This is a genomic window from Streptomyces niger (genome assembly GCF_000718305.1).
GTDB classification, from domain to species: Bacteria; Actinomycetota; Actinomycetes; order Streptomycetales; family Streptomycetaceae; genus Streptomyces; species Streptomyces niger.
In genome coordinates this window covers 1-115070 of record NZ_JOFQ01000014.1, presented here as the reverse complement: position 1 = coordinate 115070, position 115070 = coordinate 1, and the positions used below count along the sequence as shown (strand labels likewise).

97 protein-coding genes (1 of these 97 running past the window's edge) are annotated in these 115070 nt (G+C 72.5%); 36 read left to right on the top strand and 61 right to left on the bottom strand.

The window, feature by feature from the left end:
* A protein-coding gene (locus IF20_RS25815; protein ID WP_110944563.1) for an ATP-dependent DNA helicase UvrD2 crosses the window boundary here: on the bottom strand, positions 1–555 show its beginning. Its footprint begins 1788 nt before the window's first position; only the first 555 of its 2343 coding nucleotides appear in the window; it begins with the start codon at positions 553–555; the stop codon falls past the left edge of the window.
* A gap of 114 nt (positions 556–669) precedes the next feature.
* Between IF20_RS25815 and IF20_RS25810 the strand changes: the two genes are divergently transcribed.
* The gene (locus tag IF20_RS25810) at positions 670–927 is read left to right on the top strand and encodes a glutaredoxin domain-containing protein (protein ID WP_052867720.1); all 258 of its coding nucleotides are present in this window, start codon (positions 670–672) and stop codon (positions 925–927) included.
* Between the two features lie 94 nt (positions 928–1021).
* On the opposite strand, the gene nudC is transcribed toward IF20_RS25810, so the two are convergent.
* The 5 genes from nudC to IF20_RS25785 form a co-directional block, all read right to left on the bottom strand.
* Positions 1022–1957 (bottom strand): NAD(+) diphosphatase, encoded by a 936-nt coding sequence (gene nudC / locus IF20_RS25805; protein WP_052867719.1) that lies wholly within the window; start codon positions 1955–1957, stop codon positions 1022–1024.
* An 85-nt stretch (positions 1958–2042) separates the two neighbouring features.
* The gene (locus IF20_RS25800) at positions 2043–3443 is read right to left on the bottom strand and encodes a dipeptidase (protein WP_052867718.1); all 1401 of its coding nucleotides are present in this window, start codon (positions 3441–3443) and stop codon (positions 2043–2045) included.
* Positions 3444–3453: 10 nt separating this feature from the next.
* Positions 3454–7173: a UvrD-helicase domain-containing protein gene (locus IF20_RS25795; protein WP_110944545.1), complete on the bottom strand. Its 3720-nt coding sequence runs from the start codon at positions 7171–7173 to the stop codon at positions 3454–3456.
* 63 nt (positions 7174–7236) lie between these two features.
* Positions 7237–11079, bottom strand: coding sequence for an ATP-dependent helicase (locus IF20_RS25790; protein ID WP_407702554.1), 3843 nt, complete (start codon positions 11077–11079; stop codon positions 7237–7239).
* A gap of 308 nt (positions 11080–11387) precedes the next feature.
* On the bottom strand, positions 11388–11861 hold the full coding sequence (locus tag IF20_RS25785; RefSeq protein ID WP_052867717.1) for an MGMT family protein: 474 nt from the start codon (positions 11859–11861) through the stop codon (positions 11388–11390).
* Between the two features lie 425 nt (positions 11862–12286).
* Between IF20_RS25785 and IF20_RS25780 the strand changes: the two genes are divergently transcribed.
* Positions 12287–15145: a lysylphosphatidylglycerol synthase transmembrane domain-containing protein gene (locus tag IF20_RS25780; protein ID WP_234426819.1), complete on the top strand. Its 2859-nt coding sequence runs from the start codon at positions 12287–12289 to the stop codon at positions 15143–15145.
* Between the two features lie 155 nt (positions 15146–15300).
* Here the strand turns inward: IF20_RS25780 and IF20_RS25775 are convergent, their stop codons facing one another.
* The 8 genes from IF20_RS25775 to IF20_RS25740 form a co-directional block, all read right to left on the bottom strand.
* Complete coding sequence (locus tag IF20_RS25775) at positions 15301–15954, bottom strand: hypothetical protein (RefSeq protein ID WP_052867715.1); 654 nt, start codon at positions 15952–15954, stop codon at positions 15301–15303.
* A 176-nt stretch (positions 15955–16130) separates the two neighbouring features.
* On the bottom strand, positions 16131–17309 hold the full coding sequence (moeZ, locus tag IF20_RS25770; protein ID WP_052867714.1) for an adenylyltransferase/sulfurtransferase MoeZ: 1179 nt from the start codon (positions 17307–17309) through the stop codon (positions 16131–16133).
* 63 nt (positions 17310–17372) lie between these two features.
* Entirely contained in the window at positions 17373–18185 is an 813-nt protein-coding gene (locus IF20_RS25765) for a spherulation-specific family 4 protein (protein ID WP_052867713.1), read from the bottom strand.
* Positions 18173–19150, bottom strand: coding sequence for an NAD-dependent epimerase/dehydratase family protein (locus IF20_RS25760; protein WP_052867712.1), 978 nt, complete (start codon positions 19148–19150; stop codon positions 18173–18175). The genes IF20_RS25765 and IF20_RS25760 overlap by 13 nt, the downstream gene beginning before the upstream one ends.
* Positions 19151–19387: 237 nt before the next feature.
* Entirely contained in the window at positions 19388–21007 is a 1620-nt protein-coding gene (locus IF20_RS25755; RefSeq protein WP_199896738.1) for a hypothetical protein, read from the bottom strand.
* Positions 21004–22869, bottom strand: coding sequence for a glycosyltransferase (locus IF20_RS25750; protein ID WP_052867711.1), 1866 nt, complete (start codon positions 22867–22869; stop codon positions 21004–21006). The genes IF20_RS25755 and IF20_RS25750 overlap by 4 nt, the downstream gene beginning before the upstream one ends.
* A 244-nt stretch (positions 22870–23113) precedes the next feature.
* Positions 23114–24580 carry a DUF3152 domain-containing protein gene (locus tag IF20_RS25745; protein WP_052867710.1) on the bottom strand — a complete coding sequence of 489 codons (1467 nt, stop codon included), beginning with the start codon at positions 24578–24580 and terminating at the stop codon, positions 23114–23116.
* Between the two features lie 8 nt (positions 24581–24588).
* On the bottom strand, positions 24589–25665 hold the full coding sequence (locus IF20_RS25740) for an alpha/beta fold hydrolase (protein WP_110944543.1): 1077 nt from the start codon (positions 25663–25665) through the stop codon (positions 24589–24591).
* A gap of 215 nt (positions 25666–25880) precedes the next feature.
* Here IF20_RS25740 and IF20_RS25735 point away from each other — a divergent pair, with 215 nt between their 5' ends.
* The 4 genes from IF20_RS25735 (at position 25881) to IF20_RS25720 (ending at position 27832) form a co-directional block, all read left to right on the top strand.
* Positions 25881–26096: a hypothetical protein gene (locus tag IF20_RS25735; protein ID WP_052867709.1), complete on the top strand. Its 216-nt coding sequence runs from the start codon at positions 25881–25883 to the stop codon at positions 26094–26096.
* A gap of 147 nt (positions 26097–26243) precedes the next feature.
* Positions 26244–26885 carry a TetR/AcrR family transcriptional regulator gene (locus IF20_RS25730; RefSeq protein WP_052867708.1) on the top strand — a complete coding sequence of 214 codons (642 nt, stop codon included), beginning with the start codon at positions 26244–26246 and terminating at the stop codon, positions 26883–26885.
* 180 nt (positions 26886–27065) lie between these two features.
* On the top strand, positions 27066–27293 hold the full coding sequence (locus tag IF20_RS25725) for a DUF3107 domain-containing protein (protein WP_052867707.1): 228 nt from the start codon (positions 27066–27068) through the stop codon (positions 27291–27293).
* 260 nt (positions 27294–27553) lie between these two features.
* The gene (locus tag IF20_RS25720) at positions 27554–27832 is read left to right on the top strand and encodes a hypothetical protein (protein ID WP_052867706.1); all 279 of its coding nucleotides are present in this window, start codon (positions 27554–27556) and stop codon (positions 27830–27832) included.
* A gap of 226 nt (positions 27833–28058) precedes the next feature.
* Here IF20_RS25720 and IF20_RS25715 read toward each other — a convergent pair whose 3' ends face one another.
* Positions 28059–28796 carry a ferritin-like fold-containing protein gene (locus tag IF20_RS25715; RefSeq protein ID WP_052867705.1) on the bottom strand — a complete coding sequence of 246 codons (738 nt, stop codon included), beginning with the start codon at positions 28794–28796 and terminating at the stop codon, positions 28059–28061.
* Positions 28797–29283: 487 nt separating this feature from the next.
* Here IF20_RS25715 and IF20_RS25710 point away from each other — a divergent pair, with 487 nt between their 5' ends.
* On the top strand, positions 29284–31368 hold the full coding sequence (locus tag IF20_RS25710; protein ID WP_234426818.1) for a DEAD/DEAH box helicase: 2085 nt from the start codon (positions 29284–29286) through the stop codon (positions 31366–31368).
* Between the two features lie 129 nt (positions 31369–31497).
* The gene (locus IF20_RS25705; protein WP_052867704.1) at positions 31498–32382 is read left to right on the top strand and encodes an alpha/beta fold hydrolase; all 885 of its coding nucleotides are present in this window, start codon (positions 31498–31500) and stop codon (positions 32380–32382) included.
* A gap of 40 nt (positions 32383–32422) precedes the next feature.
* Here the strand turns inward: IF20_RS25705 and IF20_RS25700 are convergent, their stop codons facing one another.
* Positions 32423–33355, bottom strand: a complete 933-nt coding sequence (locus IF20_RS25700; RefSeq protein ID WP_052867703.1) for an NYN domain-containing protein — start codon at positions 33353–33355, stop codon at positions 32423–32425.
* A gap of 227 nt (positions 33356–33582) precedes the next feature.
* Here IF20_RS25700 and IF20_RS39330 point away from each other — a divergent pair, with 227 nt between their 5' ends.
* Entirely contained in the window at positions 33583–33741 is a 159-nt protein-coding gene (locus IF20_RS39330) for a hypothetical protein (protein WP_181138532.1), read from the top strand.
* Positions 33742–33872: 131 nt separating this feature from the next.
* Here the strand turns inward: IF20_RS39330 and IF20_RS25695 are convergent, their stop codons facing one another.
* From IF20_RS25695 to IF20_RS25680, 4 genes are all read right to left on the bottom strand, one after another.
* Complete coding sequence (locus tag IF20_RS25695) at positions 33873–34478, bottom strand: MarC family protein (protein WP_052867702.1); 606 nt, start codon at positions 34476–34478, stop codon at positions 33873–33875.
* Between the two features lie 124 nt (positions 34479–34602).
* Positions 34603–35478, bottom strand: coding sequence for a PHP domain-containing protein (locus IF20_RS25690; protein WP_052867701.1), 876 nt, complete (start codon positions 35476–35478; stop codon positions 34603–34605).
* A 229-nt stretch (positions 35479–35707) separates the two neighbouring features.
* On the bottom strand, positions 35708–36346 hold the full coding sequence (locus IF20_RS25685; protein WP_052867700.1) for a DUF6758 family protein: 639 nt from the start codon (positions 36344–36346) through the stop codon (positions 35708–35710).
* Positions 36347–36609: 263 nt separating this feature from the next.
* Positions 36610–37194 (bottom strand): suppressor of fused domain protein, encoded by a 585-nt coding sequence (locus tag IF20_RS25680; protein WP_052867699.1) that lies wholly within the window; start codon positions 37192–37194, stop codon positions 36610–36612.
* A gap of 510 nt (positions 37195–37704) precedes the next feature.
* Between IF20_RS25680 and IF20_RS25675 the strand changes: the two genes are divergently transcribed.
* Positions 37705–38838: a magnesium and cobalt transport protein CorA gene (locus IF20_RS25675; RefSeq protein WP_052867698.1), complete on the top strand. Its 1134-nt coding sequence runs from the start codon at positions 37705–37707 to the stop codon at positions 38836–38838.
* Positions 38839–38890: 52 nt separating this feature from the next.
* A complete protein-coding gene (locus IF20_RS25670) occupies positions 38891–39436 on the top strand; it encodes a hypothetical protein (RefSeq protein ID WP_052867697.1) in 546 nt (181 codons plus the stop codon).
* 90 nt (positions 39437–39526) lie between these two features.
* On the opposite strand, the gene IF20_RS25665 is transcribed toward IF20_RS25670, so the two are convergent.
* Entirely contained in the window at positions 39527–40312 is a 786-nt protein-coding gene (locus IF20_RS25665) for a hypothetical protein (RefSeq protein WP_052867696.1), read from the bottom strand.
* Positions 40313–40570: 258 nt separating this feature from the next.
* On the opposite strand from IF20_RS25665, the gene IF20_RS25660 reads away from it, so the two are divergent.
* From IF20_RS25660 to IF20_RS25650, 3 genes are all read left to right on the top strand, one after another.
* The gene (locus tag IF20_RS25660; RefSeq protein ID WP_110944542.1) at positions 40571–41992 is read left to right on the top strand and encodes a magnesium transporter MgtE N-terminal domain-containing protein; all 1422 of its coding nucleotides are present in this window, start codon (positions 40571–40573) and stop codon (positions 41990–41992) included.
* The gene (locus IF20_RS25655) at positions 41979–42569 is read left to right on the top strand and encodes a DUF1003 domain-containing protein (RefSeq protein WP_052867695.1); all 591 of its coding nucleotides are present in this window, start codon (positions 41979–41981) and stop codon (positions 42567–42569) included. Before IF20_RS25660 ends, IF20_RS25655 begins: the two co-directional genes overlap by 14 nt.
* A 107-nt stretch (positions 42570–42676) precedes the next feature.
* A complete protein-coding gene (locus IF20_RS25650) occupies positions 42677–43834 on the top strand; it encodes an Mrp/NBP35 family ATP-binding protein (RefSeq protein WP_052867829.1) in 1158 nt (385 codons plus the stop codon).
* A 176-nt stretch (positions 43835–44010) separates the two neighbouring features.
* Here IF20_RS25650 and IF20_RS25645 read toward each other — a convergent pair whose 3' ends face one another.
* From IF20_RS25645 to sigE, 5 genes are all read right to left on the bottom strand, one after another.
* Positions 44011–44658: a hypothetical protein gene (locus tag IF20_RS25645; RefSeq protein ID WP_052867694.1), complete on the bottom strand. Its 648-nt coding sequence runs from the start codon at positions 44656–44658 to the stop codon at positions 44011–44013.
* 117 nt (positions 44659–44775) lie between these two features.
* A complete protein-coding gene (locus IF20_RS25640) occupies positions 44776–45240 on the bottom strand; it encodes a sec-independent translocase (protein ID WP_052867693.1) in 465 nt (154 codons plus the stop codon).
* Between the two features lie 407 nt (positions 45241–45647).
* Positions 45648–47723 (bottom strand): trypsin-like peptidase domain-containing protein, encoded by a 2076-nt coding sequence (locus IF20_RS38165; protein WP_110944541.1) that lies wholly within the window; start codon positions 47721–47723, stop codon positions 45648–45650.
* Positions 47724–47892: 169 nt separating this feature from the next.
* Positions 47893–49026 (bottom strand): zf-HC2 domain-containing protein, encoded by a 1134-nt coding sequence (locus IF20_RS25630; protein ID WP_052867692.1) that lies wholly within the window; start codon positions 49024–49026, stop codon positions 47893–47895.
* Positions 49023–49802, bottom strand: a complete 780-nt coding sequence (gene sigE / locus IF20_RS25625) for an RNA polymerase sigma factor SigE (RefSeq protein WP_234426825.1) — start codon at positions 49800–49802, stop codon at positions 49023–49025. Before sigE ends, IF20_RS25630 begins: the two co-directional genes overlap by 4 nt.
* Before the next feature lie 153 nt (positions 49803–49955).
* Here sigE and IF20_RS25620 point away from each other — a divergent pair, with 153 nt between their 5' ends.
* A complete protein-coding gene (locus tag IF20_RS25620) occupies positions 49956–50639 on the top strand; it encodes an O-methyltransferase (protein WP_052867690.1) in 684 nt (227 codons plus the stop codon).
* A 229-nt stretch (positions 50640–50868) separates the two neighbouring features.
* Here the strand turns inward: IF20_RS25620 and IF20_RS38160 are convergent, their stop codons facing one another.
* Entirely contained in the window at positions 50869–51036 is a 168-nt protein-coding gene (locus IF20_RS38160) for a DUF3117 domain-containing protein (protein ID WP_107054016.1), read from the bottom strand.
* A 330-nt stretch (positions 51037–51366) separates the two neighbouring features.
* Between IF20_RS38160 and chcB the strand changes: the two genes are divergently transcribed.
* Positions 51367–52167: a 2-cyclohexenylcarbonyl CoA isomerase gene (gene chcB, locus IF20_RS25615; RefSeq protein ID WP_052867689.1), complete on the top strand. Its 801-nt coding sequence runs from the start codon at positions 51367–51369 to the stop codon at positions 52165–52167.
* 37 nt (positions 52168–52204) lie between these two features.
* Here chcB and IF20_RS25610 read toward each other — a convergent pair whose 3' ends face one another.
* Together IF20_RS25610 and IF20_RS38155 are read right to left on the bottom strand one after the other, a co-directional pair.
* Positions 52205–52813 (bottom strand): DNA-3-methyladenine glycosylase I, encoded by a 609-nt coding sequence (locus tag IF20_RS25610; protein ID WP_052867688.1) that lies wholly within the window; start codon positions 52811–52813, stop codon positions 52205–52207.
* Complete coding sequence (locus IF20_RS38155) at positions 52810–53337, bottom strand: DivIVA domain-containing protein (RefSeq protein ID WP_407702557.1); 528 nt, start codon at positions 53335–53337, stop codon at positions 52810–52812. Before IF20_RS38155 ends, IF20_RS25610 begins: the two co-directional genes overlap by 4 nt.
* Before the next feature lie 155 nt (positions 53338–53492).
* On the opposite strand from IF20_RS38155, the gene folP reads away from it, so the two are divergent.
* Positions 53493–54353, top strand: a complete 861-nt coding sequence (gene folP, locus IF20_RS25600; protein ID WP_052867687.1) for a dihydropteroate synthase — start codon at positions 53493–53495, stop codon at positions 54351–54353.
* 44 nt (positions 54354–54397) lie between these two features.
* Here folP and IF20_RS25595 read toward each other — a convergent pair whose 3' ends face one another.
* Both IF20_RS25595 and dapE read right to left on the bottom strand, forming a co-directional pair.
* Positions 54398–55177: an LOG family protein gene (locus tag IF20_RS25595; protein ID WP_052867686.1), complete on the bottom strand. Its 780-nt coding sequence runs from the start codon at positions 55175–55177 to the stop codon at positions 54398–54400.
* A 209-nt stretch (positions 55178–55386) separates the two neighbouring features.
* A complete protein-coding gene (gene dapE, locus IF20_RS25590; RefSeq protein WP_052867685.1) occupies positions 55387–56478 on the bottom strand; it encodes a succinyl-diaminopimelate desuccinylase in 1092 nt (363 codons plus the stop codon).
* A 103-nt stretch (positions 56479–56581) separates the two neighbouring features.
* Between dapE and IF20_RS25585 the strand changes: the two genes are divergently transcribed.
* Complete coding sequence (locus IF20_RS25585; RefSeq protein ID WP_052867684.1) at positions 56582–57499, top strand: hypothetical protein; 918 nt, start codon at positions 56582–56584, stop codon at positions 57497–57499.
* Between the two features lie 324 nt (positions 57500–57823).
* Positions 57824–58285, top strand: coding sequence for a hypothetical protein (locus IF20_RS25580; protein WP_052867683.1), 462 nt, complete (start codon positions 57824–57826; stop codon positions 58283–58285).
* 69 nt (positions 58286–58354) lie between these two features.
* On the opposite strand, the gene dapC is transcribed toward IF20_RS25580, so the two are convergent.
* Both dapC and fdxA read right to left on the bottom strand, forming a co-directional pair.
* Positions 58355–59452 (bottom strand): succinyldiaminopimelate transaminase, encoded by a 1098-nt coding sequence (gene dapC / locus IF20_RS25575; protein ID WP_052867682.1) that lies wholly within the window; start codon positions 59450–59452, stop codon positions 58355–58357.
* 90 nt (positions 59453–59542) lie between these two features.
* On the bottom strand, positions 59543–59863 hold the full coding sequence (gene fdxA, locus IF20_RS25570; protein WP_030264070.1) for a ferredoxin: 321 nt from the start codon (positions 59861–59863) through the stop codon (positions 59543–59545).
* A gap of 143 nt (positions 59864–60006) precedes the next feature.
* Here fdxA and IF20_RS25565 point away from each other — a divergent pair, with 143 nt between their 5' ends.
* Together IF20_RS25565 and IF20_RS25560 are read left to right on the top strand one after the other, a co-directional pair.
* Entirely contained in the window at positions 60007–61062 is a 1056-nt protein-coding gene (locus IF20_RS25565; protein WP_052867681.1) for a GNAT family N-acetyltransferase, read from the top strand.
* Between the two features lie 17 nt (positions 61063–61079).
* Positions 61080–61949 (top strand): transglutaminase-like domain-containing protein, encoded by an 870-nt coding sequence (locus tag IF20_RS25560; RefSeq protein ID WP_052867680.1) that lies wholly within the window; start codon positions 61080–61082, stop codon positions 61947–61949.
* Here the strand turns inward: IF20_RS25560 and IF20_RS25555 are convergent.
* The 5 genes from IF20_RS25555 to IF20_RS25535 all read right to left on the bottom strand — a co-directional run bounded on the left by IF20_RS25555 (position 61942) and on the right by IF20_RS25535 (position 67380).
* Positions 61942–63246, bottom strand: a complete 1305-nt coding sequence (locus tag IF20_RS25555; RefSeq protein WP_110944540.1) for a PP2C family protein-serine/threonine phosphatase — start codon at positions 63244–63246, stop codon at positions 61942–61944. The two genes, IF20_RS25560 and IF20_RS25555, sit on opposite strands and share 8 nt — an antisense overlap.
* Positions 63247–63367: 121 nt before the next feature.
* Positions 63368–65479: a hypothetical protein gene (locus IF20_RS25550; protein ID WP_052867679.1), complete on the bottom strand. Its 2112-nt coding sequence runs from the start codon at positions 65477–65479 to the stop codon at positions 63368–63370.
* Between the two features lie 165 nt (positions 65480–65644).
* Complete coding sequence (locus tag IF20_RS25545; RefSeq protein WP_052867678.1) at positions 65645–66106, bottom strand: DUF6113 family protein; 462 nt, start codon at positions 66104–66106, stop codon at positions 65645–65647.
* Positions 66103–67038 (bottom strand): N-acetyl-1-D-myo-inositol-2-amino-2-deoxy-alpha-D-glucopyranoside deacetylase, encoded by a 936-nt coding sequence (mshB, locus tag IF20_RS25540; protein WP_052867677.1) that lies wholly within the window; start codon positions 67036–67038, stop codon positions 66103–66105. The genes IF20_RS25545 and mshB overlap by 4 nt, the downstream gene beginning before the upstream one ends.
* A gap of 147 nt (positions 67039–67185) precedes the next feature.
* Positions 67186–67380 carry a hypothetical protein gene (locus tag IF20_RS25535; protein ID WP_052867828.1) on the bottom strand — a complete coding sequence of 65 codons (195 nt, stop codon included), beginning with the start codon at positions 67378–67380 and terminating at the stop codon, positions 67186–67188.
* 208 nt (positions 67381–67588) lie between these two features.
* On the opposite strand from IF20_RS25535, the gene IF20_RS25530 reads away from it, so the two are divergent.
* The 6 genes from IF20_RS25530 to IF20_RS25505 all read left to right on the top strand — a co-directional run bounded on the left by IF20_RS25530 (position 67589) and on the right by IF20_RS25505 (position 76425).
* Positions 67589–69775, top strand: coding sequence for a prolyl oligopeptidase family serine peptidase (locus IF20_RS25530; protein WP_052867676.1), 2187 nt, complete (start codon positions 67589–67591; stop codon positions 69773–69775).
* A 413-nt stretch (positions 69776–70188) separates the two neighbouring features.
* Complete coding sequence (locus tag IF20_RS25525; protein WP_110944557.1) at positions 70189–71223, top strand: ABC transporter permease; 1035 nt, start codon at positions 70189–70191, stop codon at positions 71221–71223.
* A gap of 99 nt (positions 71224–71322) precedes the next feature.
* Positions 71323–73122 carry an ABC transporter substrate-binding protein gene (locus IF20_RS25520; protein ID WP_052867674.1) on the top strand — a complete coding sequence of 600 codons (1800 nt, stop codon included), beginning with the start codon at positions 71323–71325 and terminating at the stop codon, positions 73120–73122.
* Between the two features lie 118 nt (positions 73123–73240).
* Positions 73241–74212, top strand: coding sequence for an ABC transporter permease (locus IF20_RS25515; RefSeq protein ID WP_052867673.1), 972 nt, complete (start codon positions 73241–73243; stop codon positions 74210–74212).
* Positions 74213–74223: 11 nt separating this feature from the next.
* Positions 74224–75285: an ABC transporter ATP-binding protein gene (locus tag IF20_RS25510; RefSeq protein WP_052867672.1), complete on the top strand. Its 1062-nt coding sequence runs from the start codon at positions 74224–74226 to the stop codon at positions 75283–75285.
* Between the two features lie 12 nt (positions 75286–75297).
* Positions 75298–76425 carry an ABC transporter ATP-binding protein gene (locus tag IF20_RS25505; RefSeq protein WP_052867671.1) on the top strand — a complete coding sequence of 376 codons (1128 nt, stop codon included), beginning with the start codon at positions 75298–75300 and terminating at the stop codon, positions 76423–76425.
* 138 nt (positions 76426–76563) lie between these two features.
* Here the strand turns inward: IF20_RS25505 and IF20_RS25500 are convergent, their stop codons facing one another.
* From IF20_RS25500 to IF20_RS25445, 12 genes are all read right to left on the bottom strand, one after another.
* A complete protein-coding gene (locus IF20_RS25500; protein ID WP_110944538.1) occupies positions 76564–77619 on the bottom strand; it encodes an ABC transporter ATP-binding protein in 1056 nt (351 codons plus the stop codon).
* A complete protein-coding gene (locus tag IF20_RS25495; protein ID WP_052867669.1) occupies positions 77609–78658 on the bottom strand; it encodes an ABC transporter ATP-binding protein in 1050 nt (349 codons plus the stop codon). Before IF20_RS25495 ends, IF20_RS25500 begins: the two co-directional genes overlap by 11 nt.
* 11 nt (positions 78659–78669) lie before the next feature.
* On the bottom strand, positions 78670–79662 hold the full coding sequence (locus IF20_RS25490; protein WP_052867668.1) for an ABC transporter permease: 993 nt from the start codon (positions 79660–79662) through the stop codon (positions 78670–78672).
* A complete protein-coding gene (locus IF20_RS25485; protein WP_052867667.1) occupies positions 79655–80578 on the bottom strand; it encodes an ABC transporter permease in 924 nt (307 codons plus the stop codon). The genes IF20_RS25490 and IF20_RS25485 overlap by 8 nt, the downstream gene beginning before the upstream one ends.
* A 4-nt stretch (positions 80579–80582) precedes the next feature.
* Entirely contained in the window at positions 80583–82211 is a 1629-nt protein-coding gene (locus IF20_RS25480; protein ID WP_052867666.1) for a peptide ABC transporter substrate-binding protein, read from the bottom strand.
* A 228-nt stretch (positions 82212–82439) separates the two neighbouring features.
* Positions 82440–83495 (bottom strand): ABC transporter ATP-binding protein, encoded by a 1056-nt coding sequence (locus IF20_RS25475; RefSeq protein WP_052867665.1) that lies wholly within the window; start codon positions 83493–83495, stop codon positions 82440–82442.
* Positions 83488–84525, bottom strand: coding sequence for an ABC transporter ATP-binding protein (locus IF20_RS25470; RefSeq protein ID WP_052867664.1), 1038 nt, complete (start codon positions 84523–84525; stop codon positions 83488–83490). The genes IF20_RS25475 and IF20_RS25470 overlap by 8 nt, the downstream gene beginning before the upstream one ends.
* Positions 84526–84536: 11 nt before the next feature.
* Positions 84537–85532 (bottom strand): ABC transporter permease, encoded by a 996-nt coding sequence (locus tag IF20_RS25465; RefSeq protein ID WP_052867663.1) that lies wholly within the window; start codon positions 85530–85532, stop codon positions 84537–84539.
* Positions 85525–86451 (bottom strand): ABC transporter permease, encoded by a 927-nt coding sequence (locus tag IF20_RS25460; RefSeq protein ID WP_052867662.1) that lies wholly within the window; start codon positions 86449–86451, stop codon positions 85525–85527. The genes IF20_RS25465 and IF20_RS25460 overlap by 8 nt, the downstream gene beginning before the upstream one ends.
* 92 nt (positions 86452–86543) lie before the next feature.
* Complete coding sequence (locus IF20_RS25455; RefSeq protein ID WP_052867661.1) at positions 86544–88166, bottom strand: peptide ABC transporter substrate-binding protein; 1623 nt, start codon at positions 88164–88166, stop codon at positions 86544–86546.
* A gap of 888 nt (positions 88167–89054) precedes the next feature.
* Entirely contained in the window at positions 89055–90962 is a 1908-nt protein-coding gene (typA, locus tag IF20_RS25450; protein ID WP_052867660.1) for a translational GTPase TypA, read from the bottom strand.
* A gap of 149 nt (positions 90963–91111) precedes the next feature.
* A complete protein-coding gene (locus IF20_RS25445; protein WP_052867659.1) occupies positions 91112–93811 on the bottom strand; it encodes an ABC transporter substrate-binding protein in 2700 nt (899 codons plus the stop codon).
* A 305-nt stretch (positions 93812–94116) separates the two neighbouring features.
* Between IF20_RS25445 and IF20_RS25440 the strand changes: the two genes are divergently transcribed.
* The 4 genes from IF20_RS25440 (at position 94117) to IF20_RS25425 (ending at position 98090) form a co-directional block, all read left to right on the top strand.
* Positions 94117–94428 carry a hypothetical protein gene (locus IF20_RS25440; protein WP_052867658.1) on the top strand — a complete coding sequence of 104 codons (312 nt, stop codon included), beginning with the start codon at positions 94117–94119 and terminating at the stop codon, positions 94426–94428.
* A gap of 76 nt (positions 94429–94504) precedes the next feature.
* Complete coding sequence (locus IF20_RS25435) at positions 94505–95332, top strand: hypothetical protein (protein WP_052867657.1); 828 nt, start codon at positions 94505–94507, stop codon at positions 95330–95332.
* A 26-nt stretch (positions 95333–95358) separates the two neighbouring features.
* Entirely contained in the window at positions 95359–97320 is a 1962-nt protein-coding gene (locus IF20_RS25430) for a fumarate reductase/succinate dehydrogenase flavoprotein subunit (RefSeq protein WP_052867656.1), read from the top strand.
* Positions 97317–98090, top strand: a complete 774-nt coding sequence (locus IF20_RS25425) for a succinate dehydrogenase/fumarate reductase iron-sulfur subunit (RefSeq protein ID WP_052867655.1) — start codon at positions 97317–97319, stop codon at positions 98088–98090. Before IF20_RS25430 ends, IF20_RS25425 begins: the two co-directional genes overlap by 4 nt.
* A gap of 24 nt (positions 98091–98114) precedes the next feature.
* Here IF20_RS25425 and IF20_RS25420 read toward each other — a convergent pair whose 3' ends face one another.
* The 6 genes from IF20_RS25420 to IF20_RS25395 form a co-directional block, all read right to left on the bottom strand.
* Positions 98115–100811, bottom strand: a complete 2697-nt coding sequence (locus IF20_RS25420) for a SpoIIE family protein phosphatase (protein ID WP_052867654.1) — start codon at positions 100809–100811, stop codon at positions 98115–98117.
* Positions 100812–101101: 290 nt separating this feature from the next.
* Positions 101102–101497, bottom strand: coding sequence for an ATP-binding protein (locus IF20_RS25415; protein WP_234426823.1), 396 nt, complete (start codon positions 101495–101497; stop codon positions 101102–101104).
* A 199-nt stretch (positions 101498–101696) separates the two neighbouring features.
* The gene (locus IF20_RS25410; RefSeq protein ID WP_110944537.1) at positions 101697–102107 is read right to left on the bottom strand and encodes a (deoxy)nucleoside triphosphate pyrophosphohydrolase; all 411 of its coding nucleotides are present in this window, start codon (positions 102105–102107) and stop codon (positions 101697–101699) included.
* Positions 102108–102158: 51 nt separating this feature from the next.
* Entirely contained in the window at positions 102159–102338 is a 180-nt protein-coding gene (locus tag IF20_RS25405) for an SPOR domain-containing protein (protein ID WP_052867652.1), read from the bottom strand.
* A gap of 267 nt (positions 102339–102605) precedes the next feature.
* A complete protein-coding gene (locus IF20_RS25400; protein WP_052867651.1) occupies positions 102606–104297 on the bottom strand; it encodes an APC family permease in 1692 nt (563 codons plus the stop codon).
* Between the two features lie 261 nt (positions 104298–104558).
* The gene (locus IF20_RS25395; RefSeq protein ID WP_052867650.1) at positions 104559–105311 is read right to left on the bottom strand and encodes a GntR family transcriptional regulator; all 753 of its coding nucleotides are present in this window, start codon (positions 105309–105311) and stop codon (positions 104559–104561) included.
* Between the two features lie 447 nt (positions 105312–105758).
* On the opposite strand from IF20_RS25395, the gene IF20_RS25390 reads away from it, so the two are divergent.
* Complete coding sequence (locus tag IF20_RS25390; protein ID WP_052867649.1) at positions 105759–106526, top strand: PIG-L deacetylase family protein; 768 nt, start codon at positions 105759–105761, stop codon at positions 106524–106526.
* A gap of 6 nt (positions 106527–106532) precedes the next feature.
* Here the strand turns inward: IF20_RS25390 and IF20_RS25385 are convergent, their stop codons facing one another.
* Positions 106533–107294, bottom strand: a complete 762-nt coding sequence (locus IF20_RS25385) for a MerR family transcriptional regulator (RefSeq protein WP_052867648.1) — start codon at positions 107292–107294, stop codon at positions 106533–106535.
* Positions 107295–107339: 45 nt separating this feature from the next.
* On the opposite strand from IF20_RS25385, the gene IF20_RS25380 reads away from it, so the two are divergent.
* Positions 107340–107810 carry a DUF6194 family protein gene (locus tag IF20_RS25380; protein WP_052867647.1) on the top strand — a complete coding sequence of 157 codons (471 nt, stop codon included), beginning with the start codon at positions 107340–107342 and terminating at the stop codon, positions 107808–107810.
* An 80-nt stretch (positions 107811–107890) separates the two neighbouring features.
* On the opposite strand, the gene IF20_RS25375 is transcribed toward IF20_RS25380, so the two are convergent.
* Genes IF20_RS25375 through IF20_RS25365 form a run of 3 tightly spaced genes read right to left on the bottom strand, consistent with a single transcriptional unit; the run spans position 107891 to position 111356 of the window.
* On the bottom strand, positions 107891–108730 hold the full coding sequence (locus tag IF20_RS25375) for an alpha/beta hydrolase fold domain-containing protein (protein ID WP_052867646.1): 840 nt from the start codon (positions 108728–108730) through the stop codon (positions 107891–107893).
* Positions 108731–108738: 8 nt separating this feature from the next.
* On the bottom strand, positions 108739–109716 hold the full coding sequence (locus tag IF20_RS25370; RefSeq protein WP_110944535.1) for an alpha/beta fold hydrolase: 978 nt from the start codon (positions 109714–109716) through the stop codon (positions 108739–108741).
* Positions 109713–111356: a flavin-containing monooxygenase gene (locus tag IF20_RS25365; RefSeq protein ID WP_110944534.1), complete on the bottom strand. Its 1644-nt coding sequence runs from the start codon at positions 111354–111356 to the stop codon at positions 109713–109715. Before IF20_RS25365 ends, IF20_RS25370 begins: the two co-directional genes overlap by 4 nt.
* 104 nt (positions 111357–111460) lie before the next feature.
* On the opposite strand from IF20_RS25365, the gene IF20_RS25360 reads away from it, so the two are divergent.
* Together IF20_RS25360 and IF20_RS25355 are read left to right on the top strand one after the other, a co-directional pair.
* Positions 111461–112486, top strand: a complete 1026-nt coding sequence (locus IF20_RS25360; RefSeq protein WP_052867645.1) for an AraC family transcriptional regulator — start codon at positions 111461–111463, stop codon at positions 112484–112486.
* A gap of 87 nt (positions 112487–112573) precedes the next feature.
* On the top strand, positions 112574–113467 hold the full coding sequence (locus IF20_RS25355; protein WP_052867644.1) for an SDR family NAD(P)-dependent oxidoreductase: 894 nt from the start codon (positions 112574–112576) through the stop codon (positions 113465–113467).
* Positions 113468–113497: 30 nt separating this feature from the next.
* Here IF20_RS25355 and IF20_RS25350 read toward each other — a convergent pair whose 3' ends face one another.
* Complete coding sequence (locus IF20_RS25350; protein ID WP_052867643.1) at positions 113498–114175, bottom strand: MOSC domain-containing protein; 678 nt, start codon at positions 114173–114175, stop codon at positions 113498–113500.
* A gap of 326 nt (positions 114176–114501) precedes the next feature.
* On the opposite strand from IF20_RS25350, the gene IF20_RS25345 reads away from it, so the two are divergent.
* A complete protein-coding gene (locus IF20_RS25345) occupies positions 114502–114834 on the top strand; it encodes a hypothetical protein (RefSeq protein ID WP_052867642.1) in 333 nt (110 codons plus the stop codon).
* The last annotated feature ends 236 nt before the right edge of the window (positions 114835–115070 follow it).

Below are 115070 nucleotides of genomic sequence, written 5' to 3'. Positions count from 1 at the left end.
GGTGACGTCCCGCAGCTCGGTGCGGTCCAGCCGGATGCCGGAGCGGGCACCGGCCTCGGCGACCAGCTGGACCTTGCGCTCCAGCAGCCGCGGGACCTCGCCGCCGACGGCCTTGGGCCAGAAGTACTGGAGCTGGCGCAGCGCGGCGGAGTGGAACGTACGGGCCTGGACGCCGGCCGCACCGAGCTGACGCAGCCGGCCGCGCATCTCGCCCGCCGCGCGGTTGGTGAAAGTGACGGCGAGGACGGTGTTCGGCTGGAGGATGCCGGCGCGGACGCCGTACGCGATGCGGTGGGTGATCGCGCGGGTCTTGCCCGTTCCCGCACCGGCCAGCACGCAGACCGGGCCGTGCAGCGCGGTGGCGACCTCACGCTGCTCGGGGTCGAGCCCTTCCAGCACCGCGTCGGCGTCCGCCGGGGCGGCGGGGAAGTTCGTCGCTGACGGTGCCTGCGGGAAGAGGGTGGGGTCCGATGCTGCTGTCACCCCGCCATGCTGCCAGGTCCGCGGCGGCGGTCGGGAATGCTGTCCACAGCCGCGGCCGGTGGTCGTATTTATGCGCCCGCCCCGAAGGGCCGGGGAATGGTCCGGAGTAGGTGCGCGTTGAACCACAGCGGTCGCGGCAATCCGCCGCCACCCAGCCGAGCAGCAGCAAGAAGGAGCGCGAGACTCATGGCGGGCACTGTCACGATGTACAGCACCACCTGGTGCGGATATTGCCGTCGGCTCAAGGGCCAGATGGACCGCGAGGGCATCGCTTACACCGAGGTCAACATCGAGCAGGACCCCGAGTCCGCGAAGTACGTGGAGACCGTGAACGGCGGCAACCAGCTGGTGCCGACCGTCGTCGTGGTCCCCGAGGGCGGCGGCGAGCAGCACGCGATGGGCAACCCGCCGCTCGCGTGGATCAAGGAGAAGCTCGGCGCCTGAGGCCCGCGCACGCCATTGCGCGGCTCGCGCTGTGCGGCCGGACACGCAGAGGGCCGGAACCCCACGGTTCCGGCCCTCGCGCATGCCGCGGCCACTAAGGCTTCGGCAGTGGCTTCCCGTACCAGAGCTCGATCAGGCGGGCCGCGATGGAGATGCCGTACGGCGGCAGTACCTCGCCCGATTCGAAGGCGTCGCGCAGGTCCTCGCGGGAGAACCAGCGGGCCTCCTCGATCTCCTCGCCGTCCACCTGGATCTCGGGCCGGGTGGCACGCGCCATGAAGCCGAGCATCAGGCTGGAGGGGAAGGGCCAGGGCTGGCTGGCGACGTACTCGACGTCGCCGACGACCACGCCGGCCTCTTCGTAGACCTCGCGCCGCACGGACTGCTCGATGGACTCGCCCGGCTCCACGAAGCCGGCGAGCGTGGAGAACCGTCCTTCGGGCCAGTGCACCTGGCGGCCCAGGAGCGCGCGGTCCTCCTCGTCCGTGACGAGCATGATCACGGCCGGGTCGGTACGCGGGTAGTGCTCGGCCCCGCAGGCCGGGCAGCGGCGGATGTGGCCCGCCGCCGCGATGACCGTGCGCTCGCCGCAGCGCGAACAGAAGCGGTGCAGCCGCTGCCAGTTCTCCAGCGCGACGGCGTGCACGAGGAGACCGGCGTCGCGCTCGGAGAGCAGCAGACCGGCTTCCCGCAGGCCCGCGGGGCGCGCGGACTGGTCCATGCGCCCCGGCAGCGAGTCCTTCTGCAGCGCGAAGTAGCGGACGCCGTCTTGGTCCTGCCCGAGGTAGTACCGGTGGGTCTCGGTCATCGGCGCCTCGAAGGAGGGCGTCATGACCAGCTCCGTGCGGCCGTCAGGGGTGTCGTCCACCAGGGCCTGGCCGCCGGAGACCACGAAGACGCGCGTCGTCGGGTGGCTCCACGCCGCGGCGAGCCAGGCCTCGTCGAGTCGGTGATGCGCGCTGCGGTCGATGCCGCTGTCGGCGCTGAAGGTGATGGGCCGGTGTGCGTCGTGATCGATCCGGGTGGTCACTGGTGTTTCCAACTCCCCCTATGCGAGAGGTGCGGGCTGCGTACGGATGCGGGGCGCGGGCCGGCGGGAGGCCGCGGTGGTCGGGTCATGCCGGGCGCCAGTTCTCCGCCAGGTCGCCCCACAGATACGCCGCGGTCTCGACGCCCTTCATGAGCAGGTCCAGCTCGACCTTCTCGTTGGGCGCGTGCCAGCCGTCGGAGGGCACGGAGATGCCGAGGAAGAGCACCGGGGCGCCGAGCGCGTCCTGGAGGTCGGCGGCGGGCCCCGAACCGCCCTCCCGGGTGAAGCGGATCTGCTGCTCGAAGGCCCGGCCCATCGCGCGGGCGACCGACTGCAGGGCGGGGTGGTCCAGCGGGGTCAGGCAGGGCCGGGTGGCGCCCCAGAAGGTGATCTCGTGGCGGATGCCGGCCGGCAGCCGTTCGGCGACCCAGGTGCGGACGGCCTCCTGGACGGCGGCCGCGTCCTGGCCGGCGACCAGCCGGAAGGAGAGCTTCAGCTGGGCCCGGGACGGGACGATGGTCTTGCCGCCGGGGCCCTGGTAACCGCCGCCGATGCCGTTGACCTCGGCCGTGGGGCGGGCCCAGATGCGTTCCAGGGTGGTGTGGCCGGCCTCGCCGAGCGCGGCGTGCGAGTGCGCCGTACGCAGCCACGCCGCCTCGTCGAAGGGCAGCTCGGCGAAGAGTTCCCGCTCCCGTTCGGTGAGCTCGACCACGCCGTCGTAGAAGCCGGGGATCGCGACCCTGCGGTCCTCGTCGTGCAGCGCGGCGGCCAGCCGGGCCGCCTCGGTGGCCGGGTTCGGCACGGCACCGCCGAAGGAGCCGGAGTGGATGTCCTGGCCGGGCCCGTAGAGGTCGATCTGGCAGTCGGTGAGGCCGCGCATGCCCGTGCACACGGTCGGCGTGTCCGCCGCCCACATGCCGGTGTCGGAGACGATCACCGCGTCGCACGCGAGGCGGTGCGCGTGCTTGGTGATCAGCGCGGGGAAGTTCGGCGAGCCGGACTCCTCCTCGCCCTCGATGAGCAGCTTGAGGTTGACGGCGGGGGCGGTGCGGCCGGTGGCGGCGAGGTGCGCCCGCACCCCGAGGGTGTGGAAGAAGACCTGGCCCTTGTCGTCGGCCGCGCCGCGCGCGTACAGCTTGCCGTCGGCGGTGTGCGGCTCGAAGGGGTCGGTGTGCCAGCCGTCCTCCAGGGCGGCGGGCTGCACATCGTGGTGGCCGTAGACGAGCACGGTCGGGGCCTCCGGGTCACCGGACGGCCACTCGGCGAACACCGCGGGCAGGCCCTCGGTCTCCCAGACCTCGGCGGTCGGGAAGCCGGTCTCGGTGAGCTTGGCGACCAGCCATTCGGCGCTGCGGCGTACATCGGGGGCGTGGCCGGGGTCGGCCGACACCGAGGGGATGCGCAGCCAGGCGCGCAGGTCGTCGAGGAAGGCCTCACGTCGGCTGCTGATGTACGTGCGGACAGCGCTGTCCGGGGTGCTGCTCATACCCCTGAGCCTATCGGCCCCTATGGGTCGAACGGTCGCCGGTCTCACCTCCGTGACCGGCCGGGTACGCCGCGTCGCCCTCGTACACCGCCGCTGCGGCGGTCGCGCCGTCGGCGCCCTCCAGGTGCTCGCCGAGCAGGATGCGTTCCAGCTCACGGCGGCCGGGGAGCCTCGGGGGCCGGACCAGCTCGCCGCTGCGCACGTACAGGAAGGCGGCCCGCACGGCGGTGAGTGGGACGCCGCGCTGCTCCGCCCAGGCCAGGCGGTACAGGGCCAGCTGGAGCGGGTCGGCGTCCTGGCTGCGGCCGGTCTTCCAGTCGACGATCTCGTACACGGGGCCGTCGTAACCGCCCGTCGCCTGCGGGTCGGGGGCGAGGCGGTAGACGGCGTCGATGCGGCCGCGGACGAGCCGGCCCGCCAGAGTGAGCTGGACGGGCACCTCCACCCGGTACGGCGTGCGCCGCGCGTACGGGGTGCGCGCGAAGGCCTCCTTCAGGGCGGCGAGGTCCCGCTCGTCGGCGATGCTCTCCTCGGCCGGCCTCTCCTCGTCGGCGCCGGGCAGCTCCTCGGGGCCGAGCATCGGCAGCGTCAGCTCCTCGAAGCGGGACTCGACCCAGGCGTGGAAGCGGGTGCCGCGGCGCGCGCCGGGCTGCGGGGGGCGCGGCATCGGCCGGGCCAGCTCGCGCGCGAAGCCGTCCGGGTCGGCGGCCAGCCGCATCATCTGCGAGGCACTGAGCGACGACGGCAGCGGGACGTCCTGGACGCGGGCCCGGGACCGGCGCAGCTCGCCCGCCAGCGCGTCGAGGTCGCGGTCCCAGGACGCGACGGCCCGTCGCTCCTCGGGGGCCAGCGAGGCCCGCGCGTCCGCCTCGTCGCCGTCCCGGGCCGCGGGCACGGTGGGTGCGTGCACGGTGCGGTCGGGGGCGGCACGGTCGGAGTGGCCGGGGTGGCCGGGGTGCGAGGGGTCGTACGGCGCGGCGTACGCGTCGTCCTCGTCGTGCGGCGGCTCATCCCGCTCGTCCGCGTCCGCACCGTACGGCGCGGCGAAGGGCTCGTCCCCGTCCTCGCCGTACGGGTCGCCGTACCGCTCCTCGTCCTCGTAGGCGGGCTCCTCGGCGGGCCATTCCGGGTCGTCGGCCGGGCCCGGGGCGATCGGGGGTTCCGACGGCTCGGGAGGGGCCGTGCCGGCCGGCCCCGGAGCCTGCTCCAGGCGCCGCACCCGAGCCAGTACCGCCTCCGCCGCGGACCGGCGGCGGGCCATCGCCTCCGGGTCCAGCGGGAGCGGCCACTCCCCCTTGTCGTCGTCCGCGGCCACAAGGGCGGGGTTCTCCGCGTCCTCCTCGGGCGGGTCGGCCCACTCCTCGATCTCGCCGTGGCCCGCCTCGCAGTGCGTGCGCAGCGCCTCCAGGAAGGCGGACGGGCCGCGCGGCTTCTTCTGGTCGGGCCCCCACCAGTGGCCGGAGCCGAGCAGCAGGGAGCGGGGACGGGTGAACGTGACGTACCCGAGGCGCAGCTCCTCGGTGGCCTGATGGTCCTTCATCGCCTCCTTGAAGGCCTTCATGCCGCGGCTGTCCCATGCCGGTACGTCGGGCAGGGTGTCGGCGTCGCCGCGCAGGGCGTGCGGCAGCACCTTGGCCTGGCTGGTCCAGGACTCGCGGGCCCGGCTGCTGGGGAACTGCTTCTCGACCAGTCCGGGGACCGCGACCACGTCCCACTCCAGGCCCTTGGACTTGTGCGCGGTCAGGACCTTGACGGTGTTCTCGCCCCCCGGGAGGGAGCTGTCCAAGCCCTTCTCGTGCTGCACGGCGGTGCGGAGGAACCCGAGGAAGGCGAGCAGCGTGGCCTCGCCGTCCAGGGCGGCGAACCCCGCGGCGATGTCGAGGAAGGAGCCCAGGGTCTCGCGGCGGCGGGCGGCCAAGGCGTGCGGCGAGGCGGACAGCTCGACGTCGAGGCCCGTGGTGGCCAGGACACGGTGCAGGACGTCCATCAGCGGGTCGCCGAGGGAGCGGCGCAGGTCGCGCAGCTCGGCGGCGAGGTGAGCGAAGCGGACCCTGGCGTCGGCCGAGAAGGGCAGCCCGGCCCCCGGAGCGTCGCCCTCGGGAGCGGCGCCGTCCGTCCCGAGGAACGTGTCCAGGGCGTCGGCGAGCGAGATCACCTCGGCCGGGTCGGTGCCCTCGACGGCCTCGGCGAGGCGGCGCTCGGGGTCGTCGGAGGGCCCGTCGCGGTGGACGAGCGTACGGGCGAGGCGGCCCAGCAGGGCGAGGTCCCGGGGGCCGATGCGCCAGCGCGGCCCGACGAGGAGGCGGACCAGAGCGGCGTTGGCCGTGGGGTCCTGCAGCACCTCGCAGACGGCGACCAGGTCGGCGACCTCGGGGAGGTGCAGCAGCCCGGAGAGGCCGACGACCTCCACGGGGATGTCGCGGGCCACCAGCTCGCCCTGGATGCGGGCGAAATCGCCGGCCGTACGGCACAGGACGGCGATCTCACCGGGCGGCGTGCCCGTACGGACGAGGTGGGCGAGGGAGTCGGCGAGCCAGCGCATCTCGTCGGCGTGGGTGGGCAGCAGGGCGCAGCGCACGACGCCGTCGCGCTCGGCGCCCGGCGCGGGCCGCAGGGCCTCGACGCCTTCGTGGCGCTCGCGCAGCGGGGCGGCCAGGCCGTTGGCGAGGTCCAGGAGGCGGCCGCCACTGCGGCGGTTCTCGCTGAGTGCGAAGCGGCGCGCCGGACTGCCGTCGGCGAACGGGAAGTGCCGGGGGAAGTCGTCGAGGTTCGCCACCGAGGCGCCGCGCCAGCCGTAGATGGCCTGGCAGGGGTCGCCCACGGCGGTGACGGCGTGGCCGGTGCCCCCGCCGAAGAGCCCGGAGAGCAGCAGCCGCTGGGCCACCGAGGTGTCCTGGTACTCGTCCAGCAGGACGACGGCGAACTCCTCGCGCAGCTGGCTGCCCACTTCGGCGCGGGTGGTGGCGAGGGTCGCGGAGAGGGCGATCTGGTCGCCGAAGTCGAGGAGGTCGCGGCGGCGCTTCTCGCTGCGGTACGCGCCGACCAGGTCGAGCAGCTCCAGGCGGCCCTGCACCGCTTCGGGGACCTTGCGCAGTTCGGCGTTGCTGAGTTTGGCGGCACCCAGCTCGGCGAGCAGCCGGGTGTCGTACGCGCGCAGCTCCTCGGGGGTGACGAGGTGTTCGGCCAGCTCGCCGTCGAGGGCGAGCAGGTCCTCCACGAGGGTGGGCAGCGAGGTGGTGAGCGCGGGATACGGGCCCGGCGCCTCGCGCAGCACCCGGGCGGCGAGCTGGAAGCGGGTGGCGTCGGCGAGCAGGCGGGCGCTGGGCTCGACACCGATGCGCAGGCCGTGGTCCTTCAGGAGTTGGCCTGCGAAAGCGTGGTACGTGGAGATGTGCGGCTCGCCGGGAGCCTCGTCGACGGCGCTCCCGTGGCCGGGCGCCGGGTCGGGGTCGGTCACGCCGGCGGCGAGCAGGGCGGCGCGCACCCGCTCACCCAGCTCACCTGCGGCCTTGTTCGTGAAGGTGAGACCGAGGACCCGCTCGGGGGCGACCTGTCCGGTGCCCACCAGCCACACCACGCGCGCGGCCATCACCGTCGTCTTGCCGGACCCCGCGCCGGCCACGATCACCTGCGGAGCGGGCGGCGCCGTGATGCAGGCCAGCTGCTCCGGGGTGAAGGGGATGCCCAGCAGCTCCTTGAGCTGTTCGGGGTCGGTGATGCGTGCGGACACGTCCGAGACGGTAACGGGCGGCACTGACAACGGAGCAAACCCGCCGGTCAGTGGGGCGGACCGTCACTCGACGACGTGCTGCCCCTCGGGCCGCGCCGAGCAGGAGCTCTTGAAGGCGCAGTGCGTGCAGTGCTGCCCGGTCGAGGGGACGAAGCGCTCCTCCAGAACACGGCCGGCGGCGGTGGCCAGCAGGTCGCCCACCCAGTCGCCCGCCCCCTCGCCCGCCAGGGGCTGCTGCGCCTGCACCACGGGGAGCGCGTCGCCGCCGTCCTTCTTGGCGGCGCCCTGGCGCAGGTGCACCAGCTCCGCTCCCCCGGGCTCCGGGGTGCGCCCCCCGAAGACCTCGTCGACGGCTCCCTCGCGCACCGCGAGCTGGTACACGGCGAGCTGCGGATGCCGGGCCACCTCAGGGCCGGTCGGCCGGCTCTTGCCAGTCTTGAAGTCCACGACGTACGCACGGCCGTCGGCGTCGGCCTCGACACGGTCCATGCTGCCGCGGATACGCACCGCGTACTCCTCCGCGGCGCCGGCCTTCAGCGTGACGTCGAAGCCGTGCTCGGTGGCGACCGTGGCGCGGCCGAGCGTCTCGCGCTCCATGACGTGCCAGCGCAGGAAGCGCTCCAGGGCGGCGCGTGCGCTGTCCTTCTCCTGACGCGACTTCCACGGCGCATCGAAGGCGAGCGAGTCCCACACGGAATCCAGCCGCTCCATCAGGACGGCGAGGTCGGCCGGGGTACGGCCGGAGGCGACCTCGTCGGCCAACACGTGCACCACGTTGCCGAAGCCCTGCGCGGCGGTCGCGGGCGCGTCCGCCTTGACCTCCCGGCCCAGGAACCACTGGAGGGCGCAGGTGTTGGCGAGCTGGTCGAGCGCGCTGCCCGAGAGTGCCACGGGCGCGTCCTTGTCACGCAGCGGTACGGAGCTGTGCGTCGGCTCGTACAGGCCCCACCAGCGGTACGGGTGCGCGGCGGGCACCAGCGGGCGGCCCTCGTCGTCCCGGAGCGAGGCCAGCCTGGCGAGCCGCTCCACGGCGGCCGTGCGCAGCGCTTCGGAGGCCGCAGGGTCGACGACGGTGGCGCGCAGCTCGGCGACGAGGGCGGCCACCGAGAGCGGGCGGCGGGGGCGCCCGGTGACGTCGACCGGGTCGACGCCCAGCTCGGTGAGGAAGCGGGAGGGCTGGTCACCGTCGTCGGCCGCGGCCTTCACGGCGGTGACCACGAGGCGTTCCCGGGCCCGGGTCGCCGCCACGTAGAACAGCCGGCGTTCCTCGGCGAGCAGCGCACCGGGGGTGAGCGGTTCCGCGATGCCGTCCCGGCCGATCCGGTCGGCCTCCAGCAGCGAGCCGCGGCGGCGCAGGTCGGGCCAGAGCCCCTCCTGTACGCCGGCGACCACGACGAGGCGCCACTCCAGGCCCTTGGAACGGTGCGCGGTCATCAGACGGACCGCATCCGGCCGCACCGTACGGCGGGTCAGCGTGTCGGCGGCGATGTCCTGATGGTCCAGCTCCTCCAGGAAGTTCAGGGCGCCCCGGCCCCCGGTGCGCTCCTCGGCGCGCGCCGCCGTCTCGAAGAGGGCCACCACGGCGTCCAGGTCACGGTCGGCGTTGCGGCCCGCGGCACCGCCGCGCCGGGCGGTCCGTTCGAGCCGGCCCGGCCACGGCGTCCCGTCCCACAGCTCCCACAGCGCCTGTTCGGCGGTGCCGCCGCCCGCGAGCAGCTCGCGGGCCTTGCGGAGCAGCAGGCCGAGCCGCTGCGCGCCTCGTGCGTACGCCGGGTCGTGCGCCACGAGGCGCTCCGGTTCGTCCAGCGCCTCGGCGATCAGCACGTCCGAGGCGCGCGGCACGGTCCGGCCGGCGGCCCGCTCCTCCTCCCGGAGCGCGCGCCCGAGCCGCCGCAGATCGGCGGCGTCCATCCCGCCGAGCGGCGAGGTCAGCAGCTCTGTCGCCACCTCGGGGGCGATGCGCGTGCGGGTGGCGGAGGCCGGCGACGCACCGGGCTCGGCTTCGGCGGACTCGCTCCCGCCGTCTTCGCCGGTCTCGGCGCCCCCGTCGGTCCCGGCGGGCGTCAGGCGCCCCCGCGCGGCCTCGTCCGGCGTCCCGGCCGGCCCGCCGTCCGGCGGCGCCGTGCCGGGCTCCGTGCCCCCGTCCGGCGCGCCGTCGACCCCGTGCAGCGCGTCTCCGCTCCCGTCCAGCGCGTCGTCGCCCCCGTCCAGCCCGTCGGCCCCGTACAGCCCGTCGGCCCCGTACAGCGCGTCGTCAGGACCGTCCAGGGTCTCCCCGGCCCCGACGTCGACACCGGCCTCGACCGCGTCCGCGTCCCCGTCGCCGTCCCCATCCCCGTTCGGCGTGCCGGACACCGGCGCGTCCGTCGCCGCCACCCGCAGCGCCAGCAGCAGCGGCGCGACCGCGGGCTCGTGCCGCAGCGGGAGGTCGTCACCGTCGATGTCGAGGGGGACGCCCGCCGAGGTGAGGGCGCGGCGTGCGGAGGGGATCGAACGGCCGCCGGCCCGTACGAGGACGGCCATGTCCTGCCAGGGAACGCCGTCCTCCAGGTGGGCCCTGCGGAGGATGTCGGCGATGTTCTCCAGCTCGCCGCCGGCCGTCGGGTACGTGTAGACCTCGACCCGACCGCCGTCCCGCGCCGGTACCGGCTCGCGGTGCTCCCTGACCTGCCGGGCAGGCAGCCGATTGAGCGGCATGCGGCGGGTGAGCAGCCGCGTGGCGGCGACGAGCGCGGCCCCCGAACGGCGCGCGGTGCGCAGCACCTCTACGGGTGCGGGCGCCCCGTCCGCACGCCGGAAGGTCTCCGGGAAGTCGAGGATGCCGTTGATGTCGGCACCGCGGAAGGCGTAGATGGACTGGTCGGGATCGCCGAAGGCGACCAGGGTGCGGCCGCCGCCGGCCCCGGCGCTCGCGGGCCCGCGGTTCCCCGCCAGCGCATGCAGCAGCCGGACCTGCGCGGCGTCGGTGTCCTGGTATTCGTCGACGAAGACCGCGTCGTACCGGCGTGCCAGCTCGGCCGCCACCTCGGGGCGCTCGGCGAGCAGCACCGCACGGTGCACCAGCTCGGCGTAGTCGAGCACCCCCTGGGCGTCCAGGACGTCCAGGTACTCGGCGAGGAAGCCGGCCGCCGCACCCCAGTCGGGCCGCCCCGTGCGGCGCGCGAACTCGCCCAGCGCATTCGGGCCGAGGCCCAGCTCGCGGCTGCGGGCGAGCACGGCGCGCACCTCGTCGGCGAAGCCGCGGGTGGTCAGGCACGCCCGCAGCTCGTCCGGCCAGCCGACCGGGGCGCGGCCCTCCCGGGCCAGCTCCGCCTGGCCCGCGAGCAGCTCGCGCACGACGAGGTCCTGCTCGGGTCCGGACAGCAGGCGCAGCGGGTCGGCGAAGAGGTCGGCGTCCTGATGGGCGCGGACCAGCGCGTAGCAGAAGGAGTGGAAGGTGGTGGCCTGCGGACTGCCCGCCCGGCGAACGGCCGCCTGCGCCGGCTCCTCTCCCGCTCCCGGTGCCCCCGCCGCCTCCACCGCGCCTCCGGGTCTCGGCTCTCCCGGGCCCTCGTGGTCCGACTCCGACGGGCCTTCGTGGCTCAGCCGGGCCGCCATCCGGTCGCGCAGTTCGACGGCGGCCTTGCGGCTGAAGGTCAGGACGAGGATCCGCTCGGGGTCGGTGCCCTCCCGCACCCGCCGGGTGACCGCCTCGACGAGCGTCGTGGTCTTGCCCGTACCGGGACCGGCGAGCACGAGCAGCGGGCCGTCCTCGTGGTCAACCACTCGGCGCTGACGTGCGTCCAAGGCAGGAGGACGCACCGCGTCGAGCCGGCTGCGGACCAGACGGTACGCGCCGGGCGCACCCCGCCGCTCCGGCCGTGGGTACGGCCGGGGCTGCGGAATCGCCGAGGGGGAGGAACTCACGTGGATCGCCTGTGCCGGGGTCTGAGGTGCGGGTTGCGGTGGTACTGGGGTCCTGGTGTGCGGATGCGGTGGAGACGGGTGTCCGGTGAGTGATGCCGGGCGTCCGGTCTGCGGTGATGCTGGTGGTACGGACAGAGCCGTCCGTACGCGTGATGCGGGAAGAGCGGGTGATATGGGTGCTGGTGTCCGTCGTGCTGGCTGCGCCCGACGCTACGCCAGGTGGCGCACGAGCCGCAGCACGTCCCGCGACCGGGCGGCGGGAACCGGCGGTCGCGCGCACCCCGTACGCGCCCCCGGGGGCCGCGCCCTCAGCCCTCGTGGCGGCGCCGGCTCACGTCCGGGGCGTCGCCCGCATCCGGCTCGCCGCCGTCCCAGCGCGCCCGCGCCATGTCCAGCCGCGGCAGCGTGCGCTCCTCACGGGAGCCGGCGGTGCGCCGGGGTTCCCGCAGCGGCGTGCCCTCCGTGCGGTAGTGCTGCAGCGCGCGCCGCTCGCTGCCCGGCAGCAGGGTGCCGTCGGCGCGGACCACGCGCCACCACGGCACGGCGCCGCCGTACAGCGCCATCGCGCGCCCCACCTGCCGCGGGCCTATCCGGCGCTCGCCACCGCTCGCCTCCGGATGCGCTTCGGGGTGCCCCTCTTCCTCATTGAGGTACTCGGCGACGTCTCCGTAGGTCATCACCCGGCCCGGCGGAATCCGCTCGGCCACGTCGAGCACCCGGTCCGCGTACTCGGGCAACTCGCCGCCCGGGGCGTCGCTCGCGTTCTCTCCGGTCCCACTCATTCGGCCCATCCTGCCGTATGCCACCGACAACGCCCACCGTTCCCCGCCACCCCTGTGGCGGCGCGTGCGCGAAGGGCCGACGCGGCGTACGCTGCGCTTCCCGCGCCCCCGAAATGCACCCTGATGCCCCCCTCCGCACCGAGGCCGTGCCACCATCTTCCGGGCGGTGACTGGTGATACGAGATCAAGAAGAGACGGCTGAGCAGCATCAGGGCGCGGCGCCTCCGAGGGAGGCGGGCGCTCCGGACGCGCTGCCCGGGTCCGGTGGCAGCACCGCCGACAGCCGCCCCGCCGAGGCCGGCACCAGCGCCCCCGACACCGAGCACGAGACCGACGGAACGATCAAGAGGAAGCCGGAGCAGCCGGACCAGCCGGAGAAGACACCGGGACAGCCGCTACAACGGGGAAGGGCTTCCACCACCGACATGGCAAGCACGACCGAGCAGGCCGGACGGGCCGACGTGCCCGAAGGGGCGAGCGCAGCCGCCGGCCGCACTCCGAAGGACGAGCGTCCGCCACCGGGTGCGACGCGCGACGACGCGAGCGGCCAGGACGCCGACAGACCTGGCGGCGCGCAGGACCCCCGTACGCAGCGGACCGACCACCCCGAAGGGGCTGACCACCCGGACGGGGCCGACCACCGCGAGAAGGACGACCGCACCGAGCGGGACGACCGCGCCGTCAAGGGGGACCGGATCGGCGACGAGGGCGTCGGCAGCGAGTTCCACGTCGACCACGTCTCGGGCGACGAGCCCTTGCTGCCCGCCCGCGTGCACCGCCCCTTCGACCTGCTGCGCTTCCTGCTGGGCATCGTGGGGGTCGTGCTGGTCCTGGGGCTGGCGACGTTCGCGCACGGCACCACGCAAGGCCTGGAGAACGACATCGGCAAGGGTGCCGGACAGGCGCCCCAGCTGCTGATCACCTTCGCCGGACTGACCGCGAGCATCGCGGTACTGATCGTTCCGGTGGCGTTCGCGATCGAACGGCTGATCAAACGGGACGGCCTGCGGATCGCCGACGGCGTACTCGCCGCCGTCCTCGCCCACGGGGTGTCGCTCGCGACCGACCTCTGGGTGGCCGAGGCCGCACCGGAGTCCATCCGGGACGCGCTCACCCAGCCGCTGGCCAACGGGGCGATCACCGCCCCCGTGCACAGCTACCTCGCACCGGTCATCGCCTACATGACGGCCGTCGGCATGTCCCGAAGGCCGCGCTGGCGCGTGGCCATGTGGTGCGTGCTGCTGCTCGACGCCTTCGCGGTGCTCGTGGGCCGGTACACCACGCCGTTCGCCATCGTCACCACCGTGCTGATCGGCTACACGGTCGCCTTCGGCACGCTGTACGCGGTCGGCTCCCCGAACGTCCGGCCCACCGGTCAGAACCTCCTCGCCGGCCTGCGCCGGGTCGGTTTCCGGCCGGTCAGCGCGCTGCGCGCGGAGGACACCGCGTACCCGGAACACTCCGACCGGGGCCGCCGGTACATCGTCACGCTGGAGGACGGCCCGCCCATCGACGTGACCGTCGTGGACCGCGAGCAGCAGGCGCAGGGCTTCTTCTACCGCGTGTGGCGCCGGCTCTCGTTGCGCGGCATCAACCAGCGCCGCAGCCTGCAGTCGCTGCGCCAGGCGCTGGAGCAGGAGGCGCTGCTGGCGTACGCGGCGATCGCCGCCGGGGCGAACGCGCCCAAGCTGATCGCCACCTCCGAGCTGGGTCCGGACGCCGTGATGCTCGTGTACGAGCACGTCGGGGGCCGCACCCTGGACGCGCTCGCGGACGAGGAGATCACCGACGAGCTGATGGACAACGCCTGGCAGCAGGTCGCGGCGCTGCAGTCGCGGCGCATCGCGCACCGACGGCTGGTCGGTGACGCGCTCCTGGTGGATCGTTCCGGCACGGTCGTCCTCACCGACCTGCGCGGCGGTGAGATCGCCGCCGGCGACGTGGTGCTGCGGATGGACGTCGCACAGCTGCTCACCACGCTGGGCCTCCGGGTCGGCGCGGAGCGCAGCGTGCAGGTGGCGGTCGAGGTGCTCGGCCCGGACGCGGTGGCGGACAGCCTGCCGCTGCTCCAGCCGATCGCGCTCAGCCGGACGACCAGGGCCACCCTGCGCCATCTGGCCCGGGAGCGGGCCAAGCGGGAGCGTGAGGCGGTGCTGGCGGCCTCACAGGCGGCAAAGGCGGCGAAGGCCGAGGAGGGCCGTACCGACCGCAAGACGCTGCGTGCCGAGAAGAACGCCGAGAAGCGGGCGCTGGACGAGGCGATGGAGGAGGCCCGCGAGGAGGATCTGCTCTCGCAGATCCGCCGCCAGGTGCTGCTGATCCGGCCGACCGCCCCGGTGGAGCCGGCCAAACTGGAGCGGATCAGCCCGCGCACGCTGGTGAGCTGGATCGCGGGCGCGTTCGCCGCGTACTTCCTGCTCTCACAGCTCACCCACGTGAAGTTCGACCAGGTCATCGGCGAGGCGAACTGGGGCTGGGTGGCGACCGCGCTGTTCTTCTCGGCGCTGACCTACATCGCGGCGGCCCTCGCCCTGCTGGGCTTCGTGCCCGAGAAGGTCTCTTTCCTGCGGACGGTGATCGCGCAGGTCGCGGGCAACTTCGTGAAGCTGGTGGCGCCGGCCGCGGTGGGCGGCGTGGCGCTCAACGCCCGTTTCCTGCAGCGGGCCGGCATCCGGCCGGGCCTCGCGGTGGCGAGCGTCGGCGCGTCCCAGCTGTTCGGCCTCGGCAGCCACATCCTGCTGCTGCTGACCTTCGGTTACCTGACCGGCACCGAACGCACGCCCTCGCTCTCGCCGTCCCGCACGGTCATCGCGGGGCTGCTGACGGCGGCGGTGCTGGCCCTGGTGGTCACGGCCATCCCGGCGCTGCGCAAGTTCGTGGTGACCCGGGTGCGGTCGCTGTTCGCCGGTGTGGTGCCGCGCATGCTCGACGTACTGCAGCGCCCGAAGAAGCTGGTCGCCGGCATCGGCGGCATGCTGCTGCTGACGGCCGCGAACGTGATGTGCCTGGACGCCTCGATCCGCGCCTTCGGGGGCGGCGACCAGATCTCCTACGCGAGCATCGCGGTCGTCTTCCTCGCGGGCAACGCGCTCGGCTCCGCGGCGCCCACACCGGGCGGCGTCGGCGCCGTGGAACTGGCCCTGACGGGTCTGCTGACGGCGGCCGGGCTGGGCAGTGACACGGCCCTGTCGGCGGTGCTGCTCTTCCGCCTGATGACGTTCTGGCTGCCGGTGCTGCCGGGCTGGCTGTCGTTCACGTTCCTCACGCGCAAGGGAGCGCTGTGACCCGGCCGGCGTGCCGGTGGACACGGCGCCATGGGCCCCTACGAAGGCGCGCGGTTCGTCCCGCGCGCCTTCGTGCATCGCGAACCGCGCGCCTTCGTGCACAGCGAACCGCGCGCCCTCGTGCATCGCGTTACCGCGCGCCTTCGTACGCTCGGTCAGCTGTCCCAGAAGGGCCGGGCGCGGGCCGCGGCCGCTGCGATCTCCGCGCCGTCCAGGGGCGTGAAGGTGAGGTCCACGCCCAGCAGGGGCCACTCGACCGCCAGCTCGAAGAGCTGCGGCGGGGGCAGCGGCCAGAGCCAGAGCGTGTACTCGCTGTCGATGTTCTCGCCGGAGCTGCCGCCGCCCTCCTCGTTCAGGCTCAGCACCGGCCGCTCCGGGCGCTGCCCGGGCCACTCGTCGTCGTCATCGCGCTCGTCGACGGTGGTCACCACGGAGCCGTCCGCGAAGCGCACCCCGAAGCGCAGCAGACCGTCCGGGTGCCGGCCCTGCGCGGCCGCCTCCTCCGCCGCCGCCACCTGCCACGGGTCGTCGTCGTACCCCCACATCCCGCGGGAGACGAGCGCCCATTCGTCACGGCCCATGCCGGGACGGCGCCGGGCACGCAGTCGGAGCCGGATCTCCACGCCGTCCGCGTAGGCGACGGCCTGGGTCGCGACGATCGCGAGGTGGTCGTTGCGGGCCAGCACCCGCTCCAGTGGCACGATGCCGCCGATGACGTCCTCGGGCGCGTCCTCCCAGGGGACCCGGGTGAACGCCGATTCCTCGTCCGGCTCTTCGTCCCTCGGCCGGGGTGGCGGAAAGAAGTCCATGCGGCCACCGTACGGCGGTGCCTTCGCGCCGCGGTACCGGTTTACGGCGCGGACGGGAGGCTGCCCTACGGGCGCGGCGGAGCGCCGCACCACCGAAGCCTCGCCCCGCGCCCAACATGCGGATGGCCCGTCCGCGATGCGGACGGGCCACCTTGGCGCTCAGCGGGCGCGACCGGTCAGTAGACCGGCTTCTCCGGCTCGATCTGGTTGACCCAGCCGATGACGCCGCCACCGACGTGCACCGCGTCCGAGAAGCCCGCGGACTTCAGGACCGCGAGGACCTCGGCGGAGCGGACACCCGTCTTGCAGTGCAGGACGATCTTCTTGTCCTGCGGCAGGTCCTGGAGGGCGGTACCCATCAGGAACTCGTTCTTCGGGATCAGCTTGGCGCCGGGGATCGAGACGATCTCGTACTCGTTCGGCTCGCGAACGTCGATGATCTCGATCTTCTCGTCGCCGTCGATCATCTCCTTGAGCTGCTTCGGAGTGATCGTCGAGCCGAGCGCCGCCTCCTGGGCCTCGTCCGACACGACGCCGCAGAAGGCCTCGTAGTCGATGAGCTCGGTGACCGTGGCGTTCGGGCCGCAGACCGCGCAGTCCGGGTCCTTGCGGACCTTGACCTGGCGGTAGGTCATCTCCAGCGCGTCGTAGATCATCAGGCGGCCGACCAGCGGGTCGCCGATGCCGGCGAGCAGCTTGATGGCCTCGTTGACCTGGATGGAGCCGATCGAGGCGCACAGCACGCCGAGGACGCCGCCCTCGGCGCAGGAGGGCACCATGCCCGGCGGCGGGGGCTCCGGGTACAGGCAGCGGTAGCAGGGACCGTGCTCGGACCAGAAGACCGAGGCCTGGCCGTCGAAGCGGTAGATCGAACCCCACACGTACGGCTTGTTCAGCAGCACGCAGGCGTCGTTGACCAGGTAACGGGTGGCGAAGTTGTCCGTACCGTCGACGATCAGGTCGTACTGCGCGAAGAGCTCCATGACGTTGGAGGAGTCGAGGCGCTCTTTGTGCAGGTTGACCGTGGTGTACGGGTTGATGCCGAGGACGGTGTCCTTCGCGGACTCCGCCTTGGAGCGGCCGATGTCCGCCTGGCTGTGGATGATCTGGCGCTGCAGGTTCGACTCGTCGACCTCGTCGAACTCCACGATGCCGAGCGTGCCCACGCCCGCCGCGGCCAGGTACATCAGCGCGGGCGAGCCCAGGCCGCCGGCGCCGACACACAGCACCTTGGCGTTCTTCAGCCGCTTCTGCCCGTCCATCCCGACATCGGGGATGATCAGGTGGCGGGAGTACCTGCGGACCTCGTCGACGGTGAGCTCCGAAGCGGGCTCTACCAGGGGTGGCAGCGACACGGGGACTCCGTTGGTCGGTAATTCATGACAGTTGCTCTGCTGGTAACACTGCCACGCCCTTCTTCATTCCGAGACACCAGGTCCGATGCGCGAGACGAATTCGTCCCAGTAACCGGGCAGCGTCTGCCAGGCCGCCCCGCTGCCGGTGTCCCGGCGGTCGGTGAAGAACACGGTGCCGGCGCCCTGCCACCGGGCGATGCGCAGCGCCTCCTCCAGATGCGTACGCGGCACGCCGTGCACCAGGTGGCAGAACCGCTCCGGCGGATGGTCCGCGGTCCACTCCGCCACCTGTGACCAGCGGTATTCCGTCCACGGGCCGGCGAAGGTGACCAGCTGGTCGGCGTTCTCCGCGTACCCGGCGCATGGGTGCTCGCCGTGCCGGAAGACCAGATACGCGTCGTCCGTCAGCGCCCGCAGCGTGGTGGCGACGCGGCGGGTCTCGGCGAGATGTGTCCGCTCCGTGGGACAGCGGTCCAGAATGAAGCCGTCCACCGCGTACCAGTCGAGGTAGCGGTGCGCCTCGGACACCAGCTCGCCGAAGCCGCGGGAGCCGTGCGCCGCGTTCAGGTGGCCCAGCAACCGGGGGCCCGGCCGTCGCCCGCCGGCCGGTCGGTCCGGCCCCGCCGCCCGCAGCCGGGCGACGGCGGCCAGGCAGTGCGGGTCGGGCCGCGAGCCGGGGCCGTCGGCGACGTTCAGCACGGCCCAGTGCAGCGGCCCGCCGCCGTACGGGTGCGGCTCCTCCTGGGCCAGCCGGTGCAGCTCGCCCCACTCGGCCGGGGCGAGCAGCGGATGCCCGTACCCGGGGACCCCCACCCCGAGCGGGCCGGCGCCGCGCGCCGCCTCCAGGCTCGGGGTCGGCGCGGTCAGATGCGACATGCGGCCTCCATCCAGATGTCCGCGAGCGATTCCTCCAGCCCGATGCGCGGGCGCCAGCCGAGCCGGTCGCGGGCGGTGCGGACGTCGGCCTGCTGCCAGCTGCCGCAGCCGTCCGGATACGGAGCGGCGGGCAGACCGCCGGAGTGCTCACCGCTCTGGCCCGGGATCGCGACCCGCGCGGGGGCGTGGCCGCCCGGCGCGAACCCGGGCGGGGTGTCCAGTTCGTGCAGCGCGCCGCCGAACCCGGCGACCCTGGCGAGCACGGCGGCGGCCTCACGCAGTCGTACGGCTTTGCCCGTGCCGATGTTCACCACTCCCTGGGCAGCGGAGAGCGAGGCGGCGTGCACGGCGCGTGCCACGTCGCGTACATCCACGAAGTCGCGCTGCACACCGAGCCCGCCGAGCTTCAGTTCGCCCTCGCCGGACTGGATGGCGCGGCGCATCGCCTCGGCGAGCCGGCCCAGCGGGGATCCGGCCGGCGTACCGGGGCCGACCGGCGAGAAGACCCGCAGCACGACCGCGTCCAGGCCGGAGCCCAGCACCAGTTCGGTCGCGGCGAGCTTGCTCACGCCGTACGGGCCTCCGGGGCGCGGCACCGCGTCCTCGGCGGTGGACGACCCCGGCTGCGAGGGCCCGTATTCGGAGGCGCAGCCGAGGTGCACCAGTCGGGCGCCGCAACCGCTGCGCCTCAGGGACTCGCAGATCGTGGCGACCGCGACGGTGTTGTGCCGGGTCAGGTCGCGGGCGCCGCCGCGCGTCGCGCCGGCGCAGTTGATCACGACGCCGGGGTGCACCGCATCGAGGAAGCGGGTGAGCGCGCCGGGACTGCCCGAGGCCAGGTCGAAGCGGACGTCGGCGTCGTCGCCACGGCCGAGCGCGGTGAGCTGGACGGCCGGATCGGCGAGCAGCCGGTCGGCTACGTGCCGGCCGAGGTACCCATTGGCACCGACGAGCAGAACCCTCATCGCGCGCCCCCCGGTGCTCGGACGGCCGGAACGGCCTGGCGGGCAGCGGCCCGCTCCCGCAGGGCCGGGGCGGCGGCCGGCTTCCGTACGGCCGGTTCACCTACGAGCAATTCTCGTACGGCGTGATGGACGGTCATGTGCGAGGGCTCCTCAGAGGGGGTCGTGAAGGGGTCGAAGGAGTACGGAGCGGGGCGGCGGTGCGCGGCCGGCGACTGCGTGGCTGCGCGGCCGCGCGGGTCAGGGGGCGGTCGCCGCGGACGGGCCGGGCGGCGGGGTGCCGGCGGGGCCGGTGCGGAGCGCGCCGGTGCCGGGCTCCGGGGAGTGCGCCGACGCGCCGGTCAGAGCCCGCAGTCCGTAGGCGAACAGGCCGACCGCGGCGGCGGCGCAGGCGACGGCCGGCACGACGGCGGGGCCCAGCAGTCCGGCCGCCGCCTCCACGGGGCGGGCCACCGCCTCCAGCCCCGGGAGCCGCCCGGCGGGCAGCGTCGCGAGGGCCACGGCCTCCAGCGCGCCGGCCGCGGCGAGCCCGGTGCCCGCGGCTGCCGGGAAGCCGTGAACGGCCAGGAGGCGGGCGAGGAAGAGCAGCACGGAGAGGGCCAGGGCGGCAGTGAAGGAGGCGAGCGCGGGGAGCGACAGCCGGCCGGGGCCGGCCCCGAACGTGCCGGGCAGGAGGGTGGCGGCGGCCAGCAGCGCGGTGACCGCGGCCAGGAAGAGCAGCACGGTGCCGATCAACAGGGGCCGCATCCGGGCCGCGAACTCGCCGAGACCGCGGCTGGCCGCGAGCCGGCGCCGCCCGTGGACCGCGAACCGGCGCGCGCACCAGGCGGCGGGCACCACCGCACAGCACAGCGCGACCGCGGTCGCCGTACCGCCCGGCGTCAGGCCGGGCAGGTGGAGCGGCCGGCCGACGGCCTCCGGGGCCGTGGTGAACAGCGCTTCGAAGGCGGCCGACCAGCCGCCCGTAGGCACGTCGGGGCCGCCGGACTGCAGCAGGTGGAACAGCCGGTCCCCGAAGAGCACGTGACCGGCGAGCCAGCAGGTCCACAGGGCGGCCACCCGGCCGGTACGGTGCGCGCCGCCCAGCGGCCCGCCCCGCAGGCACAGCCGCAGCGCCAGGAAGACGCACGCCGCGCCGACGACGGCCAGCGCAGGGCGGACGTACGAGGCGGGCGCCGGGCCCTGGACCGAGGCGACCGCGACGACGGTGGCCGCGGCCAGCGCGCCGGGCAGCGCCTGCAGGACGGCACGGACCCGGCGGGAGGGCAGCGGTGCCGGGTCCGCGGGGTGCGCGGCGTCGAGGGCGTCGGCGCGCGGCACACGGGCGTAGAGCTCCTCGGCGAGCGAGAAGACGTCGCGGTGCCGGAAGCGGGCGGCCGTCCGGTCGGTCACGCCGTGCGCCTCCAGCCCCGCGGCGATCTCCAGCGGGTCCACGGCGCGTGCGCACAGCTCACGGTGGCGGTGCATCAGCTCCCGTACGGGGTCGGCCGGCCCCCTACGGGGCGGCACCTTCCGAGCGGAGCCCTCTTCGGGGGCGGCGCCGTCTTCGGGGGCGGGGCCCCGGGCAGCGGCCTGAGCGACCTGGGGGTCCTCTTCGTGGGCGGCGATCCGCGTCGCCTCAGGGGTACGTCCGAGACCTGCTTCCCGTGGGGCGACGGTCGCGTCGCCTGCTGAGGCGGCGGCGCTTTCGGCTGCCCTCCCGTCGACGGTGGAGCGGTAGGCCGCCGCTTCATCGCCCACGGCGGCGGTCCCCGCGATCCCGGCGAGCAGCTCGCTGGAGCGGGTGTCCCAGCCTCCGGGGCTGCGCGGGGTCGTGGGCAGGTCGGGCCGGTGCGCTGCCCGGGTCCGGTGTGCGGTCATGCGTCGCCTCCTCCTCTCGTCCGGGCCACGCCGGCCGGCACCCGCGGGCCGGCAGGGTCCGGTCCCGCGGGCGGTCGGGCCCAGCTGGGGGTGTGGCCGCGGTCCTGCGGCCCGGATGCCTGGCCGGCGGCGGACCACGGGCCGGGCAGCTGTGTTTCGGCGGTGCGCGCGAAGAGGCGCGGCGCGCCGTCCACGTCCCGCTCGGCAGGGAGCAGCGGGGTGTGCGCCATCAGCTCCAGGTAGATGCCACGAAATGCCGTGATGTTCTGCTCGACGGTGAACAGTTCGAGTGCGCGGGCGCGCGCCGCCGCGCCCAGCCGGGCTCGCCGCGCCGGGTCGCCCAGCAGCGCGACGCAGGCCTCGGCCAGCGCCCGGGGGTTGCGCGGCGGTACGACCAGGCCCGTGCCGCCGATGGCTTCGCAGACCGCGCCCACGTCCGTGGACACCGTGGCCCGGCCGCAGAACATCGCCTCCACCAGCGTCCTCGGGAAGCCGCCGACGACGCTGGAGAGCACCGACACCGCGCCCGCTTCGTAGGCGTCGGCCTGGTGCGGCAGGCCGGGATCGCCGATCTCCTCGAACGACACCGGGCTCTCGCCGACCGTGACCGCGTCGGCGGCCTCGTCCGGGAAGAGCTGCGCGGCCAGCGCTCGGCAGTGCGCGAGGTAGGCGGCCGGCTCCGGTCCCTCGGCGGGGGAGCCGATGATGCGCAGGGTCGCCTCCGGTTCGGCCGCACGGACGCGGGCGAAGGCGTGCAGCAGCCCGATGAGGTCCTTCTCGGGTTCGACGGTCCCGACCCACACCAGGGCCTTGGAGCCGTCGGCGGCGGCGTCCGGGACGGCGGCGAACGGCCCGGCGTCCATGCCCGGGTAGACCGTGCGGAGCCGGTCGCGGGGCGCGCCGCACCGCTCCTGCCAGCGGCGGATGCGGGTGTTGCCGGGGGTGATCAGATCGGCGGCGCGGTACGTCTCCGTGGCCAGCGCGGCCTCGAAGGCGGCCAGCAGGGCGTGCACGGGCGTGCTGAGCGGCGCGGCGCCGCGTGCGAGGTAGTGCTCGCGCAGCCGTACGCCGTACTCCGTGACCAGGAGCGGAGTGTTGCAGAAGCGTTTGGCCAGCAGTCCGGCGAGCGCCGCCGGGCCGCCGCTCGTGACGTGGCAGAGGTCGACCCCGCCGAGCCCTCGGTCCTCTTGCCCCCCATCCTGGGTGTCCTCGTGCCGCCCGCCCTCCCCGTCGCCGTACCAGTCCAGCGACAGCGGGCGCAGCGCGACCTCCAGCGCCTCGGTGACGGCCAGCAGGTCGCTCACCTGGGCGGCGCGCGCGGCGGCCGGGGCGCCGGGGGCTCGACAGGCCGCTTCGAGGGCGCGAACGGCCGTCTCGGAGCGGAGCAGTTCGGGGAGGTGGCCGTCGCCGCGGGCAAGATCGGCGAGGCCGTACAGACCGGCGGCGAAACGGTCCGCCTGCGGCCCGGCGCCGCCGCTCACGGCAGCTCCGCCGCGGACCTCCACCGCCTTCGCAGCCTTCGCCGGCCTGTCCGGCGGCTCGACGGGCGCGCCGCAGAACGCCGCCGTGAGGTCCGCGAAGTGCCGGGCGAAGCGCCTGCGCACGCGGCGTCCCGCGCGGACCCGGGCGCCGGCCGGCCACCAGCGGTACGCGTCGGGCAACTCGCCCCACAGCGGGGCCGTACGCGCCGGGTGGCCCCGCTCCGGCAGCCCCTGCGGGCCGGACTGCGGCGCGGTACCCCGGTCGAGCGCGTACACCTCGAAGTCGTGACCGGTGAGCCCGCGCACGAGCCGGTCGCACCAGGCACGCGTCTCACCACACGCATACGCGTCGCCACTCTCGGTGAGCAGACCTATGCGCACAAGTGCACCCCCGTTCCTCGGATCGGCGACCTTCCGGACGGTGGCCGGATTCGGCACCGCCTGCGCCCCGACGCTACGCAGAAGCACCGGTGGCGCGACGGACGGTTGTCCATCGCGCCACCAAAAGGGGTGAAGGGGCGTAACTTTCCGCCGAATGCGACGTTCGGATGCGCTACGTGCACACCGCGCTACAGGGAGTGTCGACCACCCGGGCGACGGCCCGGCGTCGCGGACGTGCCGCGCGTCAGCCGGTCGGGAAAGGCCAGGCGTTCGGGCGGCAGGTGACGCCGTCCGTGCTCAGGAACTTGGTCTGCTGCATCATCACGGGCGCGAGCGCTCCCTGGTGGTGACAGCCCTCGTGGTCGTGGCCCAGCCGGTGCCCCACCTCGTGGTTGATCAGCATCTGCCGGTACGCGTACATCTTGTCGGGGCCGTACGTCTTGGCGCCGCGCGCCCACCGGTATGCGTTGATCATCACGCGCTCGGTCGCGGCGGAGTCACAGGAGACGCGCTCCTGGCTGGTGTCCAGGCCGGACTTGGCGCACCACTCGTCCGTCGTGCCCGGGCTCGCCAGAGTGATCACGAAGTCCGCCTTGCCCGAGGCGACGCGCTCGAACGTCCGCTGCCCTCCGTGCGCCCAACTGCGCGCGTCGTTCAGCGTCTTGTGCACCGCCTCGGCGAACAGGTCACCGTCCAACCCGAGCCCGTCCTCCACGTCGACGCGGTAGCGCACCACGTGGCCGCGCCCCGGCGCCGCGGCGGCGCCGCCGGCCGGCCGGAAGGTCCCCGGCCCCTTCAGGTCGGCCGCGAGCGGGTAGAGCCTGGACATCTTGGCGGCGTACGTGGCGGGCGCGGCGGTGTGCCCGGCGTGCGGGCCCGCGGTGCCGGCGTCCGCTTGCGGGGCGGCGTTCCCGCCGCTCGCCGGCGCTCCTTCTTCGGCGCCGTTCTTGCGGGCATCGGCGACCTGGCCCGCGACCACCACCGCGAGCACGGTGGTCACCGCGGCGGCGGCCACTCCGGTGAAGGTGCGCCCCTTGGCGCCGCGCCGCCGGGCGGGAGCGTCCTCGGGCGGCTCTTCGTCCGCGAACTCCGCTTCGTATGCGGCGAGTCCCTCGTCACCCTCGGGAGAGGAGGGCGCGGAGGGCCCGAGAGGCGAGCCCGGCGCCCTCCGTGAACCCGGCGCTGCCCCCGGAGGCGGCGCGGGCGCGGCGGGCGGGCCCCCCACCGGAGGCTGCGCCCCCTTCGGGGGACGCGGTGCGGGCGGGCCATCGGGGGCGGCGCCCGACGCACCCGCCGCGAAGAGGTCGTCGTCGGCGAAGGCGTCCAGGTACTCCTGGCGCGGACCCGGCCGGCGGCCACCCGGATCGACCGGCGTGCCGAGCACGCCGGGGCGCCCGCCGCCCGTACCGCGCTGGTGCGGCACCAACGGAGGCCCCGGGGCGAGCGGGGCCTGCGGGGGGCGCGGGGCGACGGTGTCCTCATGGTGGGCCGGATGACCGCCACGTACCGGAGGGGCCTCCGCGAGCCCCTCCTCTCCGCGCCGCCGCCGGCGGCCCCTGCCGGGGTCCGCGTCGGGTCGGGGGCCCGGGGCGCCGCCCTGGGCGTCCGCGGCCGTCCAGGGCGGCGGTCCGGCCGCGGCCCGGCCGTCCGCGGCGGCGGTCTCCGTGGTGTCGGCGGGCCCGTCCGGAATTCGGCGGCTATGGCGTCCCACTCGGCCCGTCAGCTCCTGTTCGCATCGGCGGTGGTGTCTCCCGTCGCGCCGTCCGCGCCGCCCTCCGGAGGGGCGGCGCCGCCGCGGGTGTCCGGCGTCGTGCGACCCTCCGGGCTCTCGGAGGCCGCGTGATCGGTGTCGTCGAGCAGCTCGCGGACCGCGCGGGCCACGGTCGGCGGGTACTCCATCATCGCGACGTGGCCCGCCTCGGGGATCGTGAGCAGACGGGAGCCCCGGAAGGCCGCGGCGGCCCTGCGGGCCATCCTGAAGGAGACCAGCCGGTCCCGCCCGCCGTAGATGAGCAGGGTGGGCGCGAGGACGCGTTCCGCCTGCCGCCACAGGTTGTGCTGGCCGCCGATCGTGTAGGCGCTGACGATGCCGCGTGAGGCGCGCTCCATCACCTCCCAGAAGTACGGGAGTTCCAGCCGGCGTGCGGTCTCCTCGACCGCCGCCGCCACCTCTTCGGGCGTGGCCTTCCCGGGATCCCCGTAGCAGAGGGCCAGCACCTCACGGGTGCGGCGCTCGGCCGTCCAGTCCCGGGTGAGGCGGCTGAAGAGGCCGGTCACGCCGGGGAGCGCCAGCAGCCCCGTGGGCAGCGCGCTGAGCTGCGGCCGCAGTTCGGGGAGGGCGGGCGAGACCAGCGTCAGGGTCCGTACGAGGTCCGGGCGGACCGCCGCGACCCGGGTGGCGACCGCGCCGCCCATGGAGTTGCCGATGAGGTGCACGGGGCCGCGGCCGCGGTGCTCCAGGTACCGGATGACCGTGCGGGCCTGGCCGCTGATGGAGTAGTTGCCGTCGTCCGGGGGCGGGGAGTCGCCGAAGCCGGGGAGGTCCAGCGCTTCGCCGTCCACCCGGTCGGCGAGCAGCGACATCAGGGCCGACCAGTTCTGCGACGAGCCGCCGAGGCCGTGGACGTACAGGGCGGGCGGCAGCCCCTCGCGCACCCTGGCAGGCGCGCGCACACTGAGCGTCACGCCCCGCAGGCTCACGCTGCGCAGCGTCTCCTCGGCGCCCACATACGGGCCCGGCCCCCCGGGCGGCACCGGGAGCGCGGTTCGGGTGTCCGGCGGCTCCGTGGAAGACATGCGTCGATGTTACGAGACGATCACACCCCTTCCGGTGTGTTCGCCATCACACGTCTCTCGCGTCACGCTTGACATCGCGCAGGACGGGCACCGCGCCTCTGGAACGACGGGCCCGGGGAGGGCGCCACCCGTTCGCGGCGCGTACCACGTCGCGCCGGGCATCGCCCTCTCATAGGCTCGTGTAAAGGACGCTCGCCCAGGAAAGGGGAGCCACCATGCCAGTCGACCCCACAGATCCGGATACCTTCGACGAGGACGAGGCGGCCGAAATGGACGTGGAAGCACCGGAGGCGGACGCCCAGGAGCAGCTGACCGAGCTCGCTCCCCACCACGACGACGCGCTGACCGGCGGCGATCCCGACGCAGCGAACGAGGCGGACCGCGCGGAACAGGCCCGGACGGTCGAGCTCGACGAAGACGATTACCGGTGACCTGAGCCGGTATGTCGGCTTCCCGCAGACCCCGGGCGGATAAATTCTCGGTCCGGACCGCGCACAGCCTCGTTACCCAAAAGTACGATGGCGGGCGCGGTGCACCGGGCTGTGTGCATCTCGAACGGAACGACACTGGGAGGCGGCGTGAGCGCCATCGAGCAGACAGAGGCCGCGCGCCCTCGGGGCACGCGCCTGCCGCGCCGGGCGCGGCGCAACCAGCTCCTGGGCGCTGCACAGGAAGTCTTCGTGGCACAGGGGTACCACGCTGCGGCGATGGACGACATCGCCGAGCGGGCCGGCGTCAGCAAGCCGGTGCTCTACCAGCACTTCCCCGGCAAGCTCGACCTCTACCTCGCGCTGCTGGACCAGCACTGCGAGGCGCTGCTGCACTCGGTGCGGACGGCCCTGGCCTCCACCACCGACAACAAGCAGCGGGTCGCCGCGACCATGGACGCGTACTTCGCGTACGTGGAGGACCCGGGCGGCGCGTTCCGGCTGGTGTTCGAGTCCGACCTGACGAACGAGACGGCTGTCCGCGAGCGCGTGGACAAGGTCTCGCTGCAGTGCGCCGAGGCGATCAGCGACGTGATCGCGGAGGACACCGGGCTCTCCAAGGAGGAGTCCATGCTGCTCGCGGTGGGCCTGGGCGGAGTGTCCCAGGTCGTCGCGCGGTACTGGCTCTCCAGCGAGCGGACGGTGCCGCGCGACACGGCGGTGCAGCTGCTGACCTCGCTGGCCTGGAAGGGCATCGCGGGCTTCCCGCTGCACGGCGTCGAAGGCCACTGAGGGACCGCGGGGGCCGCACGCGCTCGCTGCGGGCATGCTCCGTGTTCGCTGCGGGCGTGCTCCGTGACGTCCTGTGCGTCCCCGTACCGGGCTAATGTGTGCTGCGTACGGCGCGGATCGTCGCGCACCCCGCCCCCTGGTCGGACCGGGGGGACCGAGACCGTCGGAGGGACATAAGCCGTGGAGGTCAAGATCGGCGTGCAGCACGCGCCCCGCGAGATCGTCCTGGAGAGCTCGCAGTCTGCCGAGGAGGTCGAGAGCGCGGTCTCCGCTGCGCTGGGCGGCAAGTCGCAGCTGCTGAGCCTGGAGGACGAACACGGCCGCAAGGTTCTGGTGCCGGCGGACCGCCTGGCCTACGTCGAGCTCGGCGAGCCGGCCGGGCGCAAGGTGGGCTTCGGCGCGCTGTAGGACGCTGCCGCAGCACAGCACGCATGACGGGCGGCGGCCCGGGGAGACGGTTCCCCGGGCCGCCGCCCGTTGTGCGTGGCGCGCTCCCTGGCGCACTCCCCCACCACCGCACGATGTCGGCCACTTTCCCCTGGTCAGGACAGTGATCGCACCTTTGTCCGGCCCGGCACGATTGCCCGCGGCACCCCTTGGGTACGACGGCCCACGAACGACAGTGACACCGCCGTGACACAACGGCGTCATCGCGCGGGAGGGGAAACATGATCTTCGAAGTGCTCGGCTCCGCGGTCCTGGGCCTCGCCATCGCCCTCGCCGCCGTGCGGAGGCTGCCCGGCCGCTTCCCGACACGCAGCCTGACGCTGGCCACGGGGCCCGGCGCGGCCGTCTTCGGGGCGCTGCTGGCCCACACGGTCCTCGGCCCCGGGTGGGCCCCCGCGGTGCTGCTCGTGGCCGTGGGCGTGTGCGCAGCGCTGCTCTCGCTGCTGCTGCGTCCCGGAGCCCGGCCGGCCCGTCGACTGCAAGGGTCGGCGCCCGCCTGAGAGGCCGCGGGAGGCCCGGCCACCGCCCGGTGAGGACTCCACCGCGGACGGACCGTGAGGGCGCTTTCCGGCCGATGTACGGACGGAGAAACGGCGCAATACGCACCGTGGGCCCCGCACCGTTCCGGACGGTGCGGGGCCCACGGGTGAGCATCCTCATACGGGCCGGGCGAGCGACCCCGGGGGGCGGGCGGGACAGCCGACCGGCCGGCCCCGCGTCAGCGCCTCAGGCGGCCAGGCCCAGCGCGGCCATCCGCTTCGTGTGCGCCTCGGTGATGCGCGAGAACATCCGGCCGACCTCCGCCAGGTCGAAGCCGTCGGCGACCCCGCCGACCAGCATCGTCGACAGCGCGTCGCGCTCCGCGACCACCCGCTGCGCCTGGGAGAGCGCCTCGCCCATCAGGCGGCGCGCCCACAGCGCGAGCCGGCCGCCGACCCGCGGGTCGGCCTCGATGGCGGCGCGGACCTTCTCCACGGCGAAGGAGGCGTGCCCTGTGTCATCCAGCACACCGAGCACCAGCTCCTTGGTGTCGGAGTCCAGCCGGGCCGCCACCTCGCGGTAGAAGTCGCTGGCGATGGAGTCGCCGACATACGCCTTGACCAGGCCTTCCAGCCAGTCCGACGGGGCGGTCTGGCGGTGGAACTCGTCCAGTGCCGCGACGAACGGCTCCATGGCCGCGCTGGGCTCCGCGTCGATCTGCGCGAGCCGCTCCCGCAGCCGCTCGAAGTGGTGGAACTCCGCCGACGCCATCTTCGCCAGCTCCGCCTTGTCGTCCACGGTGGAGGCCAGCTTGGCGTCCTCGGCCAGCCGCTCGAAAGCGGCCAGCTCGCCGTACGCGAGGGCGCCGAGCAGGTCGATGACCGCGGCGCGGTACTGCGGGTCGGCGGCCGCCTGCTCCCAGGTCTGAGCGGCGATGCCGGTGGGCTCGTCGGGCGTGGCGGTGGCGTTGTCAGGCGTCTCCATGGAGCGCACAATAGCCCGCTCCGCAACCCGGGGAAGGGCCTGGTCAGCCACTCGGGTCCCACCCGACCGAACGATTGCCCGGACACACATGCGCTCATCCGGGGTATGGTGGTAATGAGCCCGCCGACTATCGGTGGGCCTGCCACGCATGCGGATGCCCGGTCGGTGGCCCGATCGGCTCCAATACCCGACCGCCCTCTGTTGTGGCGCGTACGAGACGTACGCGCGGCAGGAGGGACACCGCTCGCGGCACGAGCGCCTGAGCGAAGGCAGTGGTCCCGCGCCATCCGGCCCTAGGAGGCCGGGCCGCGCCGAGTACGACCCCGTACGACGGCGAGAAGGCACGGTTGATCCCCTTCGACGCCTCGCGCCGCGACTCACAGAAGAGGCAAGCATCCTGTCTACGTTCCGAGACCTCGGGATCCTCCCCGAGACCGCCGAAGCCCTTGAGGCCGTCGGCATCACGACTCCGTTCCCCATCCAGGCCATGACCCTGCCGGTCGCCCTCTCGGGCTCCGACGTCATCGGCCAGGCCAAGACCGGCACCGGCAAGACCCTCGGCTTCGGTCTCCCCCTCCTGGAGCGCGTCACCGTCCCCGCCGACGTCGAGTCGGGCCGGGCGAAGCCCGAGCAGCTGACCGACGCGCCGCAGGCGCTGGTCGTCGTCCCCACCCGCGAGCTGTGCCAGCAGGTCACCAACGACCTGCTGACCGCCGGCAAGGTCCGTAACGTCCGCGTGCTCGCGATCTACGGCGGCCGCGCGTACGAGCCCCAGGTCGAGGCGCTCAACAAGGGCGTCGACGTCGTCGTCGGCACCCCGGGCCGCCTGCTGGACCTGGCGGGCCAGAAGAAGCTGAACCTCTCCCAGGTCCGCGCCCTGGTCCTGGACGAGGCCGACGAAATGCTCGACCTCGGCTTCCTGCCGGACGTCGAGAAGATCATCGAGCAGCTGCCCGTCAAGCGGCAGACCATGCTGTTCTCCGCGACCATGCCCGGCCAGGTCATCTCGCTGGCCCGGCGCTACATGTCGCAGCCGACCCACATCAGCGCCACCTCGCCCGACGACGAGGGCGCGACGGTCGCCAACACCACCCAGCACGTCTTCCGCGCGCACTCCATGGACAAGCCGGAAATGGTCTCGCGCATCCTGCAGGCCGAGGGCCGCGGGCTTGCGATGATCTTCTGCCGCACCAAGCGCACCGCGGCCGACATCGCCGACCAGCTCGCGCGGCGTGGCTTCGCCTCCGGCGCGGTCCACGGCGACCTCGGCCAGGGCGCCCGCGAGCAGGCGCTGCGCGCCTTCCGCAACGGCAAGGTCGACGTCCTCGTCTGCACCGATGTCGCGGCGCGCGGCATCGACGTCGAGGGTGTGACGCACGTCATCAACTACCAGACGCCCGAGGACGAGAAGACCTACCTGCACCGCATCGGCCGTACGGGCCGCGCGGGCGCCAAGGGCACCGCGGTCACGCTGGTCGACTGGGACGACATCCCCCGCTGGCAGCTGATCAACAAGGCGCTGGACCTGTCGTTCAACGACCCGGAGGAGACCTACTCCACCTCCGCGCACCTCTACGAGCTGCTGAACATCCCCGAGGGCACCAAGGGTGTCCTGCCGCGCTCGGAGCGCACCCGTGCGGGCCTGGCGGCCGAGGAGGTCGAGGACCTCGGCGAGACCGGCGGCCGCGGCCGCGGCGCGCGCCGGGGCGGCCGGGAGCGCGAGGAGGAGCGTCCGGAGCGCACGCGTACGCCGCGCAAGCGTCGCCGTACCCGCAACGGCGCCCCGGTCGAGGCCGGTGCCGAGGCCGGCACCGAAGCCGGTGCCGAAGCCGGCACCGCCCCGAAGGCCGCCGAGGCCGCGGCCGACACCGCCGAGGGCGCCCCGCGCCAGCTGCGCCGCCGCCGGCGCACCCGCAGCAGCGCCTCCGCCGCCACGTCCGCCGCCGCGACGGCCCCCGCCGCCACCGCGCACGCCGTGGCCGAGCCGGCGCCGGCCCCCGCCGAGAAGGCGACGGCCGCGGTGGACACCGCCGAGGCCGCGAACGTGCCGGCCCAGGGTGCCGGCCCGGACACCGCGCAGGAGGCGCCGGCCAAGCCGCGCCGCCGCCGCAGCCGGGGCACCCGCGCCGCGCAGAGCACGGCTCCCGAGGCGGCCGTGACCGCCCCCGTCGAGGACCGGGCGCCCGTCGACAAGGCCCCTGCCCCCGCCCGGATCGCCAAGGCTCCGGCGCCCCGGCGCCCGGTCGTGGTCAAGGAGGACACCTCGGTGGGCTTCCAGCCGAGGCCGCGGTGGACACCGCCGAGGGCACCCTGCCCACCGACACGGCGACCGACGAGGGCCGAGGCCGCGGTGGACACCGCCGAGGGCACCCTGCCCACCGACACGGCGACCGACGAGGCCCCCGCCAAGCCCCGCCGCACCCGCAAGACCGCCGCCAAGAAGACCACCGCGGCGGCCGAAGCGGCCACCGGGGACGGCGCGACGGATGAGGTTCCGGCCAAGCCGCGCCGCACCCGCAAGACCGCGGCGAAGAAGCCGGCAGCCGCTGCCGAGGCCGCGTCGGAGGGCTGATCCGCAGGCCACCGACGGCCCCGTACCGCTCAGGCGGTGCGGGGCCGTGGTCGTGCGGGCGGCGGGGCCGGCGGCGGAGGCCATCTTTCCGGCACCCGCCTGTCACCCGTCCCGGATAGCCTCGGGTCCATGAGTAGGCCTCCGTTCCTTGAGCTGCCGGCGTGTGCCGGTGCGTACCGTCTCGCGACCGGGCGGGGTGAGTTCGCGGTGCACGACGCGCGTCCCGACGGTCCGGTGCGCGGCACCGTCCTGCTGGTACCGGGCTTCACCGGCAGCAAGGAGGACTTCCTCCCGCTGCTCGCACCGCTGGCGGCGGCGGGGTACCGCGCCGTGGCCGTGGACGGCAGAGGCCAGTACGAGTCACCCGGGCCGCGCGCGGAACAGGCTTACGCGCAGGCCGAGTTGGCACAGGACATCGCGGCGCAGGCGGCCGCGCTGGACGCCGGCCCGGTGCATCTGCTGGGCCATTCGCTCGGCGGACTGCTGGCGCGGGCCGCGGTGCTCGACGACGCCGCGCCGTACCGCTCGCTGACCCTGATGAGCTCCGGTCCCGCCGCGGTCGCCCCCGAGCAGCGGGCCCGCGCCAAGATGCTCATCGACGCGCTGACCACGATGACCATGGAGGCCGTCTGGCAGGCGATGCGGGAGCTGGACCCGCCGGAGGCGGCGGGCGAGACCACCCCGCCGGAGATCGCCGAGTTCCTGCACCGCCGCTGGCTGGGCACCGTGCCGGAGCAGCTGATCGGCACGGCGCGGCAGATAGCGGGCGAGCCGGACCGGGTGGCCGCGCTGGCCGCCGTACCGCTGCCCAAGCACGTGCTGTCCGGCGTCGTGGACTACGCCTGGCCGGTGCCGCTGATGGACGAGATGGCCGAGCGGCTCGGCGCGCGCCGTACCGTCATCACGGGCGCGGAGCACTCCCCCAACGTCGAGCGGCCGGCGGAGACGGCGGCGGCCCTGGTGTCCTTCTGGAACGAGGCCGGGGACGGTGCCGGGCAGGGTGACGCGCAGTAGGGCGTACGCCGGGCGGTAGGGCGCACGCGGCGCGTGCGGCTCAGAACTGCGCCCGGACGTGCTCCCAGAAGCCGTCGCGCAGCACGCGCCGGAGGTCGGCGTACGGGCGCAGGGAGTGGCGCAGCAGGCCCTCGGCGGTGGTCAGCAGGTCCTGGTCGACGGCGCCCGGGAGGTACGGGTGGCCGGGCAGCAGGTCCGCCGTCCAGTCGCGGCCGCGGGAGGCCAGCCACTGGGCCGCGACCTGCGCGCCGACGAAGCGGACGTCCTCGCGGCTGGGCGCCGGACCGTCGTCCGCCGCGACCGCGACTCCGCCGTCGTGCACCGTGCGCTCGGTGACGTACGGCTTGCAGAACTCCAGGTCGAAGGTGCGCTGGCTGTCGACCTCCCAGAGCAGCGGCTCGGCCTGGTTCCGCCCGTCCACCGCCTCGATGCCCCACAGGTGCACCCGCGCGCCGTAGCCCTGCGCCGCCTCGACCGCGGAGACCAGGTCCTCGTCGCCGCCGATGAGGACGGCGTCGCTGATGGCGCGGTGCCGGGCGAGCGACTCCAGGTCGGAGCGGATCAGGGAGTCGACGCCCTTCTGCTGGTTGTTGGCGTTGAGGTTGCCGAGCCGCACCTTGACGTCGGGGAGCTCGGCGATGGACTGCTGCTCCAGGGTGTGGATGCGGCGGCGCGCGCCGTCGTACCAGTACACCCGCAGCAGCCGGCTGTCCGGGAAGACCGTGCGGGTCACCTCGATGAAGGAGTCGATGATCCCTTCGGCGTCCAGGTCGAAGGCGCGGCGGTCCTCCGTACCGGTCACCAGCCGGCCGGCCGCCGCGTACAGGTAGCCCGCGTCGACGAAGACCGCGTGCGTGGAGGGCGTCGTGGCGACCTCGGCCAGGACGCGGTTGAGCAGCTCGTTGGTGCGCTCGATGCCCGCCACGACAGCGGTGAGGTCGGTGGGGCCCGCGGGCCGGACGTCGTCGTTCATACCGGTTCGATTCTCCTGGCGGGTACGGGGGAGACACAACCGGCCGGGTGGCGAGGGGCGAGTGAACTTACCTGTGAGTAATTAGACACTCGAAAATTTTCCTTAGCGTAGGGAATTATTGCTCAGAGCACTTCGTTGTCCCCATTGGCACGCCTGACACCGATGACAGGCATCCACGCCACCCAGCAGTTCTCCTCAGGAGGATCAGACGAAGGGAGAAGCCCCTTATGCGCTTCGAGATCATGCGTCTTGACGACGTCAACGGCACCGCCGTGGACAGCACCGTCGTGGACGCCGCCTCCGTCAACCGGATCGTGCAGCAGGCCGCCGCAATCGGCCAGCGCATCTACATCCGCCCCGCCGATTCCGCGGCGGCCGCTTCGTAACGCGGTCCCCGGTCCCCCCGGCCGCCGGCTCACCGGCTCGCCGACAGCAGCGCCCCCGTACGGACGGTCCGTACGGGGGCGGCGCGCTTTCGGGCGCTCCGGGCGCCGGGGAAACGGGCGGCGCCGGCGGCTCAGGCGCCGTTGACCACCTGGGTCACCCCGTTGATGATCTGCTGCACGGCCAGCGCGGAGAGCATCATGCCGGCCAGCCGGGTCACCAGCACCACCCCGCCGTCCTTGATCACCCGGATGATCACCAGCGAGAAGCGCATCACCAGCCAGAGGACCACATGGATCGCGGCGATCGCCGCCCACACCGAGACCTGGCCCGTGACGCCGTCCGCGTGCTGCACCGCGAGGATCACCGACACGATCGCACCGGGCCCGGCCAGCAGCGGCATGCCCAGCGGCACCAGCGCCACGTTGACGTCCTTGGTCTGGGTCGGCGCCTCCGACTTCCCCGTCAGCAGGTCGAGCGCGATCAGCAGGAGCAGCAGCCCACCCGCGATCATCAGCGCGGGCGTGGAGATGTGCAGATAGGCCAGGATCTGGCGGCCGCAGACGCCGAAGACGGCGATGACGCCGAACGCGACGGCCGCCGCCTGCCAGGCCATCCGGCGCTGCATCTTGGCGGGACGGCCCGAGGTCAGGGCGAGGAAGATCGGGGTGATTCCGGGGGGATCCATAATCACGAAAAGGGTGAGAAAGAGGGATCCGAAGACGGAGAGGTCGAGCACGGTGAATGGCCTTGCGGTGGTACGGGAGCCGGCGCGCGGCACGCGCGGGCAGCGGAAAGAGAGCGGCGCGGAGCGCCGAAGGAGCCCCTACGGGGCGGGAAGGTGTGCGGCCGGACGGGCCGGATCAGCCGCCGGCGCCGGGGACGGGGAACGCGCCGGTCGCGCGGCGCACGATCTCCCCGTAGATCTCGGGGTCGGTGGTGTACTCGCCGAGCCGGCAGGTCTTACGGCTGCCGTGGTAGTCGCTGGAGCCGGTGGTGAGCACGCCGAGGTCGGCGGCCATCGCGCGCAGCCGGTCGCGGGTCGGCGCGTCGTGGTCCATGTGGTCGACCTCGATGCCGTCCAGCCCGGCGGCGGCCAGCTCGGCGATCGCGCTCTCGGGGACGCAGACGCCGCGCTTCAGGGCCAGCGGGTGCGCGAAGACGGTGACCCCGCCCGCGGCCTTGACCAGCCGGACCGCGTCAAAGGGGTCCAGCTCGTGCTTCTCGACGTACGCCCGGCCGTCGTTGGCCAGCCATTCGGAGGTGAAGGCGTCGGAGACGGTCGCCACGACGCCCAGCTCGACCATGGCGGTGGCGATGTGCGGGCGCCCGACGGCGCCGTCCCCGGCGATCCGTGCCACCTGCTCCCAGGTGACGGGCACGCCCAGCTCCTGGAGCTTGGCGACCATGCCCTGGGCGCGCGGGATGCGGTCGTCCCGTACGAGCTCCCGCTCGCGGGCGAGCTCCGGCTCGTCGGGGTCGAAGAGGTAGGCCAGCATGTGCAGGCTGATGCCGTCGCCGCTGCCGTCGCGCGCCGGCAGTCGGCAGGACAGCTCGGCACCGGTCACGAGGGTCAGCCCGGCCGGCAGCGCGGCCTTGGCCTCGGCGTGTCCGCCGACGGTGTCGTGGTCGGTGAGCGCGACGACGTCCAGGCCGGCGTCGGCGGCGTTGCGCACCAGTTCGGCCGGGGTGTCCGTGCCGTCGGACGCGGTGGAGTGGGTGTGCAGGTCGATACGCACGACACGGACTCCAGACACGGGCGGGACGGCGGACCGGGCAACGGCCGGACAGTGCACCGGACGACAGGGGACGTCCAAAGGATAACCGCCGCGCGGCCGATCACTCACGGGTCGCACGTGACACCGCTCTCAGTGCCGCACATCTCCGTGCCGCGGACGCCGGCCCGCCGGTTCGGGACAAGGCATGCCGGCCCGTCGGCTCAGGACAGACCGCACCGGACGCGTCGGCTCAGGACAGGATGCGCGGGGAGAGCGCGCCGCACGGCAGCAGGTCCACCTCGGCGCCCGCGTCCCGCAGGTCGGTGAGGACCAGCTCGTCGTACATCAGCATCCCGGACTGCTCGGGCCAGACGACCGCCCACAGCCACAGCCCGCGCGCCTCGCCCGCGAAGACCGCGCGGTCCTCGGGCACGCCTTCGACGTGCCACAACGGTGTCGGCCGGCCCGCGGCCATCACCTTGGCGGCCGGCGAGCGCTCCACTCGCATGCGCGGCCCGGGATCCGGTCCCTCGATGCCGGCGTACCGGGCGCCGAGGCCGACGCCGAGTTCCTCGGCGACCAGCACCAGCTCGCCCGGGCCGCCCAGCGGTCCGGGGCCCGAGCAGGCCACCGCGGTGGCCCGGCCGCCGCTGCGGTCGTCCCCTGCGCAGGCCACACCCGTGAACAGCCACCCCACCGGCAGCGGCCACGGCATCCACACCGGGACGCGCGCGCGGTTGACCACGACGGCCAGCGCTTCGACGCTCGGCGGCACGACCGGTTGCAGCGGGTGCACGGTGCCGTGCACGTCGCACTGCCAGGAGTCGGCAAAGAGACCGGGCGCGCGCACCCGGCCACCGCACTTCGGGCAACTGGGTTCGCCCCTCATAGGGCTCAACGGTCCTCCGTGGCCGCCCGCGCGTCAAGGACGATCACCCGTCCGGGGCGGCCCGTGCCGCTCCGTCATCTGCATGCCCCATGTATCGGCCGCCCACCCCGGCGGCCGGCGGGGAAGCGCCGCGGTGATCCGTCTGTCCTTCCCTACGTCTCGGCCCCGCTGTTCCTCGTGGACAGGGCCGACCGATCACATTCGAGCCATTGAGGCGCCGATATCACGCCAACTTCGTATCGTGGCGTTTCGATCTCTGTGCGTCAGTCCAAGGGGACGCCGCCGCGCAGCGGGTCCCGCAGGTCGGTGCCCTGCTGCAGCCAGCGCTCCTCCAGGGCCGCGGCGCCGTGCACCCGCTTCCAGGCCGCCTCGTTCGGCGTCATGGGCAGCAGCGGCAGGAACCGCACCGGCTCCATGGGGTCGTCCAGCTCCAGGTCCTCGACCAGCCCGCCGCCCTCGCTGACCAGTACCGAGGTGAAGGGGGCGCCCGGCCACAGCGGGTCGCCCACGTCCAGGGAGGCGCCGGGGGCCACGATGACGCCCTCGACCTGCGGGGAAGCGCCCAGCACGGCGAGCGGCCTGAGCACCTTGTCGGTGTCGGCGCGGCCGTTCCGCACGGTGAGGATCAGCTCCGCGCGGGGGCCGCGCAGGGGGTCCGCGAGAACCTCCGAGGGGTCGTTCATGGGGTGGGCCGACATGCCCAGCGTGACGTACCGCACCAGCTCGCCGTCGGCGTAGCGCAGCACTTCGATGCGGTCCGTACCGAGGAACGTCACCGCCGCGCGCGCGTCCGGCTCCCCCAGCGCCATCAGCAACCGGGCTTCGACCAGCTCAAGAACGTCAGACATGCGGCGAGCATACGGGCGGCACCGCGGCGGGCCGGCGGTCGCTTCCGCGGGACGCGGCTTCGTATGGAACGGGCAAAGCGGCGGCGCAGCGGGAACGTAACGGTTCAGTCGGCTGATAGCCTTGCCATCTGGTCAGCGAAAGACGTCGTCCCCCAGCAGGGACCGGCCGGAGGAGGTGGGACTGGCATGGATCCTAGTCGACCGTGCAGTACCGGCAGTTCTCCCGTCGTCCCGCTGATGATGCGACTCTCCTGATTCCGAGAGCTTCCGTACCCGGCCCTGTCCCGCCGAAACGCGTGAAGTCCCTTCGCACCCGCAGCTTCTGACGGAAGAACGCCTGCACCGCGCTTTTCCCTGTTCTTTCCGCACTGCGAACCGCCGTCAGTACCGACGCACGGAGTGCCGCCCGCTTTGCGGACGTACGGCCGAGGATGCCGCGTACGTCCACGTTCCGGGTTGCGCTACGCACCGCGCCCCGCGCCTGACGGCCGGCCCGTGAAGGAGCCTGCCATGTCGATGATCCGCGACCTGCGCGCCGCCGTCCGCCCCTCCCGGCGTCGCGGCGACTCCCCGTACGAGTACGAGACCACCCGCACCGCCGCCACCAACAGCGCCATCGTCGACTGCGGTGTCTACCGCGACGGACGCCGCGTCACGAAGCACATCTCCCCGGCCGAGGCCATCGCCGAGGTGCAGGAGAACGGCGGCTTCACCTGGATCGGCCTGCACGAGCCGAACGAGCGCGAGTTCGCCGGCATCGCCAAGGAGTTCGGGCTGCACCCGCTGGCCGTCGAGGACGCCGTCCACGCCCACCAGCGGCCCAAGCTGGAGCGGTACGACGACACCCTCTTCACCGTCTTCAAGACGATCCACTACGTCGAGCACGCCGAGCTGACCGCCACCAGCGAGGTCGTGGAGACCGGCGAGGTGATGTGCTTCACCGGCCGGGACTTCATCGTGACCGTCCGGCACGGCGGCCAGGGCTCGCTGCGCGCGCTGCGGCACCGCCTCCAGGACGACCCCGAGCTGCTCGGCAAGGGCCCCTCGGCCGTGCTGCACGCCATCGCCGACCAAGTCGTGGACGGCTACATCGCGGTCGCCGACGCGGTGCAGGACGACATCGACGAGGTGGAGATCGACGTCTTCAGCTCCGGCACCAACGGCAAGGCCCAGGGCGGCAAGGCCGGGGCCACCGCCAAGGGCGGCGACGCCGGGCGGATCTACCAGCTCAAGCGCGAGGTGCTGGAGTTCAAGCGGGCGGTCTCGCCGCTGCTGCGCCCGATGCAGCAGCTCAGCGAGCGGCCGATGCGGCTGGTCGACTCCGACATCCAGAAGTACTTCCGGGACGTCGCCGACCACCTGGCGCGCGTCAACGAGCAGGTGATCGGCTTCGACGACCTGCTGAACTCCATCCTGCAGGCCAACCTGGCGCAGGCGACCGTGGCGCAGAACGAGGACATGCGCAAGATCACCTCGTGGGCCGCGATCTTCGCGGTGCCGACGATGATCGCCGGGATCTACGGCATGAACTTCAAGTACATGCCCGAGCTGCACTGGAAGTTCGGCTACCCGGCCGTCCTGATGCTCACCGTCGTCATCTGCGTCGGCATCCACCGCGGCTTCAAGCGCAACGGCTGGCTGTAGCGGGCCGGGGCGGCGGCACGGTCCCGCCCGCCGGCTGACTAGGCTTACGGGCATGACGGAGACCGTGCCCCAGCCGCTGCTCGACCAGGCGCTCATCGAGGAGGCCACCAAGAAGTCCGGCCTCATCTGGGTCCAGGGCACCGAGGGCCCGTCCCGCGCGCTCTGGCACGTCTGGCACGACGGCGCCGCGTGCCTGGTCGGCGACGGCCCCCTGGAGCAGCCGCTGGCGGACCTCGGCCTCGCCGACGGCGCCACCGCCACGGTCACCGTCCGCAGCAAGGACAAGGGTGGCCGGCTGGTCGCCTGGACGGCCCGGGTCGCCGAGGTCGCGCCGCACAGCGAGCCCTGGGAGGCCGCCGTCGGCGAGCTGAAGGGCAAGCGGCTGAACGCGCCGGACGCGGACACCATGCCGGAGCGTTGGGCCCGCGAGTGCCGGGTGCTGCGGCTGACCCCGCACACCGAGGCCGGAGCGCCCGACGTGCGGACGGAGTTCGGCGAGGACGCGGGGGCCGCCCGGCCGCTGCCGTCCGCCGCCACCACCCGCGGGCCGCTCCCCGCCGCGCTGCCGAAGCTGCTTCGCCGGAGGCGGCGCGGCTGAGCCGCGGTCGCCGGGGGCGCGCCGCGCACCGGCGCTCGGTTTCCACGCAGCGGTCCCGGCGCCGCTTCGAGAGGTCCGCGCGCCGGCGCTTCAGTTCCCGCTGCCGAGGTTCTCCCCGTAGTCCACGACCTGGTTGTCGGCCGGGCGCTCCAGCGAGATGTGCGTGCCCCAGTCGGCGAAGCGGACCACGCCCGCGCCGCCGGCCCGCTGGAGGCGCAGCGGGTAGGGCTCGCCCTTGAGAGAGACGTCCAGCGTGCCGCCGTTGCCCTGCGCCGCCGCGATGCGGATCGTGCGGGTGCCGTCGAGCTCGCCGTGGGCGCCGCGGGAGAGGCTGCCGTGCAGCGAGAGCAGCGTCTCCAGCAGCGACTCCTTCTCGGTGAAGCCGCTGAACTGCTTGTACGTACGGTCCTCGGCGGGCACCTTCACGTACTTGCCGTCCAGCTTGGCGGCGGCCGCGTTGTCGCTCTTGCTCGGTGCCGCGTCCTTCTGATGTGCCCAGAAGTCGGCGTCGGCCTTCACCCACAGCGACCGGTCGATGCGCAGCAGGGAGAACTCGGTGTCCTTGGTGCCGACCGTGCCCTTGCCGCCGTTCTGCGCGAGCTGCATGTCCAGTTCGTAGGTGCTGCGGCCGCTGACGAGCTTGCCGGTGACGTGCACGCTGTTCGCGCTCTCCGCGGCGGCCACCGTCTTCTGCTGGATCTTGGCGGCGGACAGCTTGCCGACGCCGTTGGTGCCCGCGTCCGGGTCGTCCGAGCCCCCGCAGGCCGTCAGTGCCAGCGCCAGGCCCGCGCACGCCGTGACGGCGGTCGTCGCCCGGCCGGCGCGGCGGCGGACGGAGCGGGGCCGACGGCTGGTTCCTGACGAAGTAGCGGACACGGCTGCCTGCCTCCTGGTGCGCTGGTCGGTCGCGGGGTGCCTCGACGGCGTACGGCAGCGTACCGGTGCACCGCACGGCGTCCGGCGGAGAGGGCGGCGGACATCGATCGGACAGCCGTACGGTGGTGCCTGCCGGGGCACCCGTCACCTGGGCGCGCTAGCCTGAAGCCGACCCAAGCGCGATATCACCTGATTTATCGGGAGACGGCTGCCCTCGGTCCGCCGGTAGCCGGAGGAGAAGGAGCGGAGGCGCACGGCATGGCGGTGGTCACCCCCCGGGTGTTCGTCTCGCATCTCTCCGGCATCGCCGTGTTCGACCCCAATGGCGACCAGGTCGGCCGGGTGCGCGACCTCGTGGCCGTACTGCGGGTGGGCGGCCGGCCACCGCGGCTGCTGGGGCTGGTCGTCGAGGTGATCAGCCGGCGCCGGATCTTCCTGCCGATGACCCGGGTGACGGGCGTGGAGTCCGGCCAGGTCATCACGACCGGCGTGGTGAACATGCGCCGCTTCGAGCAGCGCGCCTCGGAGACCCTCGTTCTCGGCGAGCTGCTGGACCGCCGGGTACGCATCGTGGAGACCGGTGAGGACGCCACCGTCCTGGACATCGGCATCACCCAACTGCCGGCCCGCCGGGACTGGGAGATCGAGAAGGTCTTCGTACGGAAGGGGAAGGGCGGTGCCCTGCGTCGCCGCGGAGAAACGTTGACCCTCGACTGGTCGCAGGTCACCGGCTTCTCCCTGGAGGAGCACGGGCAGGGCGCCGAGAGCCTGCTCGCCACGTTCGAGCAGCTGCACCCCGCCGACCTCGCGAGCGTCCTGCACCACCTCAATCCCAAGCGCCGCGTCGAGGTGGCCGCCGCGCTGGACGACGACCGCCTCGCCGACGTCCTGGAGGAGCTGCCGGAGGACGACCAGGTCGAGATCCTCGGCAAGCTGAAGGACGAGCGGGCCGCCGACGTCCTGGAGGCCATGGACCCCGACGACGCCGCCGACCTGCTCTCCGAGCTCCCGGAGGACGAGAAGGAGCGGCTGCTGACGCTGATGCAGCCCGGCGACGCGGCCGACGTGCGGCGCCTGATGTCGTACGAGGAGCGCACGGCGGGCGGCCTGATGACCACCGAGCCGATCGTGCTGAGCCCGGACGCCACGGTCGCCGACGCGCTCGCCCGGGTGCGCGACCCCGACCTCTCCCCCGCGCTCGCCGCCCAGGTGTACGTCTGCCGGCCGCCGGACCAGACGCCGACCGGAAAGTACCTCGGCGTGGCCCACTTCCAGCGGCTGCTGCGGGACCCGCCCTTCACCCTCGTGGGCGCGGTGGTGGAGAGCGATCTGCCGCCGCTGCCGCCGGACACCCCGCTGCCCGCCGTGACCAGCTACCTGGCCACGTACAACATGGTCGCGGCGCCCGTCGTGGACGAGAGCGGGTCGCTGCTGGGCGCGGTGACCGTCGACGACGTCCTGGACCACCTGCTGCCCGAGGACTGGCGCGAGACGGACCTGCACGGCGCGCCCGGCGTGGACGCCACCGACCACATCGGCGGGCACGACGAGCGGGCGAACGGACACGGGCGCGACCGCGCGGACGAGCACGGGCGCGACCGGGCGAACGGACACTCCGGCGGCGCTTCGGGGAGCAGCGCCACCGGCACCGCGGGTGGGGGTGCGCATGGGCGTGGATGAGCGGGAGAGCACCAAGGAGCGGGCGCGGGCCGCCGCGGTCTCCGGCGAGCGGTCCCGGGTCCGGCTGGACGTGCCGCGCGCGCCGCGCCGCAGCCTGCTGCCGGAGTACGACCCGGAAGCGTTCGGGCGACTGTCGGAGAAGATCGCCCGCTTCCTGGGCACCGGCCGGTTCATCGTCTGGATGACCGTCCTGATCATCGTCTGGGTCGGCTGGAACGTCACGGCGCCCGCGCCGCTCCGCTTCGACGAGTACCCCTTCATCTTCCTGACCCTCGCGCTGTCCCTGCAGGCGTCGTACGCCGCGCCGCTGATCCTGCTCGCGCAGAACCGGCAGGACGACCGGGACCGGGTCAGCCGCGAACAGGACCGCAAGCAGAACGAGCGGTCGATCGCCGACACGGAGTACCTGACCCGTGAGGTCGCGGCGCTCCGCCTCGGTCTCGGCGAGGTCGCCACCCGCGACTGGATCCGCTCCGAACTCCAGGACATGCTCAAGGAGCTGGAGGAACGGCGGGACGCCGAGTACGAGGACGGCGAGTACGAGGAACGGCCGTCCCGCCGCCGTCACCGGGAGTGACGCACACGACGGCGGACGGCCCTTTCCGGAGGCCCCCACCGGCTGCCACCCGTCGCCCGACCACCACCCCTTTGGGACGCGCTTCACGCGGCCGTACTATGCAGTACATGGCTACCGACACGCCCACGACGGCCGTTCCGAGCGAGGACGCGATCCGCGATGCGCTCGCGACGGTGAACGACCCCGAGATCCATCGCCCCATCACCGAGCTGGGGATGGTCAAGTCCGTGGACATCGCGGCCGACGGCGCCGTGTCGGTCGTGGTCTACCTCACCGTCTCCGGCTGCCCGATGCGCGAGACGATCACCAGTAACGTGCGCGACGCGGTCGCCGGGGTCGAGGGCGTCACCAGCGTCGCCGTCGACCTGGACGTGATGAGCGACGAGCAGCGCAAGGAGCTGGCCGCGGCGCTGCGCGGCGGCACCGCCGAGCGCGAGGTGCCGTTCGCCCAGCCCGGCTCGCTGACCCGCGTGTACGCGGTCGCCTCCGGCAAGGGCGGCGTCGGCAAGTCCTCGGTGACGGTGAACCTCGCCGCGGCGATGGCCGCCGACGGGCTGAAGGTCGGCGTCGTGGACGCGGACATCTACGGCCACAGCGTGCCGCGCATGCTGGGCGCCGAGGGCCGCCCCACCCAGGTCGAGAACATGATCATGCCGCCGTCGGCGAACGGCGTGAAGGTCATCTCGATCGGCATGTTCACCCCGGGCAACGCGCCGGTCGTCTGGCGCGGCCCGATGCTGCACCGCGCGCTCCAGCAGTTCCTCGCCGACGTGTACTGGGGCGACCTGGACGTCCTGCTGCTCGACCTGCCCCCGGGCACCGGCGACATCGCGATCTCCGTCGCCCAGCTGGTGCCGAACGCCGAGATCCTGGTGGTCACCACCCCGCAGCAGGCCGCCGCCGAGGTCGCCGAGCGGGCCGGCTCCATCGCCGTGCAGACCCACCAGAAGATCGTCGGCGTGGTCGAGAACATGGCAGGCCTGGAGCTGCCGACCGGCGAGGTCGTCGACGTCTTCGGCACGGGCGGCGGCCAGCAGGTCGCCGAGGGCCTCACGAAGACGACCGGTACGCAGGTGCCGGTGCTCGGCTCGATCCCGATCGACGTCCGGCTGCGGGAGGGCGGCGACGCGGGCAACCCGGTCGTGCTCACCGACCCGGAATCGGGCGCGGGCGCGGCGATCCGCGCGATCGCCGGCAAGCTGGGCGGCCGCCAGCGCGGCCTGTCGGGCATGTCCCTGGGAATCACCCCACGCAACAAGTTCTGAGCGCTCACCGGGGCATCCCCGGGCGTCACGAGGGGCGGACCGCCGGGTCCGCCCCTTCGTCGTGCGCGGCCTCGGCGCTTGTGCGCGGCTTCGGCGCTTGTGTGCGGTCTTGGCGCTCGCGCGCGGCCTTCGTGCGCGCTGTGAGGTCGGCGCCTCGGGCTGCGAGCTGCGGGCGCTCAGCCCTCGTACGCGCTGAGGTCCTTGATGACGGCGAAGCCGAGGCCGTAGGCGCTCATGCCGCGCCCGTACGCGCCGATGTGCACGCCGTCCGCGCCGTCGCCCGTCGACCCGGCGAGCACCCAGCCGTACTCCGATTCGCGGTAGTGGAACGGCGTCGGCACGCCGTCCACCGGAAGCGTGAGCTCCGACCAGGCCTCACCGGTCAGGTCGTCCGCCAGCTCCCACGCGAGCATGGTCTGCTGTTCCAGCCAGTCCTGCCGCAGCGCCCGCTCCATCTGCACCGGCCAGGTGCAGTTCAGCAGCCCCGAACCGGCCAGCCAGGCCGCCGAGGAGACCGAGGTGGCTTCCAGGACGCCCGTGCCGTCCTCGCTGCGCCGTACGGGGCGGCAGGGCACCGTGACCACCACCGTGAAGCGCTCGGCGTCGGGCACCGTCTCCACCCGAATGGTGGGCTCCTCGCCGTGCGCGAGCGAACCGTGTTCGACCGTGCCTTGGGGGGTGACGCCGGCGTGCATCAGCCGGCGCGGGCCCGTGAAGGCCTCGTCCAGGCCGTACCACGGGAAATCGGCCATCAGATAGCCGTCGACCTTCTCCCCGGCGTCAGCGGACACCGCGTGTACGCCGGCCCGACTCTTCGTCTCCATCTGCGCGGAGCCTCCTCGTTGCCCTGCGTCGTGGGCGGCCCGCCCCCCTCAGGCGACCTCACCCCGGACACCGGGAGCATAGCCATACGAGTCAACACAGCCGGACATACGGGCGTATCAGGTGGCGTCGGCGTCGAACGGCGGACGGTCGTCGGAGGCGGGGGTTTCGCGCTTGGTCAGCCGGTCGGACGTGCCGCCCCCGGCAGCCGGCGACTCCTTGGAAAGGCTGTGGCGGACGCTGCCGCCCGCGTCGCTCCCGTTACCCCGGACGGCCTCGGTGACCTCGGCCATCTCCTGCTTCACGTCGAAGCCGTTACGGATCTCCTGGAGGCCGTACTCCTCCTTCTCCAGGACGTGCTTCCGTACGAAATTCTTCGGGTTCAGGTCCTCGAACTCGAAGTCCTTGAACTCGGGGCCGAGCTCGGAACGGATGTCCTCCTTGGCGCTGTCGGAGAACTGCCGCACCTTGCGGATGAATCCCGTCACATCCTGGATGACCTTGGGCAGCTTGTCGGGGCCGAAGATGAGGATGGCCAGGATCACGAGCGCCACCAGCTCTAGGGGTCCTATGTCGAAGAACACCTTGCAGCTCCTTGATCCGTCCGTGGCCTGCCCTACGGCTCCTGCGGCCTGCCGGCCCAGGCCGCCTCTCACGGTACCTGGCCCCGACCGTCCAACGGGAGTCACCCGCCCCAACACCGTGCAAACGGTCGTGTCGTCGACAGCGTGCCCGTGACGGTGCGCGAGCACCGGAACACACGCCGAGAGGGCCCGCGGGCCACCTGATACCGATCGGCCCGCAGGACTGCCGGGCGCCGGTCCGCACCGGTCGGCCCCGCAGGACTGCCGGGTACCGGTCCGCACCGGTCGGCCCCGCAGGACTGCCGGGTGCCGGTCCGTATCGGTCCGCCGCCCACCGAGCCCGTCACTTCCGGTCAGATTCGCGCAACGAGGGTTCACGGACGATTCACGGCGATCCCCCGGTCAGGTCAGTTCTGGTCCGTGGACGAGCCGAGGGTGATCGCGACCGTGCGCGGGTGGCCGTCCCGCTCCACCCGGAGCTTCAGCCGGTCCCCGGGACGGTGGCTGCGGATCTTGACGATCAGCTCCTCGCCGCTGTGCACCGCGCCGCCGTCCACCTCGGTGATCAGATCGCCCGCCTTGATCCCGGCCCGCGCGCCCGGCCCGCCCGGCGTGACCGCGGCGCCGCCGCCCCGGCTCTTGGGGCTGACCCGCGCGCCGTCGCCGGTGTACCCCATGTCCAGCGTCACGCCGATCACGGGATGCGTCGCCCGGCCGGTGTTGATCAGCTCCTCGGCGACGCGCTTGCCCTGGTTGATCGGTATCGCGAAGCCCAGCCCTATGCTGCCGCCCTGCTCGCCACCGAGGTTGTCGCCGTTGCCGGCCGCGCGGATGGCGCTGTTGATGCCGATGACGTGCGCCCGGCCGTCGACCAGCGGGCCGCCGGAGTTACCGGGGTTGATCGGCGCGTCCGTCTGCAGCGCGTCCACGTAGCTGACGTCGCTGCCGTCGCCGCTCTCGCCGCCCGCGGTGATCGGGCGCTGCTTGGCGCTGATGATCCCCGAGGTCACGGTGTTGGCGAGGTCGAAGGGCGCGCCGATCGCCACGACGGGGTCGCCGACCTGTACGTCGTCGGAGTTGCCGAGGGTGAGCGGCTTCAGATCGCCGGCGCCGTCGACCTTGACCACGGCGAGGTCGTAGCCGCTGTCCCGGCCCACGACCCGGCCGGTGGCGGATCGGCCGCCGCTGAACGTGACGGTGATCTCGCCCTCGCCCCCGCCGGCCTCGACGACGTGATTGTTGGTGAGCAGGTGGCCGCGGCGGTCCAGTACGAAGCCGGTGCCGGTGCCCTCCTCGCCGCCGCCGCGCACGTGCAGGGTCACGACGCCGGGGAGCGCGCTGCGCGCGATGCCGGCCACGCTGTCGGGGGCGCGGCCGGTGTCCTCACTGGAGACCTGCGGCAGCCGGACGTCGCCGACGCCGCCGCTGCGCTCGATGTACGCGCCGACGCCGCCGCCCACGCCGCCCGCGATCAGTGCGAGCACGATCGCACCGGCGACGATCCGCCCGCGCCCGCGCTTGCGCTCCACGGGCGCCGGCACACCGGCCCCGTCCCGCGCCGCCCACGGGTCGTACCGCTCCCACGGCCCCCCACCGGTCGCTCCCCCGGGGAACTCGGCGCACGGCACCTGTCCTTGCGGACCGGCCTGCGGATGCGGCTGCACCCCGGCCACCGGAAACTGCGGCTGCGGATGAGGCCGGGGCTGGGACGCGCCGTGCGGCTGCACCCCGGCCTGCGCGTGGGGTCCGGCCTGCGCGTGCGGCTGCGGCGCGCCCTGGCCCTGCGGTTGCGGTCCGGTGTGCGGCTGGGGCCCACCCTCCGGGTACGGCTGGGGCTGCGGCCCGGCCTGGGGGTGGGACTGCGGCTGGGGCTGGGGCTGCGGCCCGGCCTGGGAATGCGGTTGCTGCTGTGCGGCCTGCGGATGGGGCTGCGGCCCGGCTTGCCCGTGGGGCCCCGCCTGCGCGTGGGGTCCGGCCTGCGCGTGCGGCTGTGGCGCGCTCCCGCCTGCCCCTGGCTGCGTCGGCATCGGGGGCGTACCGGGGGCCGGGGGCGTGGATCCCGGGTACGACTGCGGGGCGGCGGGCGGGACGCTCTGCGCCGGCTGGGGCGAGACCGTGACGCCGTGGGGCGGTGTCGGGACCGGGCGCTGCACGGGCGGTGCCGGCGCCCACGGGCCGGGGCCGCCGTACGGCGGGGTGCCGTACGGATCCTCTGGATGCAGCGGCCGCGCGGGCCGATCCTGCTCCGGAGCCGCCGCCGAGCCATCCGCCGCGGCCGTTCCGTCGTCCGCCTCCGGCACGGGAGCCGGTGTCGGCGTCAGTGCCGGTGTCGACACCGGCGTCGATACCGAAGTCTCTTCCGGGGTGGGTTCCGTCGCCCGTTGCCGGGTCGGCCCGGATCCCGGTGCCGGCACCGGCCGTCCCTCCGTGTCCTGGCCGGAACGGTTCTCGTGGTGGGGCCCGGAGGCCGTGCCCTCGTTCATGTTCTCCCCACAATTCGCCCGCGTGCGGGGCCGCGCGCCCCCCTGGGTGCGCTGGTGGCGCGAAGCGCGGCCCACCGGCGATTCAACCAGGTTCAGGACCGCCGCGTGCAGAGCCCGTCGGCTGCCGGGCCCTGGTGGCGGCGGGGCCCACCGTCGAACTGACGGCGGGTCAGGGAGCGGCGGAGGCGCTGTGCGTCAACAGCGGCCGCTTCGGCTCCAGCGGGGGCGCCGGCAGCGCCGGGTAGGTCGTGGCCGGCGCGGACGGCGGGGCGAGCGCCGAGGGCAGCGGCCCACGGCCACCGGACGGGGCCGAGCCGCCCGTGCTGCCGCCGGTGCCGGCCGTTGCGCCGGAGACCCCGTAGGACGCGCCCGCCGACGTGCCGGAAGCGGCACCCGTGCCCGCCGCCGTGTCCAGCCCGGAGGCCGGACCGCTGCCGGCGACGCCGGGACGGGCGGCCGCGAGCGGGCCCAGCCGCGCACTGCCGTCGCCGGTCAGAGGGCCGGCGTACCGCACCGGAAGAGACGCGGCCGCGGGGTAGAACTCGACGGACCCGGCGGCCGGCGTCGCCCGGCCCTGCAGGACGCCGAGCAGGGCGTCCCGGTCGCGCGAGCCACGCGCCGCCGCCGGTCGCTGCTGACGTCCGACGGCGCTGCCCGCCTGGGCGGCCGGGGAGGCCGCCAGGGGGGTGTTCGCGCCCTCGCCGCGCCCCGAAGCCGTGTCGACCGCTGCCTCCAGCGGCAGCGCGCCGCTCAGCGCGAAGGCCGCCAAGGAGACGGCGCCCGCCGCGGCGAACGCGAAGCGGCGCCGCGGCGATCCGCCGGGAGCCGTACCGGTCGAGCCGGCTGCCGCGGCGGCGGGCCGCTCGCCGGCACGCTCAGGTATCCGGAAACCACGCCCGCCCGGCTCCGGAAGCAGCCCGGGGGCCGCATGCGCGTCCGAGGACGGGGCGTACGTGAACGACATGCCGCCGCGGCCGAAGCCGCCGCCGTCCAGGCCGCCACGGCCGAAGGAACCACGCCCGAGACCACCCTCACCGAGCCGGCCCGCGGGCGCGCCGGGATCCCCCCCGGGCAGCCCCTGCAGACGGGCGAGCAACCCGTCCGAGGGCCCGGGCGGAGCCATCTCGGCGAAGACGTTCTTCAGTTCCCGCTGGGCGTCGGCCTCGGCTTTGCACCTGCCGCAGGTCGCGAGGTGGGCGAGCACGCGCTCACGCTGATCGTGCCCGAGCTCCCCGTCGACCAGAGCCGCAAGGCGGTCGCCGAGATGCTGCTCAGCGGGGGACTGACCGCCGCTACCGCTCACGCGATTCCGACCTCCCCTGTCGCCAGGGGCGCGAAGGCGCGCTGCCGGCGCTCGCGCTCCCGCTCCTCGGCGCGCGCCGCCGGGGAGCGGTGCTTGAGCGCCTTGCGCAGGTGGGAACGGCCTCGGTGGATCCGGCTGCGGACCGTGCCGAGCTTCACGCCCAGGGTCGCGGCGATCTCTTCGTACGACAGGCCCTCGATGTCGCAGAGGACGACGGCGGCGCGGAACTCCGGCGCCAGGGTGTCCAGCGCCTGCTGCACGTCGGCGTCGAAGTGGGTGTCGTTGAAGTGCTGCTGCGGCGACGGCTCGCGGCTGGGCAGCCGCTCGGCGGCGTCGTCGCCCAGCGCGTCGAAGCGGATCCGCTGCCGACGGCGGACCATGTCCAGGAAGAGGTTGGTGGTGATGCGGTGCAGCCAGCCCTCGAACGTACCGGGGGTGTACGTCGAGAGCGAACGGAAGACGCGGACGAAGACCTCCTGGGTGAGGTCCTCGGCATCGTGCTGGTTTCCCGTCAAGCGGTAGGCGAGACGGTAGACACGAGCGCTGTGGGTGCTGACGATCTCCTCCCAGCTGGGCGGAGTCCACGCCTGCGATTCCGCATCGGCGGCGAAGGTCGCGGTGGGTGCGGAGTCGTTCGCGCGGGCACGGTCAGCATTGTTGGTCACGGATTTCGGCTCGCCGGCCGACCTTCGAAAACGCCGCAGCGTTCTTCGGTCACCGGCCGCAGCCGCACCTCCCCTGGTGGCTCTGGTGGTGTCCAGTAGAGCCCCTACCATATCCACCTCACCCGTTAGCTCCGGATAAGCAGTTTTGACCTGCTTTTGGTCTGGCTTGCGGTTCTCTTCCGTCTTCACCTGCGCATCCCCCCTGTTTCTCTCTAACGCCCGGTCCCATCTGCGGGTTCCCGCACTCAGCGGATACAGTCACGGTTGCGTCAACTACGGGGACAGGAGAGGGCCATTACCGGCAACCGGCAGACGAGCTTGGCATTCGCCGAGGCCTACGGCGCCGGGACCATCGACGACACGGCCGACGCCGCCCTGCACTGGTCCCGCGACCGGGCCCGGGAAGCCGGCATCCGCACGGTCTCGACCGGCACCGGATCGGCCCTCAGCCTGCTCGCCGCCACCGCTGACGCCAAGGCCGTCGCGGAGATCGGCACCGGTACCGGCGTCTCCGGCATCTACCTCCTGCACGGCATGCGCCCCGACGGCGTGCTGACCACCGTCGACCTGGAGCCGGAGCGGCAGCAGTTCGCCCGGCAGGCGTTCCGTGCCGCCGGCTTCGCCGGCAACCGCGCCCGCTTCATCCCCGGCGGCGCCCTGGACGTCCTCCCCCGGCTCGCCGACGGCGGCTATGACCTGGTCTTCTGCGACGGCGACCGGATGGAGTACGCCGACTATCTCGCTGAATCGTTGCGCCTGCTGCGCCCCGGCGGAGTGGTCTGCTTCGAGGGCGTCTTCGCCGACGGCCGGACCGTCGACTCCGGCGAGCAGCCTGCGGAAATACAGCGGCTGCGGGAGCTGCTGCGGTCCATCCGCGAGAGCACGCACCTGGTCCCGTCGCTGCTGCCGGTGGGCGACGGCCTGCTCTGCGCGGTCAAGCGCGCCTGAGGGGACGTCGGCGGGGCCCGCCCTCTTCCGGGTGAGCAGGGGTGCGTAGGGTGCGACGAGCGAGAGCGCGTACGCCGGGGCTGAGGTCCCGTACGTCCACCCACGTACACACGAACGCGTATTTCCGGAATCCGGCACTACGCCGGGGGTACGACTCGGCCCCGGGAGCCGGTGCGTAGTGGATACGCGCCGTCCGCCGGGGCCGGACAGATCGAGAGGCTCGGCCGCGTCAGACGCAGACCTTGTCCAGAGCCTCGCCGAGAGCCTTGGCTTCGTCGGGAGTCAGCTCGACGACGAGCCGACCGCCGCCTTCGAGCGGAACGCGCATGACGATGCCCCGCCCCTCCTTGGTCACCTCGAGCGGGCCGTCGCCCGTCCGCGGCTTCATGGCCGCCATGCTCGTTCCCCTTCCTGAAACCAGCTCATCGTCAGCCGACGGCCCTCTGGAGAGGGGCACGCGTCACCGGCATCGAACACATTGCTTCCATGTCATTATCCCGCATCGCAGGACCCGATGACCAACATCAGCGAGCATCCCTTCGGCAACGTACATTCGCAAAACCACCCAATTCGGGGAGTCACCTGCGATACTGCGCCACCGGCCGTTGCCCGGCACGCCACCATTCTTTGATGTACGTCACACGACAGCACGGATGATCTCCGGCATCCTGATCGCCGGCTGCACTTCTCCCGCAGCCCGAGCCGCGACGGAGGGGATCCCACCACCATGGCCGACACCGTGCTCCACGACGTCACCGACGGCGTTGCCACGATCACGCTCAACCGACCCGATGCCATGAACGCGCTCGACACGGAGACCAAGGTCGCCCTCCGTGACGCCGCGCGCGAGGCCGCCGCCGACCCCGCCGTACGCGCCGTGCTGCTGACCGCCACGGGCCGCGCCTTCTGCGTCGGACAGGACCTCAAGGAGCACATCGGTTCGCTGGAGAGGGACCGGGCGAGCGGTGCGGGCGCCACGATGAGCACGGTGCGCGAGCACTACAACCCGATCGTCGAGGCGCTGACCGGCATGGCGAAGCCGGTCGTCGCGGCCGTGAACGGGGTCGCCGCCGGGGCCGGCGCCGGCTTCGCGATGGCGGCGGACTACCGCCTCGTCGCCGACACCGCCTCCTTCAACACGTCCTTCGCGGGCGTCGCGCTGACCGCCGACTCCGGCATGTCCTGGACGCTGCCCCGCCTGATCGGCCACGGCCGCGCCGCCGACCTGCTGCTCTTCCCCCGCAGCATCAGCGCCCAGGAGGCGTACGAGCTGGGCATCGCGAACAAGGTCGTACCGGCCGCCGAACTGGCCTCGGAGGCCCGGGCGCTCGCGCTGCGGCTGGCGCAGGGGCCGACCGCCGCGTACGCCGCGATCAAGGAGTCGCTGGCCTACGGCACCGACCACTCGCTGACCGAGACGCTCGCCAAGGAGGACGAGCTGCAGACGCGGGCCGGCGCGTCGGAAGACCACATGATCGCGGTGGAGGCGTTCGTGAAGAAGGAGAAGCCGAGGTTCGTCGGGCGGTGAGTCGTGGCGCGGGACCGGTCCGGTCCCGCGCCACGGCTCACGACGCCGCTGCCGTCTCCGTGGCCGCCCGGACGTGGCAGTCGGCGAGGTGGTCGTTGACCAGCCCGCACGCCTGCATCATGGCGTACGCCGTCGTCGGGCCGACGAAGCGGAAACCGCGCTTCTTGAGGTCCTTGGCCAGCGCGGTCGACTCCGGGGTGACCGGCGGGACGTCGGCGGTGCTGCGGGGCACCGGGCGGTCCGCGCGGTCCGGGGCGTAGGACCAGATCAGGGCTTCCAGCTCGCCGGGGGCGAGCTGCGCGGCGAGCCGGGCGTTGGCGAGCGTCGCGGAAATCTTGAGACGGTTGCGGATGATGCGCGTGTCGGCCAGGAGCCGGGCCGCGTCCTCCTCGGTGAACCGCGCGACCTCGGCGATCCGGAAGTCCGCGAAGGCGGCGCGGAACCCCTCGCGGCGGCGCAGGATGGTGATCCAGGACAGCCCCGACTGGAACGCCTCCAGGGACATCCGCTCGAACAGCGCGTCATCACCGCGCACCGGACGGCCCCATTCGGTGTCGTGGTACGCGCGGTAGTCCGCCATCGACTCGGCCGTCATGCCCCAGGGGCAGCGCGGCAGGCCGTCCGGCGCGGTCTCGACTCCGCTCATGCGGTCTCACCGTCCTCGGGGGTCTCGGTCTCGCCGGGCCTCGCGGGCTTCCGCAGGTCGAGGGCCGCGTCCGGCTCCGTGTCGGGGGATGCAGGACGGGCGTCTGAGGCCGCGGGGCCGGCGTCAGGGGCCGCGGTGCGCGCGTCAGGGGCGTCGGGGACGGCGTTCGGGGCCTCGGGAGAGGCGTCCGCCATCAGCCCAGGGCCGCCGCTCATCGCCGCGGCGTTCGCCCCTGCGAGGGCCGCTTCCAGCTCGGCGATCCGGGCGTCCCGCTCGGCCAGCTCGGCGCCGAGGCGGTCCAGCACGTCGTCCACGTCGTTCATCCGATAGCCGCGCAGCGCCGGCGGCAGCCGTACCTCCGCCACATCGGCCCGGGTGCACGGACGGTCGGCGGGCAGTGGGTCGTACAACCGCTCGGGCTCGGCCGCCCGCAGCGCGCCGCCGTCACCGCCGCCGACCACGGCGAGCGTGACCACGGCGACCACCGCGACCAACGCGATGAGCAAGAACCAGAACACGACCATCTCCCCACGCTCTCCGTCGTCCATTGATCGTGCCATGCGCCACTGACAGTTAAGGTCGCCTGGTCCTGTCGTCGCAGGAGGGCGCCCGGCCGCGAGCGGTGAGCGGGTCTCTCCCGTCGCCGACGGGGCCCAGGACCATGAAGAGGGAGTAGGTAATGCTGCGGCTGGGGAATCGCGAGTTCGGCGCGCACGAGCCGGTGATCATGGCGATCGTGAACCGGACGCCGGACTCCTTCTACGACCAGGGCGCCACGTTCCGGGACGAGCCGGCGCTCGCCCGGGTGGAGCAGGCGGTCGCGGAGGGCGCGGCGATCATCGACATCGGCGGGGTCAAGGCCGGCCCGGGCGAGGAGGTCACCGCCGAGGAGGAGGCGCGCCGCACGGTCGGCTTCGTCGCCGAGGTGCGTCGGCGCCACCCGGACGTGGTGATCAGCGTGGACACCTGGCGGCACGAGGTCGGCGAGGCGGTCTGCGAGGCCGGTGCCGATGTGCTCAACGACGCCTGGGGCGGGGTGGACCCGAAGCTGGCCGAGGTCGCGGCGCGGTACGGGGCGGGCCTGGTGTGCACGCACGCGGGCGGCGTCGAGCCGCGTACCCGCCCGCACCGGACCACGTACCAGGACGTGATGGCCGACATCCTGGACGTCACCCTCGGGCTCGCGGAGCGCGCCGTGGACCTGGGCGTACGGCGGGACGGCATCATGATCGACCCGGGGCACGACTTCGGGAAGAACACCCGGCACAGCCTGGAGGCCACCCGCCGGCTGAACGAGATGACGGACACCGGGTGGCCGGTGCTGGTCTCGCTGTCCAACAAGGACTTCGTGGGCGAGACGCTGGACAAGCCGGTCAAGGAGCGGGTGCTGGGCACGCTGGCCACGACCGCGGTCTCGGCGTGGCTGGGCGCCCAGGTCTACCGCGTCCACGAGGTCGCCGAGACCCGGCAGGTGCTGGACATGGTCGCCGCCATCGCCGGGCACCGGCCGCCTGCGGTGGCCCGTCGCGGCCTGGCCTGAGCCGGGCCGGGCGGCCCCCGGTCCTCCGGGGGCCGCGGGGCGGTTCACCGGGAGGGCCCGGGGCCCACTTCCTTCGTGACCAGCGCGACCGCCTCGTCCACGTCGTCACTGAGGTGGAAGAGGTCCAGGTCGCGGGTCGATGCCTTGCCCTGGGCGATGAGCGTGTCGCGCAGCCAGCCCACCAGGCCGCCCCAGTAGTCCGTGCCGAAGAGCACGATGGGGAAGCGGGTGACCTTACGGGTCTGTACGAGAGTGAGCGCCTCGAAGAGCTCGTCGAGCGTGCCGAGGCCGCCGGGGAGGACCACGAAGCCGCGGGCGTACTTCACGAAGCACGTCTTGCGCACGAAGAAGTACCGGAAGTCCACGCCGAGGTTGACGTACTCGTTCATGCCCTGTTCGAAGGGCAGCTCGATGCCGAGTCCGACGGACGTACCGCCCGCTTCGTGGGCGCCCTTGTTGGCCGCCTCCATGGCGCCGGGGCCGCCGCCGGTGATGACAGAGAAGCCGGCCTCCACGAGGGCCCGGCCCAGGCCGACGCCCGCCTCGTACTCGGGCGACTCACGGGGCGTACGGGCCGAGCCGAAGACACTGATCGCCGGGCCCAGTTCGGCCAGCGCGCCGAAGCCCTCGACGAACTCCGACTGGATGCGCATCACGCGCCAGGGGTCGGTGTGCACCCACTCGGAGGGGCCCTCGGAGTCCAGCAGCCGCTGATCGGTGGTGCCGGCTCGCACCTGGTCGCGGCGGCGCAGTACCGGGCCGAGTCGCTGCTGATCGCGCTCGGCTGCCATGGTCTCGCGCTCGGCTGCCTCAGGATCGGCCATGGTGTGCTCCCTCCGCAGGGTCCCCCGCCGGGGCGGGAGACAGATCGTTGCCGGTAAAGCGTATGTGCACAAAGGTGACGAGCGGCGGAATTCGGTCTGACGGCGGCCCCGGCCGCCGCGCAGCGCTCCGGTGAACCTCTACCCGCGCAGACCACCCGAGATCACCGGAACCCCGGTCATCACATTCCCGTTGCCCGCAGGGCGCCGCTTCAGGCCTCCAGCCAGGCGCGCAGCCGCTCCTCGCACCGGATGACGTCGGCGGCGACCACGTTCTCGTCCCGCTTGTGGGCCAGCAGGGCGTTGCCCGGGCCGTAGTTGACCGCCGGCACGCCGAGCGCGGAGAAGCGCGAGACGTCCGTCCAGCCGAACTTGGGCATCGGCGTCCCGCCGACGGCCTCGATGAACGCCTTGGCCGCGGGGTGCGAGAGCCCGGGCAGTGCCGCGGTCGAATGGTCGTCGACCGTCCAGCCGTCGATCTCGCAGCCGGCGAAGACCTCGCGTACGTGGGCGAGCGCCTCCGCACCGCTGCGGTCGGGCGCGTACCGGAAGTTGACGGTGACCGTGCACTCGTCCGGGATGACGTTGCCCGCGACGCCGCCCTCGATACGCACGGCGTTCAGGCCCTCGCGGTACTCCAGGCCGTCGATGACGACGCGGCGCGGCTCGTACGCGGCCAGCCGCTCCAGGATCGGCGCCGCGGCGTGGATGGCGTTGGACCCCATCCAGCTGCGCGCGGAGTGCGCCCGCTCCCCCGTGGTGCGCAGCAGGACCCGCAGGGTGCCCTGGCAGCCGCCCTCGACCTGGTTGCTCGACGGTTCCAACAGGACGGCGAAGTCGCCCGCCAGCCAGTCGGGGTGCTGCTCGGCGATCCGCTTCAGGCCGTTGTACTCGGCGGCGATCTCCTCGGCCTCGTAGAAGACGAAGGTGAGGTCGCGGTTGGGCTCGGGCACGGTGGCGGCGACGCGCAGCTGGACGGCGACGCCGGACTTCATGTCGGACGTGCCGCAGCCCCACAGGACGCCGTTCTCGTCCAGCCGGGAGGGCACGTTGTCCGCGATCGGCACGGTGTCGAGGTGGCCGGCGAGGACGACCCGCTCGGCGCGCCCGAGGTGCGTGCGCGCCACGAGGGTGTCGCCGTCGCGGTCCACGGTCAGGTGCGGGAGCGCGCGCAGGGCGGTCTCGACGGCGTCCGCGAGGACTTTCTCGTCCCGGCTGACGGACGGGATGTCCACCAGCGCCGCGGTCAGCTGCGCGGCGTCGAGCGACAGGTCGAGTGCGGGAGTCTGCGCGGGGCGTTCCATGGTCCCGACCCTACCGGTCGCTCGTTGCCCCTCCGTTGCCCGTCGCTGTCCGTTCCCCGAGGTCCGGCGGGGCCCGTCACTCCGCTCCAGTACCGTATGGCGCGTGCTTCGCCGTCCCCAGCGTGCCTCCGTCCGCCGCAAGCGCCTCATACGCGCGTTCGCGGCCCTCGCCGTGCTGCTCGGACTCGCGGGCTACCTCGTCGTGCAGTACGTGACCGGTGGCCCCGGGGCCCCGCGCTGCACGGTGCAGCCCGCGGGCGGCGGCGAGCCGTACGAGCTGTCTCCGGAGCAGGCGGCCAACGCCGCGACGATCTCGGCCGTGGGCGCCTCGCGCGACCTGCCCGAGCGGGCCGTGACCATCGCGCTGGCGACCGCCATGCAGGAGTCCGGGCTGCGCAACATCGAGTACGGCGACCGGGACTCGGTCGGCCTCTTCCAGCAGCGGCCCTCCCAGGACTGGGGCACGGCCGAGGAGATCATGGATCCGGTCTACGCGGCCGGGGAGTTCTACAAGCACCTGGCGCAGGTTCCCGGGTACTCCCGGCTGCCGCTGACCGTCGCGGCCCAGAAGGTGCAGCGCAGCGCCTATCCGCAGGCGTACGCCAAGCACGAGGCGAACGCGGCGCTGCTGACCGGCGCGCTGACCGGGCGGACACCGGCGGCGCTGAGCTGCGCGCAGAGCCGGCCCGCCGAGAACGCGCCGGGCGACACGGCACAGGTGCGCGAGCGGCTGGTGCGGGAGTTCGGGCCGGAGGTGCTGCCGCGGACCGCGGCGGCCACCCGTGCGGCCGGACGGACGCTCACGGTGCCGGTGACGGCCGCCGCGGGCGTGGCGGCGGACCAGCGCGGCTGGCAGCTGGCGACCTGGGCGGTGGCGCACGCGTCGGAGTTGCGTATCGAACGCATCTCTTACGGCGATCGCCGGTGGACCGCGGAGGAATCAGGGAAGGGCTGGCAGAAGGTAACCGGCGATTCCCGCGGCATTCGCCCGACGGATGTTCGGATCACGACCGCGCGTTAGTCCGGACATTCCCTCGTCAGTAGGAATGTCGTCAATGCGCGTCGACAATTCGCGGCGTCTCCCTCACCCCTGCTGTGACCCCTTGTTTTCCTTGGCGTACCTGAGGCGTGACGTTCTTCCACCTACTCCTGACGTGCGGATTTCACCCGCTTTCATCCGAAGCGGATAATGCGACACATTACCAATTCTTTACCCGGGCGCACCGCAACCTTCGGGGCTCTGGCGCGGTATTCACTGCGTCCGCCCGGCAGCCAACTGCCGCTGCCCGGCGGGCACCGTACGTCTGCACAGAAGAAACAAGTCCCTCTCCGTCAAAGGAGCACCATGTCCCTCCCCCTTACGCGTCGGATCGCCCGGGCCGCGCTGCTGGTCGCAGCGGGCGCGGCTCCCGTGGTCGGTGCCGCCGGCTCCGCGAGCGCCATTGACCTGCCCAAGGCCGCCGACCTGGGTGGACTGACCAAGGTGGACCCGTCGAGCGTCACCGAGACCGCCGGCGACGCCCTGCAGAACACCAGCGCGGTGGCCGGCCCGGTCGCCGGTGAGGCCGTGAGGAAGGCCGTCCCGGAGGCCGGCCGCACCGGCAACGAGACGCTGCAGGAACTCGCCCCCACCGCCAAGAAGGCCACCGGCCGCGTCACGGACACCAAGGACGCCGTGGACGACACCACCCGTGCGCTGCCCACCGAGGGACTCACCAAGGACCTGCCGCTGGCCGAGAAGCTGCCCGCCGGCAAGCTGCTCGCGGGCCTGCCGGTCGCCGAAGCGCTCGGCGGCCTGGGCGGCTGACGCCACCGCCGGACGCACGAAGGGCCCGGGAGCCGCTGCTCCCGGGCCCTTCGGCCGTACCCGTGACGGCTACTCGGCGAGCCGGCGGACCGCCGCGTCCACCCGCTCGTCGGTGGCCGTGAAGGCGACCCGTACGAACTGCTCGCCCGCCGGGCCGTAGAAGTCGCCCGGCGCGACGAGGATGCCGCGCTTGGAGAGGTCGCCGACGGTGTCCCAGCAGGGCTCGTCGCGGGTCGCCCAGAGGTACAGCGACGCCTCGCTGTGCTCGATGCGGAAGCCCGCCGCCTCGAAGGCGGTGCGCAGCGCCGCACGCCGGCGCGCGTAACGCTCCCGCTGCTCCGCCACGTGCGCGTCGTCGCCCAGTGCCGCGATGGTGGCCGCCTGGACGGGCGCGGGGATCATCATGCCGCCGTGCTTGCGGATCTGCAGCAGCTCACCGAGCACCGCGGCGTCGCCGGCCACGAAGGCCGCGCGGTAGCCGGCCAGGTTGGAGCGCTTGGAGAGCGAGTGGACGGCGACGATCCCGTCGTACGAGCCGCCGTTGACCTCCGGGTGCAGCACGGAGACCGGGTCGGCCTCCCAGCCCAGCTCCAGGTAGCACTCGTCGCTGAACACGAGGATGCCGTGCTCGCGGGCCCAGGAGACCGTGCGGCGCAGGTCCTCGGCGCTCAGCACGCGGCCGGTGGGGTTGGACGGGGAGTTGAGCCACAGCAGCTTCAGGCCTGCCGGGTCCAGCTCCCACGGGGTGTCGTAGACGACCGGCTCGGCGCCCGCGAGCCGCGCGCCGACCTCGTACGTCGGGTAGGCCAGGCGCGGGTAGGCGACCCTGTCACCGGCGCCGATGCCGAGCTGGGTGGGCACCCAGGCGACCAGTTCCTTGGAGCCGACGACCGGCAGCACGTTCTCGTGCGCGAGGCCGGTGGCGCCGAGCCGGCGCTCCGCCCAGCCGGTGAGCGCGTCACGCAGCGCGGGCGTGCCCCACACGGTCGGATAGCCCGGGCTGTCCGACGCACCGGCGAGCGCGTCCTGGATCAGCGCCGGCACCGGGTCGACCGGGGTCCCCACGGACAGGTCCACGATGCCGTCGGCATGCGCGGCGGCCGTCGCCTTGTAGGGCTCCAGCCGATCCCAGGGGAAGACGGGGAGGCGTGCGGATACTGCGCCCACGTTGCTCTTCTTTCGTACGTGTCGGGGAACGCCGCGGTCCCGTACGGCGGTGACGGCCGTACGGGACCGGAGCGGCGCTGCTGCCTGCCGTTACTGGTTCTGCGGCGGCAGGGCGGCGATGAAGGGGTGGTCCTTCTCGATCAGACCCAGCTTCGACGCACCACCGGGCGAGCCGAGCTCGTCGAAGAACTCGACGTTCGCCTTGTAGTAGTCCTTCCACTCCTCCGGGGTGTCATCCTCGTAGAAGATGGCCTCGACCGGGCAGACCGGCTCACAGGCGCCACAGTCGACGCATTCGTCCGGGTGGATGTACAAGGACCGGGAGCCCTCGTAGATGCAGTCGACCGGGCACTCCTCGATGCACGCCTTGTCCTTGACGTCGACACAAGGCTGCGCGATGACGTAGGTCACGCTGTCGTTCCTCCTCGTTAGGGCCGGCGGGCCGTCTCGTTCGGGCGGCCGCCTCAGGGCGCGCGGGAGCGCGGCGTCGTCGATGCCCGCACCTAGTATCTCCGGTCCCGGGCACGAGACGAACAAGAGGGGCGGGCACAACTGTGGAATTCACCACGGGCGGACGACTGGAGGTCGCCATCACCCCTGCTGACGTGGGGAAAAGGGTATCGGTCCGCAGGCTGGCCGAGCCGGGTGAGTCCACGGAGCGATTCACCGACACGGTCGGTGTTCTCACATCGTGGGACGACGGTGTGTTGAGCATCACACGACGGACCGGTGAGGAGGTACGGATCGCGGCGAGTTCCCTGGTCGCGGGCAAGGTGGTGCCCGCCCGTCGCCCGACCACCGCCCCTCATGGAGCTTCGCGCCCCCTCTGGATGGCACCGGCCCGCCGGCGGGGCCCCGCGACGAGCGCGCGGGAGCTCACGGAGGTCGCCGCGCGCGGCTGGCCGGCTGTCGAGACGGAGCGGCTCGGGGAGTGGACGCTGCGGGCTTCCGGAGGATTCACCCGGCGGGCGAATTCCGTACTGCCGGTCGGCGACCCCGGCGTCCCGCTGGACGACGCGCTGGACCGCGTCCGCGACTGGTACGCAGCTCGCGGCCTGCCCCCGTACGTCGTCGTGTCCACCGGCGCGGCCGGCGGTGACGAGCTGCTCGCCGCCGCGCTGGAGCGGCGCGGCTGGACGGCCGAGGCGCGCACCGCCGTCCGCGTCGGAGCCCTGGCGCCGCTGGCCGACACCGACGCGGACACCGGCCGGGTACGGCTCTCCCGGGAACCGGACGGCGAGTGGACGGCGCTGTACAACCGGAGCGCCGACGCGCCGCCCGAGGCGGCGCAGGTCCTGACCGGTGGGCCGTCCGTGTGGTTCGCGACGGTGCCGGGCGAGGACGGGCCCGCCGCCATCGGGCGCATGGTGGTCGACGGCCGCTGGGCGGGCTTCGCGGCGGTGGAGGTCGCCCCGGCCCACCGCCGTCAGGGGCTGGCCACGCTGGTGATGGCCGCGCTCGCCCAGCGGGCCCTGGAGGAGGGCGCCTCGGCGGCATACCTGCAGGTCGAGGCGGACAACGAAGAAGCCGGGGCGCTGTACGACACCCTCGGCTTCACCGATCATCACCACTACCACTACCGGCGCGCCCCGCAGGGCGGCCCCCGCTGAACGGGTACGGACCAGACATGCACCCCGAGCCCGACACCCCCCGCGCTGCCCGGCGGCGGCAGTTCGCCGAGGCCGCCCGCGAGGAGCGGCCCGATCTCACGCTGCTGTGCCTGCTGCTGGCCGCCGAGGCCGACCCGGAGCTGGACGAGCACGGCATCGACGCCGCCCAGATCGAACTGGACCGGCTGGCCGGCCTGCTGCCGTTCCGGCCGGGGCGCGCCCACGGCGGCACCGGCGACGACGCGCACGCCTGGGCCCACAGCGTCGCCGCGCTGCTCGGCGCCCGCTGCGGCTTCCACGGCCTGCCCGCCGACTACCGGCGGCTGGAGTCCTCGCTGCTCCACGAGGTGCTGCGGCGCCGCCGCGGACTGCCGATCCTGCTGTCGGTGGTGTGGACGGAGGTCGCACGGCGGGCCGGCGCTCCCGTGTACGGCGTGGCGCTGCCCGGGCACTACGTCGTGGGGTTCGGCGATCCGTACGGCGCGCACGTCCTGGTGGACCCGTTCGACGGCGGCCGCATCCTGACGGACGAGGACGCCGGGCTGCTGGTCGCGGGCGCGACCGGCGAGCCGCTGACGCCGCAGATGCTGGCGCCCGCCGACCCGCTGGAGACGGTGCTGCGCATCCTGAACAACATCCGGGCCTGGGCGACGGCCCGCCCCGAGCGCAGCGACGTACGGCTGTGGGCGGTGGAGCTGTCGCTGCTGCTGCCCAGCCATCCGGCGCGGCTGCGGCACGAGCACGCCGAGGTGCTGGTCGAGCGCGGCGACTTCCTCCGCGGCGCCGCGGAGCTGGAGGAGTACGCGACGGTGCTGGAAGCGGTGGACCCGGGGGCCGCAAAAACGGTCCGTCGCCAGGCCGCGGCCGCCCGCGCGATGCTCAACTGACGGTACGCGGCCGGTCGCCGTCGGCGGAGGCCCCCAGAGCCGCGGAGGCCCCCGGGCCCTCCGAAGCCCTCGGCTCCGCGGTCGGGGCACGCCTGTCGGCTGGGGTGCGCTGCGGGTGGTCCGCCGAGTGACTGCCGGTCGGGGCGGGTGGGGCCTGCTGCGAGCGGTTCGGCGCGTGGCTGTGCGGCGGCTGTTCGGCGGTCGGGCGCAGCGGGGCGCTGTCCGGGCTGCGGCGGACGATCAGGACGGTCGCGTCGTCCTTGAGCCGGCCGCCGGTGAACTCCGTGAGGTCCGCGCGGAGGGCGGTGGCCAGCTCGGCCGGCGCCATCCCCGTCCAGCGTGCCAGCCGCTCGCCGAGCGGGTAGAACGTGCCGTCCCCGCGCCGGGCCTCGGTCACGCCGTCCGTGCACAGCACGGCCCAGTCCTCGTCCAGCGGCCACGCGTCATGAGCCCGACGCCGCTCCCCGGTCAGCTCGCCCAGGCCCAGCGGCAGCCACTGCCCCTCGTCCCGCTCCACGACCCGGCCCCCGCGGACGACGTAGTAGGGAATGTGTCCGCAGGACAGCGAGCGCCCGTGGCCGTCGGGGCCGATCTCGATGAGCAGCGCGGTCACGAAGCGCTCCGTGCCGCCCTGCGCGACGGCCCGCGCGTTGTGGCGCCGGAGGGACGCCTCCATACGCGCCGCGACGCCCTCCAGCGTCGCCTCGTAGTGCGCGGCCTCCCGGAAGGACGCCAGCGCCTCGTGCCCGGCACCGATCGCGGGCATGCCCTTGCCCTGCACGTCGCCGATCACCAGGCGGGTGCCGTACGGCGTCTCGACCGCCTCGTAGATGTCGCCGCCGACCCGGGCGCCCTCCAGCGCCGAGACGTAGAAGCCGGCCACGGCGTACCCTCCGGCCCGCAGCGGCAGTTCGTGCAGCATCGCCCGCTGGACCTCGTCGGCGACCAGCCGGGTGCGGTCGAAGGCGTCGTCGCGCCGCCGCCGGTTGTGGCACAGCAACTGGGCGAAGACGGCGACCACCAGCGTGCCGGCGAGACCCACGAGCGAGCCCGACATCGTCCAGTCGGAGAAGTTCCGGGCGTAGAGGACGACGCCGGCCGCGACGTAGGAGGCCGTCACCACGGCGGTCCAGCGCGCCGAGCAGCGCAGCGCCGCGAACATCGGCGCGATCCCGGCGAAGGAGATGAGGCGCACCTGGGGGCCGGTGAGCGCATCGGCCGTCGCGATCAGCGCGACCACGGCGCTCAGCAGCAGCGCGCGCCGGCGGCCGGAATCCTGCAGTCGCGTGAAAGGCATGGCACTTCCAGCATGCGCACAGGTGCCACCGTCCTGCAGGGGCGAAGGTCCCGTCGTCCTGCAGGGGCGAGCCCCGGTGGCCGGTGCCGCCGGGGCTCTTCCGCGCGTCGTCCGCCGCGGGTCAGCTGGGGTTCGTCGGGATGGTGACGACCCGCTGCGCCGCGGTGGTGCCGCGGAGCGCCTGGCCGACCGCGCTCGCGACCTCCTCGACGCTGACCGGCTTCTTGGAGCCGTCGCCCTTGGTGACCATGACGCCCTCGAACGTCTCGCCGTACAGGGCCTTCAGCGCCGGCCGGTCGTAGTACTCGACCAGCTTGCCGTTGACGGGCTTCATCGAGACGAACTTCGGGATGGACTTCTCGGGGCTGAAGGACACCGTGTGCTGCGCGTCCGTCCGCACCGTGATCAGCCCGGACATCGCCGGCTTGGCGAACGTCTTCAGCGCCCGGTTCACCTCGGAGTCCGGGACCGTCGGCTGCTGCATGCGGGTCTTGAGCGCCACGGGCTGCCCGCCGCCGCCGGCGAGCCGGTCCTCGTACGCCTGCGTGACCTTCTGCTTGGCGGCGTCGACGTCGATCGACTTGTACGGCTTGCCGTAGTGCGGGACGGCCTTGCCGGCGACGAAGTCTATGCCGCCGTCCTTGGCAGCGCCCTGCTCGCCGGCCACCGCCTTGAGCGCGATGTCCAGCTTCTCGTCGTCGACGATCATCGACGGCTCGGCCGTACGGGCACCGCCGAAGAGCGAGCCGATGACGGAGATCGGGTTGTAGTCGCGGCCCGCCGCGCCCCGGACGGTGGCCTGGGTGTCGATGTCCAGGCCCGCCTTGGCGGGGAGCAGGGTCTGCGGCTGCCCGTCGACGGTCAGCTTCAGCGGCGCGGTCCTGGTGTCCTTCAGCGCCGCGTCGAGCTTCTCGGTGGCCTGCTCCTTGGTCGTGCCGCCGATGTCCACGCCGAGCGCCGTGGTGCCGCCCGGTACGTCGGAGTGGTCCAGCAGCAGCCCGGCGCCGTAGGCGACGCCCGCGAGCACGACGATGCCGCCGAGCACGAGGACGAGCTTGTTCCGACCCTTCTTGCGCGGGTTGATCGGCTCAGGGATCTTCGCGCGCGGCTTGGGCTTCGGCGTGGCGGGCGCGGCGGGCGCGTCCGCCGCGCCGGACTCCGCCGGGCCCCCGCTCGGCGCGCCGGGCCGCCACGGCGCCGGACCGTCGGCGGAGACCGCGGGGATGCCGCTGACCAGGGTGTCGCTGGAGGTACGGCCGTCCGCACCGGCCACCGGGCCCACGGCGCCGTGCCGGCCGGAACCGGCCGGCGGCTGCGGGGTCAGCTCGGCGGTGTCGTCGCTCCTCGGCGGCGGAGTGGCGCCACCGGTGAGCGCACCACCGTGCGGTGCGCCGCCGGGCCGCTCGCCGGTGAGGCTGGTCGGCGGCAGCGTCTCGCCCGCCGCCAGCGCCTCCAGTCCGGAGCGCGGCCGGGGGGCGCCGCCGGGGCCGGCCGGCGGGAAGGAGAGGTCGCCGGTGGCCGGGCCGGTCGTCGGGCCCGACGGTCCGGGCGTACCGGGCGCGGTGCCGCCGAGGCCCGCCGGTCCGCCGCCACCGGGTGCGGCCGGGCCGTCGGAGAAGTACGGCAGGACGGACTCCTGGCCCTGGCCCTGGCCCTGGCCCGGCTGTCCCGGAGGGCCGCCGGCGCCAGGCCGCTGCCCGGCAGCGCCCTGGCCTGCGCCGGAACCCTGGCCCGCGCCGGGGCCGTGGCCGCCGGCGGCCGGCACGCCGCCGGCCGGGGTGCCGCCCTGGGCCTGGCCACCCGTGGGGCGCTTGGGCTTGCGTGGCGCGAACCAGTCGCTCGTGGCGGCGGCCGCGGCGTCCTTCTTCTCCTCGGGCGCGCTGTCCGCGGGCGCGGCGGGCGCCGCCTGCGGCCGGGGCCGCGGCGTGCTGCCGGTGCGCTCGGCGGTCCGGTCGGCGCCACCGCGGCCGCCCGGCGCGCCGTCGGCACCGTTCGCCGCGGTGTCCTCGCCGACCGGCTTGCGCACCACGACCGGCGGGATCGGCCGCGATCCCGGAATATTGATCTTGATGCGCGTGGTCAGCGTGGTCTCGGTCTTGGGCTCCTCCGGCCGCGCTGCTACCGCCTCGTCGGCGTCGCCCTGGCGGGGCCCGTACGGCGGGGTACCCGAGGGGTAGGCGGCAGCGCCGCGCCCCTGGGGCCCGGAGGACGAACTGTCAGATTCACGACTCAAAGCAGGATCTCCCGGTTGGCTCCGCCGCTCGTCATCAACGTGCTTGGGCGGCTCGGCGGCGCGCACCACCATACTGTCCGGCGCGGGCGGGGTACCGGGGTGCGGGCGAACGCTCCCCGTACGGATGTCCGCACGCGCCGCGGAACAATGACCTCGGACGGCCCGTCACATGCCACGACGGGCCGTACCAAGATGCGCCGAGCGGCCCATCGACGCCGTGGTGCAGATCACAGCGACGGCGATGCCACCCAGCATGTAGACGTAGGCCCCGAGTCCGGCACCGAAGACGAAATCGCCCTCGGCGCGTGTCGTGCTGAGGCCGATCACCGTGATCAGCCAGCCGGCGGCCGGGACCAGCGCCCCGACGACCGAGACGGCCGCCCGCGCGCCTCCGGTGAACAGCGCGGCGACGCCCGCCAGCGCGAGCAGCAGCCCGCCGGGGAACCACGCCCCTTGGAGCAGCCCGCCGGCCACCGCGGTCAGCACGCCGAGGACGAACAGCAGGACGTACAGCCCGGCCTTCAGCGCGCCGGCGGGCGCGGTCTCCGGCTGGCGCGGCTCGGCCGCCGCGGGCTTACCGGCGCCTCCGCCGGACGCCCGGCTGCGCTTGTCGTCCTTGCCGCTCATCGCGCCGCCTCCGGCTGCTCCGCCACCGCGTCCGACCCGTCCTGCGTCCGTACCCCGGCGAACAGGTCGTCCTCCCGTTCGCCGTCCTTCGCGCCCGAGGTGCCGCGCACGAGCCGGTAGTGCTCGCCGCTGATCAGCGGCTGCCCGAGGTCGTTGGAGAGGGCGAAGAAGGGGCCGTCGACCGAGATCTGGGTGACGTGCGCGCGCATCGCGGCGGCCTTCGCCGCGCTGTACTCCGGCGCGGCCGGGATCGAGGTGGTGACCTCGGCGTCCGGCACCACGCCCGGCACGTCGTCCACGTCCGCCACGCCGGGGAAGGACAGCCCGGCGGCGCGCAACCGCTCGAAGCCCTCCTCGACCACGGAGCGCGGGTTGCAGTTCCAGTAGATCTTCTCGATCGCGTGCGGCGCGCCGAGCTCCGGCCGGAAGGCGGGGTCGGCGGCCAGGTCCGCGGCGCGCATCGCGACGCGGTGGGCCTGGATGTGGTCGGGGTGGCCGTAGCCGCCGTCGGGGTCGTAGGTGACCAGGACCTGCGGGCGCACCTCGCGGACCACCGCGACCAGGTCGCCGGCGGCGGTGTCCAGGTCGGCCTGCCAGAAGGCGTCCGGGCGGTCGTTCTGCGGCGCGCCCATCATCCCGGAGTCGCGGTAGCGGCCCGGGGCGCCGAGCTGACGGTGGTCGGTGACGCCCAGCTCCGCCATCGCCGCGGCCAGTTCGCCGCTGCGGTACGGGCCGAGCACGTCGTCCTTGTCGGCGGCCAGATGGGCGAGGTCGGCGGGGATCACCTCGCCTTCCTCACCCAGCGTGCAGGTCACCAGCGTGACGAGGGCACCCTCGGCCGCGTATCTGGCCATGGTGGCGCCGTTGTTGATCGACTCGTCGTCGGGGTGCGCGTGCACCAGGAGCAGACGGCGGGCGGGAAGCTCGGACATGAGGACAGCGTACGAGCCTCACGCCGGGCACGGAGAACCCGACCGGGTGATCCACCCGGTCGGGCGCTTCGTCCGCCGGTCAGGGCCGGGCGGGTGGTGGAGCCACGGGCGCGGGCGGCCGAACCGCGCGGGCCCGTGGAGTCGGGGTCAGAACTTGATGCCGCCGATCATCCCCGCGACGTTCGTGGTGAACTCTCTGATGGTCGGCGCGATCGACGAGCTGGCGATGTAGAACCCCAGCAGTATGCAGACGACTGCGTGGCCCGCCTTCAAGCCTGACTTCTTCACCAGCAGGAAGACGATGATCGCCAGCAGCACCACCGCCGAAATCGAGAGTGCCACGGCGGTCACCTCCAAGTACGCACGGACGGAACGGGATTGGGTCGGGCAGGGCCCGGGCCGCTTTGGCCAATGGCTCCATACCCACACGCCTCAGCGATCATAACTATCGATGCGTGCGCATATGCCGGTGCACGGGTGCAGAGTGGGGGCGCACACGATCTTGACGTATGCGGCGGCCGTGAGCCCCAAGGCCCTTACGCTCGACCGCATGACCGGACAGCTCTCATTTCCCCGGCAGCACGCGCGCACCCAGCGCTTCAGCCTGGGCGTGCCGCGCGGCTTCAGCATCTCGCCGGACGGTACGCGCGTCGTCTTCCTCCGCTCCCGATCCGGTACCGATCGGGCGAATCTGTTGTGGGTCCATGACCTTGACGCCGGGCGGGAGTACGCCGCCGCCGACCCGGCGGAACTGCTGGGCGGCGCCGACGAGGAACTGTCCCCGGAGGAGCGGGCGCGCCGCGAGCGGACCCGGGAGGGCTCGGCCGGCGTGGTCGGATACGCCACCGACGCGGCCGTGGAGCTCGCCGCCTTCCCGCTCTCCGGCCGGCTGTTCGTCGCCGAGCTGCGGGCCGGCACCTGCCGCGAACTGCCCGTACCGGGTCCCGTGGTGGACCCCCGCCCGTCCCCGGACGGCCGGTACGTGGCGTACGTCGCGGCGGGCGCGCTGCGGGTCGTGCCCGTGGCGGGCGACGGCACGGCGGACGGCGATGGCACGGCGGACGGCGGCGGCGCGGACGGCGACCGCGCGCTGGCGACGCCGGACGGCCCGAACGTCACCTGGGGTCTCGCGGAGTTCATCGCGGCCGAGGAGATGAGCCGGTACCGCGGATTCTGGTGGTCACCCGAGAGCGACCGGCTGCTGACCGCGCGGGTCGACGACTCCCCGGTGCGCCGCTGGTGGATCTCCGACCCCGCGCACCCGGAGAAGGCGCCCGTCGAGGTGGCCTACCCGGCCGCCGGCACCGACAACGCCGAGGTCTCCCTCGCCCTGCTGGACCTGGCCGGGGAGCGCACGGACGTGGTCTGGGACCGCGAGCGCTACCCGTATCTGGCCCGGGTGCACTGGTCCTCGGCCGGCCCGCCGCTGCTCCTGGTCCAGTCCCGCGACCAGCGGTCGCAGCGCTATCTGGCGGTCGACACCGAGACCGGCGCCACCCGCCTGGTGCACACCGACGAGGATCCGGTGTGGGTCGAGCCGTACCCGGGCGTGCCGGCCTGGACGCCGGACCGGCGGCTGGTGCGGATCGCCGACGAGGGCGGCGCGCGCAAGCTCTTCGTCGGGGACCGGCCGCTGACCTCGGCGCCGCTGCACGTGCGAGCGGTGCTCGACATCGGCCAGGACGACGTGCTGTTCTCGGCCAGCGCGGAGGAGCTGCACGATGTCGGGATCTACCGGGCGTGGTACCGCGGCAGCGGCGACCAGGGCGGCTGGGAGCGCGTGACGGAGCGCCCGTACGCCTCGTACTCCTCCGCGGTGCGGGTGGGCGAGGTCGCGGTCGTGTCGCACATGTGCGCGGAGCGGCCCGGGGTTCGGGTGGAGGTGCTGCGGCTGGCCGCCGACGGCAAGGAGACCCGGCTCGCGGAGATCCCCTCGTACGCCGAGACGCCGGTGCTCACCGCCCGGCCGCGGTTCGTGACGGCCGGCGAGCGGGACATCCCGTGCGCGGTGCTGCTGCCGACCGGTTACCAGGAGGGGGACGGGCCGCTGCCGGTCCTGATGGACCCGTACGGCGGGCCGCACGCGCAGCGGGTGCTCGCGGCGCACAACGTCTTCCTCACCTCGCAGTGGTTCGCCGACCAGGGCTTCGCCGTGGTGGTGGCGGACGGCCGGGGCACGCCGGGCCGCTCCCCCGCCTGGGAGAAGGCCGTCTCGCGGGAGCTCGCGGCGGTGACGCTGCAGGACCAGGTCGACGCGCTGCACGCGCTGGCGGAGCGGTTCCCGCTGGACCTGGACCGGGTGGCCATCCGCGGCTGGTCCTACGGCGGCCTCCTCGCCGGGCTGGCCGCGCTGCGCCGCCCGGACGTCTTCCACGCGGCGGTGGTGGGCGCGCCCGTCACCGACCAGCGGCTGTACGACACGCACTACACGGAGCGGTACTTGGGCCATCCGGACGAGGACCCCGCGTCCTACGTGCGGAACTCCCTGGTCACGGACGAGGGCCTGTCCGGCGCCGCCGAGCAGCACCGGCCGATGATGATCGTCCACGGGTTGGCGGACGACAATGTGGTCGTGGCACATTCCCTGCGATTCTCCTCGGCCCTGCTGGCCGCGGGACGGCCGCACGAAGTCCTTCCGTTGTCCGGCGTGACCCATATGACGCCCCAGGAACAGGTGGCCGAAAACCTGCTTCTCCTGCAAGTCGCATTCCTCAAGCGGAGCCTGGGCCTCTCCTGATCCGGGAATCCCGTGCCGCCCCGCATGGATATGTGCACGCGGGCGGGCGGGACGGGTGGAAAAGCGACCGGCCGGGGAGATGAATGATCTTCCCGGCCGGTCCACACGGCACCCGCACGGCCGTACGCTGTCCAGGATGGCGCGTTCGTATATCGGTGCTGCGACGGCCAAGTGTCCTCCGTGTTAAGGATGTTGGGGACGAAATGTCGCCCATGCCGCACAGCTTCCATGCCTGTCAAGCACGCCGTGGCGTCAATCTGCGCAATCTTCGCTCAAGAAGCGAACAAGCTGATGACGGTCGCTTCGCAGACTCTTGACTCCGCCGTAAATCACTTGCGAAAGTCCGCTCAACCAGCGGTGCGACTCAGCGCCGCTCCATGTTCCAAGAGAACTCGGCGCGGGGGCACTTCGCGATGACTAGTCCATCCCAGACCGCGGTTTCCAAGACCGACACCCCAGGACTTGGGCCCGACGGACTGAGCAAGGGAAAGGACCGCAAGGGCGGCGAATTGGTCGGCCGCTCGCCCGGCCAATTGATGTGGACCCGGTTCAAGCGTGACCGCACCGGCGTCTTCTGCGCCTGCGTCATCCTGGCCTTCCTCCTGATCGCCGCGCTGGCCCCGGTCATCTCGATGCTGTACGGCAAGGATGCGACCACGCTCTACGGCAGCAACGATGCCAACCTGCTGGACGAGTTCGGCTACCCGACGGGGCCCAACGGCGGTATGTCCGGCTCCCATTGGTTCGGCATCGAGCCCCAGCTCGGCCGAGACGTCTTCATGCAGCTGGTCTACGGCATCCGGACGTCCCTGGGCATCTCCGTGGCCGTGACCCTGCTGACCGTGCTGACCGGCACCGTCATCGGCATCACCGCCGGCTATCTCGGCGGCCGCACGGACTTCTGGCTGAGCCGGGTCATCGACTTCCTCCTCGCCTTCCCCAGCCAGCTCACGTTCGTGGCCTTCATGCCCGTCGTCGTGGCGCTCTTCGTGCCGCCGGGCGAGGAGACACCGACGTACGTACGCGTCCTCTCGCTGATCATCGTGCAGTGGGCCCTGGGCTGGATGGGACTGTCCCGGCTGCTGCGCGGCCAGGTCCTCTCCCTGCGGGAGCGGGAGTTCGTCGAGGCGGCACGCATCACCGGCGCGTCCCAGTGGCGGATCATCCGCAAGGAACTGCTGCCCAACGTGGTGACCCCGATCCTGGTACAGAGCACCTACATGCTGCCGCTCTTCGTGACCGCCGAGGCCGGCCTGTCCTACCTGGGCGTCGGCATCATGGAACCGACCCCCGACTGGGGCCGCATGTTCCAGAACGCCGCGCGGTACTACGAGAACGACCCGACCTACCTGCTCTTCCCGGGCGCGGCCATGGTCATCTTCGTGCTCTGCTTCAACCTGCTCGGAGACTCCGTACGGGACGCCTTCGACCCCAAATCCGGGCGCTGATCGCCCACTTGCCGGGGGAAGGCTGCCACCCCCGCTCCAGGTTCCGCCGATAGCGCCAGGCAGCGCCGATTCCAACCGACAGGCAGGTGCATCGTCCTCATGAATGCCTTTTCTACGCGCAGAGCTCGCGCGGTGGTGGTGGCTCTCGCGGCCGGGTCGCTCGCGCTGACCGGCTGCACCAGCGGCTCCAGCACCAACAATGACAAGGCCCAGACCGACAAGGACGCCGCTGCGCAGGCGAAGGCCGTACCGCTGGGCACCGCCAAGGATTCCACCGGCCCCGCGCCCGAGGTCAAGGGCGCCAGGAAGGGCGGCACCATCCGGGTCTACCAGCGGGACAGCTACAACCACCTGGACCCGGCGCAGATGTACGTCAGCGACCAGCGCGACCTGGCCAAGCTGATCTTCCGCGGGCTGACCACCTACAAGCAGGACGACGACGGCAAGACGACGCTGGTCGGCGACCTGGCCACCGACTCGGGCACGACGACCGACAAGGGCAAGACCTGGAAGTACACGCTCAAGGACAACATCAAGTTCGCCGACGGCAAGCCGATCACCTCGGCCGACATGCGGCATTCCATCGAGCGTATGTATGCCAAGTTCATCACGGACGGGCCGATGTACGTCCAGCAGTGGCTGTCGGGTGAGGGCACCACGTACCGCAAGGCGCTGCCGGACGGCCCGTACAAGGGCAAGCACCTGCCGGACAGCGTCCTGGAGACGCCGAACGACAAAACGATTATCTTCCACTTCAAGCAGCCCCAGCCGCAGCTGCCGTACGCGCTGGCGATGGCCGGCCACAGCGTGGTGCCCGACAGCAAGAAGGACACCAAGGACAAGTACGACGTCGACCCGGTGTGCTCGGGCCCGTACATGATCGCGGACTTCAAGTCGGGCAAGTCCATGAAGCTCAAGCGGAACCCGTACTGGGACCCCAAGACGGACTCGGCGCGCCATCAGTACGTGGACGGCTTCAACATCACCTTCAACCACCAGGCGTCGGACTCCACCAAGCGTCTGATCTCCGACCAGGGTGAGGCCAAGAACGCGGTCAGCTTCACCAACTCGGTCGAGCCCACGCTCACCCGCCAGGCGCTGGACGACAAGAGCGCGAGCAAGCGCCTGGTGCAGGGCTACCAGCCCTACGTCTGGCAGATGAACATGAACATGGACCGCATCAAGGACAAGAAGATCCGGGATGCGATCACCTACGCGTTGCCCAACGGCCAGATCGTCCGCATCAACGGCGGCAGCTACGGCGGTGAGATCGCCGGCGGTCTGCTCGCGCCGACGGTCGCGGGGTACAAGAAGGGCTACGACCCCTACGGCAAGCTGAAGCACCCCAACGGTGAGCCGGAGAAGGCGAAGAAGCTGCTCAAGGAAGCCGGCAAGGTGGGCATGAAGCTCGTCTACGCCTACTCCAACACCGAGATCCGCCAGAAGGAAGCCGTCGCCATCGAGACCGCGCTGAACGAGGCCGGCTTCGACGTGCAGAAGAAGGAGGTCGACGCGGCCTCCTGGTACCAGCAGATGGGCAAGGTCGACAACGGCTTCGACATCTACATGACCGGCTGGGGCCAGGACTGGGCCGACGCCTCCACCGTGATCCCGCCGTCCTACGACGGCAGCACCATCCAGGACGGCTCGTCGAACTACTCGCACATCCGTGACCAGCACGTCACCGACGAGGTCAAGCGCATCTCGCAGATCACCGACCCGGCGAAGGCCGCCGACGAGTGGCAGAAGCTCCACTTCTACATCGTGGAGAAGGTCAACCCCGCCGCGCCGGTCTTCTACACCAAGATGCTCCAGCTCTACGGCTCCAACATCGGTGGTGCCCGCTACAACACCGACATCAACTACCTGGACCCGACCACGCTGTACCTCAAGAAGTAAGCGACCGGCAGGAAGGCGAAGCCGGGGAGCGCGCGCACGGCGGAGCGCGCGCCCCCGGTGCCTTCCGGTCCCGCCCCCTCACCCACTGCCGCCGCCGTCCTGAGAGCAGCGAACTGCCATGCTTCCTTTTCTCTTCCGCCGGACGCTCGGCGCCCTCGTCATCCTCTTCCTCCTCACCACCTTCACGTTCTTCGTCTTCTTCGCCGCGGGTGACCCGGCACAGATGTCCTGCGGCAAGAACTGCACCGCGGACAACATCGCCCTGATCCACCAGAACCTCGGGCTCGACAAGCCGATCACCACGCAGTACTGGGACTTCCTCGTCGGCATCTTCACCGGCCGCAACTTCAGCGTCGGGCACTGCCCGGCGCCCTGCTTCGGCTACTCCTTCGCCACCAAGCAGCAGGTGTGGGCGACCCTGCTCGACCGGCTGCCCACCACGGCCTCGCTGGCCATCGGCGGCGCCGTCGTCTTCCTGACCGTGGGCCTGGCCACCGGCCTGCTGGCCGCCTGGAAGCGCGGCACGTTCGTCGACAAGACCTTCACCTCGGTCTCCATGGTGCTGAGCTCGGCGCAGATCTACATCCTCGGCCCGATCGTGATGGGCATCTTCGTCTACAGCGGACTGCTGGAGTCGCCCCGGTACGTCGACTTCACCTCGGGCCCGGCCGCCTGGGGGGCGGGGCTGCTCATTCCCTGGCTGGTGATGGCGACGATCTTCACCGCGCAGTACACGCGTATGTCCCGCTCGACCATGGTCGAGCAGCTCCAGGAGGAACACGTCCGTACCGCCAAGGCCAAGGGGATGTCCGGGCGTTACGTCTTCCTGCGGTACGCCTGGCGGGGCTCGCTCATCCCGATCGTCACCATCCTCGGCATGGACCTCGGTTCGCTGTTCGGCGGGGCCATGATCACGGAGTACACCTTCCAGCTGGCCGGCCTCGGACGGCTCGCGATCACCTCCGTCACCACCCTCGACCTCCCCATGATCCTGGGCGTCCTGATCTTCAGCTCCGCCCTGATCCTGCTGTTCAACATCATCGTGGACGCGACGTACGCCTTCATCGACCCGCGCGTGCGCCTGTCCTAGGAGAGCCTGACGTGACCACACTCACCAAGACCGAGGATGCGGCCGCCCCCACCGGCGCGGACCCCTTCCTCTCCGTCCGCGACCTCTACGTGCGGTTCTCCACCGAGGACGGCATCGTCAAGGCGGTCGACGGCCTCTCCTTCGACCTGGAACGCGGCAAGACGCTCGGCATCGTCGGCGAGTCCGGCTCCGGCAAGTCCGTCACCAACCTGGCCGTCCTGGGCCTGCACAACCCCAGGGCGACGGAGATCAAGGGCGAGATCCTGCTGGAAGGGCAGGAGCTGACCGGGGCCCGGGAGAAGACCCTGGAGAAGCTCCGCGGCAACAAGATGGCCATGATCTTCCAGGACGCGCTCACCGCGCTCTCGCCGTACTACACGGTCGGCCGGCAGATCGCCGAGCCGTTCATGAAGCACACCGGCGCCTCCAAGCGCGAGGGCCGGCAGCGCGCGATCGAGATGCTGGCCAAGGTCGGCATCCCGCAGCCGAACCTGCGGGTGGACGACTACCCGCACCAGTTCTCCGGCGGCATGCGCCAGCGCGCGATGATCGCCATGGCCCTGGTGTGCAACCCGGCGCTGCTCATCGCGGACGAGCCGACCACCGCGCTGGACGTCACCGTCCAGGCGCAGATCCTGGACCTCCTCAAGGACCTTCAGCAGGAGTTCGGCTCGGCCATCATCCTGATCACGCACGACCTCGGCGTCGTCGCGAACACCGCTGACGACCTGCTGGTGATGTACGCCGGCCGGGCCGTGGAACGCGGCACCGTCAAGGAGATCCTCACCGAGCCCCGGCACCCCTACACGTGGGGGCTGCTCAGCTCGATGCCGCGGCTCACCTCCGACGTGACCGAACTGCTGCACCCGATCCCCGGCACGCCGCCGAGCCTGCTCTCCCCGCCGACCGGCTGCCCCTTCCACCCGCGCTGCACCTTCAAGGCCGAGGTGGGCGGCACCCGCTGCGCGGACGAGCGGCCGCCGCTCGCACCCGGGCGCGCCTCCGCCTGCCATTTGACCGCCGAGCAGAAGCAGACCTTCTTCATCGAGCAGATCAAGCCCCGGCTGGGCTAGGGAGCTACCACCATGGCTGAGAACGTCACCCTTCCCGCGCCCCGTGAGACGGCTCCGCCGGAGGGCGAGCCACTGCTCATCGCCGAGCGGCTGACCAAGCACTTCCCGATCCGCGGCGGCTTCCCGTTCAAGCGGACCGTCGGCCACGTACAGGCCGTGGACGGCATCGACCTGACGGTTCACGCGGGCGAGAGCTTCGGGCTGGTCGGCGAGTCGGGGTGCGGCAAGTCCACCACGGGCCGGCTGCTGACCCGCCTCATGGAACCCACCAGCGGGAAGGTCTCGTACCGGGGCCAGGACATCACCCACGCCGCCCGCAAGCAGCTCGCGCCGATCCGTTCCGAGATCCAGATGATCTTCCAGGATCCGTACGCCTCGCTGAACCCGCGGAAGACCGTCGGCACGATCATCGGCGACCCGATGGAGATCAACGGGATCAACCCGCCCGGCGGCCGCGAGAAGAAGGTCCGCGAGCTGCTGGAGACAGTCGGCCTCAACCCGGAGCACTACAACCGCTTCCCGCACGAGTTCTCCGGCGGCCAGCGGCAGCGCATCGGCGTGGCCCGCGCGCTGGCCCTGGAGCCGAAGCTGATCGTCGCCGACGAGCCGGTCTCGGCGCTGGACGTCTCCATCCAGGCCCAGGTCGTCAACCTCCTCCAGGAGCTCCAGCGCGAGCTGGGCATCGCGTTCCTCTTCATCGCCCACGACCTGGCGATCGTGCGCCACTTCAGCCAGCGGGTGGCGGTGATGTACCTGGGCAAGATCGTCGAGGTCGGCGACCGCGACTCCATCTACACCCGGCCGCGCCACCCGTACACCCACGCCCTGCTCTCCGCCGTACCGGAGGCGAAGCTCACCGAGGGCGCGGAGGAGCGCGAGCGCATCCGGCTCGCGGGCGACGTCCCCTCACCGGTCAACCCGCCCTCCGGCTGCCGGTTCCGCACCCGGTGCTGGAAGGCGCAGGAGAAGTGCGCCTCCGAGGAGCCGCCGCTGCTCCAGATCGCGGGGAACGCCGCCGGGCACCTGACGGCGTGCCACTTCCCCGAGGAGCCGACGATCGCGGCCCGGGACGAGGACATCATCCTGGACCCGGCCTTGGCGGCGATCGAGGAGGGGGGCGGGGTCTCGAAGGAGAACTGACCCCACCGCCGCGGTGGTCCGGGGCGTGGCGACCTTTCCGGCCGCGCCGGTTGCTCGCGCAGTTCCCCGCGGCCGGCCACCGGGGCCAGGGGGCACCCCGTCCCCGGGGGGGCACCCCGTCCCCGGGTCGGCCGCCGCCTACTCGCTCGGCACGACGTGGCGCTCCTCCGCGAAGTGGCACGCGGAGGGATGCGCCGGACCCGCGGCCCCGGCGAACCACTCGGGAACGGCAAGGGGCGGAACGACCTCCGCACAGACCTCCCGCGCCTTCCAACACCGCGTGCGGAACCGGCACCCGGACGGCGGATCCGCCGGCGACGGCACGTCCCCCGCGAGCAGGATCCTCCCCCGGCTACCGCCGGGAGGTGCCCCCACGCGGTGCTCCCGCGCCTCCGGGTCCGGTACCGGCACGGCGGACAGCAGCGCCTGGGTGTACGGGTGCGTCGGATGCCCGTAGATCTCGTCCTCCGTACCGGTCTCCACGATCCGGCCCAGATACATCACCGCCACCCGGTCCGAGATGTGCCGCACCACCGACAGGTCGTGCGCGATGAAGACGTAGCTCAGGTCGAACTCGCTCTGCAGACGCTCCAGCAGGTTCACCACCTGCGCCTGGACCGAGACGTCGAGCGCCGAGACCGGCTCGTCCGCGACGATGATCTCGGGCCGCAGCGCCAGCCCCCGGGCGATGCCGATGCGCTGCCGCTGGCCGCCGGAGAACTGGTGCGGATAGCGGTTGACGTACTCCGGGTTCAGCCCGACCACGTCCAGCAACTCCTGCACCTTCTGGCGCCGCGAGCCCTTCGGGGCGACCTCGGGGTGGATGTCGTACGGCTCGCCGATGATGTCGCCGACCGTCATGCGCGGGTTGAGCGAGGTGTAGGGGTCCTGGAAGACCATCTGGATGTTGCGGCGTACGGCCTTCAGGGCCCGCCCCGACAGCTTGGTGATGTCCTCGCCGCGGTAGCGGATCGCCCCGGCGGTCGGCCGCTCCAGGCCGACCAGCATCTTGGCGACGGTGGACTTCCCGCAGCCGGACTCCCCCACGATGCCGAGCGTCTCGCCCTTGCGCAGGTCGAAGGAGACCCCGTCGACCGCCTTGACCGCGCCGACCTGCCGCTTCAGCACGATGCCCTGGGTCAGCGGATAGTGCTTGACCAGATCGCGCACCTCGAGAATGGCCTCAGCGGTCATGCGGGGGCTCCTCGTCTCGCAGGGTCTCCTCCCAGAAATGGCAGGCGCTGGTCCGGCCGGGCGCCACGTCGTACTGCGGCGGCCGGTCCACGGCGCACCTGTCCCGGGCCCGCGGGCAGCGCGGGTGGAAGGGGCAGCCGGGCGGGATGGCGGTCAGGCTCGGCGGCAGGCCCTTGATCGCGTACAGCTCCTGGCCCTTCTGGTCCAGGCGCGGGATCGAGTCGAGCAGGCCGCGGGTGTACGGGTGGGCCGGCGCGCGGTAGAGGTCGTGCACGGGAGCGTGCTCCACGATCCGGCCCGCGTACATCACCGCGATCCGGTCGGCGACGTCCGCGACCACCCCCAGGTCGTGCGTGATCAGGATGAGCCCCATGTCGTACTCCCGCTGGAGGTCGGCCAGCAGGTCCATGACCTGCGCCTGGACCGTGACGTCCAGCGCGGTGGTCGGCTCGTCCGCGATGATCAGGTCCGGCTCCAGGGCCAGCGCCATCGCGATCATGATGCGCTGCCGCATGCCGCCGGAGAACTGGTGCGGATAGTCGCCGACGCGGCTGCGGGCCGCTGGGATCCTCACCCGCTCCATCAGCTCCACCGCCTTGGCGCGTGCGTCCTTCCGCTTCATGCCCTGGTGGACCTCGTACATCTCGCCGAGCTGGGTGCCGACGGAGAGCACCGGGTTCAGCGCCGACAGCGCGTCCTGGAAGATCATCGCCATCCGTGCGCCGCGGATCCGGCGCCGCTCCTCGGGGGCGGCCTGGAGCAGGTCCTGCCCCCGGAAGCGGATCTCGCCGCCGGTGACGAAGCCGGGCGGCGAGTCGAGGATGCCCATGAGGGCCTGCGCGGTGACGGACTTGCCGGAGCCCGACTCGCCCAGTACGGCCAGCGTCTCGCCCGCGTCGACGCGGTAGCTGACGCCGTTGACGGCCCGGGCGACGCCGTCCCGGGTACGGAACTCCACGTACAGGTCGCGCACGTCGAGCAGCGCGGGCGACGCCGCGCCGGCGTCCGGTGCCGGGTCGGGAGTGGTCGCCGTGGCCATCAGCCGTCTCCTCAGCGCAGCTTGGGGTCGAGGGCGTCGCGCACCGCGTCGCCGAGCATGATGAACGCCAGCACCGTGATCGACAGCGCGCCCGCGGGATAGAGCAGCATGTGCGGCGCGTTGCGGATGTAGGTGGAGGCGGTGGAGATGTCGATGCCCCAGGAGACGTTGGGCGGCTTCAGGCCCGCGCCGAGGTAGGACAGCGTGGCCTCCAGGGAGATGTAGGTGCCCAGCGCGATGGTGGCGACGACGATGACGGGGGCGACGGCGTTGGGCGCGATGTGCCGCAGCAGCATCCGGCCGTTGGAGGCGCCGAGCGCCCGCGCGGCCTGGACGTAGTCGTTCTGCTTGGCGGTGACGACGGAGCCGCGGGCGATCCGGGCGATCTGCGGCCAGCCGAGCAGCACGATGAAGCCGACCACCGGCCACACCGTCTTGCTGGTGACGACCGAGAGGAAGACCAGGCCGCCCAGCAGCACGGGGATGCCGAAGAAGATGTCCGCGAGGCGGGAGAGCAGCGCGTCCCACCAGCCGCCGAAGAAGCCGGCCAGGCCGCCGAGGAGGCTGCCGAGGAGCGCGGCCCCTGCGGTGGCGCAGACGCCGACGGTGATGGAGGCACGGGCCCCGTAGACGGTACGGGCGTAGACGTCCCGCCCTTGTGTGTCGAAGCCGAACGGGTGGCCGGGGGCCGAGCCCTCCTGGGCCTTGGCGAGGTCCGCGCGGTACGGGTTGCCGTCGGTGATCAGCGACGGCCAGATCGCGATGACGATCAGGAACAGGATGATCAGCGCGGAGATCAGGAAGACGGGGTTGCGGCGCAGGTCGCGCCAGGCGTCCCCCCACAGGCTGCGGGGCCTGCCGTTCGGCCGGGCGGCGCCCCGGCCGCTTCTCCCGTTGCGGCCGTTGCGGCCGCTCTCCAGGCTCTCGGCCTCGGCCATCGCCAGGGCTGTGGTGCCGCCGTCCCCGTGCGTGACCGCCTCTTTGGGCACGTAAGCGTCAGGCATAGCGGATCCTCGGGTCGAGTACGGCGTACAGCAGGTCGACGACGAGGTTGGCGAAGAGGAAGACCAGCACGAGGACGGTGACGAAGCCGACGACGGTGGGCGAGTTCTGCCGCAGGATGCCCTGGTAGAGCTGGAAGCCGACGCCGTGGATGTTGAAGATCCGCTCGGTGACGATGGCGCCGCCCATCAGCTGGCCGATGTCGGTGCCGATGAAGGTGACCACCGGGATCAGGGAGTTGCGCAGCAGGTGCCGGGTGACGACCCGGCGGCGCGGCAGGCCCTTGGCCACCGCCGTGCGCACATAGTCCGCGCGGGCGTTCTCCGCGAGCGTGGTGCGGGTGAGCCGGGTGACGTACGCGAGCGAGACCAGTGCCAGCACCACGCCGGGCAGCAGCAGCTCGTTCAGGTACGCGTCGGTGGAGACGGTCGGCTTCACCCATTCCCACTTCACACCCAGCAGGAACTGCAGCACGTAGCCGCTGACGAACGTCGGGACGGACACCACGACGAGCGTGAAGACGAGGACCGACGTGTCCAGCGCGCGCCCGCGCCGCAGCCCGCTCAGCACCCCCAGCGTGATGCCGACGACGATCTCGATGACGATGGCGACCAGGGTCAGCCGCAGGGTGACGGGAAAGGCGGTGCCCATCAGTTCGGTGACCGGCTGCCCGTTGAAGGCGGTGCCGAAGTCCCCGCGGAAGATCTGGCCCATGTAGTGCAGGTACTGCTTCCACAGCGGCTGGTCGAGGAGGAGTTCCTGGCGGATCCGTGCGGCGGTGGCGGGGTCGGGGGCGCGGTCGCCGAACATCGCCGCGACCGGGTCCCCGAGCGCGTACACCATGAAGAAGATCAGGAACGTGCTGCCGATGAACACCGGGATCATCTGGAGCAGCCGCCGGATGACATAGCGTCCCATGGGGTCAGCTGCCGACCTTGATCTGCTCGTATACGGGCACGCTGAACTGGTTCAGCCGGACGTCGCTCAGCCGGTCCGTGTATCCCCCGCTGCCGTTCTGGTACCAGAGCGGGATCACCGGCATGTCCTTGGCCAGTACCTTCTGCGCGTCCTGGAACTTCTTCACCGCGGCCTGCCGGTCGGGCTCGGCGTTCGCCTCGTCGACCAGCTTGTCGAACTGCTTGTTGCTGTACTTGCCGTCGTTGGAGGAGGCGCCGGTGTAGTACATCGGCTGCAGGAAGTTCTGGATCAGCGGATAGTCCATCTGCCAGCCGGCCCGGAACGGCCCCTTCATCTTCTTCGCCGTGATCTGGTTCCGGTAATCCGCGAACGTCCCCACCGGATTCCCCACGCACGCCTTGTCGTCCTTCAGCACCTTGTTGACGCTGTTGCAGAGCGCGTCGACCCAGTCCTTGTGCGAGCCGGTGTCGGCGTTGTACGTGACGGTGACCCGGCCGCCGGGCAGCCCGCCGCCCTCCTCGATGAGCTTGCGCGCCGCGGCCGGCCGGTACTCGCAGGCCTTGCCGCACAGGCCCGCCTTGTAGCCGCCGTCCGCCTTGAGCACCGGCGAGGTCCAGTCGGTGGCCGGGGTCCGGGTGTTCTGGAAGATCTGCCGGGTGATCTGCTTGCGGTTGATCGCCATGGACAGCCCCTGCCGCACCTTCGCCATTTTCTCGCCGCCCCATCGGCGGTCGTGCATCGGGAAGGTCAGCGTCTGAATGATTCCGGCGGGCTGATTGATGTACCGGTCGCCGAGATCCGCCTTCGCGTTCTTCAACTGCGCGGCCGGAATGTCGTCGGTGAGGTCGAGGTTGCCGGCCTGCAGGTCGGTGTAGGCGGTGTTGTTGTCGGTGTAGACCCGCAGATCGACGCCGCCGTTCCGCGCCTTGTCGGGCCCCTTGTACCTGCTCCACTTCCGCAGCTTCATGGCCGAGCCCTTGTCGTACGACTCGATCCGGTACGGTCCGTTCCCGACCGGTTTCTTCAGCCAGCCGTCATGGTCCTTGAAGAACGCCTGCGGCAGCGGAGCGAAGGCCGGATACCCCAGCGTCTGCGGCCACGTCGAGAATTTCTGGTTCAGCGCCACGGTGAAGGTGGTGTCATTCTTGACCTTCAGCCCGGACAGTGTCTTGGCGCCGGCCTTCCCGCTCTCGGGATGGACCTTCTCGTACCCCTCGATGTACCCGAAGAAGTATGCGTTCTTCTGGTTGTTGTCGATATGAGCCCCGTAATTCCACGCGTCCACGAACGACCGCGCCGTGACCGGTTCACCGTTGCTGAACTTCCACCCCTTCTTGATCGTGACCGTGTAGTGCCGCTGATCGTCGGTCTCGATCTTCTGGGCGATCGCGTCCTTGGCCTCGCCGGTCTTCGGGTCGTACCGCTTCAGCCCCCGAAAGATCATGCTGAGGACCTTGCCGCCCTGCACCTCATTGGTATTGGCCGGCTCCAGCGGATTCTGCGGATCCCCCCACGACGAGCTGAGCACCCCCTTGCCGTCCCCGCCACCGCCGCCCCCGCCACCACACGCCGTCACCACGAGAGCGACGGCCACCGTTCCCACCGCCCACTTCGCACGGGTGGCTCCACGCATCCGGTGCCTCCTCCGACCATTACGTACGTAGGCACACATAACAGCCCATGGAAGGCCTCTCCGCACCCGCATCTCCCCCGTACGAGCACGCCACGCCGCACATTCCCCCCGAACGCACGAGGACGGCGCCCGCCGCCGAAAACGACACAGCGCCCGGAAGAGCCGTAGCTCCCCCGGGCGCTGCACCCGAATGGCCCAGTAGGGCGCGGAAGGACCCCCCTGAGGGAGCTACGCCGCCCCCACCACGTCCTTCTCCTCCGCGAAGTGGCAGGCCGAATCGTGGGCCGCCGGGGAGTCGGTGTCCTTGAAGGGGGCCGGGACGGCAAGGAGGGGGGTCTCCTCGGCGCACTTGTCCTGGGCCTTCCAGCAGCGGGTGCGGAAGCGGCAGCCGGAGGGCGGGTTGGCCGGGGAGGGCACGTCGCCGCTGAGGATGATGCGCTCGCGGGCGCCGCTGACCTCCGGGTCGGGGACCGGGACGGCCGAGAGGAGCGCCTGGGTGTACGGGTGCGTGGGGTGCTCGTAGATCTCCTGGTCGGTGCCGATCTCGGCCATCCGCCCGAGGTACATCACGCCGACGCGGTCGGAGATGTGCCGGACGATGGAGAGGTCGTGCGCGATGAAGACGTAGGAGAGGTCGAACTCGTCCTGCAGCCGCTCCATCAGGTTGATGACCTGGGCCTGGACCGAGACGTCGAGCGCGGAGACCGGCTCGTCGCAGATGATGATCTCCGGGTTGAGCGCGAGGCCGCGGGCGATGCCGATGCGCTGGCGCTGGCCGCCGGAGAACTGGTGCGGGTAGCGGTTGACGTACTCGGGGTTGAGGCCGACCACGTCCAGCAGCTCCTGGACCTTGCGGCGGCGGTCGCCCTTCGGGGCCGCCTCGGGATGGATGTCGAAGGGTTCGCCGATGATGTCGCCGACCGTCATCCGCGGGTTCAGCGAGGTGTACGGGTCCTGGAAGACCATCTGGATGTTGCGGCGGACGGTCTTCAGGGCGCGGCCGGAGAGCTTGGAGATGTCCTCGCCCTTGTAGAAGACCTCGCCCGCGGTCGCCCGCTCCAGGTTCATCAGCAGCTTGGCGACGGTCGACTTGCCGCAGCCGGACTCGCCGACGATGCCCAGCGTCTCGCCCCGGTACAGGTCGAAGGAGATGCCGTCGACCGCCTTGACCGCGCCGACCTGCTTCTTGAACAGCACGCCCTGGGTGAGGGGGAAGTGCTTGACCAGGTTGCGGACCTGGAGGATCGGCTCGCGGTCCGCGCTTTTCGTGAGGGACTCAGCCATGGAGCGTCTCCTTCCAGAAGTGGCACGCGCTGCCGCGGCCGTCGGCCACCTTGGCCAGTGCCGGGACGTCCGTACGGCAGACGTCCTGGGCCATGGGGCAGCGCGGGTTGAAGGCGCAGCCGCTGGGGACGTGGAGCAGGTTGGGCGGCAGACCCTTGATCGCGTACAGCTCCTGGCCCTTCTGGTCCAGGCGCGGGATGGAGTCCAGCAGACCGCGGGTGTACGGGTGCGCGGGGTTCTTGTAGAGCTCGCGCACCGGTGCGTTCTCGACGATCCGGCCCGCGTACATCACCGCGATCTTGTCGGCGACGTCGGCGACCACGCCGAGGTCGTGGGTGATCAGGATCAGTCCCATGTGGTACTCGCGCTGAAGCTCCGCGAGCAGGTCCATGACCTGGGCCTGGACGGTGACGTCGAGGGCCGTGGTGGGCTCGTCGGCGATGATCAGGTCCGGCTCCAGGGCCAGCGCCATCGCGATCATGATGCGCTGGCGCATGCCGCCGGAGAACTGGTGGGGGTAGTCCCCGACCCGGTTCTTCGCCGCCGGGATCTTGACCTTGTCCATCAGCTCGATGGCCTTGGCCTTCGCGTCCTTCTTGGACAGGCCCTGGTGGACGCGGAACATCTCGCCGAGCTGGTACCCGACGGAGAGCACCGGGTTCAGCGAGGACAGCGCGTCCTGGAAGATCATGGCGATCTTCGCGCCGCGTACCCGGCGGCGCTGCTCGACGGTCATCTTCAGCATGTCCTCGCCGCGGAAGAGGATCTCGCCCTGCGGGATCTTCGCCGGCGGCATGTCGAGGATGCCCATGATCGCCTGAGCGGTGACGGACTTGCCGGAGCCGGACTCGCCCAGCACGGCCAGCGTCTCGCCCGCGCTCACGCTGTAGTTCACGCCGTTCACGGCCTTCACGACGCCGTCCCGGGTGTGGAACTCGACGTGCAGGTCACGGACCTGGAGCAGCGGCGAACCGGCCGCTTCCGGCGTCCGCGGCGCGGAAACAGCCGCGGTCTTCTCGGTGGTGGTCACGTACGCCTCCCTCAGCGCAGCTTGGGGTCGAGGGCGTCGCGCACCGCGTCGCCGAGGAGGATGAACGCCAGCACCGTCAGGCTCAGGAACGTCGACGGAACGAGCAGGACGTGCGGGGCGTCGCGCAGCACGTCCTTGGCCGAAGCGATGTCCACGCCCCACGAGATGGCCGGCGGCTGGAGGCCGATGCCCAGGTAGGACAGGGTGGCCTCGGTGGAGATGTAGCCGGCCAGCGCGATGGTCGCGACGACGATGACGGGGCCGATGGCGTTCGGCAGGATGTGCTTCAGCAGGATGCGGCCGTTGCCGGCGCCGAGGGCCCGCGCGGCGGTCACGAAGTCCGCCTGCTTCTGCGTGATGACCGCACCGCGCATGACGCGGGCGATCTGCATCCAGCCGAAGACCGTGAGGCCGAGTACGACGGTCCACACCGTGCGGTGCGTGAACGCCTGCAGCAGGACGAGCGCGCCGAGCAGCAGCGGGATGCCGAAGAAGATGTCGGTCAGGCGGGAGAGCAGGGCATCCCACCAGCCGCCGAAGTAGCCGGCGATCATGCCGAGGAACCCACCGAGCACGGTCACCGCGAAGGTGACGCAGATGCCGATGATGACCGAGGCCCGGGCTCCGTAGACGGTACGGGCCCAGACGCTCTGGCCCTGCTTGTTGTAGCCGAACCAGTCCTCCTGGAAGAGGTGCGTCCACTGCGGGTCACCGAGGTAGTGGTTCCGCAGGTCGGCGTGGCCGGGGTCGGCGCCCGTGAACAGGAACGGGAACGCCGCCATGAGGATGAGGACCACCAGCAGGATGCCGGCCGTCCAGAACATGGGGCGGGCGCGCAGCTCGCGCCAGGCGTCCTGGCCGAGGCTGCGGGGCTTGTTGACGCCGCCCATGGAAGCGAGTTCGGAGGCCGCGGCGACGCTGGGTGCCGAGACGTCCACACCGCTGCCGGTCTGGCCGGGGCCCGCGCCCGCGACGCTGCTGGGGGTCACTGTCGTCTTGTCAGGCATAGCGGATCCTCGGGTCCAGAACGGCGTAGAGCAGGTCGACGACCAGGCTGGCGACGAGGTAGACGAGGACGAGCACCGTGACGATGCCGACCACGGTCGGGCCCTCACTGGTCTGGATGGCCCGGTAGAGGGTGTTGCCCACGCCCTGGACGTTGAAGATGCCCTCGGTCACGATCGCACCGCCCATGAGCATGCCGAGGTCGGTGCCGAGGAACGTGATCACGGGGATGAGGGAGTTGCGCATCAGGTGCACGCCGATGCGCCGACGGGTCGGCAGGCCCTTGGCCAGGGCCGTGCGCATGTAGTCGGCGCGCAGGTTCTCCGCGACGGTGGTACGGGTGAGGCGGGTGACGTACGCCAGCGACAGGGCGCCGAGCACGACGGCCGGTACGGCCAGCTGCCCCAGGTTCATGGAGTCCTGGACGGTCGGGGTGATCACTCCCCACTTGAAGCCCAGGAAGAACTGCGCGAGGAAGCCGAGCACGAACACCGGGATGGAGATGACGACGAGCGTCAGGACCAGGACGAGCTGGTCGATGAACTTGCCGCGCTTGAGCCCCGTGAGCATGCCGAGCGCGATGCCGAGGACGACCTCGATGCCGAAGGCGAAGAGGGCCAGGCGGATCGTGACGGGGAAGGCGTCGGCCATCAGGTCGGCCACGGGGCGGCCGGTGAAGCTCTGCCCGAAGTCGCCCTGGAGCAGGCCCGTCAGGTAGTTCCAGTACTGCACCAGCAGGGGCTGGTCCAGCCCGTACTCGTGCCGCAGTCTGGCGACGGTGGCCGGGTCGGCGGCCTTGTCGCCGAAGAGTGCCGCGATGGGATCGCCCGGCAGCGAATACACCATCAGGAAAATGAGCAGCGTGGTCCCGATGAAGACCGGGATCATCTGGAGCAGTCGCCGCGCGACGTAGCGCCCCATGGTTCCTCCTGTCGCTGACCGGCCCGGCGGCCGCCCCACCCGGGGGTAGGGGCGGGGCGGCTACCGGGCCTGTGTCACATGCAGCGTCCCGGTTACTTCTTGACCTCGACGTCGGTCCAGATCGCCTGGCGGAAGGTGTCGAACTTGACGTTCTGCACCTTGTCCGAGTAGCCGCCCAGCGTGTGGTCGAAGAAGAGCGGGATGGACGGCATCTGCTCCGTCAGCCTCTTCTGGGCCTGCGCGTAGAGCTCGTTGGACTCGCCGACGGTCTTGGCCTTGTCGGCCTTGTCCATCAGCTCGTCCATCTTCTTGTCGGAGAAGCCCATGTCGTTGGCGCCGGCGCCGGTGCGGTACTGCTCACCGAAGAAGTTGGCGATGTTCGGGAAGTCCTGGACCCAGGCCATCCGGAAGCCGCTGCTCATCTTCTTGCTGGTGATCTCGTTACGCACCTGCTGGAAGGTCGGCTTCGGCTCGGCGGCACACTTCACGCCGGTGTTCTGCTGGATGTCGTTGCAGACCGCCTCGGCCCAGTCCCGGTGACCGCCGTCGTTGTTGAAGGTGATGGTCATCTTGTTGCCGGGGACGCCACCGCCTTCCTTGATGAGCTTCTTCGCCTTCTTGGGGTCGAACTTGCAGTACTCCCCGCAGGCGTCCTTCTTGTAGCCCTCGACGACCGTCGGCACCCAGCCGTCCGCCGCGTCGTAGGCGTCCTTCAGGACCGTCTTGACGATGGTGTCGCGGTCGATGGCCATGGACAGGCCCTGGCGGACCTTGGCCTTCTCCGGCTTGCCCCACTCCTTGTCGTACATGGGGAAGGCGATGGTGGTGATGCCGCCGTACGGCTCGTTCACCGCGCGGTCGCCCAGGTCCGTCTGGAACTTGCTGGTCGCCGAGTTCGGGACCTTGTACATGATGTCCAGCTTGCCCGAGACCAGGTCGTTGTAGGCGCTGTCATCCGTGTTGTAGAACTTGAAGTCGATGCCGCCGTTCTTGGGCTTGTCCACACCCTTGTAGCCGGCGTACTTCTTGACCTTGAACCGGACCTTGTGCTCCCAGTTCCCGTCCTGCTGGTACGGGCCGTTGCCGATCGGGTTCTCGCCGAACTTCTTGGGGTCCTTGAAGAACGCCTTGGGCAGCGGGTAGAACGCGTCGTAGAAGAGGCGCTGCTTGAACGTGGAGACCGGGCGCGAGAGCTCGATGGTGAACTCGTGGTCGTTGACGACCTTCAGACCGGACATCTTGTCGGTCTTCGGGTCGCCCTTCTCCGGGTGGACGTCCTCGTAGCCCTTGATGGCCTCGAACCACGAGGAGTTCAGCTGCGCGTTCTTGGCGTTGGCACCCCAGTTCCACGCGTCCACGTAGGAGGCGGCGGTCACCGGCTCGCCGTTGTGGAACTTCCAGCCGTCCTTCAGCTTCACCGTGAAGTGCTGGTTGTCCTTGGACTCGATGCTCTCGGCGTTCTGCAGGCGCAGCTTGCCGTTGCCGTCGTAGTCGACCAGACCGCGGAAGAGGTTGGCGAGGAGGTAGTGGCCGCCGACCTCATTGGTGTTGGTCGGGACGAGCGGGTGCTGCGGCTCGGTGTTGTAGTAGGTGTACGTGCCGCTGGGGTCGACAGCCGCCTTGCTGTCGCTCCCGCCGCCACCCCCACAGGCAGTGGCGGTCATCGCCACGACTATCGCTCCTGCGACCCAAGTGGCGCTTTTGACACCGCGCATGGGACTGCCTCCTCATGAGTCCATTCTTGACATGGAAAGGAGCTGATCTCGTACTGACACCCCTGACAGTCCGTGACCAGCCCCCGACGCTCGCGAGTCGACGCCTTGAACGGCACGTGACCCATTGACCCGAGCTCAATGGCCCCATCCTGGGTCAGTTTCCGCTGAGAAACCACGAGTTGCTGGTTACTTTTTGGTCACATCCGGGAGGGTGGCGCCCGAAATACGGACAAACCAATCAATACAGAAAGCAACGAAAGGGACACAAGACTCGCCGGATCGTCGCCGCACTTCCCGTTAATCGGACGCACACCTCGACACCGGGCGGTTATCACTCGCGCACCGTCGGTAGCAGCGGCATTTCCCTGATGCGGCAGCGAACGGGCGGTGGCGTCGGGAAATCGACGTCACCGCCCGTGAACAGGCGCAACGGAGTGCGACCTCTCTCGCACGCCTAGCACCGAACCGACCCAGCGGGTCTGCGACACCGTCTTGCAGTTGCCCCGCTGCAGGAATTGCGCATTTCCTTCACTCCCCACCGCCGAACGGTACGAGACGGTAATGCTCTTGACCTTGACGCTTTTGCGGGAGCGCCCGCGAACTTCCTCCTGTACAAGCGGTGCTCCCCCGTAATCCTGCTGGTGAAATGCGGGTGATCGCGCCGCATTTACGAAAGCTACGCGACCCGGGATTCACGATCAAGAGACTTGAGGAGGCCTTGACGGTGTACCGACACCCGGCGGGGGTGGCGGCACGACCTGCGGCGTCTTGACGGCGGATGTCCCGTGCGATAAATGCGCCCATCGAGAGCACGGCGACATACGGCAGCGCCCCGCCGGACAGGAGTCCGGCGGGGCGCTGCGTCGCTCTACTGGGGCCCTGCGGGCGTCAGTTGTGCTTGGCGCGGGAGGCGGCGCGGGCGCGCTCGCGGGCGTCCAGGTTCACCTTGCGGATGCGCACGGCCTCCGGGGTCACCTCGACGCACTCGTCGTCGCGGCAGAACTCCAGCGACTGCTCCAGGGAGAGCTTGCGCGGCGGCACGATCGACTCGGTCACGTCCGCGGTCGAGGACCGCATGTTCGTGAGCTTCTTCTCCTTGGTGATGTTGACGTCCATGTCGTCGGAGCGGCTGTTCTCGCCGACGATCATGCCCTCGTACACCTCGGTGCCCGGGTCGGTGAAGAGCACGCCACGCTCCTGGAGGTTGGTCATCGCGAACGCGGTGACCGTGCCGGCGCGGTCGGCGACCAGCGAACCGTTGTTACGGGTCTGCAGGGTGCCGAACCACGGCTCGTGGCCCTCGTGGATGGAGTGCGCGATGCCCGTACCGCGGGTGTTGGTCAGGAACTCCGTACGGAAGCCGATCAGACCGCGGGAGGGCACGATGAACTCCATGCGGACCCAGCCCGAGCCGTGGTTGGACATGTTGTCCATCCGGCCCTTGCGGACGCCCATGAGCTGCGTGACCGCGCCCATGTGCTCCTCGGGCACGTCGATGGTCATGCGCTCGGTCGGCTCGTAGACCTTGCCGTCGACCTCCTTGGTGACCACCTGCGGCTTGCCGATGGTCATCTCGAAGCCCTCGCGGCGCATCTGCTCGACCAGGATGGCCAGCGCCAGCTCACCGCGGCCCTGCACCTCCCAGGCGTCCGGGCGCTCGGTGTCCAGCACGCGCAGCGAGACGTTACCGATCAGCTCGCGGTCCAGCCGGTCCTTGACCTGGCGGGCGGTGACCTTGCGGTCCTTGACCGCGGCCTTGGCGTCCGCGCCCTTGCCGGTGCCGCCGCGGCCGACCAGCGGCGAGGTGTTCGTACCGATGGTCATCGAGATCGCGGGCTCGTCGACCGTGATCAGCGGCAGCGCGACCGGGTTCTCCGGGTCGGCCAGCGTCTCGCCGATCATGATGTCGGGGATACCGGCGACCGCGCAGATGTCGCCCGGGCCCGCCACCTCGGCCGGCTTGCGGGTGAGCGCCTCGGTCATCATCAGCTCGGTGATGCGGACGTTCTGCACCGACCCGTCGCGCTTCATCCACGCGACGGTCTGGCCCTTGCGCAGCTCGCCCTGCTCGACGCGGAGCAGCGCGATACGGCCGAGGAAGTTGTCGGCGTCCAGGTTGGTGACGTGCGCCTGGAGCGGGGCCTCCTCGTCGTACTCGGGGGCCGGGGCGGTCTCCAGCAGCGTGGTGAAGAACGGCTCCAGGTTCGTGCTGTCGGCCGGGACGGTGCCGTCCTCCGGCTTGGTCAGCGACGCGACGCCGTCACGGGCGCAGGCGTAGACGATCGGGAACTCGATCTGGTCCTCGTCCGCGTCCAGGTCCAGGAACAGGTCGTACGTCTCGTCGACGACCTCGGCGATCCGGGAGTCGGGCCGGTCGGTCTTGTTGATGCACAGGATGACCGGCATCTTCGCGGCCAGCGCCTTGCGCAGCACGAAGCGGGTCTGCGGCAGCGGGCCCTCGGACGCGTCGACCAGCAGCACGACCGCGTCGACCATCGACAGACCGCGCTCGACCTCGCCACCGAAGTCGGCGTGGCCGGGGGTGTCGATGATGTTGATCGTGATCGGGTCCCCGCCGCTCTTGGGGTGGTATTTCACCGCCGTGTTCTTGGCGAGGATCGTGATGCCCTTCTCACGCTCCAGGTCGTTGGAGTCCATCATGCGCTCGTCGAGGTTCTCGGCGGCGTGCGCGGCGAAGGCTCCCGCCTGCTTGAGCATGGCGTCGACAAGGGTGGTCTTGCCGTGGTCGACGTGGGCGACGATGGCGACGTTACGAATGTCGTGGCGCGTGGGCATACTTGCGGCGCTTCTCCCGGATTGTGGATGACGGCGCGTACGGTCCGGCACGCGCGCCCGCCGGGCATCATCACGCCACGGCCTCACCCCATGGTACGGGGCTGGCGCGGCAACGGCCGCCCCAGCCCGTTCGCACCCGCCCTGACCTGCTACTTCTTATAGCCGATGTCCTGGTACCGAGGCGTCGCGAAGCCGAATGCGCCCACATTGGCCAGCTCGGACCTGGCCGCCACGAGCTGCGGCTGCCGGTACAGCGGGACCGACCCGGCGGCGGCCCAGATCCGCTGATCGGCCTGGGCGACGAGAGCGCGCGCCGCGTCCGGGTCCAGCTCGGTGGAGGCCTGGTCGAAGAGCTGGTCGATCCGGTCGGTGCCGACCCGGGTGTAGTTCTGCTCCACGGTCAGCGAGCCGTCCGCGGCGGGCCGGGGCTTGGCGTAGATGGGCCGGGCGTCGGTGGCCGGATAGGCGCTGCCGGGCCACGAGTAGAGCGCCAGGTCGTAGTCGCCGGACGCGATGTGGTCCGCGAAGTAGCTCTTGTCGGCCACCTTCTTGACGGTCGTCCGTACGCCGATCTTCATGAGCATTTCCGAGATCCGGTCGGCGACGGTGCGCAGCTGGGCGGTGCCGGGGCCGTCGGGGAGGACGAAGCGCAGCATGAGCGGGCGGCCGTTCTTCTTCACGAAGACGGCGCTCCGGCCGGCCGCCGCGTCGTCGTGGCCGCGCGCGTGCCGGCCGTGCTCGGCACCCTTGCCGTCTTTGTCGTTCTTTTCGACCTTTTCAACCTTATCGGCCTTGTCGGCCTTGTCGGCCTTCTCGTCGTGTTCTCCCGCTCCCCGGCCGTCCCCGGCACCGGGGGCGGCCATCCCGGCCCGCACGGCCCGCCCCGCAAGGGGTGCCTTCTCCTCCTGCGTGGCCCGGACCGCCTTCCGGTCCGTGCGCTCCGCGAGCGCCGCGAGGCGGTTCCGTTCGGCGGCGGCCGCGGCCTCGCGGGCCTGGACGGCGCTGACCGGGCCGGCCGGTCCGGTACCCGCGACGTCCCCGCCGGCCCCGGGCTTGGTGTCGTCCCAGCCCGCCGCGAGCGCGGTGGTCTGCTGCCGGGCGGCCTCCGCGAGGACGTCGGCCTCGTCCCAGGCGTCCGCGGCCCGGCCGCTCGCCCGCTCGTACGCGGCGTACGCGGCCGACTTGCGGTCCCCCAGGGCGCGGTGCCGGTCCGTACGGGCCGCCGCGTCGTACAGCGCCGCGCTCTGCCGCAGCAGGGCCGCGCGCTGGACGCCTGCCGAGCCGGCGCCGGTCAGCGTGGAGAGGGTGACGGGCGCCGTCGCGGCGGGCCGGCCGGCACCGGGGCCGCCATGCGGTCGGCCGGCCCCGTTCTGCGGGCCCGGCTGCCCGTTCTCGCCGTCGGTCCGGCCGGCGTCCGCATCGGACCGGCCCCGGTCGGCCTCCCGCTCGCCGGGCTGCGCGTCGGTCTGCTGCTCGCCGCCGGCCGCCGGCATGCGCCAGCCGGCGTCGGCCAGCAGCGCCTGGGCCGCCTGGGTGTCCTGGGCGCCCAGCGCGCCGCTGTTGTCGCGGTACCCGGGCTGCCCCGCCAGGAGGAGGTGACTGCCGACCGGCGCGGCGGGCAGTCGGAGCGGGTCCAGCACCTCCTTCGCCAGCGCGGTGCGGTCGATGGCGCGGGCCACCGCGCGGCGGACCCGCTCGTCGGTGAGCGGCCCCGTGCTGCCGTTCAGCGCCAGCTGGGTGAAGGAGGGCGAGAGGGCGCGGTGGACGGTGTAGTCGCGCAGGTGGGCGCGGCGGGCCGCGGCGGCGGCCGCCTCCTTGCGGCGCTTCGCCTCCGTCGTGCGCTCGGCCTCGCTGCCGCGGGCCTGCGCCTGGTGGCGCAGCGCTTCGGAGGAGACGGCGCCGCGCGGGGCGTCGTCCCCGACGGCGGCCTGCTGGTTCGTGCCGCGCGCCGTGGTGATCTCCTTGGCGGTGCCGCGGTCGACGGCCGCGACGTCGATCCGGCCCTCGGCCAGCGCCTTCGCCCGCTTCGCCACGGGCACGTCGGTGAGCACGATCTTCTTCAGCCGGGCCCGGCCGCCCCACCACCGCGGATTCCGTACGAGCGTGAGGGAGTCCTCGCGGCCGTCCTTCGCCCGTACCCGGAACGGCCCGGCGGAGAGCGCGAGCCCCTTCCGCGCGCCGTCGTTGAAGGCCGCCGGGGAGCGCATCACGTTCTTCGGGTACAGCGGGGTGAAGAGCGACTGCCAGTCGGCGTACGGGCGGGCGAAGACCACCTCGATCTCGCCGGGCCGCCCGCCGGCCCGGACCTTCTCGATCCGGTCGTAGCCGGCGTTGCGGGCGGTCCAGTAGGCGGCGTTCTTCCCGCGCAGCGCCTTCCACTGGGCGGCGAAGTCGGCCGCGGAGATCCGCCGGCCGTCGCTCCAGCGCGCGCCGGGGGCCAGGGTGTACCGCACGATCTGCCGCGGCTCGCGCTGGGTGACCTCGGCGGCCTCCAGGTAGTCGGCGTTGCGCTGCGGCACGCCGTTGGCGTCCAGGGTGAAGAGGGCCGGGAGGACCGCGCCCGCGACCGTGTCCGTGCTCGCACCGGCGTCCGCCTGGAAGGCGTTGAAGGTGCCGGGGAGCTCGTCCACGGCCCAGCGCACCGTACCGCCGTCGCGCAGCGTGGCCGCCGCCGCGGGGGCGATGTCCTGGCTGCCGGCCCCGGCGGCGGGGGCTTCGTCGTCCCCGCCGCAGCCGGCCAGCAGGGGCAGCGGGAGCAGCGCGCCCGCCGTGAGGAGGGCCACCCGGCGGCGCCCGCGGCCGGCCGGCCGGCCGCCGCCGACGCCCCGCGGTCCGACGTGGTCGGTCATCTCTGTTACCTCCGGGCTCGCCCGCGCGGCCGCCGCCGCTGATCACATTCGGCCGACTTTGCGGCTCATCACACCTATGGCCCGTCCACTGAAAACGACGGCGTGGGGCGCGGCACGGCGACACGGCGGCCGACTTCCCAAGGCCACCCGGTCGGCCCAACGGGGCGTGGATCGATCGGCGGCGCCCTGCTATGCGCCATCGTGACCCGGAATACGGCCCTATCCCTTCCCAACCGCGACTGTGACGCGCGACACTCGCAGGCGCATGAGATTGCCGACCGCACCCTCGGAAGTGAGGGCTCGTCATGTCCTTGCACGATGATCTGACGGCTGTGCAACGCAGCCTGGAGGACCTGGTCCGCTCGGTCGGGCGCCTGGAGCAGCAGGTCGGCGGCGGGTTGGAGATACGCCGGGTCCGCAGCGACACCGAGCACCTGCGCGAAAGCCTCGAACTGCTGCGTGCTCAGGCCGCGCCCGACGACCACGGCCGGCCGGTGCCGACCGCGGGACGCGCGGTGTCCGACATGGTGACCATCCCCGACGCGCCGTACGACGCCTCCCTGTGGACCGACGCCGAGGACGAGGGGCTGGGCGCACGCGACCGCCGGGCGCCGTAGGCGCACCGCTCGTGCCCGGCACCGCCCCCTCCTCGTCCGCCCCCACACCCAGCAGCTCCGCCTCAGGAGACCGACGTTGGCCACAGGCACCGAACCCACATCCACGACCGGCGCGAGCGGGGTGCACGGCCCCACTCGCGCCGCCATCCCCGCCCGTCACCTGCGCACCGAGCGCTGGTGGCTCTACCCGGCGAGCACCGCGGCCGGGCTGCTCGCGTTCGTCGTGTACTCGACCTGGCGGGCGTTCGCGAACGCCGACTACTACCACGCGCCGTACGTCTCGCCGTTCTACTCCCCCTGCCTCGCGGAGAACTGCGAGACCATGCGGGCCGGCCCCAACTGGGAGCTGTTCGGCGGCTGGTGGGGCCTGTCCCCCGCGCTGCTGATCCTGATCTTCCCGCTGGGCTTCCGGCTGACCTGCTACTACTACCGCAAGGCCTACTACCGCGGCTTCTGGGCCTCGCCCCCGGCGTGCGCGGTCGCCGAGCCGCACAAGAGCTACAGCGGCGAGACCCGCTTCCCGCTGATCCTGCAGAACATTCACCGGTACTTCTTCTATGCCGCGCTGCTGGTCGCGGGCGTGCTGACGTACGACACCGTCCTCGCCTTCCGCGACGAGAGCTACGCGTGGGGCCACATGGGCCTGGGCTCCCTGATCTTCCTCGTGAACATCGCCCTGATCTGGGCGTACACCCTCTCCTGCCACTCCTGCCGGCACATCGTCGGCGGGCGCCTGAAGCACTTCTCCAAGCATCCGGTGCGGTACCGGATGTGGGGCTGGGTGAGCCGGCTGAACGCCCGGCACGCGGTGCTGGCCTGGGCCTCGCTGATCAGCGTGGCCGCCGCCGACTTCTACGTCTACCTGTTGTCCGTCGGGGCCTTCGACGATCCGCGGTTCTTCTAGAGCTCCCAGGAAGGGTGCGCATTTTCATGACGCAAGTCGAACGGCAGGCCTGGGACGTGGTCGTGGTGGGCGCCGGCGGGGCCGGCCTGCGAGCCGCCATCGAGGCCCGCGAGCAGGGCATGCGGACGGCGGTGATCTGCAAGTCCCTGTTCGGCAAGGCCCACACGGTCATGGCCGAGGGCGGCATCGCGGCCAGCATGGGCAACGTCAACGAGGGCGACAACTGGAAGGTCCACTTCCGCGACACCATGCGCGGCGGCAAGTTCCTGAACCACTGGCGGATGGCCGAGCTGCACGCGCGGGAGGCCCCGGACCGGGTCTGGGAGCTGGAGACCTGGGGCGCGCTCTTCGACCGCACCCCGGACGGCCGCATCTCGCAGCGCAACTTCGGCGGGCACGAGTACCCGCGCCTCGCCCACGTCGGCGACCGTACGGGGCTGGAGCTGATCCGTACCCTCCAGCAGAAGATCGTCTCGCTGCAGCAGGAGGACGAGCGGGAGCACGGCGCGTACGACGCGCGCCTGAAGGTCTTCCAGGAGTGCACGGTCACGCGGATCTTGAAAGAAGACAGCCTGAAGGAGGGCGGCCGGGTCGCCGGAACGTTCTGTTACGAGCGCGAGTCCGGCCGGTTCTTCGTACTGGAGGCGCCGGCCGTCGTGCTGGCCACCGGCGGCATCGGCAAGTCCTTCAAGGTGACCTCCAACTCCTGGGAGTACACCGGCGACGGGCACGCGCTGGCGCTGCTCGCCGGGGCACCGCTGGTGAACATGGAGTTCGTGCAGTTCCACCCCACCGGCATGGTCTGGCCCCCGTCGGTGAAGGGCATCCTCGTCACCGAGTCGGTACGCGGCGACGGCGGGGTGCTGCGCAACAGCGAGGGCAAGCGCTTCATGTTCGACTACGTGCCGGACGTCTTCAAGGAGAAGTACGCGCAGTCCGAGGACGAGGGCGACCGCTGGTACGAGGATCCGGACAGCAACCGCCGCCCGCCCGAGCTGCTCCCCCGCGACGAGGTCGCGCGGGCCATCAACGCCGAGGTCAAGGCGGGCCGCGGCTCCCCGCACGGCGGCGTCTTCCTGGACGTCTCCACCCGCATGCCGGCCGAGGTGATCCGGCGCCGGCTGCCGTCCATGCACCACCAGTTCAAGGAGCTGGCGGACGTGGACATCACGGCGGAGGCGATGGAGGTCGGGCCGACCTGCCACTACGTCATGGGCGGCGTGGACGTCGACCCGGACACCGCGGCCGCGACCGGCGTCCCCGGCCTCTTCGCCGCGGGCGAGGTGGCCGGCGGCATGCACGGCTCCAACCGGCTCGGCGGCAACTCCCTCTCCGACCTGCTCGTCTTCGGGCGGCGGGCCGGGATGTACGCCGCGGAGTACGCCGCCGCGCTGGCGGCCGGCGAGCGGCCCGTCGTGGACCCGCGGGAGACCGGGGCCGCCGAGGCGGAGGCGCTGCGGCCGTTCAGCGCGGAGGACTCGGGCCTCCCGCACACCGGGCGGCCGGCGGAGAACCCGTACACCCTGCACCAGGAGCTCCAGCAGGCGATGAACGACCTGGTCGGCATCATCCGCCGGCAGCCGGAGATGGAGCAGGCGCTGGAGAAACTGGCGGACCTGCGGGTACGGGCCCGGCGGGCCGGGGTCGAGGGTCACCGGCAGTACAACCCGGGCTGGCACCTCTCGCTGGATCTGCGGAACATGCTGCTGGTCAGCGAGTGCGTGGCGCGGGCCGCGCTGGAGCGCAAGGAGAGCCGCGGCGGCCACACCCGGGACGACCATCCCGAGATGGACCGCCGCTGGCGCCGGGTCAACCTGCTGTGCCGGCTGGCCACGACCGACGGCCGGCCCGAGCTGCCCGAGGACCCCGCGCTCGCCCACATCCGGCTGGAGCGGCGCGAGATGCCGGCGATCCGGGACGACCTGCTGGAGCTGTTCGAGCGGGACGAACTGGCGAAGTACCTGACCGACGAGGAGCTGAGCTCGTGAGTTCGTACGACGCGCACTTCAGGGTGTGGCGGGGGGATGCGACGGGCGGCGGCCTCGGCGACTTCACCGTCGAGGTGAACGAGGGCGAGGTGGTGCTGGACATCATCCACCGGCTGCAGGCGACCCAGGCCCCGGACCTGGCGGTGCGCTGGAACTGCAAGGCCGGCAAGTGCGGCTCGTGCAGCGCGGAGATCAACGGCCGGCCGCGGCTGATGTGCATGACGCGGATGTCGGTCTTCGACCGCGCGGAGACCGTCACCGTCACCCCGATGCGTGCCTTCCCCGTCGTCCGCGACCTGGTCACGGACGTCTCCTTCAACTACGCCAAGGCCCGCGAGGTGCCGGCGTTCATCCCGCCCGCCGATCTCAAACCCGGCGAGTACCGGATGCAGCAGGAGGACGTGGGGCGGGCCCAGGAGTTCCGCAAGTGCATCGAGTGCTTCCTGTGCCAGGACACCTGCCACGTCGTCCGGGACCACGAGGAGAACAAGGAGGCCTTCGCCGGCCCCCGCTTCCTCATGCGCGTCGCCGAGCTGGACATGCACCCCCTGGACGCCGCGGCCGACGAGGGCCTGGACCGCAAGCGCGCCGCGCAGGAGGAGCACGGCCTGGGTTACTGCAACATCACCAAGTGCTGCACCGAGGTCTGCCCCGAGCACATCCGGATCACCGACAACGCGCTGATCCCCCTCAAGGAGCGGGCCGTGGACCGCAAGTACGACCCCCTGGTCTGGCTGGGGAAGACGATCCGCCGGCGCCGGTCGGGGTGACGGCCCCGCGCCGGGGCGCGCTGCTCAGAACAGGCTGAGCAGCGCGTCCGCCGGGTCCACCGGCTCGGCGTCGCCGTCGGGCAGGTCCAGCTCGAACCAGACGGTCTTGCCGCGGGGGGTGCGGCGGCTGCCCCAGCCCCGGCTGAGCAGGCCGACGAGCTGGAGGCCGCGGCCGCCCTCGTCGGTGTCCCGCGCGCGCCGCCGCCGCGGCTGCGCCAGGTCGGCGTCCCACACCTCGCAGACCAGGGTGCGGTCCAGCAGGAGGCGGAGCCGGATGTCGCCGTGGCCGTGCCGCAGGGCGTTGGTGACCAGCTCGCTGACCAGCAGCTCCGTCGTGTCGACCAGGGCTTCCAGGCCCCAGTCGGTGAGCTGGTCGCGGGCCAGTTCGCGGGCGCGGGCGACCGAGCGGGCCTCGGGGGCGAGGTTCCAGTCGCCGACCGCGTCCTTGGGCAGGCCGTGCACGCGGGCCATCAGCAGGGCGATGTCGTCCTCGCCGTGCCGGGTGTCCAGCGCGGAGAGCACGTGGTCGCAGGCGTCCTCCAGCGGCCGCCCGGCCGCCGACAGGGCCGCGCGGAACGCCTGCAGGCCCTCCTCCAGCGGATGGTCCCGGGACTCGACCAGGCCGTCGGTGTAGAGGGCGAGCAGCGCCCCGTCCGGCAGCTCGACCTCGGTCTCCTCGAAGGGCTCGCCGCCGACGCCCAGCGGCATGCCGGGCGGGACGTCGAGGAGCAGGGCGTCCTCGCCCTCCTCCACCAGGACGGGCGGCAGGTGGCCGGCGTTGGCGAACGTACATCGCCGAGTGACCGGGTCGTAGACGGCGTACACGCACGTGGCGAGGTAGACCTCGGAGAGGTCGGCGGCGCGGTCGGTGCGCCGGGAGCCCACATGGGCGCCCGCGCCCGCTTGCGCCCCGGCGTCCGCTCTGGTCTCCGCGCCGATGTCCGTCCCCGCGTGCTGCCCGGCGCCACCCGCGGCCCCGCGCCCGCGCGGGCCCGAGCGCGCCCCGCCGCCCGTGGCGCCGAGCCCGCGCGCGATCTCGTCGAGCGCCGAGAGCACCTCGGCCGGCTCCAGGTCGAGCAGGGCGAGCGTACGGACGGCCGTACGAAGTTCGCCCATGGCGACCGCGGCGCGCAGGCCGCGGCCCATCACGTCGCCGACGACCAGCGCGGTGCGGTGCCCCGGCAGCTCGATGACGTCGAACCAGTCGCCGCCGACCTCGGTGGCGGTCGTGCCGGGCAGGTAGCGGCAGGCGATGTCCAGGCCCGCGGCCTCGGGGTCGCCGGGCGGCAGCAGGCTGCGCTGCAGGATCAGCGCGCGCTCGTGCTCGCGGCGGTACAGCCGGGCGTTGTCGATGCAGACGGCGGCGCGCGCGGCCAGCTCCACGGCGAGCGCGGTGTCCCGTTCGCCGAAGGACTCGCTGCCCTTCGTACGGGAGAACTGCACCAGGCCGACGACGGTGTCCCGGGCGACCATGGGCACGGCGAGCGTGGAGTGCACGACGGCGCCGCCCAGTTCGGGCCGGTCGTCGGTCTCCCGGCCCGGGATGATCTGCGCCTGGGCCGTGCGGAGCGCGCCCGCGCAGGGGGAGTTGAACGGGAAGCGGTGCACGGCGCCGACCGCGACCGTGCCGTCGTCGTCCGCCGCGTCCCCGCCGGGCACCCCGCCGCTGCCGCCCTGGGGCAGCGGCCCGTCGGACACGGCGCTGGCGAAGGCGACCCGGCGCAGCTCGGCGCTGCCGTCGGCCATGCCGGGCGGCGCCTCGTCCCCGGCCAGCAGCCCTTGGTAGAGGTCGACCGAGGCCAGGTCGCAGAACTGCGGCACCGCGACGTCCAGGAGCGTGCGCGCGGTGGTCTCCAGGTCCAGGGAGTTGCCTATCCGCGCCCCGGCCTCGTTCAGCAGCGCGAGGTTCCGGCGGGCGTTGGCGGCCTCCCGCTCGGCGCGGCGGCGGCCGGTGACGTCGGAGGCGAGCGCGGCGACGCCGATGGGGCGGCCGCTGGCGCTGTGCAGCCGGTACAGCGACACCGACCAGCGGCGGCGCTCCTCCGCGCCGTGCGGGGTGCCGACCAGCTGCATCTCGGCGACCGGTTCGCCGGTCTCCAGGACCCTGCGCAGCGCGGCGTTGAGCCGGTCCGCTTCGGGGCGGGGGAGGTAGTCCTCGGGCGCCGCGCCGCAGAAGCTGTTGGGCGTGCCACCGAAGACGGTGGCGAAACGTTCATTGACCCGGCGCAGTCGCAAATCCGTGCCGAAGAGCATGAACCCTATGGGGGACTGTCCGAAAACCGCCTGCGCGGCGGCCAGGTCGGTCTCGATGCCGCGCAGCGCCCGTACGTCCACGACGAGGCAGACCGCGGCCCGCTCGCCCGACCCGGTCTCGGACGGCATGACGTAGATCTCGGCGAGGCCGTCGACGGGCGCTTCCGGGCCGGTGCGGTAGGGCACCAGGCCGGTCCACTCGCGGCCGTCGAGGATCTCGCTGACCGTGCGGTGGCCGGTCTCGCGCAGCTCGCGCGGGACGAAGGCCTCCACGGGGTCCTGGCCGATGGCGTCCTTGGCGGGGATGCCCAGCATGTCGGCGGCGCGGCGGCTCCACTGCTCGATACGGCCGTCGGGCCCCAGCGCGAAGGAGGCGACACGGATGTAGTCGTAGATCGATCCGGGCGCGCTGCTCTGCCAGACCGGCGGGCCGTCCGGCACGACCGTCCGGTCCGACCCATCCCTCATAGCAGGGTGTTCCTCACCCGCTGACATCTCGCTCACGAGCCCCGTCCCCTCCAGCTCATCGTGCCCGGACCGGACAGGCCGAGTATCCAGCAACACGGCTATCCGGAACACGGTCTTCACGATCACAGCACAGTCTCGATCGCAGGTCATCGACAAGATCTCGATGAATTCGCAACGATCGCGACCCACCCTGACTCATAACCAGCCATGGCGCGCTCCAACCTCCCCACCAGGCACGAAGCAGCGATTTCTGCTCACGGACCTCGAGGGGCGCGGCCGCCCGGCATGCCTCAGCCGGTCTCGGCGAGCTCGAACCACACCGTCTTACCGCTCCTGCCCCGTCGGGTGCCCCACCGGCGGGCGCTGCATGCCACCAGCTGCAGTCCCCGGCCACCTTCGTCGTCGGGCGCCGCCGTGCGCTCGCGGGGCGGGTCGGGCAGCGGGTCGGACACCTCGACGAGGAGGTCGCCCCCGCGCAGTCGGACGATGCGTACGCCGATCGGCCCGCTGGCGTACCGCAGGGAGTTCGTCACCAGCTCGCTGACCAGGAGGACGGCCACGTCCACCGCCGGCTCCAGGTCCCAGTCGTGCAGCGTCTCGCGGACCATGGCGCGGGCCGTACGGACCACGCCCGGCTCGGCGGGGAAGCTCCACTCGGCGATCGGGGGGACCGCTGCCGTGCCCAGCCGGCGGGCCTGCGACGCAGGAGAGCCCGGGGGTCCTGCCGCTGCGCTGTCGCTCACGCCGATCACTTCCCCAGCCCGGTGCGCCCCCGGCGGTTTGTGTATTTTGAGGGGGGTTAATCAGCACATACCCGATATCAGGGTTCGGTTATCGCCCCAAGAGGGTCATCAAGGTGCATCGTGGCGCGAACGGCGTAGCCGATCAGTCGAGCGCCCCCTGCCTCACGAGCCGCCGCACGGCCTCCGCCACGGCCGGCCGGTCCTGGTCCAGCCAGTCCACCGCCTCCTCCTCGCCGGGCGCCAGCCAGCGCAGCTCATCGTGGTCCTGCAACGGCCGCGGCGTACCGGAGACCAGCCGTACGGTCCACGCCTGGAGCACCAGCCCCGGCTTCAGCGGCCACTCCCCGGGAATGCGCGCCAGCGGTTCCACCGCCACGCCCAGCTCCTCGCGGAGCTCCCGCACGAGCGCCTGTTCGGGCGTCTCACCCGCCTCGACCTTGCCCCCGGGCAGCTCCCAGCGGCCGGCCAGCTCCGGCGGCGCACTCCGCCGCGCGGCCAGCAGCCGCCCCTGGTCCAGTACCGCTCCGCCGACCACCACACGCACCGCACTCATGCGCCGCAGCCTATGCGGCCGTCCTCCCCTCCCCCGCCGGGCCCTGGGGCCTCAGGCGGTGGCGCGGTCCACCCGTTCGACCACGTAGAGCCGTTGATGTCGCCGGTCGTCGAGCCGGTCGGCGACCTGTTCCGCCTCCGCGCGGGTGGCGTACCGGCCGACGCGGTAGCGGTTGCCGTTGTCGTCCTCGCGGATGACCAGCCACGGCAGTACAACGCCACTGTCGGTCATCGCGCTCCTCCGTCCGCCGTCCTGCGCGCGGTGGCGCGCCCCTCCTGCACTAACACCGAAAACCCGTTCCGCATATGCCCGAGCCTACGCCCGACCTTCACGCACCGGATACGTCTTTGCACAAAGAGACACCGAACCGGCCATGCCACCGTCCACATGCGGGTACCTGCCTCACTCGCGTCGCGGGCGGACGGCTCCGGAGACCGGAAAAGCCGGCCGCCCGGCACCGAGAGGTGCCGGGCGGCCGGGCGGCGTACGGGCGGCGGCTCAGACGCCGGCGCCGACCTTCGCGGCCGGGCCGCGGCCCTCGCCGTCACCGTCGGTGGCCGCCTCGCGCTCGGCGGCGGCCAGCGCCTCGGTCTCGGCCTCGACGAGCGAGGGGTTGCGCCAGGAGCTGCGGACGCCCCAGTAGTAGAACGCCAGCGCGAGCACCACGACGACGGCGAGGTCCACGCCCTGCGGGATGAACCCGCGGCCGCCGAACTCCGTGCCGCCGCAGTACGACACCGCGGCCATGACGAGGAGGTACGCGACCACCCAGGCGCCGGCCTTCAGGTGCGGCTTGAGCTCGGCCCACGGCTTGCGCAGCTCGTACCAGGCCCAGACCGGCAGGCCGACGGCCATGATCAGGATGACCTTGCCGGTGAGCGGCCAGCGGCCCCAGTACAGGACCAGCGAGCCGAAGACCATGGCGATCGGCGCGATGACCGGCATGGCGCGCAGCTTGACCGGGCGCTTGAGGTCCGGCGAGAGGCGGCGCAGCGACATCACGGCGACGGGGCCCGTGATGTAGGAGATGACCGTCGCGATGGAGACGATCTCGGCGAGCGAGCCCCAGCCGCGGAAGACCGCGAGGAACAGGAACGCGATGACCAGGTTGAGGACCAGGGCCGGGCGCGGCACGCCGGTCTTCTTGTCGACCTTGCCGAAGATGCCGGGCAGGTGGCCGTTCTCCTGCACGCCGTGGATCATGCGCGAGGTGGTGGCGGCGTAGATCATGCCGGTGCCGGACGGGGAGATGAAGGCGTCCGCGTACAGCAGCATCGCCAGCCAGTTCAGGCCCCAGGCGAGCGAGAGGTCGGCGAGCGGGGAGTTGAAGCCGAGCCCGGCCCAGCTGCCGGCCTTGGTGAGGTCGGCGGCCGGGACGCCCATCAGGAAGGCGACCTGCAGCGCCAGGTAGATGACCAGCGCGATGACGATCGAGAGGATGACCGCCTTGGGCAGCGACTTGCCGGGGTTGCGCGCCTCGGCCGCCATGTTCAGCGGGGACTGGAAGCCGTTGTAGGCCCAGACGATGCCGGAGAGGGCGACGGCGGTGAAGACGGCGCTCCAGCCGTTCGGCGCGAAGCCGCCGAAGTGCTTCACGTTGCTGGTGTCGAAGTGCGCCAGCATCAGCGCGCCCGCGGTCATGATCGGCACGACGACCTTGAAGACCGTGATCGCGGTGTTGGTCTTCGCGAACAGGGTGATCGCGAACCAGTTGAGGAAGAAGTAGAAGATCAGCAGGACGCTGGCGACCGCGACGCCGGAGCCGGTCAGCTCCTTGCCGTCGTACAGCGCCCGCGCCCAGTCGAACTCCCACGAGCTCATGTACTGGACGGACGCGGTCGCCTCACCGGGGATGACGGAGACGATCGCGATCCAGTTGGCCCAGGCGGCGAGGTAGCCGGCCAGCGAGCCGTGCGAGTACTGGCCGTACCGGACCATGCCGCCGGCCTTGGGGAACATCGCGCCCAGCTCGCTGTAGGTGAGGGCGATGGTGAGGGCGACGATCGCGCCGATGACCCAGGCCAGGATGGCGGCAGGGCCGGCGATGGCGGCGGCCCGCTCGGCCCCGAACAGCCAGCCGGAGCCGATGATCGACCCAAGTCCCGTGGCCGTCAGGGCGATGGTCCCGAGGGACCTGCGGTAGTTCGAGTGGGAGCCCTGCTCCGCGCTCGAGGTCTTCGGCGTGCTCAACGTGCTTGGTCTCCTGATCTTCCCCCACGGCCGTGCACAAACTTCGCCATCGTAAAAGCGAAACGGAAGATCAGAATCCAAGGTTGGGTCAAATACCCCTGTCCACTGAGGGGGTGTGAGTTTTTCAACATCACCGCCCGCCCGGCAAATGCGGACAAATATCCCTAGAAGGGAGTGCCCGAGCGGGATGTTACGTGCCGGTACGCACGGTGAGCGGCGGAAGTTGGGCATTGCGGCGCATTGCGACGCCTGCCGGCCTCCTCACTTCACGGGCAGGTGGTACGCGACCCGGTGCCGGTCGGCGAGCATGACCACGTCGGCGGTCTCCACGGGGCGGCCACCCGCGTAGTACGTCCGCGAGACGACCAGGACCGTGTGGCCCGGCACCCCGCCCAGCGCCATGGCCTCCTCGGCCAGTCCCGGCCGCGCCCCGACCTCCTCGACGACGTTGTCCACGATCACGTCGATGGCGGCCATCCGCTCGACCACGCCGCGCCCGGCCAGCGGCCCCTCCTCGGGCAGCATCACCGGCGTCCGCCCGGTCACCTCCAGCGGCTCCCAGGAGGTGGAGAGCATCATCGGCTCGCCCTCGGTGCGGAAGAGGTAGTGGGTGCGCATGACCCGCTCGCCCGGCCTGATGCGCAGCCGGTCCGCGATCGCCTCGCTCGCCTCGTCCTGCTCGCTGCTGGACTCCCAGGTGCCCTTGACCTTCTCGTCCGACTGCTCCTGGCGGAACGGGGTCGCGCCGGCGCCGGTGCGGTAGCCGGCGCGGGCGACCCGGCGCTGCGCGGGGCGCTCCCGGACGTACGTGCCCGATCCCGAGCGGCCCTCCACCAGTCCTTCGGCCATCAGCACCTTGCGCGCCTCCAGCGCGACGGTGTCCGAAACGCCGTACTCCTCGCGGATACGGGCCTGTGAGGGGAGGCGAGTGTGCGGCGGCAGCACACCGTCGACGATCTTCTGACGCAGGTCACCGGCGACGCGGAGGTACGCGGGCTGCTCACCGAAAGGCACATGCCCTCCCAAGGGCTTGACAGTCAGCAACAGCGTGGCAACCCACCGTTGTCACCCGCAAGCCTGGGCCAGCTATTCACCCGATGTGATGAAACGCAGCTCAGCAGGCATACGGGCGAGGTCGTTCGCGCCCCGGCGTGCACCCCGGACGCGCGCCGGCGCTCCCGCGAGCGACCGGCCCCGGCTCGTCTCACGCGCCTCCCGCGTCCTCCCTCTCCTCACTTCCGCATGTGCATCCGCACACGCGTCCTCAAGTGCAGCCGCATCCGCACCATTCGCCCCTCCCGTGACCCCCTTGCGACCGGCGAGGATCGGCCGCGCCGCACAGGCCGGTTTCCGGCCATCTCCCCAGGGCCCCATGGGAGGATCGGCGCAGGCGTACGCCGCCGTCCGCACGCCGTTCAGGGAGTCGGCGCACGCGTGCGCCGTCCCGGGAAAGGAGCCCCCGTGCCCGCACCCGAACCCACCGCCTCCGGCCCGGCCGGACTCGCCCCGCTGCCCGACGACTGGGAGCGCGCCCTGGCGATCGTCGCCCACCCCGACGACCTCGAATACGGCGCGGCCGCGGCGGTCGCCGAGTGGACGGACGCCGGCCGCGAGGTCACGTACCTGCTGGTCACCCACGGTGAGGCGGGCATCGACGGGCTCGGCCCCGACGAGTGCGCGGTGGTCCGCGAGGCCGAGCAGCGGGCGAGCGCGGCGGCGGTCGGCGTGCAGAACGTGGAGTTCCTGCGCCACCCGGACGGCGTCATCGAGGCCGGGCTGCCGCTCCGCCGCGACCTGGCAGCGGCGATCCGCCGGCACCGCCCGGAGCTGCTGCTCACCATCAACCACCACGACACCTGGGGCGGCGTGCACTGGAACACGCCCGACCACCGGGTGGTCGGGCGTGCGGTCCTGGACGCGCCGGGTGACGCGGGCAACCGCTGGATCTTCCCCGAACTGTTCGCGGAACACGGGCTCGCGCCTTGGAACGGCGTGCGCCGGGTGGCGGTCGCCGGCTCGCCGCACCCCACGCACGCCGTCGAGGTCGGCCCCGGCATCGAGCGCGCCGTCGCCTCGCTCGCCGAGCACCGCACCTACATCAAGGGCCTCGGCAGCGGGACGGAGGACCCGGAGGCGTACGCCCGCGAGTTCATCGAGCGGATGCTCCGAACGGCGGGCGACCGCCACCACGGCCGCCCGGCCGTCACCTTCGAGGTGTTCCCGCGCTGAGCGCTTTCAGGAACGCCGCCGGCCTTCCCGGGTGGCCGTCGTCTCCTCCACTGACGTGACGACGGCCGCCAGGTCCGCGCTCGCGAGGAGCAGCGCCACGGTGCGTGCGGCGATCCGGTCGAGCCGCTGCTGCAGGATGCGCCGCGTCTCTTCCAGGCCGTCGAGCCGGTGCAGGGAGCCCATGATCTCGCGCACCGCCGGGATGCCGTGACCGCTGCCGCGGAGGGCCGCGACGATGCGGGCCGCCCCGATGGCCTGCGGACCGTAGCGACGGGCGCGCAACGACGTCACCCGCTCGGGGCTGACGAGCCCTTCCTGCTCCCAGAAGCGCAGGGTCGAAGGGCGTACTCCGAGCGCCGCGGCGAGCTCCGTGATCGTCATCGCGTCGGTCTCCCGGTCGCACCCGGGAACGTCCGCCTCGGCGCTGATCGCACGCAGCGCTTGCTGAGCGCGCAGCGCCTCGTCGCGCTCCCGCGCGAGCCGGACGTGGACCGCGCCGACCGCCGAGGCCGCCTCCGCGAGTGTCGCGGTGCGCAGCTCCGGGAGCAGTTGCCGGGCCGCGACCGGCCCGACGGCACTTGCGAGTCCGCGATACGCCCGCAGGGCGTGCACGTGGACCGGCGCGTAGGAGCGGTAGCCGTTGCCCGATCGGGGGGCCGGGGGAAGGACCCCCAGCCGTTCCAGGTCGCGCACCTGCTGTACCGAGTACCCCGTCTCTCTTGCGACGTCGGCCGTCCGGAGCGGACCGTCCGCCGGCTCGTCCGTCATGCCGACCCCACATAAGCACTTGAAGCTGATGCTTGAACCATGAGTATGGAGCAGATCATCGCGATCGTGCGGGGCCTCGACGGCGCGCTCGTGGTTCTCCCGGCGCCGGGCGGCGACTTCCCCGAGCTCGCGTGGGGGGACGCGTTCTTCTACTACGCCCCCGACGGCCGCGTGCCCCGGAATGTTCAGCCGTACGGGACGATCGTCACGAAGAACTACCCCGGCGACGAGGCCTCCGACCTCGATCCTCCGGGCCGCTGGCGGGTGAACGTCCAGGTCGGCCGTGCGGTGTTCCGGCAGCTCACCGGGGAGGAGCCGGGTGACGGCCGCCCCCGCGACCACACGGCCGCCGACAGCGTGCTGCCCCATCCGCTGTACGGCGCGCTCGGTTGGGTGTCCGTCGTCAACCCCGGCGGGAAGACGACGGACACGGTCGTACGCCTCCTGCGCGGCGCTCACGACGCCGCCCGCACCCGGTTCGAGCGGCGGCACGGACCGGGGCGGTCACCGGACTGACAGAACGATTCGACATGAATCGACATGAATCGACATGAGTTGACAGGAGTTGACATGAGCTGACCTGAGTTGACGTTGCGTCAGGCGCTGCGGGGCGCGTCCCGCAGCAGTCCTCGTACCGTTGCCAGCGAGCGGCGCGACTCGTGTGTCCACACGGCGCTCACATACACGTGCTCGCCCGCCGGCTCGAAGGTGAACGTCCCGCCGTTGCCGGCCGCCGCCAGCCGCTCGGCCAGCAGTCGCGCGTCGGCGGCGAAGAGGTCCCGGCCGCCCTGGAAGACGTGCACCGGGGGCAGTCCGGTCACGTCGGCGAACTGCGGGCTCAGCAGCGGGTCGCGCGGGTCGGCGCCGTTCGCCCACAGCCGCCCCGCCTCGATCAGGTCGTCGGTGCGCAGCAGCGGGTCGAGCGGTTCGAGGGCGGGCAGCGCGGGGTGGGACATGGTGAGGTCCAGCCACGGCGAGAACAGCAGCACCTGGCGGGCCCGGCCGGCGCCCGTGTCCCGGTACGCGACGGCCTGGCCGAGCGCGAGGCCACCGCCGGCCGAGTCGCCGGCGAGCGTGACGGCGCCGGGCCCCGACTCGGCGCACAGGCCTTCGTACACCTCGCGGAGCAGGGCGTACGCCTGCCGCGCGTCGCCCTCGGGCGCGAGCCGGTAGAGCGGGACGGTGAGGGTGACACCGGTGTCCTTGGCGGCGTGCTGGAGGAGCCACCAGTGGGGCTCCTGCAGCGGGAAGGCGTACGCGCCGCCGTGCGTGTAGAGCAGGTGGCGGCCGGTGGCCCCGCGCCGCGGGGTGAGCCGCAGGACCGGGCACCCCGCCACCACCGAGCGGGTGACCGCGTAGCGGGCGCGCAACGGGGCGGGGACCGGTGCGGCCTCCGGGGCCGGTGCCTCCGCAGTGGTCTCCCGCGTCCCCGCCATCCGTCACGTCATCCCTTCGCCGTCCCTCTCGCCGCGGCCCCGTCCGGCGCCTCCGCCACGGGCGCGGCCCCGGTGTCCGCCCCGGCGGCGTCCTCGACGGCATCCTTCGCGCGGCCCGCCGCGGTGTCCAGGAACTCCGCCGCCAGCGCGACGAATTCAGCCGCCCGTTCGATCTGTGGCATGTGCCCCGTGGCCGGGAAAAGATGACTCCGGGCGTGCGGCAGCGCGGCCACCGCGGCGTGGAAGTGCTTCACCGGCAGGACCCGGTCCGCGTCGCCCCAGACGACCAGGGTGGGCACCCGGGCCGCCGCGGTCCGGGCGAGGAGGGTGCGGCGCCAGCCGGGGTACGACCCGAGGACGGGCACGCCCAGGCTCAGCAGCGTGGCGGTGAACGTGGCCCGGAAGTCCGGCTGCCGGCCGACCTTCCCCGCGTGCCGGATCATCTCCTCGGTGGCGTGCCGCGGGTCGTGGAACAGGTCCCGGTTGACCTGGATGCCGGCTTCCGTGGCCCGCGCCCGGAAGCGCTTCCCGACCCCGGGCAGCGCGGCCAGCACCGCGTACCCCATCGAGCGCAGCGAGAGGTTGGCCTCGCGCCCGAAGCCGGCGCTGTTGGCGAGCACGAGGGTGGCCACCCGGTCCGGGTGGCGCGTCGCGACGGTCATGGCGACCGCGCCGCCGAGCGAGTTGCCCATCAGGTGCACGGGCCGCCGCTCGCCCAGCGCGTCGAGCACCCCGACCACGGCCCGCGCGAAGGCGGCGAGCCCCGCGCGGTCCTTCATGCGGCGGGTCAGCCCGAAGCCAGGCAGATCGGTGCTGATCACCCGGTACCCGCGCGCGGCGAGCAGGTCGTGGCTGAACTGCCAGTCCTCCAGGCTGCGGGCGATGCCGTGCAGCAGCACGACCGGCGGGCCGGCGGCGGGGCCGCTGACGCGTACCCGGACGGGGTGCCCGCCGACGTCCGCGTACGTCGTGTCGGCGGCGGTCACCGGGTGGCCTCGGCGGGCGTGTGCGCCGGCGTCCGGCCCGGCGCGTGCCCGGGCGCGCGATCCGGTGTCTGCCGCCTGCCGGGCACCGCCGCGCGGGGCGTGGGCCGCAGCGTGCGCCGGAGGTTGGTGCGCATCGTCGTGGCGGCGTCCAGCACGTAGTTCTGGCGTACCTTCCACGGGCCGCGGTCGCCCTGGCGCGGGAAGGCGTCGATGGAGCGCTTGACGTACCCGGCGGCGAGGTCGAGCAGCGGGCGCTCGGCGAGCGGCCCGCCCGGCTCGGGCACCACGGCCGCGTAGTCGTTGCGGTCCATGAAGTTCAGGACCTTGCACACCAGCCGCGAGGTGAGGTCGGCGCGGAGCGTCCAGGAGGCGTTGGTGTAGCCGATGCAGACGGCGAAGTTCGGTACGCCGGTCATCATCGCGCCGCGCCACACGAACTGCCGGGACAGCTCGACCGGCTCCCCGTCGACCCGCGGCGCGATGCCTCCGAAGGCGAGCAGCTGCAGTCCGGTGGCGGTGACGACGACGTCCGCTTCCAGCACCTTCCCGGACTTCAGCCGGATGCCCTCGGGCACGAAGGTGTCGATGTGGTCGGTGACGACCTCGGCCCGGCCCTGCTTCAGCGCCTTGAAGAGGTCGGCGTCCGGAACCGCGCACAGCCGCTGGTCCCAGGGGTTGTACGAGGGCGTGAAGTGGTCCCGCACCGCCTGCTCGTCCTTCAGGACGCGGGTGTTCAGCCGGGTCAGCAGCTTCCGCGCGGCCTGCGGGCGGCGACGGCAGAACTGGTAGAAACCGATGCCGAAGAGGATGTTCTTGGTACGGACGGCGCGGTGGGCCACGCCTGCCGGCAGCGCGCTCCGCACCTTGTCCGCGATCCTGTCCCGGCCCGGCACGGCGCTGATCCAGGTGGGCGTGCGCTGCAGCATCGTGACCCGCGCCGCCCGGCCCGCCATCGCCGGCACGAGCGTGACGGCGGTGGCCCCGCTGCCGATGACGACCACGCGCTTGCCCGTGTGGTCCAGGTCCTCGGGCCAGAACTGCGGGTGCACGACCGTCCCGGTGTAGCTCCCGATGCCCGGGAAGTCCGGCGCGTGCCCGCGCTCGTAGTCGTAGTACCCCGCGCAGGAGTACAGGAAGTCGCAGGTCAGCGTGGTGCGTACCGGCTCTCCCGGCGCGCCTTCCGGCCGCCGCTCCACGGTCAGCGTCCACCGCGCGTCCGCGGTCGACCAGTCCGCCGAGACCACCTTCGTGCGGTAGTGGATGTGCCGGTCGATGCCGAACTCGGCGGCCGTCTCCTTGATGTACCGCAGGATCGAGGGCCCGTCGGCGATGGACTTCGCGTCCCGCCACGGCTTGAAGGGGTAGCCGAGCGTGAACATGTCGGAGTCCGAGCGGATGCCCGGGTACCGGAAGAGGTCCCAGGTCCCGCCCATGGACTCGCGGGCCTCCAGGAGCGCGTACGACCGGCCGGGGCACTCGGTCCGGAGCCGGTAGGCCGCGCCCACGCCGGACAGTCCGGCGCCGACGATCACGACGTCGAGGTGCGCGGGGAGCGGGCGCTCGGCGGCCTCGCCCGCGGAATCCGGACGCGGGGAGGCCGGGCGCTCGGGGATCGGCTGCGAGCCGGCGGAAATCGTCATGGTCCCAGTCTGCGGAACGGCACCCCGGCGTTCTTGACTCCGTACGACACGTATTTGACCCTGAACGACATGTCAGCGAGCAGCACGACCGCGTCCGGGCCGCCATGTCGGTGATCCGATCGGCCGGGCTGCGCGGCTTCCGTGCCACGGTCGCCGAGCTGGGCGGCGACGCCGAGGAGTACGCCCGGGCCGCCGGGCTCCCCGTCGCGGCCCTCGACACCGACGACCTGCTCGTCGACGACCTGGCCATGACCCGGGTGCTGGAGCTGGCGGCCGCCGGACTGGACCGCCCCGACCTCGGCCTGCGCGTCGCGACCCGCCAGGACTTCGGCATGCTCGGCGCGCTCGCCCTGGCCATCCAGCACTCCCCCACCGTCGCCGACGCCCTCGAATGCACCTCGCGCTACCTCTTCGTGCACGCGCAGGCCCTCAGCCTCACCCTCGAACCCGACCCGTACGGCACCCCCGGCATCGCCGCCCTGCGCTACGGCCCGCACCCCGGCCTGCCGGCCCCCGTCCAGGGCACCGACCTGGGCCTCGGCTTCCTGCACCGCGCGATCCGGTTCCTCGTCGACGGGCCCTACGGCCTGCGCACCGTCGAGCTCCCGTACCGCCCCGCCGCGCCCCTCTCCGTCCACGAGGAGTTCTTCGGCGCCCCCGTACGCGTCGACCGCCCCGCCGCCCTGCTCCGCGTACCGAAGAGCCTCGGCGACCGGCCGCTCGCCGGCGGCGACGAACACCTCCGGCGGCTCGCACTGGCCTTCCTCGCCGAGCAGGCACCGGACGACCGCGCCGGCCTCGTCCCCCGCGTGCGCGGCGCCGTCCAGCAGTCGCTGGGTACGGCGCCGCCGGACATCGGCGCGGTGGCCCGGCTGCTCAGCATGCACCCGCGCACCCTCCAGCGGCGGCTCCGCGAGGAGGGCACGACGTACGCGGCGATCCTCGACGACGCGCGCCGCCAGGCCGCCCGCCACTACCTCACCGGCACCGCCCTCCCCATGACCCAGATCGCCGCCCTCCTCGGCCTCTCCGAACAGTCGGCCCTCACCCGCTGCTGCCGGCGGTGGTGGGGCGTGCCGCCCACCGAGGTGCGAAGGGGCGGCGCGGAGGCCGATGCCGGGCAGCGGTGAGTCTCTGTCGCGCACGGTCAAGTTCTGCGGGGCCGCCGCCCGGCAGACTGGTGCGCCCGGACAGCCCAGCGACCTCTGGAGGAGCCCATGCCCGCCGCCCTCGCGCCCTACCGCTTCGCCGGTGGTACCGCCGTGCTGACCGGAGCCGCCAGCGGCATGGGCGAGCAGCTGGCGTACGGTCTCGCCGCACGCGGCAGCGGCCTGGTCCTCATCGACCGGGACGCGGACCGGCTGGCCGCCGTCGCCGACCGGATAGCCGAGGACCGCCCGACCCTGCCCGTCGACACCCACGTGGCCGACCTCGCGGACACCGCGGGGCTGGACGCGCTCGTCGCCCGCATCACCGCGGCGCACCCGCGGATCACCCTGCTCGTCAACAACGCGGGGGTGGCGCTCGGCGGTCGCTTCGAGCAGGTGACGGCCGAGGAGTTCGACTGGGTCATGGCCGTCAACTTCCGCGCCCCGGTGGCCCTCACCCGCCTCTTCCTCCCGCACCTGCTGCGTTCGCCCGGCAGCCACATCGTCAACGTCTCCAGCGTCTTCGGGCTGATCGCGCCGCCCGGCCAGACGGCGTACGCCGCCAGCAAGTTCGGCCTGCGCGGCTTCAGCGAATCCCTCCGCCACGAGTTGGCCGGCCGCGCGACCGGGGTCACCACCGTCCACCCCGGCGGCATCCGCACCCGGATCGCCGAGACCGCCCGGCTGGCCGCCGGAACCACCGAGGCCGAGGCCCGCGCGGGCAAGGAGAGCTTCGCGAAGCTGCTGTCCTACCCCGCCGACAAGGCCGCCGAACAGATCCTGGCCGCCGTCCGCACCCGCCGCGCCCGCCTCCTCATCGCCCCCTCCGCCGTCGTCCCCGATCTGCTGTCCCGCCTCTTCCCCACCTCGTACATGACGGTCCTGGACCGCCTCCGCTCCTCAGCCGCCACGGTCCGGCCCGCACGCGGGGCGAGGGGCGGCCGGGTCAGGAGTGGCCGGTAACGGGCGGGGCGCCGCGCGCAACGCGCCGCCTCACCGCTCCCCACCGCCGTACTTCGCCGTGTACGTGCGGGCGATCTCGAGCTGCTCGCGCTCCATCCACGGCGCGGCGGCCAGCACGTCCGGCAGTGCGGTGCGCTCGGTCGTCACAGCGCGGAACAGCCGCCCGACGGTCACCTCGTGCGCGGGCCGGCTCACCACCTCGACCGGGTCCCCGGCGCGGAACTCCCCGGGCCGTACGACGCGCAGCATCACCCCCGGCGAGCCGGCGTGCGTGAACCGCGGCAGCCAGCCCTTCTCGCCGAGCCAGCCGGCGAACGTACGGCACGGGATCCGGCCGCCGGTCACCTCCAGCACGACCTCATCCCCGATCCGCCACCGCTCGCCGACGAGCGCGTCGCGCAGGTTCATGCCCACGGTGGTGAGGTTCTCGCCGAACGCCCCGTCGGCGAACGTCCGCCCCAACTCCCGCCCCCAGTCGTCCAGTTCCTCCCGGGCGAACGCATAGACGGCCCGGTCGTCACCCCCGTGGAACCGCAGGTCGCAGACCGCGTCCCCGGCCACCCCGCTCGCCCCCACCCCGGCCGGCCCCGGCGCCGCCACCCGCACGGGCCCGGACACCGGCCGCTTGTCGATACCGGTCGTCCCGGACGGCGCGTCGGTGTACTCGACCGCCTTCGCCGCCCCGACATTCACACTGAGGATCTGCATGCCTTGAACCTATGCCGCCGCAGGCCCCCTCCCGGCGCCGCCCGGCGCTCCACGGCCCGGACTCCCGGGCCGCCAGGAATTGCAGGGTCTCCAGGGGCTCACGGCGAGGCCGAACATTCCGGTTACGGTCCGGGACACCGTGCCGCCCGGCAGCCACACGCAGAACAGCCTCTCCACTCCGGACATGTCCCCATTAGGCACTTTCGACCCCGTACCGCTCATGTCACAGGAGAGCTACGCCCCCTGGCCCTCGATTGCACCGCCCATACCGTCTTGATAGACATGACTCCGCTTATTTAGCCGTCCAGCCCGGCAGGGGGAGCCAGATGAAGTTCGACATGGGAGCGCAGACGCTGTCGACGCTGCAGACGAAGTCGCGGGGGTCGAGCGAGGACCTCGGCGGGCTGATCCGTCAGCTGGTGGATGCCGCGGCGCCGCTGGAGGGCAAGTTCAACGGTTCGGGCAAGGCGGCCTTCGACCAGTTCAAGGCCCGTTCCGACGAGATCGCCGCGTCGCTGCAGAGTTCGCTGTCGGCCATCCTCGGCGGCCAGAAGGGCATGGACTCGGCGTTCAGCTCGGGTGACCAGGAGCACGGCGACAACGCCCGCCAGCAGATGTCGGCGGCCAACTTCGACGCGGCGCGCTTCGGCGGCCGCTGAGCCACAGGGAGTCCGGCCCGCCCTCCCACCGGGACGGGCCGTTGACCCTTCGATCCTTCGACGGGCCCCGGCAGCCGGGGCGTCGAGCTGATGGAACTTACGGGGAGTGAGTGTTGATGGGTGCTGCGGGTCAGGACCGTCGTTCGTACGACACGGGTGCGTCGGCGGATGCGCAGGGCAATATCCAGACGGTGATCGCGCGGCTGGAGCAGGTGATCACGGCGCGCGACGGTCAG

What these genes read in the sequence shown, in the direction of transcription:
- IF20_RS25810 (WP_052867720.1), top strand. Translation starts at nt 670, where the DNA reads ATGGCGGGCACTGTCACGATGTACAGCACCACCTGGTGCGGATATTGC.
- IF20_RS25800 (WP_052867718.1), bottom strand. Translation starts at nt 3,443, where the DNA reads ATGAGCAGCACCCCGGACAGCGCTGTCCGCACGTACATCAGCAGCCGA.
- IF20_RS25785 (WP_052867717.1), bottom strand. Translation starts at nt 11,861, where the DNA reads ATGAGTGGGACCGGAGAGAACGCGAGCGACGCCCCGGGCGGCGAGTTG.
- IF20_RS25780 (WP_234426819.1), top strand. Translation starts at nt 12,287, where the DNA reads ATGGCAAGCACGACCGAGCAGGCCGGACGGGCCGACGTGCCCGAAGGG.
- IF20_RS25775 (WP_052867715.1), bottom strand. Translation starts at nt 15,954, where the DNA reads ATGGACTTCTTTCCGCCACCCCGGCCGAGGGACGAAGAGCCGGACGAG.
- IF20_RS25765 (WP_052867713.1), bottom strand. Translation starts at nt 18,185, where the DNA reads ATGTCGCATCTGACCGCGCCGACCCCGAGCCTGGAGGCGGCGCGCGGC.
- IF20_RS25760 (WP_052867712.1), bottom strand. Translation starts at nt 19,150, where the DNA reads ATGAGGGTTCTGCTCGTCGGTGCCAATGGGTACCTCGGCCGGCACGTA.
- IF20_RS25755 (WP_199896738.1), bottom strand. Translation starts at nt 21,007, where the DNA reads ATGACCGCACACCGGACCCGGGCAGCGCACCGGCCCGACCTGCCCACG.
- IF20_RS25740 (WP_110944543.1), bottom strand. Translation starts at nt 25,665, where the DNA reads ATGTCTTCCACGGAGCCGCCGGACACCCGAACCGCGCTCCCGGTGCCG.
- IF20_RS25735 (WP_052867709.1), top strand. Translation starts at nt 25,881, where the DNA reads ATGCCAGTCGACCCCACAGATCCGGATACCTTCGACGAGGACGAGGCG.
- IF20_RS25720 (WP_052867706.1), top strand. Translation starts at nt 27,554, where the DNA reads ATGATCTTCGAAGTGCTCGGCTCCGCGGTCCTGGGCCTCGCCATCGCC.
- IF20_RS25715 (WP_052867705.1), bottom strand. Translation starts at nt 28,796, where the DNA reads ATGGAGACGCCTGACAACGCCACCGCCACGCCCGACGAGCCCACCGGC.
- IF20_RS25710 (WP_234426818.1), top strand. Translation starts at nt 29,284, where the DNA reads ATGACCCTGCCGGTCGCCCTCTCGGGCTCCGACGTCATCGGCCAGGCC.
- IF20_RS25705 (WP_052867704.1), top strand. Translation starts at nt 31,498, where the DNA reads ATGAGTAGGCCTCCGTTCCTTGAGCTGCCGGCGTGTGCCGGTGCGTAC.
- IF20_RS25700 (WP_052867703.1), bottom strand. Translation starts at nt 33,355, where the DNA reads ATGAACGACGACGTCCGGCCCGCGGGCCCCACCGACCTCACCGCTGTC.
- IF20_RS39330 (WP_181138532.1), top strand. Translation starts at nt 33,583, where the DNA reads ATGCGCTTCGAGATCATGCGTCTTGACGACGTCAACGGCACCGCCGTG.
- IF20_RS25685 (WP_052867700.1), bottom strand. Translation starts at nt 36,346, where the DNA reads ATGAGGGGCGAACCCAGTTGCCCGAAGTGCGGTGGCCGGGTGCGCGCG.
- IF20_RS25680 (WP_052867699.1), bottom strand. Translation starts at nt 37,194, where the DNA reads ATGTCTGACGTTCTTGAGCTGGTCGAAGCCCGGTTGCTGATGGCGCTG.
- IF20_RS25675 (WP_052867698.1), top strand. Translation starts at nt 37,705, where the DNA reads ATGTCGATGATCCGCGACCTGCGCGCCGCCGTCCGCCCCTCCCGGCGT.
- IF20_RS25670 (WP_052867697.1), top strand. Translation starts at nt 38,891, where the DNA reads ATGACGGAGACCGTGCCCCAGCCGCTGCTCGACCAGGCGCTCATCGAG.
- IF20_RS25660 (WP_110944542.1), top strand. Translation starts at nt 40,571, where the DNA reads ATGGCGGTGGTCACCCCCCGGGTGTTCGTCTCGCATCTCTCCGGCATC.
- IF20_RS25655 (WP_052867695.1), top strand. Translation starts at nt 41,979, where the DNA reads ATGGGCGTGGATGAGCGGGAGAGCACCAAGGAGCGGGCGCGGGCCGCC.
- IF20_RS25650 (WP_052867829.1), top strand. Translation starts at nt 42,677, where the DNA reads ATGGCTACCGACACGCCCACGACGGCCGTTCCGAGCGAGGACGCGATC.
- IF20_RS25645 (WP_052867694.1), bottom strand. Translation starts at nt 44,658, where the DNA reads ATGGAGACGAAGAGTCGGGCCGGCGTACACGCGGTGTCCGCTGACGCC.
- IF20_RS38165 (WP_110944541.1), bottom strand. Translation starts at nt 47,723, where the DNA reads ATGAACGAGGGCACGGCCTCCGGGCCCCACCACGAGAACCGTTCCGGC.
- sigE (WP_234426825.1), bottom strand. Translation starts at nt 49,802, where the DNA reads ATGGTAGGGGCTCTACTGGACACCACCAGAGCCACCAGGGGAGGTGCG.
- IF20_RS38160 (WP_107054016.1), bottom strand. Translation starts at nt 51,036, where the DNA reads ATGGCGGCCATGAAGCCGCGGACGGGCGACGGCCCGCTCGAGGTGACC.
- chcB (WP_052867689.1), top strand. Translation starts at nt 51,367, where the DNA reads ATGGCCGACACCGTGCTCCACGACGTCACCGACGGCGTTGCCACGATC.
- IF20_RS25610 (WP_052867688.1), bottom strand. Translation starts at nt 52,813, where the DNA reads ATGAGCGGAGTCGAGACCGCGCCGGACGGCCTGCCGCGCTGCCCCTGG.
- IF20_RS38155 (WP_407702557.1), bottom strand. Translation starts at nt 53,337, where the DNA reads ATGGTCGTGTTCTGGTTCTTGCTCATCGCGTTGGTCGCGGTGGTCGCC.
- folP (WP_052867687.1), top strand. Translation starts at nt 53,493, where the DNA reads ATGCTGCGGCTGGGGAATCGCGAGTTCGGCGCGCACGAGCCGGTGATC.
- IF20_RS25595 (WP_052867686.1), bottom strand. Translation starts at nt 55,177, where the DNA reads ATGGCCGATCCTGAGGCAGCCGAGCGCGAGACCATGGCAGCCGAGCGC.
- dapE (WP_052867685.1), bottom strand. Translation starts at nt 56,478, where the DNA reads ATGGAACGCCCCGCGCAGACTCCCGCACTCGACCTGTCGCTCGACGCC.
- IF20_RS25580 (WP_052867683.1), top strand. Translation starts at nt 57,824, where the DNA reads ATGTCCCTCCCCCTTACGCGTCGGATCGCCCGGGCCGCGCTGCTGGTC.
- IF20_RS25560 (WP_052867680.1), top strand. Translation starts at nt 61,080, where the DNA reads ATGCACCCCGAGCCCGACACCCCCCGCGCTGCCCGGCGGCGGCAGTTC.
- IF20_RS25555 (WP_110944540.1), bottom strand. Translation starts at nt 63,246, where the DNA reads ATGCCTTTCACGCGACTGCAGGATTCCGGCCGCCGGCGCGCGCTGCTG.
- IF20_RS25545 (WP_052867678.1), bottom strand. Translation starts at nt 66,106, where the DNA reads ATGAGCGGCAAGGACGACAAGCGCAGCCGGGCGTCCGGCGGAGGCGCC.
- mshB (WP_052867677.1), bottom strand. Translation starts at nt 67,038, where the DNA reads ATGTCCGAGCTTCCCGCCCGCCGTCTGCTCCTGGTGCACGCGCACCCC.
- IF20_RS25530 (WP_052867676.1), top strand. Translation starts at nt 67,589, where the DNA reads ATGACCGGACAGCTCTCATTTCCCCGGCAGCACGCGCGCACCCAGCGC.
- IF20_RS25525 (WP_110944557.1), top strand. Translation starts at nt 70,189, where the DNA reads ATGACTAGTCCATCCCAGACCGCGGTTTCCAAGACCGACACCCCAGGA.
- IF20_RS25520 (WP_052867674.1), top strand. Translation starts at nt 71,323, where the DNA reads ATGAATGCCTTTTCTACGCGCAGAGCTCGCGCGGTGGTGGTGGCTCTC.
- IF20_RS25515 (WP_052867673.1), top strand. Translation starts at nt 73,241, where the DNA reads ATGCTTCCTTTTCTCTTCCGCCGGACGCTCGGCGCCCTCGTCATCCTC.
- IF20_RS25505 (WP_052867671.1), top strand. Translation starts at nt 75,298, where the DNA reads ATGGCTGAGAACGTCACCCTTCCCGCGCCCCGTGAGACGGCTCCGCCG.
- IF20_RS25500 (WP_110944538.1), bottom strand. Translation starts at nt 77,619, where the DNA reads ATGACCGCTGAGGCCATTCTCGAGGTGCGCGATCTGGTCAAGCACTAT.
- IF20_RS25495 (WP_052867669.1), bottom strand. Translation starts at nt 78,658, where the DNA reads ATGGCCACGGCGACCACTCCCGACCCGGCACCGGACGCCGGCGCGGCG.
- IF20_RS25490 (WP_052867668.1), bottom strand. Translation starts at nt 79,662, where the DNA reads ATGCCTGACGCTTACGTGCCCAAAGAGGCGGTCACGCACGGGGACGGC.
- IF20_RS25485 (WP_052867667.1), bottom strand. Translation starts at nt 80,578, where the DNA reads ATGGGACGCTATGTCATCCGGCGGCTGCTCCAGATGATCCCGGTGTTC.
- IF20_RS25480 (WP_052867666.1), bottom strand. Translation starts at nt 82,211, where the DNA reads ATGCGTGGAGCCACCCGTGCGAAGTGGGCGGTGGGAACGGTGGCCGTC.
- IF20_RS25475 (WP_052867665.1), bottom strand. Translation starts at nt 83,495, where the DNA reads ATGGCTGAGTCCCTCACGAAAAGCGCGGACCGCGAGCCGATCCTCCAG.
- IF20_RS25465 (WP_052867663.1), bottom strand. Translation starts at nt 85,532, where the DNA reads ATGCCTGACAAGACGACAGTGACCCCCAGCAGCGTCGCGGGCGCGGGC.
- IF20_RS25460 (WP_052867662.1), bottom strand. Translation starts at nt 86,451, where the DNA reads ATGGGGCGCTACGTCGCGCGGCGACTGCTCCAGATGATCCCGGTCTTC.
- IF20_RS25455 (WP_052867661.1), bottom strand. Translation starts at nt 88,166, where the DNA reads ATGCGCGGTGTCAAAAGCGCCACTTGGGTCGCAGGAGCGATAGTCGTG.
- typA (WP_052867660.1), bottom strand. Translation starts at nt 90,962, where the DNA reads ATGCCCACGCGCCACGACATTCGTAACGTCGCCATCGTCGCCCACGTC.
- IF20_RS25445 (WP_052867659.1), bottom strand. Translation starts at nt 93,811, where the DNA reads ATGACCGACCACGTCGGACCGCGGGGCGTCGGCGGCGGCCGGCCGGCC.
- IF20_RS25440 (WP_052867658.1), top strand. Translation starts at nt 94,117, where the DNA reads ATGTCCTTGCACGATGATCTGACGGCTGTGCAACGCAGCCTGGAGGAC.
- IF20_RS25430 (WP_052867656.1), top strand. Translation starts at nt 95,359, where the DNA reads ATGACGCAAGTCGAACGGCAGGCCTGGGACGTGGTCGTGGTGGGCGCC.
- IF20_RS25420 (WP_052867654.1), bottom strand. Translation starts at nt 100,811, where the DNA reads ATGAGGGATGGGTCGGACCGGACGGTCGTGCCGGACGGCCCGCCGGTC.
- IF20_RS25410 (WP_110944537.1), bottom strand. Translation starts at nt 102,107, where the DNA reads ATGAGTGCGGTGCGTGTGGTGGTCGGCGGAGCGGTACTGGACCAGGGG.
- IF20_RS25405 (WP_052867652.1), bottom strand. Translation starts at nt 102,338, where the DNA reads ATGACCGACAGTGGCGTTGTACTGCCGTGGCTGGTCATCCGCGAGGAC.
- IF20_RS25385 (WP_052867648.1), bottom strand. Translation starts at nt 107,294, where the DNA reads ATGACGGACGAGCCGGCGGACGGTCCGCTCCGGACGGCCGACGTCGCA.
- IF20_RS25380 (WP_052867647.1), top strand. Translation starts at nt 107,340, where the DNA reads ATGGAGCAGATCATCGCGATCGTGCGGGGCCTCGACGGCGCGCTCGTG.
- IF20_RS25375 (WP_052867646.1), bottom strand. Translation starts at nt 108,730, where the DNA reads ATGGCGGGGACGCGGGAGACCACTGCGGAGGCACCGGCCCCGGAGGCC.
- IF20_RS25365 (WP_110944534.1), bottom strand. Translation starts at nt 111,356, where the DNA reads ATGACGATTTCCGCCGGCTCGCAGCCGATCCCCGAGCGCCCGGCCTCC.
- IF20_RS25360 (WP_052867645.1), top strand. Translation starts at nt 111,461, where the DNA reads ATGTCGGTGATCCGATCGGCCGGGCTGCGCGGCTTCCGTGCCACGGTC.
- IF20_RS25355 (WP_052867644.1), top strand. Translation starts at nt 112,574, where the DNA reads ATGCCCGCCGCCCTCGCGCCCTACCGCTTCGCCGGTGGTACCGCCGTG.
- IF20_RS25350 (WP_052867643.1), bottom strand. Translation starts at nt 114,175, where the DNA reads ATGCAGATCCTCAGTGTGAATGTCGGGGCGGCGAAGGCGGTCGAGTAC.
- IF20_RS25345 (WP_052867642.1), top strand. Translation starts at nt 114,502, where the DNA reads ATGAAGTTCGACATGGGAGCGCAGACGCTGTCGACGCTGCAGACGAAG.